At 56.5% G+C, this 115343-nt stretch carries 103 protein-coding genes, 1 rRNA gene and 2 riboswitches (1 of these 106 running past the window's edge); of the genes, 19 read left to right on the forward strand and 85 right to left on the reverse strand.

Annotated elements, in window-relative coordinates; genetic code table 11:
• From CDO73_RS27010 to yyaC, 20 genes are all read right to left on the reverse strand, one after another.
• Window positions 1-173 (reverse strand): 16S ribosomal RNA (locus CDO73_RS27010); the annotation flags it as partial.
• A 401-nt stretch (window positions 174-574) separates the two neighbouring features.
• Window positions 575-1444 carry a nucleotidyltransferase-like protein gene (locus CDO73_RS25510; RefSeq protein WP_088491318.1) on the reverse strand — a complete coding sequence of 290 codons (870 nt, stop codon included), beginning with the start codon at window positions 1442-1444 and terminating at the stop codon, window positions 575-577.
• A gap of 142 nt (window positions 1445-1586) precedes the next feature.
• The gene (locus CDO73_RS25515; protein ID WP_088491319.1) at window positions 1587-3302 is read right to left on the reverse strand and encodes a glycosyl hydrolase family 18 protein; all 1716 of its coding nucleotides are present in this window, start codon (window positions 3300-3302) and stop codon (window positions 1587-1589) included.
• A 98-nt stretch (window positions 3303-3400) separates the two neighbouring features.
• The gene (perR, locus tag CDO73_RS25520) at window positions 3401-3826 is read right to left on the reverse strand and encodes a peroxide-responsive transcriptional repressor PerR (RefSeq protein WP_088491320.1); all 426 of its coding nucleotides are present in this window, start codon (window positions 3824-3826) and stop codon (window positions 3401-3403) included.
• A 94-nt stretch (window positions 3827-3920) separates the two neighbouring features.
• Entirely contained in the window at window positions 3921-5183 is a 1263-nt protein-coding gene (locus tag CDO73_RS25525) for a DUF4097 family beta strand repeat-containing protein (RefSeq protein WP_088491321.1), read from the reverse strand.
• The gene (locus CDO73_RS25530; protein WP_088491322.1) at window positions 5173-5763 is read right to left on the reverse strand and encodes a hypothetical protein; all 591 of its coding nucleotides are present in this window, start codon (window positions 5761-5763) and stop codon (window positions 5173-5175) included. Before CDO73_RS25530 ends, CDO73_RS25525 begins: the two co-directional genes overlap by 11 nt.
• Window positions 5764-5799: 36 nt before the next feature.
• Window positions 5800-6513 carry an MgtC/SapB family protein gene (locus CDO73_RS25535; protein ID WP_088491323.1) on the reverse strand — a complete coding sequence of 238 codons (714 nt, stop codon included), beginning with the start codon at window positions 6511-6513 and terminating at the stop codon, window positions 5800-5802.
• Window positions 6514-6553: 40 nt separating this feature from the next.
• Window positions 6554-7048, reverse strand: coding sequence for a GNAT family N-acetyltransferase (locus CDO73_RS25540; protein ID WP_088491324.1), 495 nt, complete (start codon window positions 7046-7048; stop codon window positions 6554-6556).
• Between the two features lie 209 nt (window positions 7049-7257).
• Entirely contained in the window at window positions 7258-8694 is a 1437-nt protein-coding gene (gene gatB / locus CDO73_RS25545; RefSeq protein ID WP_088491325.1) for an Asp-tRNA(Asn)/Glu-tRNA(Gln) amidotransferase subunit GatB, read from the reverse strand.
• A 34-nt stretch (window positions 8695-8728) separates the two neighbouring features.
• Window positions 8729-10186, reverse strand: a complete 1458-nt coding sequence (gene gatA, locus CDO73_RS25550; protein ID WP_088491326.1) for an Asp-tRNA(Asn)/Glu-tRNA(Gln) amidotransferase subunit GatA — start codon at window positions 10184-10186, stop codon at window positions 8729-8731.
• A 43-nt stretch (window positions 10187-10229) separates the two neighbouring features.
• Window positions 10230-10517 carry an Asp-tRNA(Asn)/Glu-tRNA(Gln) amidotransferase subunit GatC gene (gene gatC, locus CDO73_RS25555; RefSeq protein ID WP_088491327.1) on the reverse strand — a complete coding sequence of 96 codons (288 nt, stop codon included), beginning with the start codon at window positions 10515-10517 and terminating at the stop codon, window positions 10230-10232.
• 196 nt (window positions 10518-10713) lie between these two features.
• Window positions 10714-11109: an ATPase gene (locus CDO73_RS25560; protein WP_088491328.1), complete on the reverse strand. Its 396-nt coding sequence runs from the start codon at window positions 11107-11109 to the stop codon at window positions 10714-10716.
• A 240-nt stretch (window positions 11110-11349) separates the two neighbouring features.
• Window positions 11350-11607 (reverse strand): hypothetical protein, encoded by a 258-nt coding sequence (locus tag CDO73_RS25565; RefSeq protein ID WP_143536185.1) that lies wholly within the window; start codon window positions 11605-11607, stop codon window positions 11350-11352.
• A gap of 331 nt (window positions 11608-11938) precedes the next feature.
• Window positions 11939-12571 (reverse strand): MBL fold metallo-hydrolase, encoded by a 633-nt coding sequence (locus tag CDO73_RS25570; protein ID WP_088491330.1) that lies wholly within the window; start codon window positions 12569-12571, stop codon window positions 11939-11941.
• Window position 12572: 1 nt separating this feature from the next.
• Entirely contained in the window at window positions 12573-13142 is a 570-nt protein-coding gene (locus CDO73_RS25575; protein ID WP_088491331.1) for a thioredoxin family protein, read from the reverse strand.
• A gap of 37 nt (window positions 13143-13179) precedes the next feature.
• A complete protein-coding gene (gene uptA, locus CDO73_RS25580) occupies window positions 13180-13794 on the reverse strand; it encodes an undecaprenyl phosphate transporter UptA (protein ID WP_088491332.1) in 615 nt (204 codons plus the stop codon).
• 80 nt (window positions 13795-13874) lie between these two features.
• Window positions 13875-15053, reverse strand: a complete 1179-nt coding sequence (locus CDO73_RS25585; RefSeq protein WP_088491333.1) for a class I SAM-dependent methyltransferase — start codon at window positions 15051-15053, stop codon at window positions 13875-13877.
• Between the two features lie 21 nt (window positions 15054-15074).
• Window positions 15075-15731: a DUF6483 family protein gene (locus CDO73_RS25590; RefSeq protein ID WP_088491334.1), complete on the reverse strand. Its 657-nt coding sequence runs from the start codon at window positions 15729-15731 to the stop codon at window positions 15075-15077.
• 13 nt (window positions 15732-15744) lie between these two features.
• Window positions 15745-16530, reverse strand: a complete 786-nt coding sequence (locus CDO73_RS25595) for an alpha/beta fold hydrolase (RefSeq protein WP_088491335.1) — start codon at window positions 16528-16530, stop codon at window positions 15745-15747.
• Window positions 16531-16608: 78 nt separating this feature from the next.
• A complete protein-coding gene (gene yyaC, locus CDO73_RS25600) occupies window positions 16609-17160 on the reverse strand; it encodes a spore protease YyaC (protein ID WP_088491336.1) in 552 nt (183 codons plus the stop codon).
• A 231-nt stretch (window positions 17161-17391) separates the two neighbouring features.
• Between yyaC and CDO73_RS25605 the strand changes: the two genes are divergently transcribed.
• From CDO73_RS25605 to CDO73_RS25620, 4 genes are all read left to right on the forward strand, one after another.
• Window positions 17392-17616 (forward strand): DUF1128 domain-containing protein, encoded by a 225-nt coding sequence (locus CDO73_RS25605; RefSeq protein ID WP_088491337.1) that lies wholly within the window; start codon window positions 17392-17394, stop codon window positions 17614-17616.
• 237 nt (window positions 17617-17853) lie between these two features.
• A complete protein-coding gene (locus CDO73_RS25610; protein WP_088491338.1) occupies window positions 17854-18111 on the forward strand; it encodes a GlsB/YeaQ/YmgE family stress response membrane protein in 258 nt (85 codons plus the stop codon).
• A 90-nt stretch (window positions 18112-18201) separates the two neighbouring features.
• Complete coding sequence (locus CDO73_RS25615) at window positions 18202-18771, forward strand: YtxH domain-containing protein (RefSeq protein ID WP_088491339.1); 570 nt, start codon at window positions 18202-18204, stop codon at window positions 18769-18771.
• Between the two features lie 112 nt (window positions 18772-18883).
• A complete protein-coding gene (locus CDO73_RS25620) occupies window positions 18884-19303 on the forward strand; it encodes a DUF5665 domain-containing protein (RefSeq protein ID WP_256972853.1) in 420 nt (139 codons plus the stop codon).
• Window positions 19304-19394: 91 nt separating this feature from the next.
• Here the strand turns inward: CDO73_RS25620 and CDO73_RS25625 are convergent, their stop codons facing one another.
• From CDO73_RS25625 to CDO73_RS25670, 10 genes are all read right to left on the reverse strand, one after another.
• Entirely contained in the window at window positions 19395-20168 is a 774-nt protein-coding gene (locus CDO73_RS25625) for a sigma-70 family RNA polymerase sigma factor (protein WP_088491340.1), read from the reverse strand.
• Window positions 20165-20617, reverse strand: coding sequence for an anti-sigma B factor RsbW (gene rsbW / locus CDO73_RS25630; protein WP_088491341.1), 453 nt, complete (start codon window positions 20615-20617; stop codon window positions 20165-20167). The genes CDO73_RS25625 and rsbW overlap by 4 nt, the downstream gene beginning before the upstream one ends.
• A gap of 18 nt (window positions 20618-20635) precedes the next feature.
• Window positions 20636-20974 carry an STAS domain-containing protein gene (locus CDO73_RS25635; protein WP_088491342.1) on the reverse strand — a complete coding sequence of 113 codons (339 nt, stop codon included), beginning with the start codon at window positions 20972-20974 and terminating at the stop codon, window positions 20636-20638.
• 129 nt (window positions 20975-21103) lie between these two features.
• Window positions 21104-22762: a response regulator gene (locus CDO73_RS25640; RefSeq protein WP_088491343.1), complete on the reverse strand. Its 1659-nt coding sequence runs from the start codon at window positions 22760-22762 to the stop codon at window positions 21104-21106.
• An 18-nt stretch (window positions 22763-22780) separates the two neighbouring features.
• Window positions 22781-23653 carry a CheR family methyltransferase gene (locus tag CDO73_RS25645; RefSeq protein ID WP_179218837.1) on the reverse strand — a complete coding sequence of 291 codons (873 nt, stop codon included), beginning with the start codon at window positions 23651-23653 and terminating at the stop codon, window positions 22781-22783.
• Between the two features lie 64 nt (window positions 23654-23717).
• Window positions 23718-27404, reverse strand: a complete 3687-nt coding sequence (locus CDO73_RS25650; RefSeq protein ID WP_088491344.1) for a response regulator — start codon at window positions 27402-27404, stop codon at window positions 23718-23720.
• Entirely contained in the window at window positions 27405-28568 is a 1164-nt protein-coding gene (locus tag CDO73_RS25655) for a PP2C family protein-serine/threonine phosphatase (RefSeq protein ID WP_088491345.1), read from the reverse strand. It abuts the gene before it with no gap.
• Window positions 28569-28851: 283 nt separating this feature from the next.
• Window positions 28852-29199: a YflT domain-containing protein gene (locus CDO73_RS25660; RefSeq protein WP_088491346.1), complete on the reverse strand. Its 348-nt coding sequence runs from the start codon at window positions 29197-29199 to the stop codon at window positions 28852-28854.
• Between the two features lie 156 nt (window positions 29200-29355).
• Window positions 29356-29904: a hypothetical protein gene (locus CDO73_RS25665; RefSeq protein WP_088491347.1), complete on the reverse strand. Its 549-nt coding sequence runs from the start codon at window positions 29902-29904 to the stop codon at window positions 29356-29358.
• 274 nt (window positions 29905-30178) lie between these two features.
• The gene (locus tag CDO73_RS25670; protein WP_088491421.1) at window positions 30179-30706 is read right to left on the reverse strand and encodes a DUF948 domain-containing protein; all 528 of its coding nucleotides are present in this window, start codon (window positions 30704-30706) and stop codon (window positions 30179-30181) included.
• A 300-nt stretch (window positions 30707-31006) separates the two neighbouring features.
• Here CDO73_RS25670 and CDO73_RS25675 point away from each other — a divergent pair, with 300 nt between their 5' ends.
• The 3 genes from CDO73_RS25675 (at window position 31007) to CDO73_RS27305 (ending at window position 32711) form a co-directional block, all read left to right on the forward strand.
• Window positions 31007-31174, forward strand: a complete 168-nt coding sequence (locus CDO73_RS25675) for a DUF1328 family protein (protein WP_088491348.1) — start codon at window positions 31007-31009, stop codon at window positions 31172-31174.
• A 311-nt stretch (window positions 31175-31485) separates the two neighbouring features.
• The gene (locus CDO73_RS25685; protein ID WP_143536186.1) at window positions 31486-32298 is read left to right on the forward strand and encodes a hypothetical protein; all 813 of its coding nucleotides are present in this window, start codon (window positions 31486-31488) and stop codon (window positions 32296-32298) included.
• A gap of 230 nt (window positions 32299-32528) precedes the next feature.
• Window positions 32529-32711, forward strand: coding sequence for a hypothetical protein (locus CDO73_RS27305; protein WP_088491351.1), 183 nt, complete (start codon window positions 32529-32531; stop codon window positions 32709-32711).
• 172 nt (window positions 32712-32883) lie between these two features.
• Here CDO73_RS27305 and CDO73_RS25695 read toward each other — a convergent pair whose 3' ends face one another.
• Both CDO73_RS25695 and CDO73_RS25700 read right to left on the reverse strand, forming a co-directional pair.
• The gene (locus CDO73_RS25695) at window positions 32884-34509 is read right to left on the reverse strand and encodes an ABC-F family ATP-binding cassette domain-containing protein (RefSeq protein ID WP_088491352.1); all 1626 of its coding nucleotides are present in this window, start codon (window positions 34507-34509) and stop codon (window positions 32884-32886) included.
• A gap of 244 nt (window positions 34510-34753) precedes the next feature.
• Window positions 34754-35857 carry an MBL fold metallo-hydrolase gene (locus CDO73_RS25700; protein ID WP_088491353.1) on the reverse strand — a complete coding sequence of 368 codons (1104 nt, stop codon included), beginning with the start codon at window positions 35855-35857 and terminating at the stop codon, window positions 34754-34756.
• Between the two features lie 191 nt (window positions 35858-36048).
• On the opposite strand from CDO73_RS25700, the gene CDO73_RS25705 reads away from it, so the two are divergent.
• Together CDO73_RS25705 and CDO73_RS25710 are read left to right on the forward strand one after the other, a co-directional pair.
• Entirely contained in the window at window positions 36049-37197 is a 1149-nt protein-coding gene (locus CDO73_RS25705) for a virulence factor (RefSeq protein WP_088491354.1), read from the forward strand.
• Window positions 37198-37517: 320 nt separating this feature from the next.
• Window positions 37518-37704, forward strand: a riboswitch (Lysine riboswitch).
• A 123-nt stretch (window positions 37705-37827) separates the two neighbouring features.
• Window positions 37828-39300, forward strand: a complete 1473-nt coding sequence (locus tag CDO73_RS25710) for an amino acid permease (protein WP_088491355.1) — start codon at window positions 37828-37830, stop codon at window positions 39298-39300.
• Between the two features lie 111 nt (window positions 39301-39411).
• On the opposite strand, the gene CDO73_RS25715 is transcribed toward CDO73_RS25710, so the two are convergent.
• The 3 genes from CDO73_RS25715 to xylA all read right to left on the reverse strand — a co-directional run bounded on the left by CDO73_RS25715 (window position 39412) and on the right by xylA (window position 43954).
• On the reverse strand, window positions 39412-40521 hold the full coding sequence (locus CDO73_RS25715; protein WP_088491356.1) for a transglutaminase domain-containing protein: 1110 nt from the start codon (window positions 40519-40521) through the stop codon (window positions 39412-39414).
• Between the two features lie 232 nt (window positions 40522-40753).
• Entirely contained in the window at window positions 40754-42250 is a 1497-nt protein-coding gene (gene xylB / locus CDO73_RS25720) for a xylulokinase (protein WP_088491357.1), read from the reverse strand.
• Between the two features lie 390 nt (window positions 42251-42640).
• Window positions 42641-43954 (reverse strand): xylose isomerase, encoded by a 1314-nt coding sequence (gene xylA, locus CDO73_RS25725; protein ID WP_088491358.1) that lies wholly within the window; start codon window positions 43952-43954, stop codon window positions 42641-42643.
• Window positions 43955-44220: 266 nt separating this feature from the next.
• Between xylA and CDO73_RS25730 the strand changes: the two genes are divergently transcribed.
• Complete coding sequence (locus CDO73_RS25730) at window positions 44221-45393, forward strand: ROK family transcriptional regulator (protein ID WP_088491359.1); 1173 nt, start codon at window positions 44221-44223, stop codon at window positions 45391-45393.
• A 170-nt stretch (window positions 45394-45563) separates the two neighbouring features.
• Here the strand turns inward: CDO73_RS25730 and CDO73_RS25735 are convergent, their stop codons facing one another.
• The 9 genes from CDO73_RS25735 to kduI all read right to left on the reverse strand — a co-directional run bounded on the left by CDO73_RS25735 (window position 45564) and on the right by kduI (window position 55581).
• Entirely contained in the window at window positions 45564-45794 is a 231-nt protein-coding gene (locus tag CDO73_RS25735; RefSeq protein WP_088491360.1) for a glutaredoxin family protein, read from the reverse strand.
• A gap of 106 nt (window positions 45795-45900) precedes the next feature.
• Window positions 45901-46854 (reverse strand): thioredoxin-disulfide reductase, encoded by a 954-nt coding sequence (gene trxB / locus CDO73_RS25740; RefSeq protein WP_088491361.1) that lies wholly within the window; start codon window positions 46852-46854, stop codon window positions 45901-45903.
• Between the two features lie 181 nt (window positions 46855-47035).
• On the reverse strand, window positions 47036-49126 hold the full coding sequence (locus tag CDO73_RS25745; protein WP_256972854.1) for a heavy metal translocating P-type ATPase: 2091 nt from the start codon (window positions 49124-49126) through the stop codon (window positions 47036-47038).
• 355 nt (window positions 49127-49481) lie between these two features.
• Window positions 49482-50777 carry a homocysteine synthase gene (locus tag CDO73_RS25750; protein WP_088491362.1) on the reverse strand — a complete coding sequence of 432 codons (1296 nt, stop codon included), beginning with the start codon at window positions 50775-50777 and terminating at the stop codon, window positions 49482-49484.
• Window positions 50778-51126: 349 nt separating this feature from the next.
• Window positions 51127-51954, reverse strand: coding sequence for an SDR family NAD(P)-dependent oxidoreductase (locus CDO73_RS25755; protein WP_088491363.1), 828 nt, complete (start codon window positions 51952-51954; stop codon window positions 51127-51129).
• A 205-nt stretch (window positions 51955-52159) separates the two neighbouring features.
• Window positions 52160-53020: a sugar phosphate isomerase/epimerase family protein gene (locus CDO73_RS25760; protein WP_088491364.1), complete on the reverse strand. Its 861-nt coding sequence runs from the start codon at window positions 53018-53020 to the stop codon at window positions 52160-52162.
• Between the two features lie 112 nt (window positions 53021-53132).
• On the reverse strand, window positions 53133-53885 hold the full coding sequence (kduD, locus tag CDO73_RS25765) for a 2-dehydro-3-deoxy-D-gluconate 5-dehydrogenase KduD (RefSeq protein WP_088491365.1): 753 nt from the start codon (window positions 53883-53885) through the stop codon (window positions 53133-53135).
• Window positions 53886-53934: 49 nt separating this feature from the next.
• Complete coding sequence (locus CDO73_RS25770) at window positions 53935-54708, reverse strand: DeoR/GlpR family DNA-binding transcription regulator (protein WP_088491366.1); 774 nt, start codon at window positions 54706-54708, stop codon at window positions 53935-53937.
• Between the two features lie 39 nt (window positions 54709-54747).
• Window positions 54748-55581: a 5-dehydro-4-deoxy-D-glucuronate isomerase gene (gene kduI, locus CDO73_RS25775; RefSeq protein ID WP_088491367.1), complete on the reverse strand. Its 834-nt coding sequence runs from the start codon at window positions 55579-55581 to the stop codon at window positions 54748-54750.
• 276 nt (window positions 55582-55857) lie between these two features.
• Here kduI and CDO73_RS25780 point away from each other — a divergent pair, with 276 nt between their 5' ends.
• Together CDO73_RS25780 and CDO73_RS25785 are read left to right on the forward strand one after the other, a co-directional pair.
• Entirely contained in the window at window positions 55858-57873 is a 2016-nt protein-coding gene (locus CDO73_RS25780) for a glycosyltransferase family 39 protein (protein ID WP_088491368.1), read from the forward strand.
• Window positions 57874-57877: 4 nt separating this feature from the next.
• Entirely contained in the window at window positions 57878-58285 is a 408-nt protein-coding gene (locus CDO73_RS25785) for a GtrA family protein (RefSeq protein WP_088491369.1), read from the forward strand.
• Between the two features lie 165 nt (window positions 58286-58450).
• Here the strand turns inward: CDO73_RS25785 and CDO73_RS25790 are convergent, their stop codons facing one another.
• On the reverse strand, window positions 58451-59506 hold the full coding sequence (locus tag CDO73_RS25790; protein WP_088491370.1) for an SGNH/GDSL hydrolase family protein: 1056 nt from the start codon (window positions 59504-59506) through the stop codon (window positions 58451-58453).
• Complete coding sequence (locus tag CDO73_RS25795) at window positions 59503-60441, reverse strand: ArsR/SmtB family transcription factor (protein ID WP_088491371.1); 939 nt, start codon at window positions 60439-60441, stop codon at window positions 59503-59505. The genes CDO73_RS25790 and CDO73_RS25795 overlap by 4 nt, the downstream gene beginning before the upstream one ends.
• A 189-nt stretch (window positions 60442-60630) precedes the next feature.
• Between CDO73_RS25795 and CDO73_RS25800 the strand changes: the two genes are divergently transcribed.
• The 3 genes from CDO73_RS25800 (at window position 60631) to CDO73_RS25810 (ending at window position 64510) form a co-directional block, all read left to right on the forward strand.
• Entirely contained in the window at window positions 60631-62127 is a 1497-nt protein-coding gene (locus CDO73_RS25800; protein WP_088491372.1) for a glycoside hydrolase family 43 protein, read from the forward strand.
• A gap of 83 nt (window positions 62128-62210) precedes the next feature.
• Window positions 62211-63092, forward strand: a complete 882-nt coding sequence (locus CDO73_RS25805) for an AraC family transcriptional regulator (protein WP_088491373.1) — start codon at window positions 62211-62213, stop codon at window positions 63090-63092.
• A gap of 137 nt (window positions 63093-63229) precedes the next feature.
• A complete protein-coding gene (locus CDO73_RS25810) occupies window positions 63230-64510 on the forward strand; it encodes a glycoside hydrolase family 27 protein (RefSeq protein ID WP_088491374.1) in 1281 nt (426 codons plus the stop codon).
• A 757-nt stretch (window positions 64511-65267) separates the two neighbouring features.
• Here CDO73_RS25810 and cyoD read toward each other — a convergent pair.
• The 13 genes from cyoD to CDO73_RS25875 all read right to left on the reverse strand — a co-directional run bounded on the left by cyoD (window position 65268) and on the right by CDO73_RS25875 (window position 84452).
• Window positions 65268-65612: a cytochrome o ubiquinol oxidase subunit IV gene (gene cyoD, locus CDO73_RS25815; RefSeq protein WP_088491375.1), complete on the reverse strand. Its 345-nt coding sequence runs from the start codon at window positions 65610-65612 to the stop codon at window positions 65268-65270.
• Window position 65613: 1 nt separating this feature from the next.
• Window positions 65614-66231, reverse strand: a complete 618-nt coding sequence (locus tag CDO73_RS25820) for a cytochrome (ubi)quinol oxidase subunit III (RefSeq protein WP_088491376.1) — start codon at window positions 66229-66231, stop codon at window positions 65614-65616.
• Entirely contained in the window at window positions 66231-68204 is a 1974-nt protein-coding gene (locus CDO73_RS25825; protein WP_088491377.1) for a cbb3-type cytochrome c oxidase subunit I, read from the reverse strand. The genes CDO73_RS25820 and CDO73_RS25825 overlap by 1 nt, the downstream gene beginning before the upstream one ends.
• 59 nt (window positions 68205-68263) lie before the next feature.
• Window positions 68264-69232 carry a ubiquinol oxidase subunit II gene (gene cyoA, locus CDO73_RS25830; RefSeq protein ID WP_088491378.1) on the reverse strand — a complete coding sequence of 323 codons (969 nt, stop codon included), beginning with the start codon at window positions 69230-69232 and terminating at the stop codon, window positions 68264-68266.
• A 597-nt stretch (window positions 69233-69829) separates the two neighbouring features.
• On the reverse strand, window positions 69830-70036 hold the full coding sequence (locus tag CDO73_RS25835) for a hypothetical protein (RefSeq protein WP_143536187.1): 207 nt from the start codon (window positions 70034-70036) through the stop codon (window positions 69830-69832).
• Window positions 70037-70327: 291 nt separating this feature from the next.
• Window positions 70328-72679: a glycoside hydrolase family 95 protein gene (locus tag CDO73_RS25840; RefSeq protein WP_088491380.1), complete on the reverse strand. Its 2352-nt coding sequence runs from the start codon at window positions 72677-72679 to the stop codon at window positions 70328-70330.
• A gap of 211 nt (window positions 72680-72890) precedes the next feature.
• On the reverse strand, window positions 72891-74639 hold the full coding sequence (locus CDO73_RS25845) for an ABC transporter substrate-binding protein (RefSeq protein WP_256972855.1): 1749 nt from the start codon (window positions 74637-74639) through the stop codon (window positions 72891-72893).
• A gap of 218 nt (window positions 74640-74857) precedes the next feature.
• Complete coding sequence (locus CDO73_RS25850) at window positions 74858-76576, reverse strand: ABC transporter substrate-binding protein (protein ID WP_088491381.1); 1719 nt, start codon at window positions 76574-76576, stop codon at window positions 74858-74860.
• Window positions 76577-76968: 392 nt separating this feature from the next.
• Window positions 76969-78678, reverse strand: coding sequence for an ABC transporter substrate-binding protein (locus CDO73_RS25855; protein WP_088491382.1), 1710 nt, complete (start codon window positions 78676-78678; stop codon window positions 76969-76971).
• Between the two features lie 162 nt (window positions 78679-78840).
• Window positions 78841-79749, reverse strand: coding sequence for a carbohydrate ABC transporter permease (locus CDO73_RS25860; protein WP_088491383.1), 909 nt, complete (start codon window positions 79747-79749; stop codon window positions 78841-78843).
• Window positions 79750-79761: 12 nt separating this feature from the next.
• Window positions 79762-80757, reverse strand: a complete 996-nt coding sequence (locus CDO73_RS25865) for an ABC transporter permease (RefSeq protein WP_088491384.1) — start codon at window positions 80755-80757, stop codon at window positions 79762-79764.
• Window positions 80758-81073: 316 nt separating this feature from the next.
• Window positions 81074-82657, reverse strand: coding sequence for a response regulator transcription factor (locus tag CDO73_RS25870; protein ID WP_088491385.1), 1584 nt, complete (start codon window positions 82655-82657; stop codon window positions 81074-81076).
• Entirely contained in the window at window positions 82650-84452 is a 1803-nt protein-coding gene (locus CDO73_RS25875) for a sensor histidine kinase (protein ID WP_088491386.1), read from the reverse strand. The genes CDO73_RS25870 and CDO73_RS25875 overlap by 8 nt, the downstream gene beginning before the upstream one ends.
• Window positions 84453-84708: 256 nt before the next feature.
• Here CDO73_RS25875 and CDO73_RS25880 point away from each other — a divergent pair, with 256 nt between their 5' ends.
• Window positions 84709-85668: a glycosyltransferase family 4 protein gene (locus CDO73_RS25880; protein ID WP_088491387.1), complete on the forward strand. Its 960-nt coding sequence runs from the start codon at window positions 84709-84711 to the stop codon at window positions 85666-85668.
• Between the two features lie 136 nt (window positions 85669-85804).
• Here the strand turns inward: CDO73_RS25880 and CDO73_RS25885 are convergent, their stop codons facing one another.
• The 15 genes from CDO73_RS25885 to CDO73_RS25960 form a co-directional block, all read right to left on the reverse strand.
• Window positions 85805-86317, reverse strand: a complete 513-nt coding sequence (locus tag CDO73_RS25885) for a GNAT family N-acetyltransferase (protein ID WP_088491388.1) — start codon at window positions 86315-86317, stop codon at window positions 85805-85807.
• A 132-nt stretch (window positions 86318-86449) separates the two neighbouring features.
• Window positions 86450-86644: a YwbE family protein gene (locus CDO73_RS25890; RefSeq protein ID WP_088491389.1), complete on the reverse strand. Its 195-nt coding sequence runs from the start codon at window positions 86642-86644 to the stop codon at window positions 86450-86452.
• 119 nt (window positions 86645-86763) lie between these two features.
• Window positions 86764-87915 (reverse strand): metal ABC transporter substrate-binding protein, encoded by a 1152-nt coding sequence (locus CDO73_RS25895; RefSeq protein ID WP_088491390.1) that lies wholly within the window; start codon window positions 87913-87915, stop codon window positions 86764-86766.
• On the reverse strand, window positions 87912-88871 hold the full coding sequence (locus CDO73_RS25900) for a metal ABC transporter permease (RefSeq protein WP_256972856.1): 960 nt from the start codon (window positions 88869-88871) through the stop codon (window positions 87912-87914). The genes CDO73_RS25895 and CDO73_RS25900 overlap by 4 nt, the downstream gene beginning before the upstream one ends.
• Window positions 88856-89572 (reverse strand): metal ABC transporter ATP-binding protein, encoded by a 717-nt coding sequence (locus CDO73_RS25905; protein ID WP_088491392.1) that lies wholly within the window; start codon window positions 89570-89572, stop codon window positions 88856-88858. Before CDO73_RS25905 ends, CDO73_RS25900 begins: the two co-directional genes overlap by 16 nt.
• A 98-nt stretch (window positions 89573-89670) precedes the next feature.
• Window positions 89671-89820 carry a 50S ribosomal protein L33 gene (gene rpmG, locus CDO73_RS25910; protein WP_087801633.1) on the reverse strand — a complete coding sequence of 50 codons (150 nt, stop codon included), beginning with the start codon at window positions 89818-89820 and terminating at the stop codon, window positions 89671-89673.
• A gap of 160 nt (window positions 89821-89980) precedes the next feature.
• Window positions 89981-90250 carry a 30S ribosomal protein S14 gene (rpsN, locus tag CDO73_RS25915; protein WP_088491393.1) on the reverse strand — a complete coding sequence of 90 codons (270 nt, stop codon included), beginning with the start codon at window positions 90248-90250 and terminating at the stop codon, window positions 89981-89983.
• 53 nt (window positions 90251-90303) lie between these two features.
• A complete protein-coding gene (locus CDO73_RS25920) occupies window positions 90304-91509 on the reverse strand; it encodes a GTP-binding protein (protein ID WP_088491394.1) in 1206 nt (401 codons plus the stop codon).
• Window positions 91510-91663: 154 nt separating this feature from the next.
• Window positions 91664-92035 (reverse strand): nuclear transport factor 2 family protein, encoded by a 372-nt coding sequence (locus CDO73_RS25925; RefSeq protein ID WP_088491395.1) that lies wholly within the window; start codon window positions 92033-92035, stop codon window positions 91664-91666.
• An 18-nt stretch (window positions 92036-92053) separates the two neighbouring features.
• Window positions 92054-92311 (reverse strand): YqkE family protein, encoded by a 258-nt coding sequence (locus CDO73_RS25930; RefSeq protein ID WP_088491396.1) that lies wholly within the window; start codon window positions 92309-92311, stop codon window positions 92054-92056.
• 259 nt (window positions 92312-92570) lie between these two features.
• Window positions 92571-93242 (reverse strand): hypothetical protein, encoded by a 672-nt coding sequence (locus CDO73_RS25935; RefSeq protein WP_088491397.1) that lies wholly within the window; start codon window positions 93240-93242, stop codon window positions 92571-92573.
• 15 nt (window positions 93243-93257) lie between these two features.
• On the reverse strand, window positions 93258-94595 hold the full coding sequence (locus CDO73_RS25940) for a hemolysin family protein (RefSeq protein ID WP_088491398.1): 1338 nt from the start codon (window positions 94593-94595) through the stop codon (window positions 93258-93260).
• 85 nt (window positions 94596-94680) lie between these two features.
• Window positions 94681-95448 (reverse strand): TIM barrel protein, encoded by a 768-nt coding sequence (locus tag CDO73_RS25945; RefSeq protein WP_088491399.1) that lies wholly within the window; start codon window positions 95446-95448, stop codon window positions 94681-94683.
• A gap of 237 nt (window positions 95449-95685) precedes the next feature.
• On the reverse strand, window positions 95686-96582 hold the full coding sequence (locus CDO73_RS25955) for a DMT family transporter (RefSeq protein WP_088491401.1): 897 nt from the start codon (window positions 96580-96582) through the stop codon (window positions 95686-95688).
• A 185-nt stretch (window positions 96583-96767) separates the two neighbouring features.
• Window positions 96768-97394 (reverse strand): lysophospholipid acyltransferase family protein, encoded by a 627-nt coding sequence (locus tag CDO73_RS25960; RefSeq protein WP_088491424.1) that lies wholly within the window; start codon window positions 97392-97394, stop codon window positions 96768-96770.
• Window positions 97395-97637: 243 nt separating this feature from the next.
• Here CDO73_RS25960 and CDO73_RS25965 point away from each other — a divergent pair, with 243 nt between their 5' ends.
• Window positions 97638-98057 (forward strand): chemotaxis protein CheW, encoded by a 420-nt coding sequence (locus tag CDO73_RS25965; protein WP_088491402.1) that lies wholly within the window; start codon window positions 97638-97640, stop codon window positions 98055-98057.
• 377 nt (window positions 98058-98434) lie between these two features.
• Here CDO73_RS25965 and mmuM read toward each other — a convergent pair whose 3' ends face one another.
• The 5 genes from mmuM to CDO73_RS25990 all read right to left on the reverse strand — a co-directional run bounded on the left by mmuM (window position 98435) and on the right by CDO73_RS25990 (window position 105198).
• Window positions 98435-99406, reverse strand: coding sequence for a homocysteine S-methyltransferase (gene mmuM / locus CDO73_RS25970; protein ID WP_088491403.1), 972 nt, complete (start codon window positions 99404-99406; stop codon window positions 98435-98437).
• A 20-nt stretch (window positions 99407-99426) separates the two neighbouring features.
• On the reverse strand, window positions 99427-100803 hold the full coding sequence (gene mmuP / locus CDO73_RS25975; RefSeq protein WP_088491404.1) for an S-methylmethionine permease: 1377 nt from the start codon (window positions 100801-100803) through the stop codon (window positions 99427-99429).
• A gap of 1186 nt (window positions 100804-101989) precedes the next feature.
• Window positions 101990-103096, reverse strand: a complete 1107-nt coding sequence (locus CDO73_RS25980; RefSeq protein ID WP_088491405.1) for an alpha/beta hydrolase — start codon at window positions 103094-103096, stop codon at window positions 101990-101992.
• Window positions 103097-103105: 9 nt separating this feature from the next.
• The gene (gene map / locus CDO73_RS25985; RefSeq protein WP_088491406.1) at window positions 103106-103852 is read right to left on the reverse strand and encodes a type I methionyl aminopeptidase; all 747 of its coding nucleotides are present in this window, start codon (window positions 103850-103852) and stop codon (window positions 103106-103108) included.
• A 254-nt stretch (window positions 103853-104106) separates the two neighbouring features.
• On the reverse strand, window positions 104107-105198 hold the full coding sequence (locus tag CDO73_RS25990) for an SGNH/GDSL hydrolase family protein (protein ID WP_088491407.1): 1092 nt from the start codon (window positions 105196-105198) through the stop codon (window positions 104107-104109).
• A gap of 239 nt (window positions 105199-105437) precedes the next feature.
• Window positions 105438-105607, forward strand: a riboswitch (M-box (ykoK) riboswitch).
• Window positions 105608-105872: 265 nt separating this feature from the next.
• Here CDO73_RS25990 and CDO73_RS25995 point away from each other — a divergent pair.
• The gene (locus tag CDO73_RS25995) at window positions 105873-106424 is read left to right on the forward strand and encodes a DUF1003 domain-containing protein (protein WP_088491408.1); all 552 of its coding nucleotides are present in this window, start codon (window positions 105873-105875) and stop codon (window positions 106422-106424) included.
• A 104-nt stretch (window positions 106425-106528) separates the two neighbouring features.
• On the opposite strand, the gene CDO73_RS26000 is transcribed toward CDO73_RS25995, so the two are convergent.
• On the reverse strand, window positions 106529-107569 hold the full coding sequence (locus CDO73_RS26000) for an NAD(P)-dependent alcohol dehydrogenase (protein ID WP_088491409.1): 1041 nt from the start codon (window positions 107567-107569) through the stop codon (window positions 106529-106531).
• A 210-nt stretch (window positions 107570-107779) separates the two neighbouring features.
• Between CDO73_RS26000 and CDO73_RS26005 the strand changes: the two genes are divergently transcribed.
• Entirely contained in the window at window positions 107780-108196 is a 417-nt protein-coding gene (locus tag CDO73_RS26005; RefSeq protein WP_088491410.1) for a MerR family transcriptional regulator, read from the forward strand.
• A 100-nt stretch (window positions 108197-108296) separates the two neighbouring features.
• On the opposite strand, the gene glmS is transcribed toward CDO73_RS26005, so the two are convergent.
• The 5 genes from glmS to CDO73_RS26035 all read right to left on the reverse strand — a co-directional run.
• Window positions 108297-110129: a glutamine--fructose-6-phosphate transaminase (isomerizing) gene (gene glmS / locus CDO73_RS26010; protein WP_088491411.1), complete on the reverse strand. Its 1833-nt coding sequence runs from the start codon at window positions 110127-110129 to the stop codon at window positions 108297-108299.
• Window positions 110130-110832: 703 nt separating this feature from the next.
• A complete protein-coding gene (gene glmM / locus CDO73_RS26020; protein WP_088491413.1) occupies window positions 110833-112173 on the reverse strand; it encodes a phosphoglucosamine mutase in 1341 nt (446 codons plus the stop codon).
• A gap of 89 nt (window positions 112174-112262) precedes the next feature.
• The gene (locus tag CDO73_RS26025; RefSeq protein WP_088491414.1) at window positions 112263-113873 is read right to left on the reverse strand and encodes a CdaR family protein; all 1611 of its coding nucleotides are present in this window, start codon (window positions 113871-113873) and stop codon (window positions 112263-112265) included.
• Window positions 113866-114699 carry a diadenylate cyclase CdaA gene (gene cdaA / locus CDO73_RS26030; RefSeq protein WP_088491415.1) on the reverse strand — a complete coding sequence of 278 codons (834 nt, stop codon included), beginning with the start codon at window positions 114697-114699 and terminating at the stop codon, window positions 113866-113868. Before cdaA ends, CDO73_RS26025 begins: the two co-directional genes overlap by 8 nt.
• Window positions 114700-114998: 299 nt before the next feature.
• Window positions 114999-115343, reverse strand: partial view of a bactofilin family protein gene (locus tag CDO73_RS26035; RefSeq protein ID WP_306437552.1) — the 3' portion only. Its footprint extends 135 nt past the window's final position; only the last 345 of its 480 coding nucleotides appear in the window; its start codon lies off the right edge, out of view; its stop codon occupies window positions 114999-115001.

Below are 115343 nucleotides of genomic sequence, written 5' to 3' on the forward strand. Positions count from 1 at the left end.
AAGTCCGCTGAGACTATTCACAGAATGAATACTGATACATCATTTGTTTTTTTTTTTTTACCCGTCCGCCGCTAAGTATCAAAGAAGCAAGCTTCTTATCAACTCCGCTCGACTTGCATGTATTAGGCATGCCGCCAGCGTTCGTCCTGAGCCAGGATCAAACTCTCCATTAAAGTTGCGACCCGAAGGCCGAATTATCAAGAAAGCACCATGTGCTCGTTTAAAACGTGGCGATTCTCGATTGCTCAAGAACCTTTTATTCTCACGATGGCCGAAGCCATCGTTGTTCACTCGTTATCCAGTTTTCAAAGAACAAACTCGGTAATTCTTTTCTTTCTCGTCGCTGTCGTTGTCTCAGCGGCGACTTTTATATCTTATCACTTTCGCAAGCAGTTCGTCAAGCACTTTTTTTAAAAGTTTTTTTTCGAACTTCGATGCGATCGTTTTGTCGCAGCGAGTTAGCGCTGCTGCCCTGCAAAGGGCGAGATTTAATTTACCATGTATTTAGCTAGAGAGTCAACCCTTTTTCGAAATTTCATCCGTTTACATTCTTTTTCGATGCGCTTTCGGCCCTCTAATCCGCGCTGTAGCGGATTTCCTCGCTCTGAAAGTTCCTTTTATTCTCGCGAGGCCATTGCTTGATCAACGAACGATATACCAGTTTTCTGACCACCATGGGCAGTTCTCTTTGCACGTACCGAAGGTCGGGATGGCGTATCAATTCTTCGATCGTCCACGGAACTCTTCGGCTGCGAAGCACTCTGATCAACAAGCCTGTACAGTCCGCCATTTTCGACATGACCGAAAACTCGCAAGCCAAGAGTACCAATTCCACTCTTTCCCGCAGCGTCTCCTGACTGAAGGCCAACTGCTCGTATAATTTGTAGACTTGCGCGCTGCGCGCCCGAATCTGATTCCATATCGTTTTGTCAGGATAAACGGACTGTTGAACCAACTCGATGCAGGCCCAGTGATGCAGAGACTTGAGCGTACTGTAGTAAGCATCCATCTCGTGCCCTTCCGTCATATGACGCTTGGCCTCCACGTAGTGATGCAAAAACCGAGCGAATTCAAAAAATAACCGCTGCTCCCGCAGGGGTTGTTCGAAACGCTCTACCTGCTTCCTCAAGTGCAGGATCTGTCCATTCATGTCATCTACCACTTCCCCTTGCAAAAAATAATGAACCAACGAACGATTCTCTCCCGTGACGATCCAGCGTCTCAGTTCGCCCGCTTGCAAGCTGAGCAGTTGGTAATGCACGCCGTTTTCCACGCGATGATGGGTCTGCATGCCCGTTTCCGATTTCTCGTAGATCAAAAAGATGAGGATGTCGAAATCTTGAAGCAGCGCGCCGTGAAACGTTCCTCCGGGCCGATGGCAGGCGACGATTCCGAGAGGAACGGGTTCGTCCGCATTCCGACCGCCGAACGTAAATGGATTCATTTTTGCTCCCCCCTCCCGATTAGGCCGCCCCGCGATCCGTTTGGCGACGAACGCTATACATTCCGCGTTTTGCCGTCCCTTGTTATTCTACGCCGGGCGGTCTATTCCTTCTTTGTTCGGAGGCTCATTCTTTTAACGCGTATTATTTTCCGTTAACGGTCTGCAATATTTCCCATGCTTCCGCGGAAGCGAAACTGCGCGTCCAACTCGCCACTCCGGCAAGCCCGTACTGATCGGCAAGCCCGACGCGGCGCTTTAACGATTCGCCGTCTTCCAACCAGATGCGTTTGGTCGCCCCGTCTTCCGTATACTGCGCATAATTTTGGCCTACGTCTTCCAAGAACTCTTTTTTGGCGCCGCTTTCGGCGACCAGCCGTTGGGAAGTTTCCATGCCTACGGCCGAAGAAGTGACTTTGGTCTTGCCGTCTTCGGTCGTTTCGGTCCACACCCGCGTGTAGAGCGGAATGCCCAGAACGAGTTTGGCCGCCGGGACTTCGTCTTCTTCCAGAATCCGCTTCACCGCTTTTTCTACCCAAGGAAGCGAAGCGACGGAACCGGCTTCCGGACTGCTGGCCCAGTGTTCGTCGTATGCCATCACCATCATGAAGTCGACGGTCTCGCCCAACGCTCGGCGGTCCAAGAAAGCCGACCACATTTCGGTCGAAGATTTCGGCGTCACGTCGATCGACACGGTCAATCCTTGCGCCCGCGCCCGTACGGTAAACTCCCGCACGAACTCTACGAACGGAGCCTTGTCTTCGGTATACACATTTTCGAAATCGAGATTGATGCCGTCCAGTTTAAACGTCTCGGCATGTTCCAGCACTTGTCCGATCGCGCGCGAACGAGTCTCGTAGTCCCCGAGCATGGCGCGCGTCCAATCGGCTTCGAAGCCGTTGCTGAACAACCCCCAGACCTGCTTGCCCCGATTGTGAGCCCGTCCGACATAAGCCGAATCCGCTTTGCTGCTGACGTTTCCATCGCCGTCTTTGAGCGAAAACCAAGTCGGGCTGACGACGTTCACGCCTTTCATTTCTTCGATGACGTCCGGATTCGGTTTGCGTTCATAGACGGCTTCCCAAGCCAGATTGATTTTCCGCTTCGCCCACTCGCCCGAAGCTTCGGTAGGCTTGACCTCGAGGGAAGGGACGGTTTCTTCCTTGCCCGTTTGCACGTCTTTGTCCGGAATATAGCCGGCGCGCCCGTCATCGGTCTGCGCATACAGCCAACCGTCTTTCTCGCTCCACACGCGCAGTTTCGTCCCGTCTTCCAAATCGGCCACGATCGGCGATTTGACGGACGCTTCGCTTCGAAGTTTAGGCGAACGCAGCCAGCCCCCGTCCACGGCGGAAGCGGTCCGGAACTTTTCGCCGGCCTTCAGCACGATCACGCTGCCTTCGGGACTCTCTTCCGCGATCCGGATCCCGTACAGGCGCTCGAGCGGTTCGACCGGTACATACATGACGCCGTCCGCGTCTTCGGCGGCGACGGCAAGCTTATAGGACGCCCCGTTCAATTCGGCTTCTTTGCCGTCTTTTTTCAAAACCAGCATATCGTGCGCAGTCGTCAAAATAGCCGTCTCCCCGTCGGGATCGCCGTAAGCGTAGGCATCGATCTGTTTTTGCACCAGCGGAAGAGGGAGCTTCAGCGTTGCGCCTTCCCCTTTTGCGGTATAACCGCTCCATTGTCCTTCTATAAAAACGGGTTTGCTTTTACCCGACCACTCCGGTTCTTGATGCGAGAAGTTCGGCAAGAACTGCCACACTCCCCATGCCGCGCCCGCGACGACTACGCCCAGCAGCAGCGCCCTGCCTAATCGGTTCTTTTTCCGAATGCGTCTCTGCCTGCTTCTGCTCACTCTTCAACAGCTTCCCTTCTGCACGTTTTGCCAAGATACGCCACAAAAAAAAGCGCGGGAGCCCGAATCGGCTCCACACGCCTTATTGTAAGCAAACGTCAATGTTCGCTGCAACTTTTGCATACTCCGTACACTTCCAGCCGGTGACCTTTGACCGCGAATCCCGTCGATTGCGCCGCGGAGCGCTCGACTTCCTCCAAGTAAGGATGATGGAAATCTTCGATCTTGCCGCATTTCTCGCAGATAATATGATAATGCTCGCTGACGTTCGCATCGAACCGACTGGAGTTGTCTCCGTAAGTCAATTCGTGGATCATCCCGGCTTCGATCAGCATCTTGAGATTGTTGTATACGGTGGCGACGCTCATGCTCGGAAATTGAGGACACAGCGCGCGATAGATCTCGTCCGCAGTCGGATGACCCATATTCTCCATGAGGTAGGTCAAAATGGCATGTCTTTGGGGAGTGATGCGTACACCGTTGATTTTCAGCTGTTCCAAAGCATGTTGCACGCGTGTCGTCATCTCGTTCTCCTCCTTGCCTTATTCCTCGGGTTACTCTCCATTGTAAGGTTTGTGAATATTTTTTGTCAACGTGTGAACTTCGAAGGTTCGGCGGTTACTCGCTTTTGTAGATGTTCAGATCGCCGTTTCCGTCCACGTTTACCGTAAACTCGCCGTCGCCGTAAGTGCCGCTCAGCGTGCGATCTTCGATCGCGAACGGCAGCTCGCTGCGAATATCGCCGTAGCCGTTGGAGCCTTTCATTTCGTAATTCCCGAACGGCGGCAGCGTCAGATCGATGCGGCCGACGGCGCTGTAGACCGACCAATTGCCGCCTACCGTTCGCGAGCGGACGTTCACGTTGCCGTTCAGCGTTTGCGCGGACAACCCGAAGTTGACGCCGCCGACGTCGATGCTGCCGTTTCGGGAGTCGATCGCGATATCGCCGAGCGTGCCGGTCGCGGCGACGTTGCCGAGAATGGTCGTCAAATTCACGGAACCGGCCACGTTCGAACTCTCGATATCGCCCTGTTGCGTATCGGCTTTGACGTTGCCCGCCACGGTATCGAGACGGATGCTTCCTCTGGACGTGGAGGCCGCGATGCTGCCGACGACGTTGATGAATTCAAGCTTGCCTCCGCCGGTCTGAACGGAGATCGAACGCAGCGCTTGAACGCCGTTCAGCGTGACGGAACCGCCGTTCGTTCGAACATTCATATCGAAACTCCGCTCCGGCGGAAGCAGGATCTCCAGATCGATGCGCGGCTGCCGGCGGCCCGACGTTCCGTAAGGTTCGGATTGCGTCGTAAGGGTCAACGTTTCTCCTTCTTCGACCTTGACCCCGCTTTTCTCGGCAACGGCTTTCGCTTGTTCGGGCTCGGCTTGATCGACCCAGACGGTGCTGCGGATACGGATCCGATCGGAGAATCCGCGGCGGATCACGATATCTCCGTTGATGCCTTCGACGGATAAACCGGTCATTTCGAGCGACGCCGCGACGTCCACGGAAGGTTTGGCGAATTTGTTCCCTTCCGCCTCGCTGAACTCGATCGCGGAACTGGTCAAGTCGAGACTGACTTTGTTCCAGAGATGCAGGTAATGGTTCTGCTGCGTGACGATAAACACCGAGACGCTGAGCAGCGACGCGATAAGCATGCCTGCGAAATCGATACGAAACCTCCGTCTCAATCCGCCGCGCCGACGAAACGTCAACAGCATAACCAGATATTCGATTCCCCACAACACGAAAACGGCTGGCCAAAAACGGATCAATTGCAGCATGTCGTCCCGTCCGCGCAGCTCGTCGTTAAGCAGCAGCAGGCCGACGGCGATCAGCACGAGCGCGGCGGTCCAACGGCCGATGCGGATTTTAGGAATCATGAGATCCCTCCTTTGCCGCAGTTTTCGGCTGCTTCCGCGGCCGCACGGGAGCGGAGCCCGGCTGAGCCGCCGCCCGGCGAATACTGAAAGCTTGAACAACGGCAAACGCTAGTCCCAAAAGCACCAGACCGGCTGCCGCGATCTCGCGTCCGTAGGACTCGATCAACTGCCGGAACCAGAAAGGCCGACTGTGCAGGATCAGCAGCAGCGTCCCTTCTCCGAGCAGGATCAAAGCGAACGTCACGCTTTTCCGCCAATCGTACAGTTCGTTCTCTCGGGCCTTGCGTCTCTCGTTGACGCGGTCGGTCGCTTGAAGCACGTCGTATACGCTGTAAAAGTAAATGACCGGAACCATCAATCCCAACAGAATCAGCAGCGGAACATTGATCTTGATTCCCGTTGCCGAGAAATACAAAAGAGCTTCGATCACCAACAAAATCGTCAAAACGAAAGAGAAGCCTTTCTGAATCAATCCGAGGTAAATATGGCCGGTGCCGGGAACGACAGCGGACAGCAGACAGGCGATCAACTTGCGTTTCTGCTTCTTGGTTTTGTTTTTGGTCTTGTCCGTTTTGCCCATGATGACCCCCTCCTTTATTCCGGCATGCGGACGCGTCTACTCGATCGCGACCGAATAGACGCCGTCCATGCGCAGCAGTTGATGAGTCATTTCGGCAGGATCCATTCTTTTTTCGGAGGTCAGATGCATGACGACTTCCGCAACGGAAGAAGACGAGCCCGATTCGGTAACCGGACCTTCTCCGCCCATATGCACTTCCATCTTGCGGATTCTTACCTCTCGTTCTTTCATGAAAGCCGATACGTTCTCCATCAAACCGCTCCCCGTTCGCCCTCGAACGGTCACGATATGGGTATGGTGGCCGCGAATATAGCGCTGTTCGACGACGTTCAACACCAGAAGGGTCAAGAAAACGAACAGCGTGGTCAAGATCGCGGCAAAGTAGAATCCGGCGCCTACCGCCAGACCGATCGCCGCTACGACCCATAACGAGGCCGCGGTGGTCAATCCGGTAATCGATTTGCCGGTAAACAAGATGGTCCCTGCTCCCAGAAAACCGATGCCCGAGATGACCGCGGTCGCCAGACGCGCCGGATCGACTCTGACGCTGGGCTGATCGACGAAGGCCACGAAGCCGTACATCGACAACAGCATGATGAGGGTCGATCCGACCGAAACCAAAATATGCGTGCGCAGACCGGCAGCGTGACTGGATCGTTCCCGTTCCCAGCCGATCAAACCGCCGAGCAGAACCGCGCAGACCAAACGGAGCAAAATGTGAATATTATCGATAACCCAAGGATTCGTCATTAGCTTGCTACTCCTTATCATTCAATCAATCCGTCAATCGTCAATCCGAATCGGCCGACCGATTTCTAAGCTTGCGGCCGCGTTCCATCGTCGTCAATTCCACGCCCGGGGCGATCGCTTCGCTCTTGAACGGAACAAAACCGAAACGCTTATAAAGATTCATCGCCGGTTCGTTGCGGGTTCCGGTCGAAACGATATAAGCCGAAAAATCGGGATACCGCGCAAAAACGTATTCGATCAGCCGGCTCGCGATTCCCTGCCGGAAACAATCCGGCCTTACCATCATGCGCGTTAACGTCAACTCGCCGGGTCTTTCTTCTTCGACCGCGATCGCGCCGACCAATTCGCCGTTTTCCGCCAAATATCCGTAAAAAACGTCGCTGCTGCGTTTGAGGGTCTCTATCGTATCCGCCAAAGGCGGAATTTCGTCGAAACCGATCAACCGGGCTTCCAAACGATAAGCGACGGTCTGCAAACGCAAAAGTTCTTCGACCCGGGAATCGTCCGACATATCGAGCTTATGAATCGTCCCCATTTCCTCGCTCCTTCACTCAGTATTAACCGAAATTCGTCAAGGCTTCCCGCGCGGGCTCGTCCTTCGCTTGCCTAGACGTTAGAAATCGCGTTACGTTCGCGCGAACGTAACGCGTCGGCTTCGGGTGCGCGCTGCGCGAAAAGACATGAAGAAAGGCGCGTTCGCCTGCACGAACGCGCCTTCTATACAGCCGAACGGCCGGTATCCGATCAGTTCTGGAGCAATTCCAAGAGCAGTTTGTTGACCAACCCCGGGTTGGCTTTGCCCTTGCTCTGCTTCATGACCTGACCGACCAAGAAGCCGATCGCCTTATCTTTGCCGGCGCGGTAATCTTCGACCGACTGCGGATTGGCGGCAACGACTTCAACCACGATCGCCTTGATGGCACCCTCGTCGCTGATCTGCACAAGCCCCTGTTCTTCCACGATCTGCTGCGGAAGTTTGCCGCTTGCCAGCATTTCTTTGAACACGGTCTTGGCAATCTTGTTGCTGACCGTGCCTTTGCCGATCAATCCGACGAGCTCGCCCAGTCCTTGTCCGGTCAGCGGAACCGCGCTCAGTTCGAGGCCGCTCGTGTTCAGGTGGCCGAGCAGGTCGCCCATGATCCAGTTGGACACGGATTTGGCGTCTTCCGTGTACTTCAAGCTTTCTTCGAACAGATCCGCCAGCGGCTTCGAAGAAGTAATGACCTGCGCGTCGTAGGCCGGAAGACCGTAATCCGCGCTGTAACGGGCTCTGCGGGCATCCGGAAGTTCCGGAATGGTCGCGCCGATCCGCTCTTTCCAGTCCGCGCCGATCTCGACCGTCACCAGATCGGGGTCCGGGAAGTAGCGATAGTCATGCGCTTCTTCTTTGCCGCGCATGGAGAACGTCTGCCCTTTGGTTTCGTCCCAGCGGCGAGTCTCCTGCACGACCTGTCCGCCTTCGTCGAGAATCTCGGCTTGGCGGACTTCTTCGTACTCCAAACCGCGCTGCACGCCGCGGAACGAGTTCATGTTCTTGAGTTCGGCGCGGATGCCGAACTCTTTCTGGCCCTGCGGACGCAAGCTGATGTTGGCGTCGCAGCGAAGCGAACCTTCTTCCATCTTCACGTCCGAGACTTCGCAGTACTGCATGATCGCGCGCATCTTCTCGAGGTAAGCGCGCGCTTCTTCCGGCGAAGAGATCTCCGGTTCGGAGACGATCTCCACCAGCGGCGTACCTACGCGGTTGAAGTCGACCAGAGAGCCGAACGCGCCCGTATGGGTCAGCTTGCCGGCGTCTTCTTCCAAATGAAGACGGGTGATGCCGATGCGCTTCGTCTTGCCGTCGACTTCGATATCGATCCAGCCGTGTTCGCCGATCGGGCGTCCGGCTTGGGAGATCTGATACGCCTTCGGCGAATCCGGATAGAAATAGTTCTTGCGGTCGAAATGGCTGATGTCGGCGATCTGACAGTTCAGCGCCATAGCGGCTTTGATCGCGTATTCGACGGCTTGACGGTTCAATACCGGCAGCACGCCGGGATGCCCGAGGCAGACCGGGCAGGTATGCGTATTGGGCGGCGCCCCGAATTCGGTGGAGCAGCCGCAGAAGATCTTGGACTTCGTATGCAGCTCGACGTGCACTTCGAGTCCGATGACCGTTTCGTATTGTACGGTGGACATTACAAGCATTTCCTCCTCTATAAACGCGCGCGGATTAAATCTGCGGGCGGCGTGTATGATGATCGGTATGCTGCTCGAACGCGTGCGAAACGCGCAGCACGGTCTGTTCGTCGAACGGCTTGCCGATGATCTGAAGACCGACCGGCATATCGTCGACGAATCCGCAAGGAATGCTGATCGCCGGAACGCCCGCCAAGCTGACCGGAATCGTCAAGATGTCGTTCAGGTACATGGTCAGCGGATCGTCGGATTGCGAACCGATCGCGAAAGCGGTCGTCGGAGCGGTAGGTCCCACGATCACGTCGAACTTCTCGAACACGTTGTCGAAGTCCTGTTTGATCAAAGTCCGGACTTTCTGCGCCTTCAGATAGTAGGCGTCGTAGTAGCCGGAACTCAGCGCGTAGGTACCCAGCATGATGCGGCGCTTCACTTCGTCTCCGAAACCTTCGCTTCTCGACTTCAAATAGAGGTCGAGCAGATTGTCCGGGTTATCGGCGCGCACGCCATAACGAACCCCGTCGAAACGAGCCAGATTGGACGAAGCTTCCGAGGACGACAGCAGGTAATAAGCCGCCAGCGCATATTCGGTATGCGGCATGGACACTTCTTCCCAAGTCGCGCCGAGCGCTTCCAGTTGGCGAATCGCCGCCATGACGGATTCTTTGACCTGCGGATCGACGCCTTCGCCGATATATTCTTTCGGCACGGCGATGCGCAGCCCTTTGACGTCGCCCGTCAGCGCGGAAGCATAGTCCGGCACGTTCACGTTCGCCGATGTCGAATCCCGATCGTCATGTCCCGCGATGGCCTGCAGCACGTAAGCCGCGTCTTCCACGTTGCGGGTGACCGGACCGATCTGATCCAGCGAGGAAGCGAACGCCACCAAGCCGAAACGCGATACCAAGCCGTAAGTCGGCTTCAATCCGACTACGCCGCAGTAAGAAGCGGGTTGACGGATCGAACCGCCCGTATCGGAACCCAGCGAGAAGTAGACTTCGCCGGCCGCGACCGACGCCGCGGAGCCGCCGCTGGAACCGCCCGGAACGCGGTCCAAATTCCAAGGATTGCGTACCGGATAGAAGCTGGAATTCTCGTTGGAGCCGCCCATCGCGAACTCGTCCATGTTCAGCTTGCCGATCGTGACGCTGTCCGCCGCGCGAAGTTTCTTGACCACGGTCGCGTCGTATACCGGATCGAAATCGCGCAGGAATTGGCTCGCGCAGGTCGTGCGCAGCCCTTCCGTCACGATATTGTCTTTGACGCCGGCAGGCAGACCGAACAACAAGCCCCGCTCGCCGCCCGATGCCAATCTCTCGTCCAATTTCGCCGCGGCCGCAAGCGCTCCGGCTTCGTCGACCGTCAAAAATGCTTTTACTTTCTCGTCCCGTTCCCCGACTTTATGTAGGGATTCCTTGACCAATTCGGTCACGGACAGTTCGCCGGCTTGAATCCGGTTTTGAATCTCACGAAGTCCCAAATCGAACAATGTCACTATCGCACCTCCGCTTAATCGTTAACTCGTTAAATCTTGCGAATCAATCCAGTACCGCAGGCACGCGGAATTGTCCGTCTTCGTCTTCCGGCGCGTTATGCAGAACCCGTTCGATCGGCAGGCTGTCTTGTACGACGTCTTCGCGCATGACGCTGTGCAGCGGCAGGACGTGCGTCGTCGGTTCTACGCCTTCGGTGTTCAACTCTTCGAGCTTCTCCGCGTACTGCAAGATCGCGCTGAGCTGTTCGGCGAACATTTCTTTTTCGTCGTCGTTTATCTTCAGCCGAGCCAACTTCGCTACATGCTCGACTTGTTCAACGGTAATTTTCATCGCTGTTCTCCTATCGTTTAAAGAGTTAAAGTGCCGCAAGGCTTCAATGTCCCCATTATAGGTGACCCCCCCGCAAAAATCCAGAGGATCGCTAAGTCTCTCGAATGACCGGAAAGCTTATCCTGTCTGCCCGAAAAAGCGGCGGGGCGGGATAACGGCCTTTTCGGACAAAGAAAAAAGCCGGCATTCGCCGACTCTAAATCCATGCTCGTAAGTTGATGCGTTTAATGAACTCGGCTTGCGACATGGGCTCCTCTTTGGCGGAAGCTTCGGCTTCCGACTCCGATTCGGCGGCTTCGATCTCTCCGTTCATCACTTGATGGAACAGCTTCTCGTTATGTGTCGCCAACGCGTAATCGATCAACGCGGCGCGTTCAATCTGTTCAGCCTCGAAGCGCAGCACGTTCTCTTCCGGCTCGATGTCTTTGTCGGTTACGAAAAAGTTGCGGTTAGCCTGCGGGATCCGAATGATATAATCGAAAACATTATCCGGATTACGGTCGTAAGCGATCAAATACCCGTATTCTCCCACAGGAAGATTTTGTTCGAAGACGTCCGCGACGATCACGATTTTTTCTCCCAGATGAAGCATTCTTTCTCCCCCTCGGTCGTCATCTACAAAGTCCGGCCCACCGGGACGTTCCGGGCTTTATGGTCCACTCTTGCGCGAAAACGAATATAACTGCAAATGCTTAGATTATATCCTACTAAAAAAAGGTTAGGATGTCCACGCCATAGGCTCACTTTATGCCGGTTTTTCGTGAAAATCAACCCTTTTTCAGTAAGCACCTGCAAAACGACCGAGAGGAAAGACGCGCACTTATAAAAGCAGTCAGAAATTCAAGTCTTGATCGCCGCGAATCCGGCGCAGCCGCTCGTGCCAAGGCTGCGCGATCCGATTCCCGTTCAATTTCGCATTGTTCCATGTCAACACCGATGCCGGCCGGCGATCCGATTGGCATGCACCGCTTTCTCTAGGTCGATCCGCCTGCGTTTGTCCCGTTTGCGATTCCAAGCGCTTCTCCGTCATTTCACCGCTCCCCGCCCCGTCCTTCGCTTCCAACAGTCTCACTAGTTTGGCTCCGTCCAATTCGATTCGTCCTCCTCGAGTGCTTCTCTGGCCTTGTGACCGCTCAAGCTGCATAACGGCCATCTAATTGCCATTTTCGCCAATAATCCCCCATTAAATAGCAAAAAAAAAGAACGCAAACCGGGAATTAATTCCTCAGCTTGCGTGCTTCGCAGGCGTCATGTGCGCCGCGTAAGAATGGATCGAGGCCATCTCCGCATTCGGCGCGTTTTAAATTCATCAAATCATTGCATCCACTAACTGTATAGTAATATACTACCGCGTCCCGGTGTTGTCCATACTTTTGATACGAAAAATTCGAGATATCCGGACTTGTACGTACCGCATAGGTTCAAGAAGCGGGTACGAACGGATTGTTTATTTTTTCGTAACCGATCTTGGTGCGCGGGCCGTGACCCGGATAAACGACCGTATCGTCGGGCAGCTTATAGAGCTTCAAGCGAATCGAATCGACCAGATCGCCCTGCCGTCCGCCGTACAGATCCGTGCGTCCCACGCCTTCGCGGAACAATACGTCGCCGGCGAACAGGTCTTTGCCGCACAAGAAACTGACGCTGCCCGGCGAATGCCCCGGCGTATGCAGCACGTTGAATTCGTTGCCGATCAGACTCAGCGTCTGCCCTTCTGCGAGCGCGAATTCGGCGGGCGAAGCCGTGATCGGACCTCCGAGTTCTGCCCATTTGGCCGATCCGTTCAGTTTCGCGTCTTCCAACCATCCGGCTTCCAGATCATGCACGTATACCGGACAGCCTTTGAGTTTGCGCAGCGCTTCGACGCCGCCGATATGGTCGAAATGCGCATGCGTCAGCAGCACGGCTTCGATATGCAGATGCTCGACCCGGCGCAGCAGCGCGGCCGGATTCATGCCGGGGTCGATGACTACGGCTTTGAGATCGTCTTCTCCGCGCAGCAGGTAGGCATTGGTTTGCAGCGGTCCCAGATTAAATGTCTCGACGCGCAGCATCTTACACCCCCGCCAGCAGCGTACGCAGCTCGTGCACGATCACTTCGTGAATCGAGGTGCCTTCGCCGTAACGTTCCGCCATCTGCTCGCGAACGACTTTCATGTTGTCGGCGTAATCCGCCGCTTCGCGATCCGGGTTCTCCGCTTTGAACTTGCGCATCAGTTCCTGCACTTTCTCCGGACGCGGTCCCCATTGCAGCAGCGGTTCGCCTTCGGCGTTCGCGAAGATGACGATCGGCACGGAACGGCCGCCCATCGTCAGGTACTCGTCCATCAGATCGAAGTTTTCTTCCAGAATCAGCACGTCGACAGGCATATCCGCCGTTTCGAGAACGCGGAATACGACCGGCACGTTACGCGCCACGTCCCCGCACCAATCGGCCGCGAGAATCACGCAGCGCAGGTCTTCGCGTTCGCGGAGCCCTTCGAAGAACGAACGGTCTTCTGCGTTTTTCCATGCGAAATCGCGATACCCCGCCGCGAACGTTTCTTTGTTTTTTTCCATCGAATCCATGAATCCCTGCGGGCTGAGCCCCGTACCGAAACGCGACTTCAAATTGGATTTGCTCATGATCTCCCTCTTTTCTTTTCAAGTTACGAAATCCGAATCAAACACGGCTTTTTCTTCGACGGGTCAACATCGCTTTAACGATCAAATAAACGGCAAGCACGAATACCGCGCCTACGATGATCGGCATGACGTAAGGCGAAGCTTTCTCGTCGATCTGCTCCCATTGGCCGCCGAGTTGGTAGCCCAAGAACACGAACAGGATCGACCACGGAATGACGGCTAAAGTGGTCAGCAGCGTAAAGCGCCAAGTCGGCATTTTCGCCAATCCGGCCGGAATCGAGATCGCGTGCCGCACGACCGGGATAAAACGTCCCGTGAAGATAATTCCCGCTCCGTACTTATTGAACCATGTCTCGGCGTGATCGATATGCGATTCTTTGATAAAAATGTATTTGCCGAACCGTTTCAGCACCGGACGTCCGCCGTAACGGCTGATCCAGTAAATGAACAGTTGGGCGACGACGCCTCCGATGGTGCCGAACAGCACCGCGCCCCAGAAGTTGATATCTCCCGAATAGACGAGAAAGCCGCCGTAAGCCAATACGATCTCGCTGGGAATGACTTCGACCATCAGGCCGAACATGATGCCGAAATAACCGAGCCCTTGGATCCACGCAAACAACTGCGCCACGATGTCCGATATTACGCTCAACGTTTTCCCTCTTTCCTCTGCATGCGATTTGATTCGTTACGTCCGATCTTTTTGCGTTAAAGCCAGCGGCGAGCGAACACTCAGAGCGTCGAAGCCGACGGCAAGCGATCGCGCAGCGCGTTTTCCAGATACGGCTCGGCGCCGAGGAAATTGCGGAACGTCTCGTACTCCTGCCACAGCGCGCCGGTATCCGGTTCTCCCGATTTGACCGCGCGGATCAGAATGTTTTTCGGCGTGTGCTCCATGTCGATGAATTCGAGCAGCTGCGTCTTGTATCCGACGATATCGAGCAGTTTCGAACGAACGGCATCCGTGGCGAGCGCGGCAAAGCGTTCTTTCAAGATTCCGTGCGAAAGCAGCGGCTCCAACGTCTCGCTGCGGACCTGCGCGAACAGTTCGTGTTGGCAGCAAGGCACGGACAAAATCGCCGAAGCGCCCCAGCGGACGGCCTTCTCCAACGCGGCGTCGGTTGCCGTATCGCAGGCATGCAGCGTGATCACCATATCCACGGCATCGAATTCGTTATAGTCGGCGATATCGCCGATGCGGAAATGCAGCCCGTCGTAATTCAGCGTGCGCGCCAGCGCTTCGCAGTGTTCGATCACGTCCGCTTTGAGATCGAGTCCCACGACGTTCAGCTCGAATCCTTCCTGCACGGCCAGATAATGATACAGCGCGAATGTCAGATACGACTTGCCGCAGCCGAAATCGACGATCGTCAGCTTGCGGTCTTGAGGCAGCGCCGGCAGAATGTCGCGTACCATCTCGAGGAAACGATTGATCTGACGGAACTTATCGTATTTGGCGGCCAACACGCGGCCTTTGTCGTTCATGACGCCCAGTTCGACCAGAAAAGGCACCGGTTGTCCTTCGTCCAAAACATACGTCTTTTTGCGATTATGCGACAGGTTCGGCGCTTCTTTTTTGGTCGGCGGCTTTTTCAAAATGCCCGTTTTGCCTTTTTTGCTGATCAAAACCTGATAATCGGCTTCCAGCGTGCAAAACAAAGCCTGACGCATTTCGTTTTCGAGCAGGTCGGACAGCTTGGCGAACGCGTCGTCGGGCGTCAAGTTATCATGCGTGACTTTTTTCTCGTAATGGTACGCAAGCTGATAATGCAGTTCGTTCTTGAGCAGCACCGGTTTGACGGCGACTTTGGTATACGCGCCTTCTTCTTTGCGTCTCGGCTGGCTCAAGGTCGCGGTCACGAGTTTGCCTTCCGGCAGCACGGCGCCCAATAATTCGTTAATCGTTTGCATAGGGTCTTTCTCATCCTCTCGCTAATCCTGCAAAGCTTCGATTCCTTCTTCGAGTTCGGCTCGAGTCAGGCCTCCGGTTTGCAGCTTATCGTCTTCGAGCGCGGACAGCCGGGCATAAAACATCCGGCCTTCTTCCAGCGCGTTCCGATCGTCTTCGGGGCTCGCGTTCAGCATCCGATACATGGCGTCTTCCGCCTGCACGTAATGTCCTTCGCGTTCTTCGTACAGCATGATCAACCGTTCGACGGCGGCAGGCAGCCGGTACCGTTCGAGCAGCGTTCTCATCTCTTCGATGCGGACGGGATAATCCACGAGTTCTCGGCTGCCTCCGTTCAAAGCGGCATAGAGATACAGGTGCAGGGCCTTGATGCGCGCGAGCGCGACTTCTTGCTCTTCGCCCATGTTCTCGCGAATCTCCGCGTTCTCTTGAAGCATGCGGGCGACCAATTGAATGCTCTCCGCATCGACCGCTTCGCCGCGCTGCCGGAACAGCTGAATCAGTTCTTCCGGTGGAAGCGAGCGCAGCATCTGCTCGCTCATGCGGAAATTCCGTTTGAGCACGCCGTCCAATTTCTCCAGTGCCTGTTCGTTCTTCTGCTGCCGGCGCAAGCCCAACATCTCGCCGACGGCTTCGGTCATCTCTTCGATCATGCGCGTCAAATAATCTTTTCTTAACAATGGAATCCCGCCTTTACAGACTTTCGACAAAAGAAGCGATCTGCCTTGCCAATTCCTGCGGCGCTTCGAACAGGCTCATATGGCCCGCGCCTTCGATCGTGCGCTTGACCGTACGGGAATTCTCCGCGGCAAAAGCTTTCTCCGGCGGCGCGATGCCGTCTTCGCTGCCCGCGATCAGCAGCACGGGCAGCTCGGAATCGCGGATGACCTGCCCGCGATCCGGCCGGTCGCGCATGGCGAGCGCCGCGCCCGCGGCGCCTTCCGGCTTCGTCGCGAAGCCGATCTCCTGCACGCGCGCAAGCTCGGCGCGCATGCGCTTGGCGTTATCCGGCGCGAACCAGTTCGGCGCGGACTGCTCCACGAACGGGCGCACGCCTTCGCGGAGCACGCGCTCGGCGACCGCGTCGCGCTTCTCTTTGCCCGCCGCATCGTCGGGCAGCGGCATGGAATGGATCAATCCGAACGCGGACAACCGGTTCGGATACCGCTCCGCGAACGATAAAGCGGTATATCCGCCCATCGAATGCCCGAGCAGCACGGCTTGCTCGATGCCGAGCGCGTCGAGCAGTTCGGCCACGCCGTCGGCCATGCGTTCGATCGTGTAAGGCCCCGGCGGAGCTTCCGATTCTCCGTGGCCGAGCAAATCGGGCACGATGCAGCGGAAATGTCCTTCCAGCAGCGGCACGATCCGCTCCCAATAATCGGCGCTGCCTACGAAACCGTGCAGCAGTACCACCGCGGTGCCTTCTCCCCGATCCGCATAACGGATCGGCAGTCCTTCGATCGCCAATCTCTCCATCTCGCAATGTTCCTCCTTAATAAAGATCGCTATCGGTCACGGCGCTTCTTCGTTCCCGTTTTTCTTGGGTCTCTCCGCCTATTTAAACTGCGCAGGCCGCAAACCGAAGTTCCGAATCGCGGCTTCCGCGGCCGTGTCCGCCAATTCAAGCACCACACGCAGCGAAGCCGTCTGCAAAGCCTGATAAGGCTTCGGTCCGTGCGCATTGACGACGGCCGCCACGCTGTAATCGCCGACCGGAGCAAAGTTCCCTTTCATCGAACCCGCGGGAATCAGCGGCGCTCTCCGCGGCAGAAACTTGCCGATCGATCCGGGCTTGCCGAGACAAGCGTCGAATGCTACGACCGGCAGTCCTTGCGGCAGCCGGGTCAGCATCCGCTCCAGACGGGTCGCATCGCATAATTCGTCCAGCGTGCCGAAAACATGCGGGAACCCCGCTGCTTGAAGCCGGCTGCCGACAAGCGGACCGAAAGCGTCTCCGCTGGAGCGATCCGTGCCGATACAAAGAAAAGCCAATTCGTTAGGGCGATAGATCGACGCCGTTTCTCCAAACAGCTCGTTCAGATCGGCATAACGATCTTCCCGTCTTCCTTCTTGCGTCTGAGCCCACACCGATTCGCTTATACTCAATCCTTGCTTTCACCTCTTCGATCTTGCGGTTTGTTCGTTCATGTCTCATTCGATTTTACCCCACTTCGCGGGTATTCTGCAAAAAGGGATGAGCGTACCGGCGGATCATGCTACAATGGGAGAACATGAGCCGTCGCAACGCAACGCGCTCTGCGCGGAATCCCGATTCCGTCAGGACGTCTTCGCTTGTGCAGTATCCGACGGGATTCGTCTGCCGGAAGGAGATTATACATGGATTTGTCCAACCCCACTCAGGAAAATGTGGAATACATGATCGAAGCGATCAAGAACAAGCTTCGGATGGCTTCCGGAGCCGCAATGCAGCCTTCTTCGTTCTCCGTCGATCAGTACGAAGATATCTTCGATGTCTACGACCTCGTGATCAACAAGCCTTCACTCAGCATTTCCGAAGTCGAAGCGATCGCTTCCGAACTGGGTCGACTGCGCCGGAAATAAGCGCGTATATGCCGCTCGACATCTTAGATCATACCTCTTGTGCAAAGCCTGGCTTTCCGCGCTCTCTATGGAGCGGGAAGCCGGGCTTTTGCCGTTTAAACGCTGCTCGAATCCCGCGCGGCTCTGCGATTCAGATTGTTTCAGCGGGAAAAGGGACGTTTATATAGCAATTAAGAGCGGCGGCGCAATCCTGTCGGACACTGCGCAAGCAAGAAGCCGGGAACGGAGGTGAGCCGGATGTGGGGATTGGTCATTAGCCTGATCATGGCCATCGTCATCGGTTTTATCGGAGACGCGTTGGCCGATAATATGATGCCGGGCGGTATCATAGGCGCAGCGGTAGCCGGTTTGGCCGGTGCTTGGGTCGGCAACCTGCTGTTCGGGGACTTCGGTCCGAACATCGCGGGCTTCGCGATCATTCCGGCCGTCTTTGGAACTGCCATCTTCGTCCTGATTCTTGGACTCTTTGCTAAGTTGTTCAGACGCGCGGCCTAGACATTCGATTTCGGTCTGACGGAGCGGTTGGAACGCTTTGCACTTGCAACCGCACGGCCCATGACTACTACACTTAAGGAGTGATTTTGTATGAACGAAGCAGAAAGAGAATATCCGGCACAAAGCGGCAGCACTTTCGCGAAAGGCCTTCTGATCGGCAGTCTGATCGGCGCGGCGGCAGCCCTGCTGTTCGCCCCGAAACCGGGACGCGATCTTCGCAGCGACATTTCCGACAAAGTCGGCGTAGCTACGGATAAAACCAAAGGCGTAGCAAGCACGATCGGCCTCAAAGCCAAAGACACCGCTTCGGTCGTCGGCGACAAGGTTCAAACGGCTGCCGGCGTCGTAGGCGAGAAAGTGCAAACGGCCGCGGGCGTCGTCAGCGAAAAAGCGACTACCCTCGCCCAGTCCGTAAGCGAAAAAACGTCCAACGTCGTCCAATCCGTTCGCAAAAACGGAGCCGATGTCGCGGAAGCCGTAAAAGACGCCTCCGCCGATGTGGGCGAAACCGTAAAAACGGCTTCGGCCGACGTCGCCAACGAAGCAGCCAAAGCGGACAAAGAAATCATGTCCGAGACTGCGGACAAAGCCGCTGAAACCAAAGACGAGCTCAAATCTTTGAACTCCGGTACGCCGACAAGCGAAAAGCCTGTTCTGTAATCTGGCGAAATGTTCGAAAAGCCGGCTGAATCAGCCGGCTTTTTTTATCGGGCTTCCGAGCTTGCCGACCTCGTTCTATCGACTATCATGACCGAAAGCGGAGGGATATGCCATGACACCTACAGAGACGCGCCCTAATCCGGGCGACCGATTCGCCAGCGGCACTATCGAACAAAACGAACGTACGCAGGACGGAACCTTGCGTCCGAGAGACTTATCCAAAGATCATCCGTTCGAGCTGCGCCACGAAGTCTCCCGGTTGAACAAACAGCTGGAAGACATCTCCGTCGCTCTGCGAAAAGGCGATTTCAAAGACCTCGTCGAAAATTACACCGATTGGAAAAGGCGCATCATCTCCAACTTTACGGCGGGAGTGGCTCGCGGTCTGGGTTTATCCGTAGGCACGGTCGTCGTCATCGCCCTTCTCACTTGGATCGCTTCCGTGATGGCGAGCCTGGGCGTTCCTTATGTCAGCGACTTTTTCGACTATATGGGCAGCCTGATCAAGGAAGGCCGCAAAGGCGGCGCTTGATCCGGAACAAACGCAAACAAAATGGCCGAGCCATCTCGATACAAAGGGATGGGATCGGCCATTTCTGGATATAAACTGTCGTCTTCTTTTTTCATAACGAGGAAGAATTGGACATGATTTGTTTCAGCTTTTCGGTGGCGCGTTTCTGAATCCGGGATACGCTCATTTGGGAGACGCCGAGCTTCTGCGCGATCGCCCGCTGCGATTGGCCTTCTTGGAAAGCCAGCAGCAGAACTTTCTGCTCTTGTTCCTTCAATTGGCTAAGCGCCTGTTGAAGGTCCATGCGACGTTCAACGGTATCGTAATCGTTGACGTCCGAGCTGATCAGCTCTCCGAGCGTTGCGGCGCTTTCCTCTTGAGAAAGCGGAGAGTCGAGGGAGACATAATGATAACATTCGCGTCCGGCCAAGACTTCGACCGTTTCTTCCACGCTCAAATCCAGATATTCCGCAATCTCTTTGACGTCAGGCGAACGTTCCAACCTTACGGTCAGTTCGTCGATCGCCTGTTGGACGAGCGCCCCTTTTTCCTTGATTCGTCTAGGCACTTGTATGTACCAGGATTTGTCTCGCAAAAAGTTCTTCATATGTCCGATCATGCTCTTCATCGCATAAGGTTCGAACGGAATTCCCAGTTGGATATCGTATTGTTGAAGCAAGCGGATCAAGGCCATCTGACCAACCTGATACAAGTCTTCGTAAAGATCGGGCCGGTTTCTGGCAATCTTGCCCGCGGCCATCTTCACCATCGGTTCGTATTTTTTGATCAACACCGTGGCGATCTCGTTGTCTTTGGTCTGTTGGTATTCCCAGATCAAAGACACGGATTCGGACATGGATTCAGGCGGGGTCACTTTATCATTCATACTTTCTCCTCACTCCTGGTGAGACGCTTAGTCAGTACGACTTGCGTTCCTTTTCCGCTCTCGCTGACGACGCTAACGTCGTCCATGAGCGCTTGCATCAAGTAGAAACCGAGACCTCCGATCTCCACATCATGCAATTCTTTTTCGTGCAAGGTCGGAGCGGCGTCGGATACGTCCTGCGGCAGCGAGAAGCTTACGCCTTCGTCCTTGACGGTAATGGTCAGTTCTTCGCCGTTGATGCCGAAGACCACTTCCACCAATCCGCCTTCTTGCCCGTAGGCGTATAAGACCGAGTTATTGCAAGCTTCGGATACAGCGACTTTCATGTCTTCGATGTCTTCATAGGAGAAGCCCATCTTGGAGGCGATCCCGTACAGGTTTAACCGTACGATGTCCACGAAGTCAGCCGTAGCCGGTAAGTTGAGGGTAACGGTTTGATCTGCTTTCATGCGTTGTTCGATCCTTTCCTATTGGGAATTCTCTTGGGGTTCAAAAAACTTGGCGATACCTGTCATGTCGAACAGCTTTTGAATTTGTGTCGGCACTTCTTCTACCGCGAACGAAGCGTTCATGGAGTGCCGGGCTTTCAAAACGGACAACAGAATCCCAATCCCCGTACTGTCGATGTACTTCAATTCTCGCAAATTGATGGCCAAATCGACCTCGGAATCCCCTACAAGCGGCTCCATCACAAGACGAAAATCCGGCGCTACGGACAAATCCAGCTCCCCGCTGAGGTAGACGACGTTTTTGCCTTCTTCGGAAACCGTTTTGGCATTGAACTTATCGTTTTTATTAGTGGTCATAGACATTCTCCCTAAAAAAATGTTTTCTAAGCTTATTAAACGTAAATCGAATAAATGAAACCGAGTTTACCGACTTGCTACAAGTTACTCGGCAATCCCCGCAACCGTCGCAAGCGCTCCGAGCCGCTCTTAACGCGCCGCCCGGTTCGCGGAATAGCCGTTCCGGTTCGCCATATGGCGAGCGAGTACCTGTTTGATGCCCGACATTTTGACCGGCTTGCTGATGTAATCGTTCATTCCGGCTTCCATGCACCGCCGCTGAATATCGTTCATGACGTTCGCGGTCATGGCTACGATCACCGGCTCGATCCCCCCGACAAAACGCTCGCGAATCCGGCGCGTCGCTTCGATTCCGTCCATGACCGGCATCTGCAAGTCCATAAAGACGTAATCGTACCGCCGGCTGCCGAGCATGCGCAGCGCTTCTTCGCCGTTTTCCGCCGCATCGGCCGCGATATCCATTTTCTGAAGCATGCTGACCATAAGTTTGCGGTTTACCGGATGGTCATCCACGATCAGGACGGAAGCCGGAATTCCTGTTTCTTCGTGAAGGATCGCTAAGGGTTCGCTGCGAAAAGGGTGGGGGTCCTCCGGTTGGTAAGTCTGGACGCGAATGGTGAAGACAAACGTTGCTCCTCCCTCGTCCATCGCTTCGACGTGAATGTTTCCGCCCATCATCTCCACCAGCGTTTTGCAAATCGCCAGCCCCAATCCGGTTCCGCCGTATTTGCGCGTCATCGAAGAATCGAGCTGCGAGAACGGCTGGAACAACCGATTGATCTTGTCCGGCGAGATGCCGATCCCCGTATCTTTGACGGCAAACTCCAACGTTAGCGTACCGTCTTCTTCGGCGCGTCTCGATACGACCAGATAGATGCCTCCGCGCTCGGTAAACTTGACCGCGTTCGCGACCAAGTTGATGAGCACTTGTCTGAGTCGGGCCATGTCTCCGTAAATCAGTTCGGGAACCGACTCTTCCGTAAAGTATACCATCTCCAGGTTCTTGCGGGCCGTTTCCATCGTAAACAGATTAAAAACTTCGCTGATGCAGGTTTTCAGCTCGAACGGATGCTCTTCCAGCTCCATCTTGCCGGATTCCATTTTGGTGAAGTCCAAGATATCGTTGATGACCGCCACCAGCGCGTCCGCGCTGCCGCGAATGATCTCCGTGTACTCTTTCTGCTCCGGTTTCAGTTCCGTCTCCATCAGCAGATCGATCATGCCGATGACTCCGTTCATCGGCGTTCGGATCTCGTGGCTCATCATGGCGAGAAATTCCGTTTTGGCTTTCGCCGCAATCTCCGCTTCTTCTTTGGCCTTGATCAATTCTTCGTTGATCTTCTCCAGCTCCTGCGTTTTCTGATGCAGCAGAGCCGTCTGATCTTTGAGCCGTTTATTGGCGATATACATGCTAACGAACCCTTCGATTTTGGATTTCAAAATCTGAGGGATGAAAGGTTTCACCATATAATCGATCGCGCCGGCGGAGTACCCGGCAAACAGATGCTCGGATTCTTTGCTGTTAGCCGAGATAAAGATAATCGGAATGTCTTTGGTCTTTTCCCTCGCCTTGATCAGCTTCGCGGTTTCGATTCCGTCCATGCCCGGCATCTGAACGTCAAGCACGATAACCGCGAATTCGTCTTTGAGCAGGCAGCGCAGCGCTTCTTCGCCGGAAGTCGCCTTCACGAGCGTATAGCGCTCGCTGCCCAGAACGGCTTCCAAAGCGAGCAAGTTCTCCGGACGGTCGTCGACCAACAGGATATGAATCGGCTCTTGAACCACCATGGAATCCCCCTACACTTTCTATTTAATCTTCCGATAGATCTTCTCTACCCGGTCGAGCGGTTCGTAGCAGTCGCTGTAGCGGGTGAAATGAATGGACTCTTTGGAACCGAGAACCAGGATGCCGAAGCGGCTGAGGCTCTCGTAGAACAGTCCGTGCACTTGATCTCGGAGCGTATCGTTGAAATAAATCATGACATTCCGGCAAAAAATGACGTTAAACTCGTTGAAAGAGCGGTCGGTCGCCAGATTATGCTCGGCGAAAATGATGTTTTTGCGCAAGAAAGGCTGAAGCATCACGGAATTGTATTTGGCGGTGTAATAATCCGAAAACGATTGTGTGCCTCCGGCATCTAAATAATTTTTGGTATACAGCTTCATCTTCTCGATGCCGTAGATACCTTCTTTGGCCTGCTGCAAAGAGCGGTCGTTCATGTCGGTCGCATAGATGCGGGACTTGTCGTACAGCCCTTCTTCGTGCAGCAGAATCGCCATGGAGTATACTTCTTCTCCCGTCGAACAACCGGCGTGCCAGATGCGGATATACGGATAAGTGCGCAGGATCGGAACGACTTCGCGGCGGAAAGTACGGAACAATTCCGGGTCACGAAACATTTCCGTGACCGGAATCGAAAGGTTCTGAACCATTCGTTCGAAAGAAGCGCGATCGTGCAGGACTTTGTCCTGAAGCTGAGAAATGGTCGAAAGGTTCTCCGAATGGACGTGATGCCAAATTCGACGGAGAAGCGAGGGCCTTGCATAATTCCGAAAATCGTATCCGTACATGCGGTGTACGCCTTCCAGCAGCAAATCGGCTTCGATCGCTTCGCGTTCCGTGGTGTTGTCGGTCGCCGTTTCCGGCACAATCATTTCTTCAGAACCGTTGAATGTCATAAGTTCAACCCCAGATAGTGTAGAAAATCGTCTTTAATCTTTGTTTATTACCCAGATATGCGCCTTACGAATACAACCAAACGCGCATTAATGAAAGAAGCTGTTCCGTCTGAATCGGCTTTTTGACGTAATCGGACGCTCCGGCTTCGATACACTTGCTGCGGTCTTCTTTCATCGCTTTGGCTGTCAGGGCGATGATCGGAATCCGTTCGAACCGGGACATCTGCCTGATATGGCGCATGGCTTCGTAACCGTCCATCTCCGGCATCATCATATCCATCAGGATCAGATCGAAATCGCCGCGCTCCTGCAAAATATCGAGAGCTTCGCGGCCGTTCTCGGCAAACGTGACGTCCATTCGGTAACTTTCGAGCACGCTCGACAGCGCAAACACGTTTCGCACGTCGTCGTCGACAAGCAGGATCTTTTTGCCTTCGAACAACGTTTCTTTGTTATGCAGCTTTTGCAGGATCTTGCGTTTGTCTTCCGGCAGATCCGCTTCGACCCGGTGCAGGAACAAGGTCGTTTCGTCCAGCAGGCGTTCGGGCGATTTGACGTCTTTGACGATAATCGATTCGGCATACTGGCGCAGTTTCGTTTCTTCTTTCGCGTCCAGATCTTTGCCGGTATAGATGATGATCGGCAGATCGCGAAGCCGTTCGTCTTCGCGGATGCGGTCCAGCATCTCGAAGCCGGTCATATCGGATAACATCAGATCCAGCACCATGCAGTCGTAATGATGCCGCTGAAGTTCCTCGAGCGCCTGGCTGCCGGTTCCTACCGCTTTGATCGCCACGTCGTCATGCCCGATCAACTCGATGATCGCTCCGCGCTGCGTCTCGTCGTCTTCGACGATCAGCAGATGTTTGAGCCCTTTGTCCGCGTAAGACCCGATATAAGAGAAGGCGCGCTCGAGACCGTCTTTGCTGGCCGGCTTTTTGAGATAGGCGATCGCGCCCATCATCAATCCCTGTTTGACGTCATCGACGACGGATACGACGTGAACCGGAATATGCCGCGTCTCGGAGTTGCTCTTCAGTTCGCTCAGGATCGTCCAACCGTCGATAACCGGCAGCTGGATATCGAGAATGATCGCGTCCGGCATCCGGCTTCGCGCCGTCTCGAGTCCCGTGTCGCCCTGAACTTCGACGAGCGCTTTATAGCCGTGGCTTCTGGCCATGTCGCGCAGAATCACCGCGAACTTCGGATCGTCTTCGATAATCAACAAGACCTTATCCTGCGGGCTCAAGCTCTCCCGATCGTCTTCGATCTCGGGCTGCTTCGGTTTGGGCGGAAGCGACTCGACCGGAGCCGGCTTGCCCCGCTGCGCGATCGGCGCGCGTTCCGTCTCCCTCGCTTGCGGGAACGACGCCGACGCTTCTCGGGACGCGGCTTCCTCTTCGGCCGCATAGGCCGTCAACTTAGGCACGTATAACGTGAATCGGCTGCCTTGGCCTTCTTCGCTCTCCAACTCGATCGTACCGCCGAGCAGTTTCGCCAACTCCCGGCTGATCGACAAGCCCAGACCCGTTCCTCCATACTTCCTGCTGGTCGTCCCGTCGACCTGCTGGAACGCCTCGAAGACGATGTCCGTCTTATCCGCCGGGATGCCGATCCCGGTATCGATAACGGAAAATTCGATGAATTTGCGTTTTTTCTCCAAATAATCCGGCAGGTTATCCGGTTCGGCTTCGCGTACGCGGAACGTTACCGAACCGTCGGAAGTAAACTTGAACGCGTTGGACAGCAGATTTCGCAGAACCTGTTTCAGTCGATGTCCGTCCGTCAACAGCGCGCTCGGCAGGTTGCTTTCGTCGACTTCGATATTCAGGCCGATGCCTTTTTTGTCCGCTACGGCGGCGAAGTTGCTGGAAACGAATCTGGCGATCTCCTCCAGCGGAATCGGTTCGCGGTTCAGTTCCATCTTGCCCGCGTCCACTTTCGACAAATCGAGAATCTCGTCGATCATCTTCAACAGATCCGATCCGGACATGTAGATGGTCTGCGCATATTCCACCTGCTTCGTCGCCAAGTTGCCGTCCTTGTTCTCCGCCAACAGCTGCGACAGGATCAACAAGCTGTTAAGCGGCGTGCGAAGTTCGTGCGACATATTCGCCAAGAACTCGGACTTGTATTTGCTGGATACGGCAAGCTGCATCGCTTGACGTTCCAATTGGGTGCGCGCTTTCTCGACTTCGCGGTTTTTCTCTTCGGTCTCGTGCACCTGTTCTTCCAGAGCGCGAGTCTTGGCAATGAGCTCCGTATTGAAATGTTCCAGTTCTTCTTGCTGACGCTGAAGCAGCTCTTCCGAACGCTTGAGCGCGTCGGTCTGGGCTTCCAGACCTTCGTTCGAGCGTTTGAGCTCTTCTTGCTGGGTCTGAAGTTCTTCGGATTGGCATTGCAGCTCTTCCGTAAGAGCCTGAGATTCGCGCAGCAGCTCTTCGACCCGCAGACGTCCGTTGATATTGTTCAAGATCACGCCTAGGTTCGACAGCAGTTGATCAAGCAACTGCCGCTGCAGACCGCTGAACGACGTCAACGAAGCGATCTCGAATACGCCGATCAACTGGTCTTCCGCCATGATCGGATAGATCATGATCTCGGCGGAAGAAGCGCCGCCGAGCGCGGAACGTACCTCGATATACTGCTGCGGGAGTTCGTGAAGCGCGATCGCCCGCCGGTCCGCCGCGCTCTGCCCGACCAGCCCTTCGCCGATCCGGAAAGAAGTCTTGGCGTTCGGATCTCCCGTAAAAGCGTAAGAACCGTACAAACGAAGTTCGTTCGGATTCTGCATGTCGGTCAGGTAAAGCGCTCCGTATTCCGCTCCGAGCACCGGCGTAAATTCGCTCACGAACATCTGCGATACTTTTTCCAGCGACATGATGCCTTTGAGCACGTCCGTGATCCGGGCCATGTTGGAATTGATCCAAGCTTGATCGTTCTGCGCCGCCATATAATCCCGTTCGAGCTGCTGTTTTTCTTCGATATCTTCGGCCATCGCTTGGAACACCTTCGCCACGCTGCCGATCTCGTCTTTCGATTTGACTTTGATGCGCCGAATGGCTTTCAGCTTTCCTTTGCCGAAGCTCGAGATCATCATCGATACGGTATTGAGACCGCGAGTGATGCTCGGAATGATCCACATCATGATGCCCAGCCCCAGCAGCAGACCCACCGCAAGGAAAGCGGTCGTAATCTGTACGGAGCGTTCATAAGCGGCTTTGACGCTGTTGACTTCCGCTTCCACCTGAAGATCCTGATAGTTCGCCAGATCGTTCATCGCGCTCAGTGCCGAACGTTGAAGTTCGATTCCCGTGGAATCGCGGTACGCCTTCGCCTGCGACAGTTCGCCGTTCTCCAGCAGCTGCATCAGGTTCGCTTCGTAACTGGAGAAGTTCTGCCAGGCGGTTCCCACGTTCTGAACCAGCCTGCGTTCTTCGGCGGAACCGCTCTCGGACGTGATCGATTCCCAATACCGCTGAGCGCGCTCTTTGGAACTGTCGATCAACAAGCGGCTTTCCGAAAGGGCCGACGACTGGCCGCCCAACAATTGATTGGCCAGTTCCGTCGCGATGCTGTTCACTTCCCCGCGCATACCGCTGCTGTAACGAACTTTCATATAGCGTTCCTGATAAACGCGGTCGATCTGGCTGTTCATATAATTCATCCGGTCGTAACTTACCAGCGACAATGCCAGCATGATCAGCAGCAATGCCGTAAAGCCGACGACCAGCTTCGTCTTTATTTTCATTTACTCAGCCGCTCCTTCTGTCAAAGAGATCCAGACCAGACATTTGTCGTCGTCTTGTTCCGCGTCCGGTTCTCCCTCGAAAAACACCTCTTCCATCCGGGCTTTGTCGAAAGCATGTTCGCCTTTCAACTGGTCGACCAAAAAATTCAACTGATCTTCTTGCTCGCCGTCCACCGCTTCCAACAATCCGTCGGTATACAGGACCAGATGGCTGTCGCCTTCGTAAGTCACGGTCTGCGGCGCGGCGTCGATCCGATCGAACAATCCTACGGGATGAGAAGAACGTTCCAGTTTAACGACATCGTCTCCGCAGAACAGCAGACCCGGCGGATGGCCGGCATTGACATAGTCGATACGCTTGAAGCGCGTGTCGACCACCATGTAGATGGCGGTGAAATAATATTGGATGAGCTGATTTTCGATATGAAGCTGATTGAAGCGCCGGTTCAGCTCTTGGATTACCTTTTCGGGATCGACATACGTCACGACCGTATCCTTAAGCACGGAAGCGATAAACATGCAGAACAGAGAGGACGAAATGCCGTGTCCCATCATATCCAGCAGAATAACGCCGTAACGCCCGTCGCCGAGCGGATACCAAGCATACAAGTCCCCTGCCAACTCGAACGAAGGTTTATACAACGCTTCGATCTCGATGCCGGGATCGTGGATCGGAAGGCTCAAAACCGCATTTTGCACAAGCGCGGCGAGCTTCAGCTCGTCCTGAATGCGTTGGTCGCGTTCGTTGTGCCAGTCTTTCTCCTGCTTAAGCCGAAGCGCCAGACGGATCCGGGCCATAAGCTCGACTTTATTGATCGGCTTGGTGACATAGTCGCCCGCTCCGGCATCCAACGCTTCGGCCAGCTTTTTGGAGTCGCCTACCGCCGTGACCATAATGATCGGAATATCGCGAAGATGCTCGTACGTCTGCACGATCCGGCAGGCTTCGATCCCGTCCATCTCCGGCATCATCATATCGAGCAGAATCAAATCGATATCCGAATTTTTGGGCTTGACCTGCGGGTCAAGATCGGCAATGCCCAAAATCGCGAACATTTCTCGCGCGGAAGCGGCGATTTCGATATTTCGGTAGTCTTCCTTCTTCAATATCTCGCGAATGATAATGACATTGGTAGGATTGTCGTCGACAACTAGAATCTTCATAATCCTCTCCCTCTTACGTTGACCGAATCGAATCCAAAGCTTACGTTCCGTCGGGGCGTAACGTCGCATCGTTATCGGTCAAGGTACTCTGTTTACGCTCTCGCCTTGCTCTTCATCCAATTCAGCGATCAAACGGTTTTTTATCCTGCTTCATACTTTTTATCAACTTCTTGTCAAACGTTCTGTAAACATAGATAAGGAATGGGAGAGCTCTCCCATTCCTTATCTATGTTTCGAATCCGCTTATCAGGCTGCACGCTTCTCGCGGATTGCATTCCTTTATTCACAAAGCGGGCGTCCAAGCAACCACCAACACCTTGCCCAGCTCCAATTGTTCCTCGTAATACGCCGCTTCCGCCTCGGAGAATCCCATATCCGCAATCCGCTTGCGCAGTTCTTCCGCATCGGAACGGAAAATATGCAGATCGGCCGTTTCTCCTTCGGCGATCTCCGGAAATACCGGGCGAACTCCGGCCGCCTCGGCGGTAAGTTCGGTTTTCTTTTCATCATAGGCCAATACGAAAAGCTGATCTCCCGTATATCCCGTGATCCGAAGCTCCCGAATCGTTTCGACCGCTTCCGTGCCGTTCTCCACAATCTTTGCGTAAGCCTTCGTATCAGAAGCATCCATAATCCGCACGCTCCTTAAACGTTTTAAGATAGAGTAGACAACACAAACTTATATTTAACCGAAAAAACGAATCATGAAACGACAAAACGACGTTTTTTGGTTTTTTCTCGCAAATTCCGTTCCGAACCGATGCGCAAGAAATTCGGCTTCAGCTTATTATACCGAAGAACTGTCGAATAAATCGACGCTGCGAAGCTTGCCGTCAAGCGGATCGACGAATATCTTGATCGCTTGGCCGTCGTGCTCGTATCCGAAACCGTCGTCGGCAGTAAAGTCCGGCTTGCCCAGTTCGTCGCGAATCCGGTCGACATCCATCGGGATCGAACGTCCGTTGAGATTGAACGAACCCGTGCTTGCCGGGACGGAGACGTAATAGATCCAACCCTCGTAGACGCCTACGTTCAGGCCGTCGTATCGGTATTCTTCGCCGCCCATATAAGCCGGAACGCGCTCGCTCGGTTTTCCGTACAGCCGGTCGGCGTCTTCGATACGGTTCTGAAGCGTCAGCCCGTTGATCGATTCGCTGCCGGACGCGGCAGGATAGGCCGAAGCGCGATGCGATGAAACATGGGTGAAATCGGAATACGCGGTACGGTACACAGCCGTTTCTTGCGAAAAGTCGGAAACCTGAGCATGGGAAGGGACAGAATCCTGCGTCGAGAGAGAAGATAACATGGCAGTCAACATCATCATGATCGTAAACATCTTTCTCATCCTTTCGTCGCGTTACAGGGACTCCGTGCAGCCCTCCCATGCCCGTCCGGCTTCTAGTACGTTGCCCGAACACGAGATTAGGTTTCGCCCTTCGAAAACTCGCTTAAACCGTGCGCGTTTCCGAAGGTCTCAAGCCTTTGATTCGGTTCGGTCAACTCACTACTACGTCGACCGAACACAAGGTTAGGTTTCGCCCTTCGAAAACTCGCTTAAACCGTGCGCGTTTCCGAAGGTCTCAAGCCTTTGATTGGGTTCGGTCAACTCACTAGCGACGGAATTTCTGCCAGATGGAAGCGCCCGTATCGATCATTTTCACGATCTTCTGCACGTTTGCGCCCGCCGTCGCTCCGTCTCGTCCGCCTGCTCCGTACGTCGCTTCGTACGTTTTGACGGTCGGGCTATCGCCGGAAGCCGGCAGCAGCGCCGCTCCCCCGTTTTCGCGTTTGTGTTTTTCTTTGTTTTCCCGATGATGCTTCGCTTTCTCGATCATCCGATGCGAATACTGCTGGGTCACCAGAGTCACTTCGTTCATCAGCTGCCCGAGGTTTTTCACGGATTCCATCACAGGATCGAGCTGTTTGAGCTTATGATTGGCATCCAGCGTAATATCGTTGGCATGCCGGACGATTTGTTTGACCTCATAAGTCAGTTCGTCCATCGTTTTTTGTACTTCTTTCAATGTTTGCGCCGTATTCTCCAGCGTCTTGGTTCCGGCTTGCAGCGTCTTAATCAGGAAGATGACTAGCGCTACGAAAGCCAAAGCCACGATAATCAAAGCCCATTCCCAAATCACATCCAAAACCTCGCTTTCTCCACACCCGTTTTTTGTTTGTTGTTTGCTGATCGTCTCTTGCATTACTCCTTAGTTACCCTGTGCATTTTCCCCCGAAACAAAAGCGAAAATGCCCGCGAACCGCTAAACGAAGCTCTGTTTCATTCCGAAAATGCCCGGTTAATTGTGTCTGCGAGACAAGCGGAACATTCGCGGTTCGACCGACGAATATTTCGGCTTTTCTACTACTATTCTGTTCTTCCGTTCTGCGGTTCGTTCGTCCAAGCGGAAACATCATACGAAACGAGGAGAGTGAGATTCATGTTGAAGTGGTCTTTGCTTCTGCTGGTCGTCGCCGTCGTGCTGGGGATCTTCGGATTCGCAGGCATCATCGAAGCGGCTGCCGCGATTTTCAAACTGTTGTTCTGGGTATTCTTGGCCCTGTTCGTCATTTCCCTGTTCTTGGGCCGAAATCGTTCGACCCGTTAGATTTGGGCAAACCGATCGGCTTTCGACTGAACCGCTCCGAAACGGAGCGGTTTTTTTATTTTTCCTCCTTTCTTCGGGGCGATTATTCGACCCTATTCGCCGCTTTGCGACAAGCTGCCGACCGTCCGCTTACATTATAGCAATTTTCGAAGAGGTTTTCCGAGTTAAGCGCTAAGGGGATAACCCAAAGCGAAACAAGTTACGATTCCGTTATTTTTTTATGCAAGGTTGGTTCAACTCGCGAAGGTCTAGTTTATTCTTATAGCAGGATGGAGCAAACAAGCTCCTAAAATACAAAGGAGGTTCACCTTATGAAAAAACTGGTTACCCTTACAGCCTCGGCTCTGCTCATGGCTTCCTTCGCAACAGCGGCTTCGGCGGCTGAAACGACACCGACAACGACACCTACGACAACGCCTGCGACAACAGAAACTGCGCCTACAACTACTCCTACGGCTCCGGCTACGGTAGTATCGACTTCGACAACGACGAAGTTCGTAGGCAACGACAAAGGATTCAGCTTCACGAACCCTACGACTTGGAACGAACGCGTAAAAAGCCAAGAGTACACCGGCCAAGCACTGAAAGACATGGGAGAAAGCGGAGTATACCTCGTTAACTTTACATACACGCCTAACGACACTAACGCGGCTCCGGTAACTTTCGCTTCGATTCGCGGCTATGACAGCGGCGTTTGGAACAGCATCGCCAACAAAGACGCTCTGGGCAAACCGCTCAACGAAACAGGAAGCGTAATCTATGTTCTGTCCCCGGCTGCGAACAACCCGTTCACTTCCGGTACGGATATGGAAACGTTTAACACGCTGCTTCAAGGCGTAAACAGCGGCGTTCTGCAAGACTTCACGATCAACCCGGTTATGAGCACGGGCGAAAAAGGCCCTCTGGTCGTCGTTAACGATCCGAGCAAAATTTCCGATAACCCGACTCCTACGATCAACCTGACGAGCATGACTCCGTTCTACAAATCGCCGGGCGGCACGATGATCGGCTACCTCGGACCGCAAAAGCTGGATACTACAGGTAACGGCAAAACGGATCCGGCCAGCGGCCAATGGGTCGAAATCTACACTTGGATGGGTCTGGCTTGGATCGTAGTCGAGTAATCGGCTCTTTCCCTTCAACCTTCCTTACGTTTTATTCGAAAAGCACCGGCAGCCGCCGGTGCTTTTTGTTGATTTCGCTTATTCTTCTCGCCGTTCGTTCGCGCGGAATTTGCCGCTTGTCCCGCCGCTTGAAAGCGGATAAGATAAAGAAGAAATCCGCAGCAGCGCAAGCGGCAAGCAGCCCGGACTGCGGGCGCTTCGCTCCGCTGCACAGCGAGGAGGAATTCTGCATGACCGAAGAAAAAGAAACGCGCAAGGTGGATCTGGCCGAAGCGATTCGCAACAAACTCGAACAGAAGAAACAGCAGTCGAGCGCGAACAAAGGCGGTTTCCAGAGCAATCAGACGAAAAAGCTGACTACCCAAAACAACAAAAAACCTAACAATCAGCGCCGTCGTACCGGAGGATCTTAATCGAGACCGACCGATTTCGGCAGCAGCAAAAGCCCTTTTCCGGTTAATCCGGAAAAGGGCTTTTTCAATTCCGCGCCGTCGATCGATAGCCGAGAACGCCGGAAACGGCGGCATGACTCGATCGCGGCCGAAGCCGTTGATCATGCCCTGCGAACTTCCGCTCTTGATCTCTTTACACTTGCACCGCGTACATCCGCTCGCGCAGCGCTTTGACTTCGTCGCTCTCGAGGTACTCGTCGTAAGTCATGACGCGATCGATCACGCCGTTCGGCGTAATCTCGATGATGCGGTTCGCGATCGTCTGGATAAACTGATGGTCATGGGAGACGAACAGCAGCGTGCCGTCGAAGTCGATCAAGCCGTTGTTGAGCGCCGTGATCGATTCCAAGTCCAAGTGGTTGGTCGGCTCGTCCATGATCAGCACGTTCGCGCCGTTGAGCATCATCTTGGCGAGCATGCAGCGAACCTTCTCGCCCCCCGACAATACGCTGGCCTTCTTCTGGCTCTCTTCGCCGGCGAACAGCATCCGGCCGAGGAATCCGCGCAGGAACGTCTCGTCCTGATCGTTGGAATATTGACGCAGCCATTCCACGAGGTTGAGGTCGACGCCGTCGAAGTATTGCGAGTTGTCTTTCGGGAAATACGCCTGAGTGGTCGTCACGCCCCACGTGTATTCGCCGCTGTCGGCTTCCTGCTCGCCCATCACGATATCGAACAGCGTGGACTTCGGCAGGCCGTGCGGGCCGACGAACGCGATCTTGTCGCCTTTGTTGACGACGAGGTTGAAGTTGTCGAGCACCATCTCGCCTTCGATCGATTTGCTCAGGTTATCCACGTTCAACAGCTGTTTGCCCGCTTCGCGTTCCGGCTTGAAGTTGATGAACGGATATTTGCGGTTCGACGGACGGATATCGTCCAGCGCGATCTTGTCGAGCTGCTTTTTACGCGACGTTGCTTGTTTCGATTTCGAAGCGTTCGCCGAGAAACGTTGGATGAAAGCTTGAAGTTCTTTGATTTTCTCTTCTTTTCTCTTGTTCTGGTCGCGGGCCAATTTGAGCGCCAATTGACTGGACTCGTACCAGAAATCGTAGTTGCCCACGTACATCTGGATTTTGCCGAAGTCGATGTCCGCAATATGCGTGCAGACTTTGTTCAGGAAGTGACGGTCGTGGGATACGACGATAACGGTGCCTTCGTAGCCCATCAGGAAGTTCTCCAGCCAGTTGATCGATTCGATGTCCAAGTGGTTGGTCGGTTCGTCCAGCAGCAGGATCTGAGGCGTGCCGAACAGCGCCTGCGCGAGCAGGACGCGGACTTTCTCGTTGCCGCTCAGCTCGTCCATTTTTTTGTCGTGCAGATCGCGGACGATGCCCAGACCGATCAAGAGCGCGGCCGCATCGGACTCGGCGTCCCAACCGTTCAACTCGGCGAATTCGCCTTCCAGCTCGCCGGCACGGATGCCGTCTTCTTCGGAGAAGTCGCTTTTGGCATACAGCGCGTCTTTTTCTTTCATGATCGAATACAGGCGGCTGTGGCCCATGATCACGGTCTCCAAGACCTGATATTCGTCGTATTCGAAATGGTTCTGTTTCAGAACGGCGAGCCGTTCGCCAGGCGTGATGGAGACTTCGCCTTGGTTCGGTTCGATCTCTCCGGAGAGGATCTTCAGGAACGTGGACTTGCCGGCGCCGTTGGCGCCGATCAGGCCGTAACAGTTGCCCGGGTTGAATTGAATGTTGACGTCTTCGAAAAGTGGCCGCTTGCCGTAACGAAGCGTAACGCCGCTTGTGCTAATCATGTGCATTCCCATCCTTTATCGTAAACTTTTCGCCGAGCTTCGACCGCTTCAAAGGCGGATCGAATCCGAACGAAACATCATGCTTGACTTCCTGAAAATCAGGTTGGCTTTTCAAAAGCCTATTATAGCATAAAACGGCCGTCCGTAAGCCTTGACTTGATCGTTTCCCGGTAAATTTTCGGCAAAAAGCGGCCGCGCCGCCAAAAGCCGTCCCGTGTCGGACCGGGACGGCTCGCTCGCCTGCTTATTGTTCGATCGTCTTCTGCTGCGCATGCACGATCATCGTCTCGCCGTGGACCATCAGCTTGATGCAGTCCCGCGAAGTCTGGGTCCGCCGACGTTCCGCTTCCAGACGGGCCAGCGCTTCTTCGGCCGTATCGTCGGACAGCTTGAACGTGCCGTAATGCATCGGAATCATGATCTCGGCACCGACGTCGCGGAACGCCTGAAGCGCTTGTTCCGGATTCATATGCTGCGGCCCCATGAACCATTCCGGCTCGTAAGCCCCGATCGGCATCATCGTGATATGCACCGGGAACCGGTCGCCGATCTCGCGGAATCCCGCAAAATATCCGCTGTCTCCCGCAAAATAAACGGTCGGCGGAAGCGGGGTGCCGTCTTTGGACACGTTCGCGTTCTGCGTGCCGCTGCGGCGGCCGCATTTATGCGGATCCGTCTCGTTTTCCGGCACGGAACCGTCTTCCGGACGCGCCTGCTTGTCGGACAAGCCGACGACCGTTCCGGGTACCGCTTTGACCGCTTCGGCCGGCTCCAGCACGAACCCTCCCCAATGCGACGTATTGGCGTCGAACAGCGTGCGCCTCGTCCAATGTTGGGTCGGAACGAACGTGATCCGCACGCCCTGCACCACGATCTCTTCCCACCAAGACAGCTCGATGCAGCGTTCGATCTGTTTGCGAGCCAGCTTTTTCTTAAGGCCGACCGGCACGACGAGCTGCGTATTCGGATTCAGCAATCTGCGAATCGACGCGATGTGCATATGGTCGTAGTGGGAATGCGAGATCAGGATCAGGTCGACGGGCGGGACTTTTTCGATCGGAATGCCCGGTTCGCTGAGCCGTTTGCCGATACCCATTCGTTTCGCCCAGATCGGGTCGGTGAGAATATTGAGTCCCGCGTACTGGATCAGGAACGTGGAGTGGCCGACCCAAGTGATGGTCACGTCCTCCCGATTATCCGTCAAATAATCCAGCTTCGGCGGCTGACTCGGAATGATATAGGAATAATCGCGTTTTTTGCGTCTGCGGTGCAGATGACGATCGCGATGTTCTCGGAGCGTTTTTCCCATTGGCAAGTTGTTGGCGTTGATATATCTGACCTTAGGCATATCCGTTCCTCCTTCTGAAGACTGCCTCTCTACCCATTACCCTCTACTTCCTTATATCGACTAGGTTAGCCGGATTTTTTTGCTCGATTGCATTTCCGCCGAACGTAAACCTCTGATTGATCGGGTCGATTGATTCTGTGACATTTATAATTGCGGCGTGTAAAATATAGAAGAAGGAGGTTGGAAACCTTATGAAAATCAAATTGATCGAACCGACTCCCAGCCCGAACACGATGAAGCTTCATCTGGACGAGACGTTGGAAACCGGGATTCGAAAGACATACACGCTCGACAACGAACGTTCCGCTCCGCCGATCGTGGCAAAGCTGCTGCATATCGAAGGCGTGAAAAGCGTCTTCCATACGACCGACTTCATGGCGATCGACCGTAAACCGGGAGCGGACTGGCCCGCTATCCTTTCCGAAGTGCAGGAGATTTTCGGCAGCCGTTCCGACCAGCCGATCGCTTCGGATATCGAAGACGCGGCCGGGCATTTCGGCGAAGCCCAAGTCTTCGTCCAATTCTTCCGCGGCATTCCGATGCAGATTCGGGTCAAATCCGGTCTGGAAGAAGAACGGATCGGACTCGCGCAGCGTTTTGTGGATGCGGTAACGGAAGTCGCCAGCGCCACGCTGATCAAAGAACGCAAATTGACCGACTACGGCGTACGCTACGGCGACCTGCCGGATATCGCCCGCGAAGTCGAACAAGAACTGGAAGCGGCTTTCCCGCCCGAACGCCTCGAACGCGTCATCAAACAGGCGATCGCCCACGGCGCGAAAAACGAAGAATTCGTCGAGGAACGGCGCGCATGGACGCATGCCGAAGTCGAAGAAGGGCTGGCCAGCGACGATTGGCGCCGCCGTTATTCCGCGCTCGAAGCCATGGAGGTCAGCGAAGAGAATCTGCCGCTGATCGAACGCGCGCTCGGCGACGACAAGATGCAGATCCGCCGCCTTGCGGTCGTCTATCTCGGCGACTTGAAGACGCCTGCAGCGATGCAGCTTCTGTTCCGCGCCATGAAAGACGGTTCTCCGGCCGTGCGCCGGACAGCCGGCGACACGCTGTCGGATATCGGCGATCCGGCCGGTACGCCGTCCATGCTCGAAGCGCTCAAAGACGGCAGCAAGATCGTGCGCTGGCGCGCTGCCCGCTTCCTGTACGAAGTCGGGACCGACGAAGCGCGCGACGCGCTCGAAGAAGCTTCGAACGATCCCGAATTCGAGGTCGGACTTCAGGCTCGCATGGCGCTCGAACGTATCGACTCCGGCGAAGAAGCGGCCGGCACGATCTGGCAGCAGATGGCCAAAAGCCGCCGCAAACCGGAAGAATCCGCCTGATCAGAAGCAGAAGCGGCCGATACCGTTTCCCGAAAAGCTTTTCCAATCGTTTCTATAAACCATTGTGCGAAATAGGGTTGCCTGTGCCGCGGCAATCCCTTATACTGTGTAAGTTGTTCGCCCTGCCGATCGCAGGGCTTTTCCCTTTAGACGCAAGCTTAGTACCTTGTCAACACTAAAGGTAGGAATACGTCCCCCTGAGATTTCGTACACGCTTTAGGTATGAAGTTCAGGAAAACGTAAACCTGTGATTAAGAGTTGAAAGGGTACTAGATCCAACCGAATAGTTATTCCCTCATCGCGAACCGGATTCGATCGGGTGATGAGGTAGAGGTTGCGGTGGCGATGAGTACACTGGCGGAGGCGCAGCAGAACGCCCTCGATGCCGGCTTGGAAAGGCGCACCCGCCGAAGTGCGGACTTCTCTGCGGAAGTCCGTGCTGGGGCCGTCTCCGACAAGGAACGGAACTGTCACCCGCCTGACCGCGGGTGTTGAGCTATCTTCACGAGACGAAGCACGATTGCGATGCGGAATTTGCCACGGCCGGCGGACCCGCTCCCCGGCTTTTTGCGTACGCATTTTGGCTTCTGCTCGTGGACAACCCATATACACGAGGAGAGTTGAAGTTACATGAACACCGAGAAAGCTCGAATACAACCAGACAAACCCGGACTCAAAAAAGGCCTTCAAGCCCGTCATATGACCATGATCGCCCTCGGCGGCGCGATCGGCACGGGCCTATTCCTCGCCAGCGGCGGCGCGATCTCCGATGCGGGACCGGGCGGCGCCCTGCTCGCTTACGCGGCCGTCGGCATCATGGTCTACTTCCTGATGACCAGCCTCGGCGAGCTGGCGACCTACTCGCCCGAACCCGGCTCTTTCAGCGCTTACGCCGGCCGTTACGTCGATCCCGCTTTCGGGTTCGCGATGGGTTGGAACTACTGGTACAACTGGGCGGTCACGATCGCGGCCGAACTGGCCGCCGCGACGCTCATCATCAAATACTGGTTCCCGGACAGTTCTTCGTTCTTGTGGAGCCTCTTGTTCTTGGGCGTTCTGTTCCTGCTGAACGCCCTGTCCGTCCGCGCTTACGGGGAAGCGGAATATTGGTTCGCGCTGATCAAGATCGTGACCGTCCTGATCTTCCTCGTCGTCGGCGTGGCGATGATCTTCGGCGTGCTGGGCGGCAAATCCGTCGGATTCAGCAACTTCACCGTGGGCGCCGCGCCGTTCAACGGCGGGTTCTTCGCTTTCTTGGGCGTCTTCATGGCGGCCGGCTTCTCGTTCCAAGGCACGGAATTGATCGGCGTGGCCGCGGGCGAGAGCGAAGATCCGCGCCGCAACGTGCCCCGCGCCATCCGCCAAGTGTTCTGGCGCATCCTGATCTTCTATATCCTGGCGATCTTCGTGATCGGCCTGCTGATCCCGTACACGGACCCGAACCTGCTGAACGGCGGTCTGGATCAGATCGGCGTCAGCCCGTTCACGCTCGTCTTCGAGCGCGCGGGATTCGCTTTCGCGGCTGCCGTCATGAACGCCATCATCTTGACTTCCGTTCTGTCCGCCGGCAACTCCGGCATGTACGCGTCCACCCGGATGCTGTACGCGCTGGCCATCGAAGGCAAAGCGCCCAAGTTCTTGGGCAAATTGACGCGCGGCGGCGTGCCGATCAACTCCCTGATCGTGACGACCGCGATCGGCATGCTGGCTTTCTTGGCTTCGTTCTTCGGCGACGGCGTGGTCTACACTTGGCTGCTGAACGCTTCCGGAATGTGCGGATTCATCACTTGGGTCGGCATCGCGGTCAGCCATTACCGGTTCCGCCGCGCTTTCGTGAAACAAGGGCGAAGCCTCGACGAACTGCCTTACCGCGCCCGTTGGTTCCCGTTCGGGCCGCTGTTCGCTTTCGCGCTCTGTCTGGTCGTCATCGTCGGCCAGAGCTTGTCGTCGATCGAGAACGGCAATGTCGATTGGCTGAGCATCACCGCGACCTATCTCAGCGTTCCGTTGTTCCTGATTCTGTGGTTCGGCTACAAGTTCGCCAAAAGAACCAAAGTCGTTCCGCTGGAAGAATGCGATCTGAGCAGCCGGGACGACCTGTAATCTCTTCGTTGGTCCGCTTTCGAATAATCAAAAGCCTTCGTGCCGGATTTCCGGACACGAAGGCTTTTTTTCGAATTCGATCGGATCGGTTTTCGGCCGAATGCCGATCCTTTATTCCTGCCAATACAAAGTGACCTGCCACTTGTTGCTTCCGCCGATCGAACGGCTGGTGTAACCGGTCGGCGACAGCCCGTACCCGTACAAAGCCATCAGATCCTGCTTCAATTTGCTTTTCGTGCCTTGATAGCGGAACGTCAGGCTGCTTTGCCCTTTCTGATCCGCCGCTTTCACGATTTGCCGCAGGCCGGCGGAAGTCGTCACGAAGCTGTCGGCATAGCCGAGCGAACTGCGAAGTTCTTTCGCCCCGCTCACTCCGCTCGCGACCAATCCGTCCAGCGTTTCCGCGTAAGAAGTCGTCGCTTTCGGATAATTGGCCGTTTTCCACGTATGATCCTGCCGCAGCTGCTGATCGCTGACCAAATAATACGAGGTCAGGACGCGATCGCCGAGGTCCGGTACCGGATCGTCCCAAGTCGTATCGATCTGATACCATTTGCCGTCGAGCTTGACCATATTCCACGCGTGCGCTTCGCCTTTGACGTAACCTTCCACGATGTTCGTTTCGAATCCCGCCTGCTTCAGCATATCGTAAGTCAGCAGCGCATAGCCTTGGCATACGGTGCTGCCCGTTTTCAATCCTTCGTACGCCGTGAATTTCGACAGCGTCGTATCGTATTTGAGCGTCTTCACGACCCAGTCGTGAATCGCTTTGACTTTGAGATGGTCGTTCATCCCCGGCTTCGTGATCTTCGCGAGCGCCGTCGAGACGCGTTTATGCACATAAGCGCTCTGCGCCGCCGTTTCCCGATACGTCAGATTCAGTTCCGCCGACGAAGAAGTCCCCCGCCCTTCGAGCGAATAGGCGTATCCTTTCATGATGTAATGAATATACGGATCTTGATCGATCGCCGCGTCCAACGCGGATTCGATCGCTTTTTTGAACTGGCTTGGGCTGCCCGGATACGTTAAGGCGATCGAGCTTTTGCGTGCCGACAGCGCTTGATAGATCTGAACTTGCAATTGCTTTTGCGGCTGCGAAACGGCGGCCGCTTCGACCGTCGCGGTGTCCGAGAACGGCAGCGCTCCTCCGAGCACTCCTCCCGTCATCAGCATGAGCGCCGCGCTCACTTTTACCAGTTGTCTTGAAATCGAAGTCTTCATGTGCCTGCATGCCCTCCTTACGGACGAAAGTTTCTTCTATTATATCGGTAACGCTGCTCGATGCCGTAACGGACAAGCGATATCGAATCTTCTATTTGATAAAAAAACGTGCGCAGACGGCAAAGGGTTACGTTTAGAGCAGCTTTTATTCGGGCGCACGGCAAACAGCCGCTCTCCCGATCGGGAGAACGGCCGTCGCATCGAATCGGTTTTCCGTTGCGGGAACCGAGATTTAAGCGCGGAACGCCGCCAATTTGCGGTTCAGTTCGGCCGTCCGGCCGTATACGTCTTGATACACGTCGAACAGCTTGCTGTACGTCTCGGCGCGCTGCGCGTCCGGCGTATACGTCTTCGCTTCGCGGATAAACGCGCGCGCGCAGTCTTGAAGCGTCTCGAACCAGCCGCTGCCGTAAGCCGCCAGCATCGCCGCGCCCATCGCCGGTCCCTGCTCGCTTTCGAGCTTGAGCACGTCGGCCCCGAATACGTCGGCCTGCATTTGCAGCCACTCCTGATTCTTGGCTCCGCCGCCGATCGAAACGACTTTGTCCACCGTCTTGCCGGCCGCGCGCAGAATATCGATCGACTCGCGCAGCGAGAACGTGATGCCTTCCATTACGGCACGGGCGAAATGCGGCAGTTTATGGCTCGCGTCGATGCCGATAAAGCTGCCCCGGATATCGGAATCCGGGTGCGGCGTGCGTTCGCCGACGATGTACGGCGTGAACAGCAGGCCGTTCGCGCCCGGCGATACTTCGCCGATGCCGGCCAGCAGTTCTTCGAACGAAGCTTCGCCGCCGAACGTCTCGCGGAACCACTGCATGCTGTAACCGGCCGCCAGCGTCACGCCCATGATATAGAAAGCGTCTTTTTCGCCGTGGTTGAAGAAATGGACCTTGCCTTCGAAATCCAGATCGCGGCGCGTCTCGTACGACAGCACGACGCCCGACGTCCCGATGCTGCACATCGTCTGGCCTTCGCTCAAGATGCCCGCTCCGATCGCGCCGCAGGCGTTATCCGCGCCGCCCGCGTACACGCGCGTCTTCTCGGTCAAGCCGGTACGATCCAGCATCTCCGGCAGCAGCGATCCCGTATCGTCGAACGATTCGACGAGTGCCGGGAACAACGAAGGCTTAAGGCCGAACGCTTCGCCGATCTCTTCGCTCCACTTCTTGCCGCCCACGTCCAGCAGCAGCGTGCCGGCCGCATCGGAATAATCCATCGCGGCATTGCCGGTCAGTCGCAGACGGACGTAGTCTTTGGGCAGCAGGAACAGCGAAGCCTGCTCCAGCACTTCCGGTTCGTGTTCCTGCACCCAGAGAATCTTCGGCAGGGTGAAGCCTTCGAGCGCGCGGTTGCGCGCGATCTTCAGCAGCTTCTCGCCGAGCGCCTGCTCGATCTTGCGGCACTGCGGCGTCGTGCGCGTGTCGTTCCAGAGGATCGCGCGGCGCAGCGCGCGGCCGTCTTCGCCGACCAGCACCAGTCCGTGCATCTGGCCGGAGAAGCTGATCCCTTCGATTTCTTCCGGGTTCACGCCGGAAGTCTTCAGCAGGTTGTTCAAGGAAAGGACGGTTTTCTCGACCCAGTCTTCGGCTTCCTGTTCGCTGTAGCCCGGCTTCGGCTGATAGAGCGGATAAACTTCGGATTGTTCGCTGACGACCGTGCCGGATTTGTCGACGAGCACCGATTTGACGGCGCTCGTACCGAGGTCGATCCCGATTACGTAACTCATGGTTTGGCCTCCTCGCGGATCTGGGCCGCGTGTATTGGGGATAGTGAAAGACGGGCTGACGTCGGACAAAAATCGGAGCAAAGCATCCGAACAAACAAGAACGGCTTCCCTTCCCCGAAGGGAGCTTGCGGGAAGCCGTTCGATTCGATCGCTTTGCGCGATTCTTGTGTATGTGTGTCAACCCTGACGTTCGGAGCCTCCACGGGTATGGGAGGAGCCGGGATTTTTAGAGATTGAGATCTGAAGATTAAGATTTAGAGATTAAGATCTAAAGATTAAGATCTAAAGATTAAGATCTAAAGATTAAGATCTAAAGATTAAGATCTAAACCTGTCGCTTAGCGCGGGATCTGCGATTCACCTTGCCCGGAGGGGTCGGTGAGTCTCGATCCTAACCATAAATATACTGGTTAAGGATCGATTGAAGCATTTCCTGACGTCCGGATTTGTTCGGACGAGGGTTTTCGTTATTCAGCGCGTATTCGGCCAAAGAAGAGAGCGTCGTTTTGCCGGCTACGATATCGGCGCCGATGCCTTCGGAGAAGCTGCTGTAGCGTTCTTCGATGACTTTCTCGAACGCGCGGTCTTCGATCAGTTTGGCTGCGACTTTGAGGCCTTTGGCGTACGTGTCCATACCTGCGATATGTCCGAGGAACAGATCGTCGGCTTCGAAGGAATCGCGGCGCACTTTGGCGTCGAAGTTGATGCCGCCTTTGCCCAGACCGCCGTTTTGCAGCACTTCGTACAGCGTCAGCGTCGCGTCGTAGACGTTAACCGGGAATTCGTCGGTATCCCAACCCAGCAGCATGTCGCCTTGGTTGGCGTCGAGCGATCCCAGCATGCCGTTGATGCGGGCTACGCGCAGTTCGTGTTCGAACGTATGGCCGGCCAGCGTCGCGTGGTTGGCTTCCAAGTTGAGCTTGAAGTGTTTGTCGAGATCGTATTTTTGCAGGAACGAGATCGTCGTCGCCGCGTCGAAGTCGTATTGGTGTTTGGTCGGCTCTTTCGGTTTCGGTTCGATCAGGAATTGAGCGTCGAAGCCGATTTCTTTGGCATAGTCGACCGCCATATGGAACATGCGGGCGATGTTGTCCTGCTCCAGCTTCATGTCCGTGTTCAGCAGGGACATGTAACCTTCGCGGCCGCCCCAGAAGACGTAGTTTTCGCCGCCGAGACGTTTGCCGACTTCCAGACCTTTTTTGATCTGAGCCGCCGCGTGAGCGTAGACGTCCGCGTTGTTCGTCGATGCCGCGCCGTGAACGAAGCGAGGGTTCGTGAACATGTTGGCGGTGTTCCAGAGCAGTTTTTTGCCGCTGGATTTCATGTGCGTTTCAAGCAGATCCACGATCGTGTCGATGTTCGCGAAAAACTCTTTGAGCGTCGATCCTTCAGGCGTAATATCGATGTCGTGGAAGCAGAAGTAGTCGAGTCCCATTTTGTCCATGAATTCGAATCCGGCTTCGACGCGGGCTTTCGCCAGATCCATGCCCGTGTAGGAATGCCAAGGGCGGATCGCGGTCGTCGCGCCGAACGGGTCGCTGCCTTCGGCCGTCAGCGTGTGCCAATAAGCCATCGAGAATTTCAGGTGCTCGGACATTTTTTTGCCCATTACCACTTCGTCCGCGTTGTAGAATTTAAAAGCGAACGGGTTTTGCGACTGACTGCCTTCGTAAGCCACTTTACCGACATTTTCATAGTAAGCCATGTAAGAGATGCCTCCTCGTAATTTCGCAGAAATCGTTTACATCGCTATCCTAGCACATCCAAAAAACTTTGTCTATCGGATAAACTAAGTCTTTCGCAAAAAGTTTTTCTGCTTTAGAATAGAACTTGTTAACGCTACCATCGGAAAAGCCGGATAGATTCCGAAGCAAACGCTGCCTTGCGACGAGCGGCGAAAAGCCTTCTTTTTGCCGACGGATTGGCTTAAGATAAAAGGATGTTCAAAAGGCACGGATGGAGGAATCGAAAATGAGAGTAACGGGGGATCTGGCGCTCGTCAAAAAGCTGAACAAGTCGATCGTTCTGGACACGATCCGCAGAAACGGGCCGCTGTCGCGCACCGACGTCTCGGAGCGGACCGGATTGAACAAAGCGACGGTATCGAACCTGACGCTGGAGCTGCTGGAACAGAAATTGGTCGAAGAAACGGGGCTCGGCGAATCCAGCGGAGGCCGCAAGCCGCTCATGCTGCTGTTCAACGGCGCGGCCGGCTGCGTCATCGGGATCGAGCTGGGCGTCACGTTGGTCAAAGCGGCCTTGACCGACTTGACGGGCGGCATCCTCGCGGAACGCAGCGCTCCGCTGGCCGGACAGGATCCCGAAGCCGCGTTGGCCGTCGTCCGCGAGACCGTGAAGCCGCTGCTCGAAGCCATGCCGGACACGCCGCACGGACTCGTCGGCATCGGAATCGGCGTGCCGGGCATGGTCGACGAATCGGGATTGATCTTGTATGCGCCCAACCTCGGCTGGGAAGGCGTCGATCTGCGTTCTCGGCTGGAAGAAACCTTCGGCGTGCCGGTCGTCGTCGACAACGAAGCCAACGTCGGCGCGGCGGGCGAACGCGAATACGGCGCCGGACGTCATGTCCGCCATCTGGTCTACGTCAGCGCGGGCATGGGACTCGGCTCGGGCATGATCATCGACGGACAATTGTACAAAGGCGCTTGGGGCTATGCCGGGGAGACCGGCCATATGTCGATCGAAAGCGACGGAAGATTATGCAGCTGCGGCAGCCGCGGCTGTTGGGAATTGTACGCGTCCGAACGGGCTTACGCTTATGTCTCCGAAGCCGGAAGCACGCCTCTCCCCGCTTCGACCACGTCCGAGCTGGCCGCTCACGCGCGTTCCGGCGACGCGGCCGTGCTGGACTTGTACCGGGAGATCGGCCGCAGATTAGGGATCGGCATCACCAACTTGGTCAACGGTTTCAACCCGGAGAAGATCGTGGTCGGCGGACCGCTGACGGAAGCCAAAGAATGGATCGAACCGGCCATGCTGGACACGATCGCCGAACGCGCGCTGCCGTATCATCGCCGGGAACTGGCCGTCTCGTTCTCCGAGCTGGGCAGCCGTTCGGCGGTGCTGGGCGCGGCGCATCTGGCGGTATCGCAGTTTCTTGGACGGGTTCGGGTGTCGTTGTAAATTCGACGGAATCGCGGAATCACGGCTCGAAAACGGCAAACAGGCACACGATTCTTTCGTGCTGCCTGTTTGCCGCGAGCTCCGACGGCGATACGCAAAAAAAGGCGGGGCCCTATGGGCTCCGCCTTTTTGTCGAACCGTGATCGTTGTTCCGTCAGTACCCGATACGCTTACGCGTTCAGGACTTTCTCCAGCTTCAGCTTGTTCATGCCGACGATCTTCTCTTCGCCGATCACCGTTACCGGCACGGCGCGCAGACCCATATCCCAGACCTGCTGCGCGAACGCGTCGCTCTGCTCGATGTTGCGCTCTTCATAAGAAACGCCTTTGCCGTCCAGATAGCTCTTGACTTGTTTGCAGTGCGGGCAGTTGGTGCTTGTGTAGACGATTGCGGTTGCCATATTCGCTCTCCACCTTCTCGTATATTTTTCGAAACTAACTTTCTTTATTATAACGCCAATCCGGTCCAGAACCAAACCGAATTCGATGAAAATATTCGATCGATTCTTACAGGGCGGCTTCGGCAGCCGCTTCGGCGAATTCCAAGCTCTCGATAAAACGTTCCGCGTCCATCGCGGCCGCGCATCCGCTGCCCGCCGCCGTGATCGCTTGACGGTAACGCGTATCCTGCACGTCGCCGCAGGCGAACACGCCCGGAATGTTCGTTTCGCTGGTGCCCGGCGTCACGACGATATAGCCGTTCTCGTCCGTCGTGACCTGTCCGTTCAGGAAGCCCGTGTTCGGATGGTGGCCGATCGCCACGAATACGCCGGATGCTTCGATCAGCTGCTCTTCGCCCGTCGCGTTGTTAAGCACGCGCAGGCCTTGCAGACCGTTCTCGCCTTTGACCACTTCGAGCGGCGTGCGATCGAGCGCCCATTCGATCTTCGGATTCTGACGCGCGCGATCCTGCATGATCTTCGACGCGCGCAGTTCGCCTCTGCGGTGCACGAGCGTGACTTTGGTCGCGAAGCGCGTCAAGAAGTTCGCTTCTTCCAGCGCCGAGTCGCCGCCGCCGACCACGATGATCTCTTTGCCGCGGAAAAAGAATCCGTCGCAAGTGGCGCAGGTGCTGACGCCCATGCCCACGTTCTCTTCTTCGCCCGGAATGCCGAGATATTTCGCGCTCGCGCCGGTCGAGATGATCAGCGTGTCGGTCACGAGCTGCCCCATGCCGTCGACGTTCAGTTTAAACGGACGCTGCGACAGGTCGACGTTCTCGACCCAACCCGTGCGGAATTCCGCGCCGAAACGTTCGGCTTGTTTACGCATATTGTCCATGAGTTCCGGACCCATGATGCCTTCCGGGAATCCCGGGAAGTTCTCCACTTCGGTCGTCGTCGTCAATTGTCCGCCCGGCTGCGGACCTTCGATGACCAGCGGGCTCATATTGGCGCGCGCCAGATAGATGGCAGCGGTCAATCCGGCGGGACCTGTACCGATAATGATCGATTTATACATAAAAAGTTCCTCCTCTTGGGCGTTCGGACAAGCCGATCGGTTCGCTGCGGCCAGGCCGGACGCGGACCGAATCGAAGCCTGCGCGATGCATGTTCTCAACGATTCCTATTTTATAATAATTCCAATGTAGTTCTTATTATGCTGCTTCCAATAGATTGTGTCAAGTTGAGTTTCTTCCCATTTAAATGAAGATTTCGTGAAAGGATTTCTTCGAACGCAGCAGTCTCAAACCGTTCAAAATCACCAGCAGCGTGCTGCCTTCATGTCCGACCACGCCGAGAGGAAGCGCGATGCCGAGCGTTAAGCTCGTCGCCATCAGCAGCAGCACGACGGACACGGCGAACGTCAGATTCTGGCGGATGACCCCTTCGGCGCGGCGGGCCAGACGAATCGTGCCGACCGTGCGCAGCAGATCGTCCTGCATCAGCACGACATCGGCGGTGCCGAGCGCCGCTCCGCTGCCGCGCACGCCCATCGCCATGCCGACGTCGGCCGTCGCCATCGCCGGCGCGTCGTTCACGCCGTCTCCGATCATCAGAACCGAGCCGTAACGTTCGCGCAGCTCGCGAATACGGTCGACTTTATCCTGCGGCAGCAGTTCGGCGAAAACGAGCTTCACGCCTGCCGCTTCGGCCGCCCGCCGCGCCGCGCCGCCGCGGTCGCCGGTCAGCATCGCGACTTCGATCCCGAGCGCTTGCAGTCCTTGCACGGCTCGGCGCGCTTCCGGACGGACGCGGTCGCTTAAGGCAAGCAAAGCGACCGTCGCTCCATCCCGCAAGACAAAAGATACCGTCATGCCGGCTTCGTGCAGGCGCTCCGCTTCCGCTTTCCACCACGGAGACGGAGACGCGGCTTCGCGGGCCGAAGAAGGCCCGGGCAGCGAAGCTCCGTCCGCTCGGCCGCCGTAGTTCTCCGCAAGATCGTTCTCGCCTTGCGGCGTCTCGTCTGGCTCGCCGGGCAGACGGCCTACGCTCCAGCGCACGCCGCCGATCCGCGCTTCGACTCCGAATCCGGCTCGTTCTTCGGCCTCTTCGGTCTCTTGCAGGTTAATTCCTTCCGATTCCGCCGCGCGCACGATCGCCTGCGCGAGCGGGTGCGAAGAATGCCGTTCGACCGATGCGGCGGCGCGCAGCGTTTCTCCGCGGTCCGCGCCCGGCACGAGAACGAGTTCCGACAATTCCGGCTCGCCCATCGTCAGCGTTCCGGTCTTGTCGAACGCCGCGACTTTGACGCCGGCCAAGCGGTCTACGCTCGCTCCGCCTTTGAACAGAACGCCCCGGCGCGCCGCGCCGGACATAGCGGACAACACCGGCGGCATCACCGAAGCCACGATCGCGCAAGGCGAAGCGACGACCAGAAAGACCATGCCTTTATAGAAAGCCGTTTTCCAGCTTCCGTCCCATAACCACGGGCCAACCAGAATCAACAGAGAGGTTGCGACGAGCACGACTTTGACGTAGACCGATTCGAAACGCTCGACGAAGCGCTGCGAAGGCGGCGAATCTTCGCGCGCCTGTTCGACCATGCGGATCATTTTGGCAAACAGCGTATCGGCGGCATCCCGCGTGACTTCGAGGCGCAGTTCGCCTTCTCCGTTGATCGTGCCGGCATACACGTCGTCTCCGGGAGCCCGGTCGATCGGCACGGATTCGCCCGTGATCGACGATTGATCCACGAACGAACGGCCGCTGGTCACGCGGCCGTCCGCCGCGATCGCCGCGCCGGGCGGAACGAGAATCCGGTCGCCGGCTTTGATTTCGCCGGCTTCGACCCGGCGAACCGAGCCGTTCTCGATCTTAAGCGCATGTTCGGGCCGCAGCGCGATCAATTCCGAGATGTCTTTGCCGCTGCGGTCGGAAGCGAAACTCTCCAGCGCGCCGCTCAAGGCGAAGATGAAGATCAGCAGCGCGCCTTCGTTCCAATAGCCGATCGCGGCCGCTCCGAGCGCCGCCGCGACCATCAGCAAATTGACGTCCAACTCGCGTTCCGAGAATAGTTTGCGGATGCCGTCGCGGGCTTTGTCCCAACCGCCCAGAAGATACGCGAATACGTACAAGGCGGCCGCTCCGAGTTCAAAATCCGCTTGCACCAAGCCCCATGCCGCAGCCATCACGACGCCGCAGCCCAGCGCTTTGCGTATTTCGACATGCCCCGACAGCTCTCGAAGCATCGACCTTTTCCGTTTTCCGCCTTCCGGTTTGTTCGTTTTCCGATCCGGCCGACCTGCGCCTGCCTGCATCTTCCGGCTTCCGATCGAATGTAAAGTCATCATGAATTCCTCCTTGATCGATGATTGTGGTTAATGGTTATTGAGAATGAGAGTTATTCCGGCTGCCCCTAAAATGGAACATGCTGCCCCGGGGATCCGGAGCAGCATGTTTGCAATGAGAATGAGACTCATTTTTCCTATATTCAATTTTATTGGTTCGGGGCAACTTTATATGTCGATCGTACTCTTTTCGCAGCAAAAAGTAAAGAGGATCCTCCGGCATCGAACGATACGAAAAAAAGCCGCAAATTCGCCTGCGCGAACTTGCGGCCCTGCTTGTCGAAGCGTAACGCAAACGAAATCCTACTAACCGGAAACCGCGCCGGCAAGACGATCCGACGATCGTCGCGAACGCGGATTATTCGCCGCTCGTCGCCGCGATCGCCTGCTCCAGATCGTACAGGATGTCGTCGATCGACTCGGTACCGATCGACAAACGGACCATGCCCGGCAGCACGCCGGAAGCTTCCTGCTCTTCCGGTCCGAGCTGTTGGTGCGTCGTGCTCGCCGGATGGATGATCAGACTCTTCGAGTCGCCGACGTTCGCCAAGTGCGAGAACAATTTGACGCTTTCGATCAGCTTTTTGCCGGCTTCGACGCCGCCTTTGATGCCGAACGTGAGAATCGCGCCTTGTCCTTTCGGCAGGTATTTCTGCGCCAGCGCATGCGACGGATGGCTCTCCAGACCGGAATAGTTGACCCATTCGACGCGTTCGTGTCCTTCGAGATATTTCGCGACGGCCAGAGCGTTCCGGCTGTGGCGTTCCATCCGAAGATGCAGCGTTTCCAAGCCCTGCAGCAGCATCCAAGAGTTGAACGGCGAGATCGCCGCGCCCAGATCGCGCATCAACTGTACGCGGGCTTTGATAATATAAGCGATCGGGCCGACCGCGTCCGCGTAGACCAGACCGTGGTAGCTCGGGTCCGGTTCCGTGAGACCCGGGAATCGTCCGCCGGACGTCCAATCGAACTTGCCGCCGTCGACGATCACGCCGCCGATCGACGTGCCGTGGCCGCCGATGAATTTGGTCGCCGAATGGACGACGATATCCGCGCCGTGCTCGATCGGACGCAGCAGGTACGGGCTCGGGAACGTATTGTCGACGATCAACGGAACGCCGTTCTCGTGCGCGATCGCCGCGACCGCTTCGATGTCCAATACGTCGCCGCGCGGGTTGCCGATCGTCTCGGCATAGACCGCTTTGGTCTTCTCGTTGATCGCCGCGCGGAAGTTCTCGGGATCGCTGGAATCGACGAAATGCACTTTGATGCCGAGCTTCGGCAGCGTCACCGCGAACAGATTATATGTACCGCCGTAGAGGCTGGCCGACGATACGATCTCGTCTCCCGCTCCCGCGATGTTCAGCAGCGAGTAGGTGATCGCCGCTTGGCCGGAAGCCGTAGCCAGCGCGCCTACCCCGCCTTCGAGCGCCGCGATCCGCTGTTCGAACACGTCGCTCGTCGGGTTCATGAGCCGCGTATAGATATTGCCGAATTCTTTCAGTCCGAACAGATTCGCCGCATGTTCCGTATCGCGGAATCCGTACGAAGTCGTCTGATACAGCGGAACGGCGCGCGCGCCCGTTACCGGATCGATCTCTTGTCCCCCGTGTACCGCCAACGTGTCAAAGGAAAGCTTTCTTTCTTCCGTCATATCCGATTCCTCCCGTAATGTCGACCTTCAAGCCGAATAAGTGTTTGGCGGAATATCCCGATTTTGCGAAGATAAGCTCTAGACACGGGACGAACGAAATCGCGGTCCGCGCCTCAGGTGTCGAAGATTCCGGGGATGCTCCGATTCTTTAGCTATGCAAAGCGTTACTTGGCTCTTATTCTTACACAGATCGGCAGGGTTGAAAAGAGGGAAAATGAAATTCCGATTAGAATAGTTGGTTTTGAGAAAGAAAAAGCGGTTCGACGGGACCGTTCGGCCGTCTAAACCGCTTACATGCTTGCCCGCGTTTTTGTAGTCGGCAGCCTGAATCCGGAGGCCGATCCTGCGCTTAATCCGGCTTCGGATAGACCGTGCCCCAACCGTACCCGGCTTCTTCCGACGTGTCTTCGGGCATGCCCGGCAGAATCAATCCTCCGTCGATCCGCAGATTGATTCCGGTAATGTAAGAAGCCTTGTCCGAAGCGAGCCAAGCGATCGCTTCGCCGATATCCGACGGCGTGCCGAGACGGCCGAGCGGAATCTTGCGTCCCAGCGGCTCCGTGCGCGCGTCCTGTTCCAGATCATTGACCGTCGCCCCGGGCGCGACGCAGTTCGTCCGAATGCCGTGCGGCGCCCACTCCAGCGCGAGCGAAGCGCAGGAACGGATCAACGCGGCTTTCATGCCGCCGTAGATGCTGTCGCCGGGATACGCGCGTTCGCCGCGGGACGACGTAATAAAATGAATGCTGCCTCGGATGCCGCGTTCGATCATCGCGCGCGCCGCGTATTTGGACAAGAGGATGGGGGCCGTGTAATCCAGCGTCACCATCCACGAGATCTCGTCTTCTTCCAGTTCGGTCAGCGGATTCATCGTGCTCTGTCCGGCGTTATTGACGACCAGATCGATCCGTCCGTAATGCTCCAGCACCGCGTCGACGACTTTTCGCGGTTCGCCGGGCTGCGTCAGATCGCTGCGCATGGCGAACGGGTCCGCACCGTAAATATGTTTCAGTTCTCGAGTGACGTCTTCCATGTCTTCGGAATCGGAATGGTAAGTCAAAGCGATCCGGTAGCCTTTTTGCGCCAGCACATGACAAATGCCGCGTCCGATGCCTTTGGCTCCTCCGGTGACCAAAGCGACAAGAAACCGTTCGTTTTCGGGAATATCGGGATTCATGCGGTTCGCTCCTCTCGGCTTGGGAAAAGATCCCTTCTCGGTGTTCACGCCCCATTACCCCGCCCGGCAAACGCGTAACCGTTCTCCGAAAAATCTCCGCCGGCGATTTTCGGCATCCGTGCTTCTGCGCGTCTTCGGTTCCTCGCGCTTCCGCACGCTCGCGGCACGGCGTTTCGTCAAAGCCGTTCGGCTCCTTTTTCCTCCCTCATACCATCGTATAGATCCGCCGCAGTTCGTCGGCCGAACGCTTCGCGTCCGCCGCCGTCACGCCTTCGATCGAAATATCGAGATGCGGCTTATACTGCTTGAGCAGCGAGCAGAGCAGTTCTTTGTTCAGCAGGCCGTCGCCGAACGGACGATCCAACCGGGGCAGCCCGTCGCCGGCCCAGAAGCCGCCTTCCCCGAATTCCAGGTCTTTGGCATGCGCCAGCACGATCCGGTCGCCCAGATTCTCGAACGCGTCGCGCATCAGCGCGTCTTGGTTCGGCAGCCGCTCTTCGTTCAGCAGATTGCAGGCGTCGAACAATAAACCGATCGTCGGCGACGGCACTTCCGACATCAGACGCTGCACATGATCGAGCGAATGCAGCGTATGGCCGGCGACCGGCTCGATCGCGAGCGTCGTGCCCCATTTCTCCGCTTCGTCGGCCAATTCGCCGACCGTCTCGCGCAGCACGTTCCATCCGTGCTCTTCGTAGCCGCTAGGATGCGAGTCCCGGTAAGCCAAGATCGAGCCGGTCTCCGTCGCGACCATGCCGCAGCCGAAATCGCGCGCCAGACGCAGCAGTTCTTTGAAACGCCGAATATCCGCGCGCCGAGCTTCTTCGTCCGGATTCACCGGATCGATATAACAGCCGAGCACCGCGATCCGCACGCCTTCCCGGTCGAACGCTTCGGCGATATGGTTCGCCAGCCCTGGACTGAGCTTGCCGGGCGAACAATCGATATCCGAGATCGCTTTGAGCAGCGCCAGTTGAACCGACGCGAATCCTTCTTCCGCCACCTTGCGCGCCAATTCGGCGACAGGCAGCTTGCCGTAAGTGTGGGCCAGAATTCCGAGCTTCATCCCTATCTTTCCTCCTCAGAATCGACAACGGGCCGCGGAAACGACGACGGGACTGTCCCGCCGCTGCTTCCGCGGCCCGCATCGAGTAGATTAGCATTCCGCGGACTGCCTTTTAACGAATCATCCAACCGCCGTCCACGCAGAGCACATGGCCGTTGACGTAATCGGCTGCCGACGAAGACAGGAATACGGCCGGTCCGCCCACGTCTTCGCCCGTTCCCCAGCGTCCGGCCGGGATACGTACCGTGATCGAATCCGTACGGTCTTTGTCTTCGCGGATCGGCGCCGTATTGTCGGTCGACATGTAGCCCGGCGCGATCGCGTTGACCTGCACGCCTTTGGAAGCCCACTCGTTGGCGAACGCTTTGGTCAATCCCGCCACGCCGTGCTTGCTCGCCGTATAACCCGGAACGTTGATCCCGCCTTGGAACGACAGCATCGAAACGATATTGATGATCTTGCCGCTTCCGCGCTCGACCATATGATTGCCGACGAGCTGCGTCAGGTAGAAGACGGTCTTCAAGTTGATATCCAGCACGTCGTCGAAATCTTCCCAGCTATGTTGGGAGATCGGCGTACGCCGGATGATGCCCGCATTGTTGATCAGGATATCGATGCGGCCTTCGAAAGCCAAGCATTGTTTAACGACGTCTTCCAGTTCTTCCTTCTTGCTGAGATCGGCTTGAATATCGTAAGCTTTGCGGCCGAGCGCCCGGACTTTCTCCGACGTGTCCGAACAGGACGAATACGATACCGCGATGATGTCGGCTCCTGCTTCCGCCAAAGCCAACGCCATGCCTTGACCGAGTCCGCCGCTTGCCCCCGTTACCAGTGCCACTTTGCCGCTAAGGTCGAACATGCTCATCTTCATTTCCTCCCGAATCGTGATGCCGGACCCGCCGAAGCTTTTAGGCTTATGCCTCCCGATCGCCGCTTCCGTCGTCCAGCCGAATGTTTTTTTGCGCGAAAATTTCTTTTTGCGAAGCCTCGATCCCGCCGTCGGTGACGATCACGTCCAGCTCGCCGCAGTCCGCGAACGTCCACAGCGCGAACTTGCCGAACTTCTGGTGCTCGACGACGCCGAACACCTGCCGGGCCGTCTTGACCAGCGCTTTCTTGTACGGCACGAGATCTCCGGTATAGATCGAAGCGCCGAGTTCGGCATGCAGCGCCGTCGCCGACAAGAACGCTTTGCTGATATTCAGCCCCGAGACGAATTCCGCGCTCCCCGGCCCGATCAGCACGTTGCGGACCCGCTCGCCGCCCGGCACGACCAGACGGATCTTGTCTTTGCGCGCCAGCTCGCTAAGAATGAACAGATCGTTGGTCACGACGGTAAGCGGCGCGTTCTCGAGCTGACGAGCCATCTCCAGCGTCGTGCCGCCCCCGTCGAGCGCGACAATGTCGCCCGGTTCGATATAACGAAGCGCGCGGGCCGCGATCTCCGCTTTCTCCGACGCGTGCTTCTCCGCCGCTCCCCGGGAAGAAAGGATGCCGAACTGATCGTTCTGGGCCAGCATCGCGCCGCCGTGCACCCGCACCAGCAGTCCTTTCTCCTCCAGCCGCGCCAGATCTTCGCGAATCGTCTTGCCGGTAACGTCCAGCAGCGAACTGAGTTCGCCTACGCCGATCTCTTGACGTTCGATCAGGATCTCCATAATTTTCTCGTGCCGTTTCAATGCGTTCATAAGTCCAATAGCTCCTATCCGCGAAAAGTCAATTAGGATCTATTTTAAGTCTTTCATATCCACGGCGTCCATATCGTCGAACAGTTGGTTCTCTCCGCCCATCGCCCAGCAGAACGTGTAATTGTTCGTGCCGACGCCGCTGTGGATCGACCAGCTCGGGGAAATGACGGCCTGCTGATTGCGGACGACCAGATGGCGGGTCTCCTGCGGTTCGCCCATGAAATGGAATACCGCGGCGTCTTCCGGCATATTGAAGTACAGATAGACTTCCGAGCGGCGGTTATGCGTATGGCACGGCATCGTGTTCCACATATTGCCCGGCTCGAGTTCCGTGATGCCCATAACGAGCTGGCAGCTCTCGATGCCGCCCGGCAGAATATATTTGTTGATCGTGCGCTCGTTCGAACTGTCGATGCTGCCCAGATGCGCTTTGATCGCTTCGCCTTGACCGGCTTTGCGCGTCGGATACGCTTTGTGCGCCGGCGTCGAGACCAGATAGAACTTGGCCGGAGCGCCGCCGTCTTCGCTTTTGAACGTCACGTCTTTAACGCCGAGTCCGACGTAGAGACATTCGTTTTTGCCGACTTCGAAAACTTCTCCGTCCGCCGTGACCGTGCCCGCGCCGCCGACGTTGATGATTCCGGCTTCGCGCCGCTCCAAGAAGAAGTCCGCGCCGATCTGCTTCAGGTCCACTTCCAGCTTGATTTCTTTGGATACGGGAACGGCCGAACCGACGATATACCGATCCACATGGGAGTAAACGGTTACAAGTTCGTCGGGCGCAAACAGCGTTTCGATCAGGAACTCTTCCCGCAGGCGCGTCGTATCGAAAGTCTTAACGTCGTTCGGGTGAGACGAATAGCGATTTTCCACAAAGATTCATCCTTTCAAGGTGAGTTTCGATTGAACGTCCGGATACCGGTCGACTACGACGAGATACGAAATGAACGTTTATATAGGTTCATTTTAGTTCATTGACTACGTTTTGTACAGCCGTTTTTCGAAATGAGGTTCAGGCGATCTCGAGCGAGTGCCGCGAACCTGCTGCGCGCGGAGAACGATTCAGCTTTTCCTAAGCTTGCTTTCATTTTCTTTTCATGCGCAAGTCTTATACTATATAGATAGATTAGAGGTTCGGAGGGAAACAACGTGAACGCACGCCTACTGAGAAAAATCGATCCCGTTCCGGCGCTTCTCGCGTTGGTCGCCCTGACGCTGACGCTGATGAACATCTCGAAATCGGGCAATCTGAACGGGTATTACACGGCGGCCGTCACCAGCATGAGCCAGAGCTTGCATAACTTTTTCTTCAATTCTTTCGATCCCGGCGGCTTTATCTCGATCGACAAACCGCCGGTCGCGTTCTGGCTGCAAACGATCAGCGTGAAGCTGTTCGGGCTGCATGCTTGGAGTCTGGCCCTGCCCTCGGCGCTGGCGCTTGCCGGTTCGGTGATCCTGCTCTATCTGATCGTCCGCTCTTCGTTCGGTCTGGCCGCGGCGCGCTTTGCCGCGCTGTTCCTCACGCTGACGCCGATCGCCGTGGCCGTCAGCCGGACCAACAACGTGGACAGCGTGCTGGTGTTCTTCTTGGTGCTGGCCGCCTACGTCTTGAACCGGGCCGTGCGAAGCGGAAAAATCGGAACGTTGTGCCTCGCCTTCGCGCTGGTCGGCGTCGGCTTCAACACCAAGATGATGCAGGCGTATCTGGTACTGCCCGCTTTCTATCTGTTCGTGCTGATCGCTCGGCGCTTAAGCTGGCGGCAGACGTTCAAGCAGTTGGCGGCCGCCACGGCCGTCTTGATCGCCGTCTCGCTCTCTTGGGCCGTCGCCGTCGACAGCCGGCCGGCCGATCATCGTCCTTACGTAGGCAGCACGCAGCACAACTCGGTGCTGGAGCTGGCGCTCGGTTATAACGGCATCGGACGGCTGACCGGCAATCTGTCCGGCAGCCTCTCGGCTATTCTCGAACAGTCGAAGATCGAGCGGCAGGAAGCGACGATCGGTCCGGTCGGCTCCGTGCTTATGCCCGGGCTGGACAACGGGCAGGCCGAAGAGACCGGCCTGTCGAACCTCGGCCTCGGCCAGCCCGCCGAGCCGCAGGGATTCCGGACCGCGGCCGTCAGTTCCGGCATGATGAATTCGAGTACCGAAGACGGCCCGCCGGGCTGGCTGCGGTTGTTCGACGTCAAGCTCGCCGGACAGATCAGCTGGCTGCTGCCGTTCGCGCTGTTCGGCGCGATCCTGCTGTGGGTTCGCCGCCCCGAGCGGCGGGCGGATATCCTGCTGTGGGTCGGCTGGCTGCTGCCGATGATCGTCGTCTTCAGTCTGGCGGGATATTTCCACCGCTATTACCTGATCACGCTGGCGCCGGGCATCGCGGCGCTCGCGGGAGCGGCCCTCGCCGAGCTGTGCCGCTCCCCGAAGCCGGGCTGGCTGCTGCCCGGCTGGGCGATCGCTTTCGGCACGGCGGCCTACATCGCCTACGACGACGGCTATACGGCGATCGCGATCGCCGCGCTTGCCGGAGGCGCGCTGGCGCTGCCGCTGCTGCGGCTGAGAGGAGCCGCCGGGCCGAAGGCGGCTCTGGCACTGGGGCTGGCGGCGCTGATGGCCGCGCCGGCTTGGTGGTCGCTGACGCCGGGCCTGTACGGCGGCAGCGCGCGGCAGCCTTATGCGTCGCCGCATCTGGCCGACGGCGGCGGCAGTTGGAGCCATGACGCCCCGGCGCTGAACGGGGCGCTGGTCGATTATATGGAGCGCAACCGTGGAACCGCGAAATATCTGGCGGTCATGCCGTCTTCCAACAGCGGAGCCGCCGCTCTGATCATTCAGACCCGCGAACCGGTGCTCACGTGGGGCGGATTCAAAGGCGTCGATCCCGCGCTCGGAATCGACGGCTTGCAGCGCAAGATCGAAGACGGCGAGGTGCGCTACGTGCTGTTGGAAGGCAATCACAGCGCCCGCGATCCGATCACGTTATGGGCCAAAGCCAACGGGCGGCTCGTTCCGGAATCGGAATGGAACGCGTCCTCGCCGATCGCGAAGAAGACTTTCGACGAGAACAGCAAAACGCCCGAGCGGGTGACGGATACCGTCATCAAAGTCGCCGGAGCGCTCGGCGTCGTGCCGGAGTACAGCTTATACGACATGAAAAAAGAGGAGTGAAACGGTGACGCCGTCCAAACCCGTCAAAGTCTCTGCCAGACCGCTGCGCTTCGCCGTCGTCGGCGTATCCAATACGCTGGTCGACTTTCTGGTTTTTTTCCTGCTGCAAGGCTTGATCGGTCCGATCGCGCAGGCCGTCGGTTACGCCGCCGGTACGGCCAACAGCTATTATTGGAACCGCCGCTGGACGTTCAAGACCGATCAGCCTCGGCAAAAAGGCGAACTGACCCGTTTTCTGGTCGTCAACGTCACCGTGGCTCTGCTGACGACCGCCCTGCTGTCGCTGCTGAATCTGTTTATGCCCGTCTGGGCGGCCAAAGTGCTGGTCACCGTGCCCGGCATGGCGCTCAATTATGTCTTGAGCAAGGTCTGGGTCTTCCGCCCCGCCGCGACGGATAAACCGAATCTTTGAACGGAACCGGCGCTGCCGCGCGCGGACGATGCTTCTTATGAAAATAAACCGCAAAAAAACCGCTAAGCTTTCGATATCGAAAGCTTAGCGGTTTTTGCTGCATAAGCGCAGAATTCCTCGACGCCGAAGCAGGTATGAAGATTCCGACTCGTACGAGTCCACTCGCTACGCCAGCAGCGCGCGAATGCGAGCCGCCAGCTTCTCCGCCGCACGGGCATGGGTGACCGCGGACGGATGGCCGTCCGAGCCGTATCCGTCTTCCGCCCGCTGAACGTCGAAGCGCATGGCCGACACGCGTTCGTCGCCGGTCTCCGACACGTAACGCGCGACGGCTTGTTCGACGAACGGACACAGACGGTCGCCCATGATGCCGAGCGTGCACAGAATCGCGGCTTGCGGGCTGCGGCGTCTGACCGTGTGCAGGAACTCCGCATACCGTTCCGCGAATTCCGCCTGCCGGTCCGCATGATCCTGCGCGTACGAATCGTCGTTCGTGCCGAGATTGATCACGATCAGGTCCGGCGCGAATCGTTCGAAGTCCCATTCGACCGTCAGCGGGTCCAACGTTCCGTCCAACCGGCCTTCCGACTTCGCCAGCTTCTCGTAATAGTCGGGCAGAATATGCGTCAGCAGTTTTTCCCCGTTGTCGGTATAGCCCGAGATAATGCCGTAGCCGCTGTAGGAGACGAGGCTGTAATCCGCTCGAAGCGTCTGCGCGGTCAGATAAGCATAAGCGCGAGTCGCGTCTTCGGTCGCCGTGGAAAACGGATTCTGTCCGCTCTCGTCGTCCACGCCGTAGCCGCATGTGATGGAGTCGCCGATCACTTCGATCTTCAGATCGCGCGCCGGAGCCGGTTCGATCGTTGCTTCCGTCTCGAGTCTAATCTCTTCGATCCCGACCGTCGACATGGCCGCTTCCGACAGCTTGATAATCTCGATTTCGACCGGCTCTTCGATCTCGCCGTCGAACACCGTATACGTCTTGATCGGGCGATCCATCAGATCTTCGACGACCCGTTTGCCGTTGACGTTGATGCCGATGCGGGCGAAGTTCTCCGTCCCCTGCGCCGTGCCGTCGCCTTTCAGCACGATCTCGGCTTTTCGGCCGACGAACGAAAACGCCGCTCCGCTTCCCGACAGCGCCAGCCATAGCGAACCGTTATATTCGTGCGTCCTGCCTAGACTTTTTACCGTTTCCCGATTGGCTTTGAAGATTTTCATGCTTGCGGTTGCTCCCCTTTTTCCCGATTATCCTGAATATGAACCCGAATCGCGATGTCTTGATCGTGGTTGCCGAAGCCGGCTCCGTACAGCGTCAGCCCGCCTACATGTTCCGCTTGTTCGTCGACCGTAAAGCGCAGCGTCCAGAAAGGCTCTTCCAGCCGCAGATCCGCCAATGTGGCGTCCGACATCCGTTCCCCATCGATCGTCGTGCCGAACGCGTCGATGCGGATCGTTTTCAGCAGGCCGTACTGATTGACGTTGCGATGCCACCACGCGGGCGTATGCCGGCCTCGCGCCGCGCGTCCGAAGTCGGCCGGGCTGGTCCATGTACCGAGCCGTACGCTGTTGAAGTCAAAAGCGATATCGGAAGGCCAATCGTCGCGCAGCCCCGGCGCTTCGGAAGCCAGTTCCATAGAAATCTCGATTGCTTCGGCGGACTGCTGCGGCAGCAGGTAATTCGGCGTTTTGTATTCGACGAACCCTCGCCCGAACCAGAGAATGGCGGCTTGCACGCGTTCGGGATCGAGAAAATAACGCGGGTCGTCCCATACGCCGATCTCTTTCTCCAACGTGCCGAGGCCGCAGGTAGGCCAAATCTCGAATGCCGTATAATGCCCGATGGCGATCGACTGCTCGAGGATCTGCTTTTCGTCTGTTTTCGCCGGCAGTTCGATCTCGATCTTCCGCTCTTTGAGATAACAGAGCTTATGCGTGCCTCCGCCGATCCTGACGCGCCGACTGCCGCTCAGACCGGCTTCTTCCAGTTTGCGGACATGCATCGTCACGATCGACGCGCTGAGATTCAGGCGGGCGGCCAGCTCTTTGACATTGATCTCTTCTTCGGCCAACAAGGCCATCATCTTCCATCGTACCTCGCTTGCCAGCGCTTCGTACAGCGGCAGATATTGCCGTTCCCGGTTTGCCCGGATCATTCCCGAACCTCCTTCCGTCGCTGAAATCGCATTTATGTTCATTCAAGCGATTTTGTGCGTTTGAGCGCTTGTTACGCATTGTAAGCCTTATCAATATATCGTTTAATAACGGTATTGTCGATAACGTTTTAGTTCAATCGTACAGCAGGTATGGATTCGCGAAAACAAGAATCGAAGAAGGAGCGTTTTATGAAATACAAAAATCCGGTCGTCAAAGGCTTTTACCCCGATCCCAGCGTATGCAAAGTCGGAGACACTTATTACCTGGTATGCAGTTCGTTTCAATATTTCCCTGGCGTTCCGCTGTTCGAGAGCCGGGACCTGATCAATTGGACGCAGATCGGCCACTGTCTGACGCGCGAGAGCCAAGTGCAGCTTCGCCGCGTCAACAGTTCGGGCGGCGTCTTCGCGCCGACGATCCGCCATCACGACGGGCGCTTCTATATGACTACCACCAACGATACCACGCATCAAAATTTCTACGTCTGGACCGACGATATTCGCGGCGAATGGTCCGAACCGATCTTCGTCGATCAGGGCGGCATCGATCCGGATCTGTATTTCGAAAACGGGCGGGCCTTCTTTATGAGCAACGGCATGGACGACGAAGGCAGCTCGGGCGTCGTGCAGTGCGAACTCGATATCGAGACGGGCGCCAAACGTTCGCCGAGCCGCACGATCTGGCAAGGAACGGGAGGACGTTATCTGGAAAGCCCGCATATGTACAAGATCGACGGCCGGTATTATCTGATGGCGGCGGAAGGCGGCACGGAATACGGACATATGGTCGTCTACGCGCGCGGCGACTCGCTGCACGGACCGTTCGAGTCCTATTCGGCCAATCCCGTGCTGACTAATCGCGATCTCGGCGGGTACGAGCTTCAAGGCGTCGGCCACGGCGATCTGGTCGAAGACGGGAACGGCCATTGGTGGATGCTGCATCTGGGTTTCCGTCAGATCGGACGCTGGCTGACTTATCACCATCTCGGGCGCGAGGTCTTCCTGACGCCGGTGACGTTCGGCGAAGACGGTTGGTTTACCGCGGGACATGACGGAATAACGCTGACTTCGTTCAATACCGATCGGATTCCGGACACGGTCGTGCAGCAGGAAAAGAAGGTCTACACGTTCGGCAATACGGATTGGAATCTGGATTGGAGTTACCTGCGTCATCCGGCGGCGGAAAACTATACGCTGAGCGTCGATCGCGCCGTGCTGCGAGGCACCGACGTGACGCTCGACGCGGCTTCTTCTCCGACCTTTATCGGGCTGCGCCAGAAAGATTTCGATGCGACGATCGCCTGCGAGATCGAGCTGTCCGGCGGCGAAGGCGAGGCCGGTCTTACGCTGTACATGGACGAGAACCATCATTACGACTTGGCGCTGCGCCGCGGTTCGGCCGGCTGCGAAGCCATCCTGCGCTTGAACGTCGGCGATATCAAATCGGTCGAACGTCGGGTCGCGCTGAACGAAACACGAACGACGAAGCTGAGGATTCGTTCGGGACACGAACGCTACCATTTCTTTCTGGTGCAAGGCGATCGGGAAATCGCGATGGGAACGGCGCAGACCCGATATCTGTCGTCCGAAGTGGCCGGCGGGTTCACGGGCGTCTTGATCGGCCTGTACGCCGTCGGCGAAGGAACGGAATCGGCCTTTGTCGAATTCGAATGTGCATACGCGTAAATATCGAACGTTTGCGCTTTGCCGATCGGATCGGCCGATAAACGCGGCTGCGCGATCGCATCTTCTTTTTCCGGGAGGTTAGCGTGAATATTCCTCAAGGCACTTACGGCTTTCGGTTCACCGAAGGCCACGACCTGCCGCTGGGCAAGCTGTTCGCGGTCGGCCATTCGACCGTGGATACCGCGGATTACGTCTGGGACGGGCTGAAGCGGACGGACGGCCCTCTGCTGCTGTTCCAATATACGCTGTCGGGCGAAGGCGTATACGAAACGGAAGGACGCACTTATCGGGTGCCTGCCGGACATGCTCTGCTCGCCGAGATTCCGAGTCCGCACCGTTATTATTACGAACCGGGTTCCGCAGAACCTTGGACGTTCCTGTTCGTGCTGCTGCGGCCGGATCTGATCTTGAAGCATTGGCACAAATATCGGTACGGTACGGGCAGCATCGCCCGTCTCGAACCGGACAGTCCGCCGATTCGACTGCTGCGCCTGATGGTGGCCGACGCCGCGGCGGGCCGTATCGCCGATCCGTTCGCCGCTTCTTCGTGGGTGTACCAATTCATGACCGAATTGGTCCGGCTTCAAGTGAACGATCGGCGCGACCGCTCGAATTGGCCGGATTCCGTCCGGCTTACCGCCGAGTTTATCGAACGGCATTACGCGCGCATGATCGGCATCGAGCAGTTGGCCGACCGGGTATCTTTGTCCAAATACCATCTGATTCGCCGCTTCTCGGCCAGCACGGGCGTAACGCCGGGAGCTTACCTCGCGCGCGTGCGAATCGAGCAGGCGATGGAACTGCTCCGTGGAACGGAGCTGCCGATCGAAGAGATTGCCGAGCAAGTCGGGTATTCCAGCGGCAGCTATTTTATCAAAGTGTTCCGCCGCCTTACGAACCTGACGCCCGGGCAGTTCCGTCACGGCGGCGAAAGTCTGGTTTATCGAAAACTGTTTCTGGATTGAATCTACGGCCCAAGCGATCATGAACCGCAATATCGTACAATTTCCCCGTCAAAAACGTCGTGGATGGCGATCCGCTTGTTTCTTATGATGGTATCGGAAGTGCAATAAGCTTCGATTCCAATCAAAGGAGAACGAACATGGATCACAAACAGGTTGCCCCGACTCCTCCGCTCGGCTGGAACAGTTGGGATTGTTACGGCGCGGCCGTCACCGAAAAAGAAATCCGCGGCAACGCGGAATATATGGCTTCTCGTTTGAAAGAATACGGCTGGTCGTATATCACCGTAGATATTCAATGGTACGAGCCTCATGCGAACTCTTCGCAATACCGCCCGTTCGTGCCGCTGATCATGGACGAATACTCCCGCCTGATGCCGGCCGAAAATCGTTTTCCTTCGGCGGCCGGCGGAGCGGGCTTCAAGCCGTTGGCGGATTACGTGCACAGTCTCGGATTGAAGTTCGGCATTCATATCATGCGCGGAATTCCGCGGCAGGCCGTTCATGCCGATACGCCGTTATTGAATACGTCGGCCACGGCGCGCGATATCGCCCATCCGAATTCGATCTGTCCGTGGAATACCGACATGTACGGCGTCGACGCTTCGCGAGAAAGCGCGCAGGCTTATTACGATTCGCTGTTCGAACTGTATGCTTCGTGGGGCGTGGATCTGGTCAAAGTCGACGATATCGCGGCTTCCCGGCTGTACGATACGCATCAACCGGAGATCGAACTCATTTCCCGGGCAATCGAGCGCTGCGGACGCCCGATGGTACTGAGCTTGTCGCCGGGCCCCGCTCCGGTCGAGCATGCGGACTTCTTCGCGGATCACGCCAATATGTGGCGGGTCACCGACGACTTCTGGGATCTGTGGCCGCTGCTGCTCGATATGTTCGACCGCTGCCGCAGCTGGCAGGGCGTTCCCGCGCCCGGCTGCTGGCCGGACTGTGATATGCTGCCGCTTGGCCATATCGGCATCCGCTCGGTCGACGGCGGCGGAGCCGACCGCTGGACCCGGTTTACGCGCGACGAACAGCGTACGATGATGTCGCTCTGGAGCATCTTCCGCTCCCCGCTGATCTTCGGCGGCGAGCTGCGCGACTGCGACGAATGGACGCTCTCGCTGCTGACCAATCGCGAAGTGCTGGAGATGCACCGCGAGAGCAACGGCGCGCAAGAAGCGCTGCGCGACGGAGATCTGATCGTCTGGACGGCCGACCATCCGGACGGCAGCCGTTACGTCGCCGCGTTCAACGTCGGCGAAGAGACGCGCGCTTTCGCCGTCTCGGTCGAACAAGCGGGACTAAGCGCAGGCGTTTCCGGTCATGAGCTGTGGAGCGGCGAAGCGGTCGCGGCCGAAAGCGATACGCTGCATGCGGAGATCGCTTCGCACGGCGTCAAGCTGTACCGGCTTCGGTAAAAGGATCGTTTAAGTTCCGATGCGGCCATGCTCCGGCCGATCAGACCGAAGCCCGATCTCAAAGGCGAGCATTGTCGGCCTACGCTTTCGAAGCAGCTTTCTACGAAACCCTGTACTCGCTGAATCCCATTCCCTGCCGTCTCGATTCCAGCGATGCTCGGACTTTCTCGACATTTTGACCCGATCTTATTCAGATCGGGTCTTTGAACTGCTCTCGGAAGCCGAGTAAGCGTGAGAACCGAATTTTCGTAGACGTATGAAGTAAAGACGCTGCGCTAACGGATCGCAGATTCGTTAGAAGCGCAAAACTCCCCTTTTCGAACTCTTAACGGATCGTCGATTCGTTAGCCGGCCGATTCGCCTCTTTTCGTGCCGAAAATCCGCTCATTTTCCTGCTAAGCGTCATCTGAATCCGTTAGAATTCCAAAACCGCTCCGAATGCCCGCTAAGCGTCGCGTCGATCCGTTAGAAAACGCATGCCGAGTCGAATGATCATGCCGCATACGGGCAAAATCGCAGCGCGGCTCTTGAACGGCAAAGTCGGCTGCAAACAAAAAAAGCGAGCACATAGCTTCGGCGAGCGGCTTCGGAGATCAAAGCTTCTTGCGTCATCCGGACGCTTCTCGAGTGCTCACGCTTATCCGTTCAGGCAAAAAAAAGAGCCCGCATGAGCGGCAAAGTCGCGAAGCCGAAGCTCCGTGATTTGCCGCAAGCGGACTCTTTGTACGCTGAGCTCTATATTGAGCCAAGCGCCGTTCTACATTTTCATGCCGATCTGGTTGTTGCCCATGATCCAGATGGAACCGACTACGATCGTCAGCAGGATCAGAATCCCGAAGATGAGCGTAATGGCGTTCCAACGCGGCTGTTCGCCGTCGCGGATATGCATGAAGAACACCAACTGCACGAGGAATTGCAGCGTTGCGGTAACCATGATGACGGCGATGGTCGCCGTGCGTCCCATCATGTCGTTCATGACGACGACGAGCGGGATGATGGTCAGAACGATCGAAATGATATAACCGATGACGTAGGACTTCACCGAGCCGTGCTCGTGACGCTCTCCGCCGTGGCTGTTGTGCGTGTTGTTGTGATCCGCCATCTTACATCACCTCCATCAGGTACACGATCGAGAGCAGGAAGATCCAGACCGCGTCCAAGAAGTGCCAGTACAAGCTGAATACCGTAACTTTGCCCTTCGTATCGGCATTCAGACCTCGGCGAACGATCTGGATGATGATCGAGATCATCCATCCGATACCGATGGTTACGTGGACGCCGTGCGTGCCGACGAGCGTGAAGAACGCCGACCAGAACGCGCTGGTTTGCAGCGTCGCGCCTTCATGCACCAGCTCGACGAACTCCGTCAATTCGAGCGCAAGGAAGCCCGCGCCCAGCAGTCCGGTAATGACAAGCCAGATGATCATCGGCTTGACTTTGTTCTGATGCATGGCCAGAACGGCCAGACCGCTGGTGAAGCTGCTTGTGAGGAGCAGGAACGTTTCGGCGATAACGCCCGTCATGTTGAACAGATCCGCTCCGCCCTCGAAGCCGTTCGTGTTGTTGCGAAGCACGATGAACGTCGCGAACAACGTCGAGAACAAGATAACGTCGGTTACAAGGAAAATCCAGAAACCGAGCAGTTTGATATCCTGCGGGTCGTGATGACCCGCAGCGTGATGATCGTGATGATCCGAGCCATGTGCCGGAGACTGTGCCATTATACCGCGCCCCCTCTCAACGTCGCTTCGGTTCTTTCAATTTCCTCAACCGGAATGTAGTATTCCGCTTTGTGAGCGCTGAAGGAACGAGCATACAAACAAATGAATACGCCGATCAGACCCGGAATCGCCATCCACAACCAGTGGAAGACCAGACCGAAACCGAGAACGAACCAGCAGATCGCCATAATGGCCGGAATCGCCGAGTTCTTCGGCATGTGGATCGGCTCGATCGGACCGAGCTGCCACGGTTTCTCGCCGCGTCTGCGGCGTTCTTTCTCTTCCCACCATTCGTCGCGACCGTGAACTTGCGGGATGACCGCGAAGTTGTACTCGGGCGCCGGCGAAGGCATGGACCATTCCAGGGTACGAGCGTCCCAGATATCGCCCGTCGTGTCTTTCTCGTGACGGAAGATGCTGTAACCGATCTGCGCCACTTGGAACAGGAAGGCCAGACCCATGATGTACGCGCCGATCGTCGAAACGACGTTCAGGCCTACCCAGTTCGGATCGCTGAATACGCTGATCCGGCGCGTCATGCCGTCGAGACCGACGAGGTACTGCGGCATGAAGCAGACGTAGAAACCGATGTTCCAGAGCCAGAATGCCCATTTGCCGAGGTATTCGTTGAGTTTGAAACCGAACATCTTCGGCCACCAGTAGTACAGGCCCGCGAAGTAACCGAATACGACGCCGCCGATCAGCACTTGGTGGAAGTGGGCGATCAGGAAGTAACTGTTGTGGAACTGGAAGTCCGCCGGTGCGACCGACAGCATGACCCCGGTCATCCCGCCGACGACAAACGCCGGAATGAACGCGATGGTCCACATCATCGGAGTCGGGAAGGTGATCCGTCCCTTATACATCGTGAACAGCCAGTTGAAGATCTTGACCCCGGTCGGGATCGCGATGATCATGGTCGTCACGGCGAAGAAGGCGTTAACGTTCGCGCCGGAGCCCATCGTGAAGAAGTGGTGAGCCCAAGTGAAGAACGAGATGATACTGATGATAACCATGGCGAATACCATCGAAGCGTAGCCGAACAACCGTTTTCTCGCGAAGGTTGCCACCGTTTCGGAGAAGACGCCGAAGGCCGGCAGAACGACGATATACACTTCCGGGTGACCCCACATCCAGATGAGGTTGATATACATCATCGGGTTGCCGCCGCCGTCGAGCGTGAAGAAATGGGCGCCGAAGAAGCGGTCCATGAACAGCAGCAGCAGCGTGATCGTCAGAATCGGGAAAGCGAAGATGATCGTCGTCGAAGCGGCGAATACCGACCAAGTGAACATCGGCATTTTCATCATCGTCATGCCCGGAGCACGCATCTTAAGGATCGTAACGATAAAGTTGATACCGGACGCGAGCGAGCCGATACCGGAGATCTGGATACCCCAGATATAGAAGTTCTGTCCGACGCCCGGGTTGAACTGCGAACCGGAGAGCGGCGGATAAGCGAGCCAGCCGGCGTCAGGCGAACCGCCGATGACGAACGACAGGTTGAACAGCATCGCGCCGGCGAAGAACAGCCAGAAGCTCAGCGAGTTCAGGTAAGGGAACGCGACGTCGCGCGCGCCGATCTGAAGCGGCACGACGATGTTGAACAGACCGAACATCAGCGGCATGGCCATGAAGAAGATCATGACGACGCCGTGCGTGGTGAAGATCTGGTTATAGTGTTCCGGTTCCAGGAAGTTCAGGTCCGGGAAAGCGAGCTGCGTCCGCATCATGACGGCGTCTACGCCGCCGCGGAACAGCATGACGATCGCGGCCAGGATGTACATGATGCCGATCTTCTTATGATCGACGGTCGTAATCCAGTTTCTCCAGAGCCAGCCCCATTTTTTGAAGTACGTCAGTACGAACACGATCCCCAGCGTGGCCAGAACGATAGATACGTCGGCGCCGTAGATCAGCGGATCGCCCGTTACAAAAAACTCGGATGCGAACTCTTTGATATTTTCGAGCATTAGGGAGCTCCTTTCGTTGCTTGGTTATCGCGGTTTCGAAGTCGGGCCTAGGCCGCTTCTCAATGTCCGCTGTGCGTGGAAGAAGGCTCTTCCGAGTTCGCTTCCGCCGTCTGCTTGCCGTTGTCGGATTCGCCGGCCTGCGCGCTTCCGTGCTGATGCAGCTCGGCGCCTTCATGCATATACTTCGTTACGATCTGATCGTACATGCCTTCCGGGAAAGAAGCGAACAGCTTCGGTTCTTCTTTCTCGCTCGGCTCCGACAATTTCTCGTAACCTTCGGCAGTGAGCTGCTCCGGCGAACTCTTCGCTTCGCTTACCCACTTGTCGTAATCGTCCTGACTTACGGCGTTCACGTCGAACGTCATGTTGGCGAAATGTTCGCCCGTGAAGTTCGCTCCGGTACCGAAGTATTTGCCCGGTTCGTCCGCTTGCAGATACAGGGCCATCGACATGCCCGACATCGCGTAGATCTGTCCGCCGAGTTCAGGAACCCAGAACGAGTTCATCGGAGAATCGGCCGTCAGTTCGAAACGGACTTGCTTGCCTTCCGGGATGGTTACGGTGTTCACCGTGGCGATCCCTTCTTCCGGATAGAGGAACAGCCATTTCCAGTTCAGCGATACCGCTTGAACGACGACTTCGTCCTGATCCGAAGCGAGCGCTTTGGACGGTTCGAGTTCGTGCGTGTAGCGGATCGTGATGATGGCCAGGATCGCGATGATCACGATCGGAATTCCCCACCAGATCGTTTCCAGCAGGTTGTTGTGTGCCCATTCCGGCTTATAATCGGCTTTCTTGTTGCTGGCGCGGTAACGCCATACGATGACGAAGGTGATAATCAGCACCGGCACGATAATGATCGAGCAGAGTAGCGTGGTGATGATGATCAGGTCCAGCTGTTTGTCCGCAATCGGGCCTTTCGGATCGAGAACCATATAATTCCCGCATCCCGAGAGCAGCAGCATCGTCAGAACAAGAGTGACGGCCGAGAAAGCTGCACGAACGAGCGATCTTCGTTTTTTGCTCATGTGGATCCCCTCTCCTTGTTGAACGCTCAAGTCATTCGATAAGCATTTCACACAATAAAACGCAACTTTGATTCTACACTTAAAGATACCAGAATTGAACAGCTTTTTCGAAAAGTTTTGACTTTGTTAACAAAGATGTCAAACAATCCGACGCATTTGGTGATATTGGGCCTTGAAAAAGCTCCTTTACGCAAGTGAAAGAAAGCTCAATCTTCGTTTTCCGCAAAAAAATCGACTAAAACCGCCAATAAAAGCGCCTCGAACGCTCAACGGAACTTTCTTTCCATAACCGGCTATTTTTCCGCTCCCTCCTCACTTTATTTCAAATTTTAATTTTTCTCTTCCTTTATATATTCTTAATAGCCTTTAACGTCTTCGCGTCTGATCTTAAACATGTTTCTGCCGTTCTTTCCCCTCCTTCGCTGCCGCCGTTCCTCTATTATCGACCATTCGTTCGCCTTTTGCCTGCCGCCCCGATCGTTTTGTTCGACACTTCTGTGACATATCTCATAGCAGCCATGAAAAATCCCCGAACCGATTCCTTTCGGAATGCCGTTCGGGGATAACGTCCCGCAAAAAGCGCTTTCGCGGGAACGGTCAGTTTTCCACTTTGCCTTTGCTTTCTTCTTTGCGCATCTGCGCCATGCCTACGGCCCGGCTCAGACCGTAAATCAGAATGCTGCCGACGATAAATCCGATGCCGACCATGACCGGATAGCTCTTATCGCTGAAATTGCCGAGATCCACCACGATCATCACGATGCCGATTATCATCAATGCGACGGAAATAATAGTCGAGACCAACATTAGACCCCTGGTGTTTTTCGCTTCGCGGTTCATTGTCTTTGCTCCCTTCTCTGGATGCCGCGCTTGGCGGCTCGAATGGTCCGGTTACTTCCCATTAACTCTTTTGGAAGGGGTTCAAACAACTGAAGCAAGCTCGCAAGCTCGATCCGCACGCAAAATCGCCCTCTGACGGATAGGCGTTCCGTCAGAGGGCGACCGGTCTTCCAAGCGGCGGCCTTTGTCGCTAAGGCCGCAGGTGCGTCGACAGCCCGCCTATAAGCAGGCGGGCTGTCGACCGGGATCCGCCGCCTACTCGAAGGCGACGCGCAGGGTCTCGCCGGCGGCGACGCGCAGCTCGCCGGCAAAAGCTCCCGCCTCGCCCGCGTCGGCCGGCGAGGCGCCTTCGAAAGCGCGGTCCGCGCGCAGCCGGACCGTACCCGCGAAGTCGGCCGCGATCTCGGCCGACGCGATCTGCCCGTCGCGCCACTCCAGCGCGACCGTGAAGCCCCCGCGCGCGCGCAGCCCGCGCACGGAGCCGTCCGGCCAAGCGGCCGGCAGGGCGGGCAGCAGATGCAGCTCGCCCAGATGGCTTTGCAGCAGCAGCTCCGCGATGCCCGCCGTGCCGCCGAAGTTGCCGTCGATCTGGAACGGCGGATGATCGTCGAACAGATTCGGATGCGTCGAACGCGCCAGCAGCGTACGAACGAAACGATGCGCGTTCGCCCCGTCCAGCAGACGGGCGTACAAGTTGATCAGCCAGGCGCAGCTCCAGCCGGTATGGCCGCCGCCGTTCGCGATGCGCGCCGCGAGCGAAGCGCGCGCGGCGTCGAGCAGCTCCGGCGTCTCAAGACGGTTGATCGAGCGTCCCGGATAGACGCCGTACAGATGCGAGACGTGCCGATGTCCCGGCTCGTGCTCTTCCAGTTCGGTTCCCCATTCCAGCAGGCGTCCGTCGGCGCCGACGCGAAGCGGCTGCAGCCGCGCCAGCGCCGAGCGGAATTCTTCGACCTCGCTCTCTTCAAGATCGAGCAGCGCCGCCGCTTCGACGACGTGTTCCATGACGTCGCGGATCAAGGTCAGATCCATCGTCGAACCGAACGCGGTGCTGCAAGGTTCGCCGTTTTCTCCGCGGAAACGGTTCTCCGGCGACGTCGACGGAGCCGTCGTCAATAAGCCGTCCGGTCCTTCGACCAGCCAATCGAGCGCGAACAGAGCCGCGCCGCGCAGAATCGGATAGGCCTGCTCGCGCAGGAATCGCGCATCGCGAGTGAACAAATAATGCTCCCAGAGATGGGCGCTCATCCAGAGGCCGCCCATCGGCCAGAACGCCCAGCTCGCGTCGCCGCCCGAAGGCGTCGTCATCCGCCACAGATCGACGTTATGATGCGCCGTCCAACCGCGCGCCCCGTAATGAATTCTGGCCGTGCGTCGTCCCGCCTGCGCCAGTTCGCCGATCATCCGGTGCATCGGCTCGTGACATTCGCCGAGATTGACGACCTCGGCCGGCCAGTAGTTCATCTGCACGTTGATATTGGTCGTATAGTTGCTGTTCCACGGCGGCTCGATCTGATGATTCCAGATGCCTTGCAGATTCGCGGGCTGCGTGCCCGGACGCGAGCTGCCCATCAGCAGATAACGGCCGTAATGGAAATACAGCGCTTCGAGCGCCGGATCTTCGGTTCCCTGCTTATACGCTTCGAGACGTTCGTCGGTCGGAAGCTGCGCGCGTTCTTCGCCGCCCAGTTTCAATTCCATGCGTCCGTACAGAGCCGCATGATCGCGCAGATGCCGCTCCCGCAGCGCCGCTTCTCCTTGCGCGGACGCCGCATCGAGCCAGTTCTCGCAGAGCTGTTCCGGCTTCCTTGTTCCGTTTTCGGGCAGTTTGTCGTACGCTTCGAAGTTGGTCGCCGCTGCCAGCAGCAGCATGACACGATTCGCGCCTCGAATCCGAACTCGCCCGTCTGCCGTTTCGACCCGTCCGCCTTCGGCCGACGTTCGCAGCCGCGCTTCGAACCGCATCCCCAGTCCTTCCTCGAACAAGATCGCTTCGGGATGATCGCGGAAATAATTGCTTTCCACATGGCTCGGCGCCATTCCTTTCAGGATCAGCCGTCCGTCCGCTTCGGCCGACGCATCATGCGGAAGCAGACTTTCCAGCGACAGATCGACGTCGATCGCGCCTGCTTGATCCGCGCTCAGCACGACGGCCAGCACTTGATCGGGTTCGCTGATCCACACTTCGCGCACGTAACGAACGCCGTCCGCTTTGAAGCTCGTAGTCAGCACACCCGTTGTCAGATCGAGATCGCGTTCGTATTCGCTTGCTTCTCCGCCGCCGATCCGTTCGATATAGAGATCCCCCAGCGGCTGATAAGCTTCCGTGTTCCAGCCGAGCATGCGCAGATTGATCAGCTTCTCCGCTTCTTCGTAGTTCCCGGCAAAAATCGATTCGCGCGCCTGCTTCAGATAACGCCGTGCATCGTAATTGATTTTGTCGCGCGGAAACCCGGACCAAAGCGTATCTTCGTTCAATTGCAGCCGCTCTTTTCGGTCGCCGCCGAACACCATCGCGCCCAAGCGCCCGTTGCCGGCGGGAAGCGCTTCTTCCCAACGGCTTGCCGGCTGTTTGTACCATAATTTATTGGTTCGGTTCTGCTCCATTCCGACTGCTCTCCGCCTTTCAGAAAACGTTTTAGATTAAACTTGATTCGGACTTATTGAAAATGCTTACAACCCGTTTTCAGTATAAGTCAGCCGCCGAACAGCGTCAATTCGTTCTCCGGATCGGATCGATGATTCGACAATTCCCGCGTCTGGTTTACAAGCCGAAAAGGCGGGGAAATCCCCGCCTTCGGATCGGATCTGTTCGATGTTATTTGGTGCCTTCTCCCCAAGCTTCCACGGTATCCTTGATCATCTGCGTATACATGGCCTCCATCTCCGGAATGCCGTTGCCGTTCAGATCTTCGATCATCTTGTCGTAGATGGCGTCGAACTGATCCGGGCTTGCGACGATCGCGGCCGGGATCGCTTTGCGGACGATATCCTGACCTTTTTGATACGGTACGGTGAAGTCCGGCGTGCTCGGCGACGGCAGGTTATAGGCCGCGCCCCATTTCTTGACCGGGAATTCGTCTTTGCCCGGGAAGAGATCTTTCCACGTCGTCGCTTTGTAAGCGGCCAGCGCTTTTTTCTCCGGCTCGCTGTAGCTGTTCGTGATCTGCTCCGGGTAGTTGGTCGTGTAGTAGTTGCCCGTGCCGTCTTTTACGCCGTCGCCGTAGCGGACGGTGAACGGCGTATACAGGCCGATGCCGGTTTCTTTCTGGAAAGCGGCGTTGTCGTTGATTTTACGGTCCAACACGTCTTTCGGAATCACCCGTTTGCCGTCTTCGATATTGTATTGTTTGCCTTCGATGCCCCAGTTGCCGAGGATCTGTCCTTCGTCGGATGCCATCCAATCGAGGAACTTGATCGCGCGCACCTGTTTTTCTTTGCTCATGGAAGTCGAGAACGAGATGCCGTAACCGGAAGCATTGCCGATATCGACGAAGGAATGGTCTTTGTATTCTTCCGTCAGCGTGACCGGGAAGTGGCCGTACAATTTATCGAACTTGCCGGCAGCTTTGAGCGAGTTCGTGGCTTCTTGGAAGTCCCAAGTCTGATCGATCAGGCCGAGTACGCGTCCGCTCGAGATCTTCGCCAGATATTGGTCGTTTTTCTGCGTGAAGGCTTCCGGATCGATCAGGCCTTCGTTGTACATCTTGTTCAGCCACTTGAAGTATTCTTTTTCTTCCGGACGTTTGTAATGCAGCTTCGCTTCGTACGTTTCCGGGTCGATATAGAATTCGCCGTCGTCCGGCGCTCCCGTAGCCAGGAATGCCGGGTTGGTCACGGTGATCATGATCTTCCAATCGTCCGCGTTCAGCGTCAGGGGAATGGTCGGCTGACCGTCGATCGTCGGGTGTTTCGCATAATATTCTTTCAGCACTTTCTCGAAGTCGTCGACCGTCCGAATCTCGGGATAGCCCAACTCTTCCAGCACGGACAATTGGACTTCGAAACCGCCTTGAGCTTCGAACGCCGTATTGTCGACGGAAGTATTGGTAGGAATCGTATAGATGGACGGATCGTCTTTGCTGTATTTGAGGCGGTTCATGTAGGGGCCGTACAATTTCTTGATATTGGGCGCGTATTGTTCGATGAGATCGGTCAGGTCGACCAGCGCTCCGGCTTCCACCAGCTTGCTGGTCTCGCCTTTCGGATACAGAATTTCCGGATAGTCGCCCGAAGCGATCATCAGGGCGATCTTCTGTTGGTCGGTTCCGCTGACGGCGAATTCGCCGTCGATGGTTACGCCGGTCTTCTCGGTAATGACTTTGCCGACTTCGTCCTGCATCTTCGTCCAGTTCGGACTGGCGTCGCCGCCGAAGAACGTGAACGTGACCGGCGACGTATCGTCGGCGCCGTCTTTCGACTTATCGGTCGAAGCGTCGGTGCTCGAACTTCCGGTCGTCTTAGCCGGTTCGTTCGTAGTGCCGGACGTTCCTCCGCCGCAGCCTGCGGCGACAATCGATACGGCCGCCAACAGCATTCCCAATTTCGCAATTCCGTTTGTCTTCATTCTGTACCCACCCTTCAGAAATTGTAGACCCCTACGGTTAAGCGCTTACATTAATGGGAGTGATCAATCTCACCCTGATTCGATTATACTCGATCTTCGCAAAAAATAAACCTTTTTCTTCATTTTTATCAAAATTTTTCTTGGCAGCCAAAAAGCCTTCATCCCGAAGAATGAAGGCTTTTACTTAGCGACCGAGTTCGATTCTTATTAGTTAAGGATTATTTCGCGCTCCAAGCTTCGACCGTATCTTTGATCAATTGCGTGTACTTGGCTTCCATTTCCGGAATGCCGTTGCCGTTCAGCTCGGTAAGCATTTGATCGTAGATGGCATCGAATTGGTCCGGTTTCGCAACGATTGCGGCCGGGATCGCTTTACGCACGATGTCCTGCGATTTTTGGAAAGCGACCGTGTAGTCCGGGTCGCTCGGAGCCGGCAGATTGTACGCTGCGCCCCATGCTTTGACCGGGAACTCGTCTTTGCCCGGGAACAGGTCTTTCCAAGTCGTCGCGTTATAAGCTTTCAGGGCTTCTTTCATCGGCTCGCTGTAGTTCTTCGTGATTTGCTCCGGATAGTTGGTCGTGTAGTAGTTACCCGAAGGGTCTTTCACGCCGTCGCCGTAACGAACGGACAACGGAGCGTACAAGCCGATACCCGTTTCTTTGGTGAAGTTCGCGTTGTCGTTCGTTTTGCGATCTTGAACGTCGTCCGGAATCACGCGTTTGCCGTTCTCCATCTTGTACTGTTGACCTTCGATGCCCCAGTTGTTGAGAACCTGAGCTTCGTCGGAAGCCATCCAATCCAAGAATTGGATCGCGCGGATTTGCTCGTCTTTGCTCAGAGCCGTCGTTAGGCCTACGCCGTAGCCGGAACCGTTGCCGATATCGACGAAGGAATGGTCTTTATAGTTTTCGTTCAGCGTAACCGGGAAGTGGCCGTAAGTGCGCTCGTGTTTGCCCGCGCTTTTCAGGGAGTTTACGGCATCGTTGAAATCCCAGTCTTGGTCGATCAGGCCGAGTACGCGGCCGCTGGCGATCTTCGCCAAGTATTGATCGTTCTTTTGCGTGAAGGTTTCTTTGTCCAGAAGGCCTTCGTTGTACATGTGGTTCAGCCATTTGAAGTATTCTTTTTCTTCCGGACGTTTGTAGTGCAGTTTCGCTTCGTACGTTTCCGGATCGATATAGTATTCGCCGTCATCCGGACCGCCCGTCGCATACACGGCAGGGTTCGTTACGGTGATCATGATCTTCCAATCGTCCGCGTTCAGAAGCAGCGGGATCGTCGGTTGACCGTCGATCGTCGGGTGTTTCGCATAATAGTCTTTGAGCGCCTTCTCGAAATCTTCGACAGTGCGGATTTCCGGGTAGCCCAGTTCTTTGAGGACTTCAAGCTGAAGTTCAAAACCGCCGCCCGCGTCGAACGAAGTCTGATCGACCATCGCGTTGGTCGGGATCGTGTAAATGGAAGGGTCATCTTTGCTGAATTTGAGGCGGTTCATGTACGGCCCGTAGATCTTCTTGATGTTCGGTGCGTATTGATCGATCAGATCGGTAAGATCGACCATAGCGCCCGCTTCGACGAGCTTACTCGTTTCGCCTTTAGGGAAGATGATTTGAGGGTAGTCGCCCGAAGCGATCATCAAAGCGATCTTCTGTTGGTCCGTTCCGCTAACGGCGAACTCCGCTTTCAGCGATACGCCCGTCTTTTCCGTGATGACTTTGCCGACTGCGTCCTGCATGTTGTTCCAGTTCGGGCTGGCGTCGCCGCCGAAGAACGAGAATGTTACGGGTTCGGTGCTCGGCGTCGTCGCTTCGGCCGCATCCGTTCCTTTTGCCGGCTCCGTCGTCGCCGTCTTATCTCCGCCACCGCCGCATCCTGCTGCTACTACCAGCGTGCTCGTCATGAGCAGCGCCGCCATTTTTTTCGTTTTCCCCTTCATGAATCTTCATCCCCCTTTAGGATGGATTTTATATGTGTACAACGGGCGTAACCCGATCATACCGATCCCTGACTTGCCGATCTCTCTAATTTGCCGCTTCTCTCATTCTCTCAAACCTTTTAATAAAGCGTTTACATTATTAATAAAAAAGTTTGCTCTTTTATCCGGTTCTGTCTTGATTATTATTAGTTAATAATCTTGGCTCTGTTAAGAGTGAACCGTTTTCGGAGCAGGCTTGATTTATTCCTTCATTTAATGTTGTAAGTGCTTACAGATAGAATATAACTTCCGAAACCCTTTTTGTCAACCATAAATGTTTATTTTTGTTGATAAAAGAAAAAAGACCCTTTAGAGGGTCCTTTTTCTGAAAACTTAACTTCGAAGCCGTTGAATCACTTGCCGGTGCCCCACAGTTCGACCGTGTTTTTGATCTGCTGCGAGAAGATTTTTTCCATTTCCACGATATCCGCGGAGTTCAGTTCTTCGATCATGCCGTCGTAAATCGCGTCGAATTTATCCGGCGTAGCCAGAATCGCTTCCGGAATCCGTTTGCGCACGATATCCTGCGATTTCTGGAAAGCGACCGTGTAGGACGGATCGCTCGGAGCCGGCAGGTTGTACGCCGCGCCCCATGCGCTCGTGCCCAGTTCTTCCGCTTTCGGGAACAAGTCTTTCCAAGTGGTCGCGTTGTATTTCTTGAGCGCATCCTTCTCCGGCTGCGTATACGCGTTCTGAATCTGTTCCGGGAAGTTCGCCGTGTAATAGTTGTCGGTCTTGTCTTTCACGCCGTCGCCGTAGTGCGGGGACATAAGCGTATATTGACCGATGCCCGTTTCTTTGGTGAACGCCGCGCTGTCGTTCGTTTTGCGGTCTTGGATCTCTTGCGGAATTACGCGTTTGCCGTTCTCGACGTTATACTGCTTGCCTTCGATGCCCCAGTTGTTCAGCACTTGGCCTTCGTCGGAAGCGAGCCAGTCGAGGAACTTGATCGCGCGGATCCGTTGGTTTTCGTCCAAGTTCGTCGTGATGCCGATGCCGTAACCGCCCGGGAAACCGACGTCCATGAACGAATGGTCTTTCATTTCTTTGTTCAGCGTAACCGGGAAGTGTCCGTAGATGCGGTTCTGCATCGTCGGATCGCTCGAACCTTTCAGCGTGTTTTCGGCTTCGCTGTAGTCCCACTCTTGGTTGATCGTGCCCAATACGCGTCCGCTGGAGATTTTCGCCAGGTATTGGTCGCGTTTTTGCGTGAACGTTTCTTTGTCCAGCAGCCCTTCGCTGTTCATCTTGTTCAACCAACGGAAATATTCTTTTTCTTCCGGACGTTTGTAATGCAGCATCGCGTCGTACGTTTCCGGATTGATATAGAATTCGCCGTTATCCGGCAGACCGGTAGCGAGGAACGCCGGGTTGGTTACGCCGATCATGATATGCCAGTCGTCCGCGTTGAGCGAAAGCGGAATCGTGGGTTGGCCGTTGATCGTCGGATTTTTCGCGTAGTAATCTTTGATCGCTTTCTCGTAATCGTCGAGCGTACGGATCTCCGGATAGCCCAGCTCTTTGAGCACTTCCAACTGCAGCTCGAAGCCGCCGCCCGCGTCGAACGAAGTTTGTCCTACGCCGGTATAAGTCGGCAGAATATAGATCGATTGGTCGTCTTTGCTGTATTTCAGACGATTCATATCGTTGGCGTACAAAGCTTTGATGTTCGGCGCGTATTTGTCGATCAGATCCGTCAAGTCGACCAGCGCGCCGGCTTCCACCAGCTTGCTCGTATCGCCTTTCGGCATGATCAGGTCCGGATATTCGCCGGATGCGATCATCAGCGAGACTTTTTGCGTATCTCCGCCGACCGCGTATTCCGCTTTGAGCGTAACGCCCGTTTTTTCCGTGATGGCTTTACCGACGTCGTCCTGCATATTGTTCCAGTTCGGATTGGCGTCCGCGCTGAACAGACTGAACGTGACCGGAGCGGTGCTGTCGGCCGCCGCTGCGCCGTCGCTGGCGCCTTTGCTATCGCTCGTACCGCCGCCGCATGCCGTCAGACCGACGACCGATGCCAGAGCGACCGGCGCGATCCATTTTGCTTTTTTGCTTACCACTTTCGAAAACCTCCCTTTTCAAATCACCCTGAAAGTCTTATCTCTATATGGGTCTTCGGGTCAAACCGTCCGGAACCGTTCCGGATCGCTAAGCCTCGCGCCCTTTGTATATCGGGAGGCCGGAGCCTCCCGTAAATACCGAACTGCCGAAATTGCCGTCGATTACGATTTTACCGCGCCCAGCGTCATGCCGCTGACGAAGTATTTTTGCAGGAACGGATACACGATCAAGATCGGCACGGTAACGACGATGGTGATCGCCATCTTGATCGATTCCGGCGAGATCTGCTTCATTTGCTCTGCCATGTTGGCTGTGTTGATCTGCTGACCGCTGCCGCCCTGCTGGGTGCTCTGAAGCACCTTCATCAGTTCGAACTGCAGCGTCGTCCATTCCGGATGGCTGCCGTTGTACAGGTACGAGTCGAACCAAGAGTTCCACTGACCGACCGCCAAGAAGAGCGCGATCGTCGCGAGTACCGGCTTACAGAGCGGAAGAATGATCTTCCAGAAGATCGTGAAGTCGTTCGCGCCGTCGAGCTTGGCCGATTCTTGCAGCGCGTACGGCAGGCCGTCCATGAAGGAACGGATAACGATGACGTTGAAGGCGCTGACGACGCCCGGCAGAACGTATACCCAGAACGTGCCCAGCAGGTGCAGGTCGCGGAACAGGATGTAGACCGGAATCATGCCGCCGCTGACATACATCGTGACGACCAGGAAGATCGAAGTGAACTTGCGAGCTTGGAAGTCCGGTCGGCTGAGAACGTAAGCCAACATGGAGGCGCTGGCAAGACCGAACAAGGTGCCCACTACGGTCCGAAGGATCGACACCCACAGACCGCGAACCAGCCCTTCGTACTGGAAGATCTGTTGATAGTTATCGAAAGTGAAAACCCGCGGGAAGATCGTGACGCCGCCTCTGACCGTATCGGTGGACTCGTTGAGCGAGATCGCCAGCACGTTCAAGAACGGATACAAGGTAACGATCAGGACCAGCGACATAATGACGATGTTGACGACGTCGAATACTTTATCGCCGCGTGTGGCGTTGAATGCTTTAGGTGCTGCCATAACGTTTCCCCCTTACATGATGCTTTCTTTGGATACTCTTTTGAAGATGCCGTTAACCGTGAACAGCAGGATTACGCTGACGACGGAGTTGAAGATACTGATTGCGGTACCGTACGAGAAGCGTCCCATCTGCAATCCGTACTGGAGCGCGTACAGTTCGAGCACTTGCGAGTATTCCAGCACCAAGTTGTTGCCCAAAAGGAATTGTTTCTCGAAACCGATCTGCATCAGGTGACCGATCGCCATGATGAACAATACGGAGATCGTGGTCCGGATGCCCGGCAGAGTGATATGCCACATTTGTCTGTAACGGTTGGCGCCGTCGACCCGAGCCGCTTCGTACTGCTCCTGATCGATACCCGTGATGGCCGCCAAATAGATGATCGTGTTCCAGCCCATTTCTTTCCAGACGTCGGCAGCGGTTACAATGTACCAGAACCAATTGCCTTTCGCCATGAATTGGATCGGTTCGTTGATGATATGCAGTCCGACCAAGAGATCGTTGATCGCGCCGCCTTGCGTCGACAGCATCTTCGTGACGATGCCGGCTACGACGACCCACGATACGAAGTGGGGCAGATAAGAGACCGTTTGCACGAAACGTTTGAACATGATGCCGCGAAGTTCGTTCAGCAGGACGGCGAAGATGATCGGAATGATAAAACCGACCACGAGGCTGAGCACGCTCATCGCCAGCGTATTGCGAAGCGCGAGGTAGAAGCGGTCATCGGAGAACAATTCGACGAAGTGCTTGAAGCCGACCCATTTCTGATCGAGGAACGGTTTGGCCGGTTTGAAGTCTTGGAAGGCCATCGTCCAGCCCCATAGCGGCAGATAACTGAAGACGAACGCCCAAATGATAAAAGGCACAGACATTAAATACAGATACTTTTGCTGCAGAGCAGTACGCCAGAAACTTTGCTTTTTAAAGCGCTTACCAACTTCTGCTTCGGCAGCAGGAGCACCTGGGCTTTTGTTGGAATTACCGCCTGGTGTGAGCGTTTCCATGTGTATGACCCCTCCTGATTTCCTTTATGGTTTAATGATAATTGTTTTGAATGAAAGCGCATACCCCACGAATTTTAGACAAAATCATGCAAAAATTAGACATCGAAAACGTTTCATCCGATAATTCGCGAAAAAAGGGGGGATAAATTAGAGATCTTGCGTCCGGAGCGAATATTCGAAAAATCAGAGTGAAAACAACCTGCGTTCGCCCGAATTGAAAACGGATTCAAAAAATGTCCGATCGGCTCTTTTGCGGCACGCGAAAAAAGCCCGATTCCCGAAAAGGGAACCGGACTTCGGAAAACGCGCCTTCGATTTACGATTCGCCGCCCTGCTGCTCGTGATGCGCTTCGCTGCGATAAGCCGACGGAGACGTTCCGACGTACTTGCGGAATTTGGAATGGAAATAATCGGCGTTCGAATAGCCGACGTTCGCCGCCACTTGATGCACTTTAAGCCCCTGCGCGAGCAGTTCTTTGGCTTTCTCGACCCGCACTTTGTCCACGAAAGCGTTAAAATATTCGCCGGTATAATTTTTGAACAGCTTGCCCAGATAACCGCTGTTGTATCCGAACATCTCGGCCAATACTTCAAGCTTCAAGTTCTCGCTGTAATTGCGGCGGATAAAGTCGATCATCTGCTTCAGCACGGTATCTTTGTTCGCGCCGCCGAAACGGTCGATCAATTCGAACAGCCGCGTGCCGACGCGTTGTTTGAGCGCTCCGTAACTCTGCGCCTGATTGACTTCGGACAGCAGCAGGCTGTGATAGCTCTGCGCCAGTTCCGCCGCCGAAGAACCGCCCGAAGACAGTTTGCCGATCGCGAGCGACAGCGTGCGCGAATATTCGCCCCGAATCGCGTTCTCGTCCATTCTCCGGCTCATCGCCGCGCGCTCCAGTTCGCCGAGCACTTTCTCCACGGCGTCCCGACTGCGGATATCCAGCGCGTAATACAGCTTGTCGCCCAATTGAGGACCGTCTTCGGTCTCGTCTCCGCTTTCCGCCCTGTCGGCCGCCGGGAATAAAGCTTCGTGAGCGGCGGCATCGATCAGCGTTCCGTTTTCGAAGAAAAAGCGGGCGTGCAGCAGGCGCTCGGCTTCGCGGAACGAAGACGCGATCGCCGAGAGGTCATGGACCATAGGACCGCAGGAGGCGTGAAATTCGAGTTCGCCCGCCGTATCGGCCAGATGGGCGCGCAGAGCGTCCGGCCGTTCCACCAAGTTCTGGCGGACGATCAGCAGGCCGATCCGCGAACCGGCCGAGAACAGCACCCCTTCCCCGCTTTCTTCGAACGCTTCTTTCAACCGTTGACGAAACGCGGCGTGCTGACGGGATTCCGTTTCTGCCGAACCGTGCGCGTCCAGCAGCGCGACACGGTAAGCCGGCGCGGAGAGTCCGAGCGCTTCGGCCAATCGGCCGCGCTGCTCTTCGTCCAACAGCTCGTCTTCGAACAGCAGTTCTTCGACGAGCTGCGCTTTGGGAAGCGCCGCTTCCTGTTCGGTGCGGCTGCTGCGGGCCTCGCGTTCGCGCTCCAGCAGTTCGCGCACGCGGCGCAGTTCGTCCACCAGCTCGTCCTCGTCCACCGGCTTGAGCAGGTACCCGCTGACGCCGCTGACGATCGCCCGTTTGGCATAATCGAATTCCGCATAGCCGCTCAAGATCAAGAAATGCGCCGAAACGTTCTCTTGGCGCACGCGTTCGATCAGATCCAATCCGGTCATTCCCGGCATCCGGATATCCACGATCGTCAGGTCCGGCTGGATCTGACCGAACTTCTCCAAGCCTTCTTTGCCGTTCGATGCCGTATCCACGATCTCGAACCCTTCGGATTCCCAATCGACGATCGTCCGCAGTCCTTCGCGAATCATCGGCTCGTCGTCCACAATCAGCACTTTATACATATTCGTCCCTCCCGGCGGGTATCTTGAAATAGATTTGCGTTCCTTTGCCGAGCTCGCTGGAAATGCGAAGCCCGCACTCTTCCCCGTACGTCATGACCAACCGCTGGTGCACGTTGCGAAGCCCGATTCGGCTCTCTTCTTTCTCGTCCTTCTCCCGGATCGACTCTTCGACCTGACGCAGCCGTTCGGGCGTCATGCCCGCTCCGTTGTCCATGACGTCGATCAACACCTCGTCGCCGATCCGAACGGCGTGCAGCGCCACGCTGCCTTCCGTTTCTTTGTTTTCCAACCCGTGAACGATAGCGTTTTCGATCAGCGGTTGTACCAGAAGAGGCGGCAGCAGGACTTCAAGCGTATCGGGCTGAGCCGCGAGCGTATAATGCAGACGGTCGCCGTGCCTGAACTTCTGAATCTCTAAGTAAGACTCCACCATATCCAGTTCGTTCTTAAGCGTCGTATGCCGGTTGCCGATCTCCAGATTGCGGCGGATCAGCTTGCCGAGCAGACGAACGGCGCGCGCGATGTCCTTTTCCCCTTGAACGTGGGCGCGCATGCGGATCGATTCCAGCGCGTTGAACAGGAAATGCGGATTGATCTGGCTGGCGAGCATCTTGAGCTTGATCTCGCGCTGCATCACTTCAAGGCGGCTGTTCGCTTCGCTCGCTTCGTAGACCTGATGCATCAATTCTTTGATATTGGTGACCATATAGTTGAACTGTTCCGACAGTTGGCCGATCTCGTCTTGTCCGTCGATCCGCGACACCGTATCCAGATTGCCTTCGGCCACGCGGTTCAGGCTGCGGTTGAGCTTGAGCAGACGCGAGCTGATCAGGCGCGAATTGAAATAGACGGCAAGCAGAGCCATCAGCAGAATGAACACGATCAGTCCGGCTCCGATCAGCCCGATCCGATTGGCGTCGTGCACGATGCTTTCCGAGGAAAAGGCCGAGACGATCGTCAGCCCGCTTTTGCTGGAGTCGGGAATCAGCGTATTGATCGAGACGCGGTAATCCATCCCGTCGATCTCTCGTTCGAACGAGCGTTCCGCGGCGCCTCCGCCGACCTCGAAGCCCATATCGACGAGGGTGCGTCCGATCGCGGAAGGATCTTTGGCCGCGACGATGTTGCCGTCTTCGTCGGCGATCATCGTATCGAACGGTTCTTGGCTGAGCAGCGAGTTCAGATAGCCGGTATCCACTTGGATGACCAATACGCTGCGTTTGCCGCTGGTCGGGAAAAAGATCTGGCGAACCAAGCTTAGCTGTTTGGGCGAGACGCCGTTGGGATGGTTCAAGTCGTCGATGTACATCCAATTGATCACGCGCGCCTGCATCGCTTTCTCGTACCAGACCGTAGCACGAATCGTGCTGTCGGCGTCCATGAATTGCAGGTTGTCGAGCAGCGTCGGATTGTCCGTATACAGTTGGATGCTGCGGATTTCGCTATAAGAACGGACGTAGTCCGTAAAATCCGTATATTCGCGGTAAGCATTGACGAGTTGGAACGGATCGTCGTTCGAATACGTCGTCGTGGCTACGCGTTCCATGTCTTTATCGAGCAGAAGTTGGTTGGAGACGCGAATCGGCACGTTCAGCAGGTTTTCCGTCTGCGTCTTGATGCGCTGCACGTTATTTTCGGTCTGCTCCGTCGCTTTCTGAAGCGCGTCCAATCGGAAATACTGAATCACGATAAAGCCGACGATCAATACCGGAATCATGACAACGATTACATAAAAGAAGATCAACTTGTTGCGGATTTTCATATCGTTCAGCCATCTTACGAATCGTTTTCTCACGCTGTCGTCCCCCGTAAAGCGGCGCGTCGGTTGCGGCTGCGCCTGGCCGGTCGCCCTGCGACTCCTTCTCATCATAACACAGAACGAAGCCGCTGTTCAGCCGGGTCCCGGAGCGGATTTGTTCCGTTGCGAATTCGCCGAAAGCGGTCTATACTGACAACAGTGCAAAGCCGCGCCGCGCTTCGCGTTTCGCGCGTCCTCCCGACCGGAGGATCGTTCGCACGCCGGGCCGCGCCGTCTGTTCTAAGGAGGGTATATGCATTATTTAGCCGCTTTTCTGCTGTCCCTGGTCATTGCCTTGATCTTGATTCCCGTTCTGCGAAGATGGGCGGTGCAGCTCGATTTCGTCGATAAACCGCGTCCGGACAACGAACGCAAGCTGCACCGGGAACCGATTCCGCTGATGGCGGGAATCGCGTTGTTCGTCGGCTTCGCCGTCACTTACATATCGTTCAGCGACATGACTTTGATCGAATCCGCCGCCGTGCTCGGAGGTTCGCTGCTGATTCTGCTGATCGGTCTGGTCGACGATTGGTACAAGGTCAGCCGCCGAGAATTCCCGGCTCTGCCCAAACTGATCGTGCAGCTCTTGGCCGCGCTGCTCGTCTATCTGGCCGGGATCCGCTTCTCCGGCTTCTCCAATCCGTTTACCGATACTTACGTCGTGCTTCCGGAATGGCTTCAGCTCGTGCTGACGCTGCTGTGGATCTTCGGCGTGACGACCGTGATCAACTTCACGGACGGCCTTGACGGACTGGCCGGAAGTCTGGCCACGATCTCCGCGGGCACGCTGTTCGTCGTCGCGATCGCCCAACAGGAGAGCAACTCCGCCGTTATGGCGATCAGCCTCGTCGGCGTCGGCCTCGCTTACCTGAAGTACAACAAACCTCCGGCCAAAGTCTATATGGGCGATTCCGGCGCTACGTTCCTCGGCTTCATTCTGGCGATCATCGCGCTCGACGGCGCGTTCAAGCAGGCGACCGTGCTGTCGTTGTTCGTGCCGATTCTCGCGCTCGGCGTGCCGATCTTCGACAACATCTTCGTCGTGCTCAAACGGCTGAAGAACGGCCAGAAAATCTACGAAGCCGACGCTTCGCAGATCCATTACCGCCTGCTGTCGAGCGGGCTCAACCCGAAGCAGGTGCTGTTCGTGCTCTGCTTGGTCAGCGTCTGCCTCAGCTTGTCTTCGATCATCCTGGTCCTGCTGCCGATCTAGTCTCGGCCTTGCAGCCCGCAGACGTCTCTAATAGAAAAAGCCCCGCAGGTTCGATCGAGCTTCGATCGAACCTGCGGGGCTTCTCTGCGTCCGCGCCTTTAGGCGCGCGCACGTTCTCCGCCTTGTATCCGTCCGTTCATTTGCGGTTCATCCGGTAATGAAGCAGAACCTGAGTTCCGACCGGACCTTCTTTGCGATGGCCGCGATCTTCGAATCCGGCCTGCTGGTAGAGGCGAAGCGCGGCTTCGTTACCGGAATTGACGACCAACACGATCTCGTTCATGTCGGGAAAATAATCGCTGACGAACTTGGGCAGCATCGTCATCGCGCGTTTGGCATACCCTTTTCCCTGCTCGGGCAAATTGACCGACAGCGACCGCACCAGCATCGCGCGCGGCGAATCGGTAATGCTGCGAATCCGGTCGCCCCGATGAAGCACGAAGAAGCCGACGGGCTTCCTGTCCGCCACGATCACGATAGCATGGCGATCCCGATCTTCCCTGCACAATTGGATGGCTCTTACCGGCAAAGCCGTATGCTTCTCTTGTTCAGCGGATACCTGATAGTCTTCGAACAGAGCTTTCTCGTATTCCGGACGGAAAAACTTCAGCTCCACTTTCGTTTCCGTCCCTTGAGGCATGCTGCTCATCCTGCGTCCCTCCTGTCTTCGCTTCCGGCCGCTTCGTGCGCCGGCCCTAAGCTTATGAAGCAATGCCGCCGTCACCCTACTATTAAACGCGATCGTTCCTTCTCTAATCGCGGGACGGACTTCGATCGGCGTTCATTCGATAATCTGTTTCACGCGGCCCACTTGCCCGTCTTGAAGCCGGACTTTGATGCCGTGCGGGTGCGTGGCGGAATTGGTCAAGATGTCTTTGACGACGCCTCTCGTCAGCGCTCCGGTCGGTTGGTCTTTCTTCAATACGATATCGACCGTGATTCCCGGCCGGATAGCGGATCGGTTTTTTCCGTTCATGCGATTCTCTCCTTCTCGATCAGTTCCCTCCATCATAGCATAGGCAACAGACGCGCCCAAACGCAAAAAAGCCGCCGATTCGCGCTCGGGCGAACGGCGGCTTGACGCAAAGAAAGCTTCTATTCGTCGAGCGCTTTTTTCAACGCTTCGAGATTCTTGCGCATAACCGACAGATAATCTTCCCCGGCGGCCGTCTCTTCCGAAGTGAGGCCTTCGAGCGGGTTCAACACGTCGGTCTTGGCGCCGATCTCGGCCGCGATCGTCTCTGCTACCTTCGACGACACCAGCGTTTCGAAAAAGATCGTCTTGACGTCGTGCTGCTTCGCGAATTCGACGACTTCCGCCATCTCGCGGGCCGACGGTTCCTGATCCGGCGACAATCCCGCGATCGGAACTTGGGTCAATCCGTAATCGCGCGCCAAATAGCCGAAAGCCGCGTGCTGCGTAACGAAATCGGTCCGCTTCGTTCCCGTCAGCCTGCTTTTGAATTCCGCGTCGAGCGCTTCGAGCTTCGCGACGTAAGCGTCGGCGTTGCTTTTATACTGCGCCGCATGATCCGGATCGGCTTCCGCGAAAGCGGCTTCGATGTTCCGGACTTCTTGTACGGCAAGCTTGGGAGAAAGCCATACGTGCGGATCGAGTCCGCCGTGGTCGTGATCGTGGCCGTGCGCTTCCTCGCCTTCGTGATCATGCGCTTCTTCAGCGGCGTGATCGTGGTCTTCGCCGGATTCATGGGAATGCGCTTCTCCCGCCTCGTGATCATGGTCATGCTCTTCGGTTTCGGCCGCGCCGTGGTCATGGTCGTGTTCCTCTTCTTCCGAACCTTCCATGATATCCAGGCCTTTGCTCGCTTCGACGGCGCGAAGCTTCGAATTCGACGAAGCGTCCAAGACTTGATCGACCCAGCTCTCCATGCCCGCTCCGTTATAGATCAGCAGATCCGCGTCTTCGATCTTCGCGATATCCTGCGGCGTCGGTTCCCAGTCATGCGGCTCCGTACCGGACGGCACGAGCAGCTCGACATCGGCCAGATCGCCGCCGACGCCGCGCGCGAACTCGTACATCGGATAGAAACTCGCTTCGACTTTGAGTTTGCTTGCCGTTTGCGTCTCGGCCGCGCCGCTCGACGCCTGCGCATCGGCGTTTCCTTCCGGCGAAGATCCCGAATTCGCGACGCCTGACGCGTTCGAACCGCAGCCTCCTATAATCAACATCAAACTCAGCAGCGAAGCGCCTACGCCCGCTTTAAATGTATCGGTTCTCGTTTTCATCCCGGTTCGATTCCTTCCTTTCCGTTCGTAGCTTGAGACTTGCCTGTTCTTTCGGCGACTGTTGCGATCGTTCGCGCCGCCGTTCGGGAAGCTTGCGGCTTATTGCGCGTAGAATACCCGCCGTTCGCGCGCCGTCTGCCGATCAGCCACAGCTTCCGCGCCGCCATGCCGAGCAGCAGAAAAGCCAGCAGCAGCAGCGCGATCGTGCCCCCCGGCGGCGTATTCGCGGCATAAGACAAGGTCAGTCCGCCGAAGATTCCCGCCAGACCGATCAAGACCGACAATAAGATCGCCGACAAGAATCCTCCCGCGATCCGCAGAGCCAGCGCGGCCGGCAGCACCAGCAGCGCCGATACCAGCAGCACGCCCACGACAGGCATGGCCGCCGTGACCGTCATTCCCGTCAGCACCGAAAAAGCGATCGACAACGCCCGAACCGGCACGCCCGAGATTCCCGCCGTTTCTTCGTCGAAGGTCAGCGCGTACAGCGGACGGCGGAACACCGCGAAAAAGATCAACCCGATTCCGGCCGCGCCGCCGATCAACCAAAGCTGCGTATCGCTGACGGCGACGATCGAACCGAACAGGTAAGAACTGAAACTCTGCGACAGCGTCTTGCCGAAACTCATCAGCACGACCGCGGTCGCGAGACCTCCCGTCATCATGATCGCGACCGGCACTTCCGCGTATGTACGATACAAGCTTCTCAGCCGCTCGATCAGCAGCGCCGCGATCACGGCCGCCGCGAATCCGCCGATCGACGGGTTCGCGCCGAGCAGGCTGCCTGCGGCCACGCCCGCGAGAGAGACATGCGACAGCGTATCGGCCATCAAGACCTGGCGCCGCAGCATCAGATACACGCCCAGCACCGGCGCGATCAGACCGAGCATCGCGCCGGCCAACATCGCCCGCTGCATGAATTCGTAAGCCAGCATCGTCGTCACTCCGTTTCCCATCGATCGTCGAGATCGTTTCTGTCCGCCTCCGCAGCCGTCTCCCCGACCGCTTCTGCTTCGGTCCGTTCCAGCGTCACGATGCGGTCCAGATACCGTTCGGCTTCTTCCAGTCCGTGCGTCACCATCACGACGGTAATGCCGTGATGCCGCGTCTGATGCCGCATCAGCCGGTACAATTCGGTGCGGCTTCGCGCGTCCATGCCCGTCGTCGGTTCGTCGAGAATCAGCACGTCGGGACATTGCACAAGCGCTCTCGCGATGCATACCCGCTGCTTCTGCCCGCCGGACAGCTCGCCGATCCGCCGCCGCCGCAGTTCCCACATGCCGACCTGCTCCAGACTGCTTCGGACGAGCCGCTCCTGCTCCGGTCCGAGGCGGCCGAACAAGCCCAGTCTTCCATGACAGCCCGAACGCACCAATTCGATTACCCGGCTCGGAAAGCCGGCGTTAAACGAAGCGGCATGCTGCGGCACGTATCCGATCGTCGGCTTGGCGCCGCCGAACGCTTCCGCATTCAGTTCGATCGTGCCGCTCCACGGTTTCAGCAGTCCGAGCAGCAGCTTGAGCACGGTCGTCTTGGCCGTACCGTTCGGTCCGCTGATGCCCAAGAATTCGCCCCGATAGACGTCCAGAGAGATCCCTTGCACCACGGGAGCTTCCCCGTAACCGAACACGACGTTTCTCATGGAAGACAACAGCATATCGATCGCTCCTTGCGTAATCATTACGATTTATAAATGTCCAAAAAAATTTGTCGTCCGTTCGGTACCCTGTCAACGATGAAGGTCAAGATACTTGCTTAACGCGTTTCCCGGTGAATCGTGTATTTCTTAAGCCGCGGGCAGTATTTTTTCAATTCCAGACGTTCCGGATGATTGCGTTTGTTCTTGGTCGTCGTATAATTGCGGTCTCCGCATTCGGTGCAGGCCAGCGTTACGATCACTCTCATAGTCTGTATCCTCCTGTAATCGGCGTCGAAGCGCGTCCGATACGAACTTCGACTTGCGATTTAATAGTTATCGTAATTTTTACGAATAAAATAAAGTATAAACAGCCCTTGCGCCTCTGTCAACCGGCCTATCCTTCTGCTTCGGACGATAGTCGCCCGCTTACCAGCTCGATTTGGTGACGCCCGGAATCTGGCCTTTGTGCGCCAATTCGCGGAACATGATGCGGGAGACTCTGAACTTGCGCAGATAACCGCGGGGACGTCCCGTCATCTCGCAGCGGTTTTTGAGCCGGGTCGGCGACGCGTCGCGCGGCAATTTTTGCAGAGCCGCGTAATCGCCTTTGGCTTTCAATTCTTTTCGCAGCTCCGCATACTTCGCTACCGTTTCCTGCCGTTTTTTCTCGCGTACGACTTTGGATTTTTTGGCCATCTTGATCGCTCCTTTTGTTTGGGATGAATCGGTTATTCTCTATCGTGATCGGATCAGACCGTCTCGGGTTCCGGGATCGGCCACGGCAGCGGGTTCGCAAAAGTCGCCCAATCCGCCTGCATTTCTTCGTCGCTCAACAGGCACGCGTCCAGCTCCGCTTCGATTTCTGCGCGCTCCATGTCGATGCCGATCAGCACGAACTCGGTGATCCGATCGCCCGTACGCTCGTCCCAATCCTGCTTCGATTCGGGCTGCTGCGCCAGCAGCTCTTCGCGTTCGTCCGCGGGAAGTCCCGCGATCCAATTGCCGGCCGGTCCGAATTGAATCGACGGTCCCGCTTGGCTCAGACTGGCCGCCCAATCCTGTCCGGTCGCGATCCAGACGAGCCCTTTGGCCCGAACGACTTCGGACGGCCATTCGCCCAATACTTCCGCCAAACGTTCCGGGTGAAAAGGACGTCGGCGGCGATACACGAACGAACCGATGCCGTATTCTTCCGTTTCCGGCGTATGTTCTTCTTTTTGCAGCTCGCGGATCCAACCCGGAGACAAACTCGCCTGCTCGAAATCGAACAAGCCCGTATTCAGGATCTCCGCCGGATCGACTTCGCCCCGTACCGTACGGATGATCTTCGCCGACGGCTGAAGCTTGCGCAGCACGCCTTCGAGACGCTGCAGTTCCGATTCTTCGACCAGATCGCATTTGTTGAGCAGCAGCACGTCGCACGTCTCCACCTGATCGATCAGCAGATCGGTCACGTCGCGCAGATCTTCTTCGCCCGTCGCTTGGCCGCGCGCCAGCAGACTCTCGCCCGATTCGAAATCGTGCCAGAAGCGATATGCGTCCACCACCGTTACCATGCAGTCCAACTTCGCGACGGAAGTCAGGTCTACGCCCGTAACCTCGTCGGCGTAGCTGAACGTCTGGGCGATCGGCACCGGTTCGCTGATGCCCGTCGATTCGATCAGGATATAGTCGAACCGCCCTTCGTCCGCCAGACGTTCCACCTCGCGCAGCAGATCTTCCCGCAGCGTGCAGCAGATGCAGCCGTTCGACATCTCCACGAGTTTCTCTTCCGTTCGCGACAATCCCGCTTCGCCGGCCACGAGGCCCGCATCCACGTTGATCTCGCTCATATCGTTGACGATGACCGCCACTTTCAAGCCCTGACGATTATGAAGAATATGATTCAACAGGGTAGTCTTCCCCGATCCCAAATAACCGCACAGGACGGTGACCGGAATCTTTCGGCTTTCCATTCATACCGCTCCTTCGTTCAAATAGTAATTATTACGATTAACAAAAGACACTATACTCCCGCTGCTTGCGGCTTGTCAACGGGCGCATAAAAAAGAAACCCGGCCGAGACCGGATTTCGGACATGCGAATGTGGAGTTTTTCGGCTAAAGCCTTTTACTTGTACGGATCGTAATGCGGCAGTTTGGATTGGAACTCTTTCAAATTCACGATCAAGTTATCGGCGTCGAATTCGATCCACGACACCCCGTCGAATTCGTCGACTTCCGCATCGTAATCGTACTTGAAGTACCATTCGACAGCCGTTAAGCCGCTTTGGTGAATAAACTGCTTGATCTCCCAAGCCAACACGTTTCCGCGTTCGTTCCAATCGTCGAACCACTTTTCGACCGTATCGATTCCGTGATATTCGGGCCCGTAAGATTCGGAATAGATAATGCTCGGGGCGAACGTTTCTCTCAATACCGCTTTGTTTTTGCTGATCCAACATTCGAAATAAGCTTCAATGATCCGTTCTCGTTCGATCATCGTATCCTCCCTCGACGCTCAATCGTACTTGTTCATCTTCTTGCCTTCGCTTTGGCCGAGCAGGTACTCGAAGTCGTTCTCGAGACGTTTGCGTTCGGCTTTCTTGGCTTCGGCGGCTTGACGCTGTTCTTCTTCGCGGCGATCCGCTTCGGATTGCTTCAGCTCGTTCGCCTGCGCCTGCAATTTTGCCAGCACTTCGGGATTGAGCATATCTTTCAGCGTGGCCGGTTTGTCCGATGCGGCCGGACGGGCGGCGGGCTGTTTTTTCTTAGCCATGACGTTCCCTCCCTTAGGTTACGGGTTCAGCGCGGAACCCTCTGCCTTTTATTATACGGCGACCTGTCCGGGAAAGGAACCCGAGGCGCCTGTTCGCTCGCCTTCGGAGGACCTGTGCATAAGTTTGCGTTTACTCACAGGTTATTCCATATTTATGCACAACTTTATCCCCAAAATCGCTTTCTTTATCCCCAAACTGTTGAGATCTTTCACATATTCTTCACATATCTGATTTTTTTATCCACAAAATTCCTGAATCTCACACGGTCCAACGGTCGCCGACGATCCCGACCAGCTTCCACTCCCCGTCGATCGGCTCGAATACGAAACGCAGGCTGCCCCAGTCCATGCCGCCGACGTTCTTCGCGCCGCTGCGCCCGCCTTTGACGTAGAATTCGACGAATTTGCTATCCGGGTAGACCTCGTCCAGATTGTTCGGCATATTGCTGCTGCGGACGACTTGATCGTATCCGACAAGGTCCGGCGCGCTATAAGGCAGGTTATACAGAAACTTGGCGTAATAGCCGCGAAAATCGAGCTTGATCGGTCGGCCGCTGCCGTCGTAGGAACCCCAAACGTAGGTGTTGCGATCCGTCCATGCGCCGCGCAGTTCGTCCGCCGTCAGGATCCGGTCGCTCTCCGGCACGACGTACGCGTACGCGGAAAAGCGAACGCCTTCCGGTCCGGCCATCTCGGCCAGCGCCGCGAAATTCCGGTCGGCCAATGCGCGCAGCGCCAGATTCGCCTGCCGCATCACGGCTTTCTTCTCGGCGGCACCGTCAGCCGGCTTCTGCGCGGGCGACGATCGGACATTCGTCGCCGCATTTTCGGCGGCCGAGGCCGCCGATACCGATCCGAACGCGCCTCCCGTCAGCAGCGCCAGCGTCAGCGCTCCCGCGCCGCCGCTTCGCATCCAGCGCCTCTTGTCCATCTTCGTTCCTCCTTTTTACGTCGACACGGGTTCCCGTTCTTTCTTGACCGCGCGTACCGCTTCGATCTGACGAATACGGCCGCTTTCCATCGAGCGTACCGTCCAATCCCAACCGCCTTCGCTCAGCGTGTCGCCCTGCTTGAGATCGAATTTCTCCGACAGCATCCAGCCGCCGATCGTATACACTTCTTCGGAATCGATATCCGTGCCGAGCTTGCGGTTCACGTCATGCAGCAGCGCGGTGGCGCTGATATGGAACCGGTCGTCGCCGTCCGGACGGATCAGCGGCGTCGGCGCGGTTCCTCCGGCCGGCGACGAACTGGACGGAATATCGCCCACGATCTCTTCCAGCAGATCCTCCAGCGTCACCAATCCCGACGTGCCGCCGTATTCGTCCATCAGCACGGCCATATGAATGCCTTCTTTCTGCATCCGGCCGAGCAGGTCGCGCGCCCGTACCGTCTCGATCACCTGAATCACGGGGCGGATATACGGCGCGATCGGCTGCGCTCCTCCGCCGCCCCGTCTGACGTAATCGCTGAGCACCTGTTTGACGTTGACCATGCCGACGATATGATCTTTGTCTTCGTCGACCGAGATCGGCACCAAGCTGTACGTCTTCGGCTCGATCAGCGCGATCAGGTCCTGCACGTCCGAGTCCTGCGGCAGATGGCGAATCTGCGTGCGCGGCACCATGATCTCCTGCGCGTCGCGCTCGTCGAAATCGAACACGTTGTTGAGATACCGGTATTCCGTCGGCGTAATCTCCCCGCTCTTATAACCTTCCGACAGCGCCAGACGAAGCTCCGCTTCGCTCTGCGCGGCTTCGCCCTCGGTCAGCGGCTTGAGTCCGAACAGCCCGCTGATGACGCGCGACGAACGGCTCAAGATCCAGTTGAACGGATACGTGATGCGGTAGAAAATGATCAGCGGACGAGCCAGCGCGAGCGCCAACGGTTCCGCGATCTGGATCGCGACCGTCTTCGGCACCAATTCCCCGATCAAGACTTCGAAATAGGTCAGGATCAGGAACGCCAGCAGGAACGACAGCACCCCCGTGACCGATTCCGGAATATGCAGCCAGACGAACACGGGAGCGAGCAGTTCCTCCACCGTCGATTCGCCGAGCCAACCGAGCGCCAGCGACGTCAGCGTCGTGCCGAGTTGGCTGGCGGACAAGAATTCGTCGAGCCTCGACAAGATCCTTTTGACCGCCTGCGCGTTCTTGTTGCCGTCGTCCGCCAGTTGGTGGATGCGCGACACTCTTACCCGAATGATCGAATACTCCGACGCGACAAAAAAAGCCGTCAGTACGATAAGCAAAATAACAAGCAGAATATTTACGATTTCCACGCCGCACCTCCGGGCCGTATCTTTGTGATACCTATATACCCATTTTTACACAAGACGTGCGGGATCGGAACAGGCAGGCTCCGGTTCAACCCGTATAGTGTTTGGCTTGGATCTCTTGCAGATCGCCGGCAGGATCGTGGGACGGAAAATATTCGATGCCGACATACCCCTCGTAATCCGTCTGTTTGATCGCGTTGAAGATGCTGTCGTAATGCAGTTCGCCGAGAAACAGTTCGTTTCGTCCCGGCACGCCGGCGGCTTGGATATGCCCGATCTGCCGAATCTCGTTCTGCATGCGCGCGATGACGTTCCCCTCCATGATCTGCACATGGTAAAAGTCGTAGCAGACTTTGATCCGCGGATGGTTCGCTTCGCGCACGATATCGAACGCTTCCGCCGACGTGGTCAGAAAATAACCGGACAGCTCTTTGTCGCGCACCGTGTTCATCGGCTCGATCGCGAGCGTCACGCCGTATCGATCGAGCAGGGGCGCGGCTTCTTTCAATCCTTCGACGAGACTCGAACGCATCTGCTCCCGGCTGCGCCCTTCGATTTCGAAGCCTACGCTGTGCACGAGAGTCGGACAGCCGAGAAAACGAGCGGCTTCCGCCGCTTTCTCGATCTCTTTCAACGCTTCCGCTCGGCCGTACGGCGCAAGCAGCGTATCCGTCACGACGACCATCGAAGCGACCTCGATATCGTACGCCTCGCATAGCTGTTTCACCCGGTGCAGATCTTTGTCGGCCCAAGACCAGAATTCGACCGCTTTCGCCCCGATCTCGTGCAGGACGGGCAGCGCTTCGTACAAGCTTCGGCCGTTGAAAAGAGTCTCGGTGTTGTAGGAAATTTTCATGGGGTTAGGCTCCTTTCGAGTCGATCGTGAAATAGAACGGAATCCGAATCCGTATGCCCCTTCTATCCGTTTCGACGGCGCGCGAATCAGCTTCCGAGACGGCAAAACGCGAAAAAGCCGCGAAGCGGCGGCGATCTTTTGTCTCTGTCGACCGGACAAAAAAGATCGCCGCCTTCGCGGCCTGTTCGAAAAAACGCAAAATGCGTCCAGATTCATGCTTCTGCGCGCGCCTGCCCGTCAGCTCGCGATCGCAGCCGGTTTGGGCCGCGCTTTGCGGTTGACGAGATAGATGCCGCCGCCGATCAGCACCAAGCCGAGCAGCAGGAACCGGCTGAACGGCTCGTGCAGCGCCAGCGTGCCGATCAGCACCGACAGCAGCGGAACCAAGAACGTATACGACGCGACCTGACTCGCTTCGCCGGCTTGCGTCAAGGTGATGTAGATGATCCAAGACAGCGCGATGCCGAGGAAAACGCCGAACAGCAGCCCGGTCCAGTAGGCGCCGTTCCAGACGATATCGCTCCAACTTTCGCTGATCGAACCCGACAGCGTCAGCACGATCCCGCCCAGCGTACACTGAAAAGCGACCAACCACAGCGCATCGACGGAAGCTCCGGCTTTTTTGATATAAACGGTGCCGAATGCCCAACTGATCGCGGTCGCGATCGCCAACACCACTCCGATTACGGCGATATGTCCCGAGAATCCGCCCACGCTGACGGATACGACGCCGAGGAAACCGAGCAGCAGGCCGGAAGCTTTGAGCGGCGTCATGCGTTCGTCCAGCCAGAGCGACGCGAACAGGCCCACCAGCACCGGCTGGAGATACACGAGCACGGTAAACAATCCCGACGGCATGTACAGCAATCCGATCGTTTGCAGGCCGTAGAACAGCACCACGTTAAGCAGCGCGGAGATCAGATAGACTTTGCGGTTTTCTTTCCAGCGGATCCGGCCTCGTTTGGGCAGGAGCAGCAGCATAAGCAGCAGTCCGCCGAGCAGGGTGCGCATGCCCGCGAACAGCAGCGGCGGCGTATAATCGAGCGCGACTTTGTAGATCGACCACGAGACGCCCCAGATCAGCACGAGCGCGACGATCAAGCCGAAACGCTGCGCTGCGGATAAAGTTTTCATCGATGATTCTCTCCTCTATGCGGTTTATGGTTATTATTGATAACTATGTATATTCGGGTAACCGCATTACCGATCATACGCTTGTTCGAACGCGGATTCAATAGCCCGTTCGGCAAAAGAAAAAAGAAGCACCGCCGGATCGGCGCGCTTCTTCCCACGTGCTCTATCAATACCGTACGAACGATTCAAGTCGGCTGTTGGCTCTCGTCCAATCGCTTCAGTCCCGCTTCCAACGTGCTTGTGGCCAGCATCAGACGATCGGCCAGCTCGTTCAGGTCTTTTTTGCCTTTGGACGCGCCTTCGGCATCGCCGACCGTCGGGATCGGATCGCCGATCACGAGTCGGGCTTTTTTGCCGCGCAGCAGCTCTTTGAGCCCGGTCGGACCCGCGTAAGCCGCCGGCACGATCGGCGCTTTGGCCATGCTGGCGATGGTGACCGCGCCGCGTTTGAGCGGCACGTCTTCGGACGAACGGGTACCCGACGGGAAGATCCCGATCGTTTTGCCCTGCTTGATCAGTTGGATCGGAATCTTCAGACTGCTCGGGCCCGGATTCTCGCGATCGACCGGAAAAGCATTGATGTCGCGCAAAAATTTATCGGACACTTTTTTGCTGAACAGCTCTTTTTTGGCCATGAAATGAACTTCGGTCGGCAGGAGAGAGCAGCCGAGCGCCACCACGTCCATCCAGCCTCTATGCGTGCACGTAATGACGTAACCGCCTTCCTTCGGCAGTTTGTCCGCTCCGATGATCTCGAATTTTCCGAATCCCCGCAACAACAGTCTGGCAAATCTGGCGAGTGGTTGATACAACACGTCGACTGCTCCTTCCGCATTCCGTTTATTTATAGTCTGTTTCGATCGTACGAATTAGTATCTGGTCCTAAATTTAAGACGCGTACATTCGTCTGGCTTGGTCCGTTTTCAGTGTACCATGCGCCACTTCTCCTGAACAGCCGTGTTCCGCGATTTTCCGCAATTTGGGTAGCATAGGCGCTCCGGATCGCCTATAATGACGATAAACCATCCGTTTAACGAAGGGGACCGGCACATACGATGAGCGACTTTATTTTATTCAAATTGGCCGACAAAACTTATGGTATTCCGTTCCATGAAATCGACGAGATTCAGAACTCCAAGCCGGGCACCTCGATTCCGTTCTCTTCGAACTGGCACGAGGGCGTAGTCAAAATCCGCGACGAGATCTATACCATCGTGAACCTGCGTAAAAAATTGAACGTATCGCACGAAGACCAACGCGATACGGACAAGTTCATCCTGCTCCGCCGGGAGAAAGTCGCCTTGCTCGTCGACTCGCTCGACGATACGGCTTCCGTGCCCGAGACGGCGCTGACGGACAACGAAGAAGTCGCCAGCCGGCGCTTCCTGCCGTCCGTGTTCGAGCACGGCGACCGTCTGGTACTGGTGTTGAACGTGGACACGCTGCTGGCAACCACGACGGGCGGCGGCGCGTAAGTTTTATCGAAGCCTTTTCCGTAAAAAGAACGAAACAAAAGCCCTGATCTGAGATCAGGGCTTTTGAACGTTTCCGCGGCTGCCGGCGTGCCAGAACGATTGCTGGATATGGGGTACATTCTTTTCACGGCGCCTTAGAGGGATCGGGGTTCGATCGGATGAGGACATGCGAACGGATGATAAGTTGGACGAAGATGACGATGACTGCCGTAAAGTCCTCATGCATGCCGCGGAACCTAAGAGCGCCGACCGCCGCGGGTACGGTTCAGGTGATGGGGCTGTTCGCGGATCCCGCTTTTTCCGACGCTCTTATTCTACGTAACGCGGCAAACGCGAATACGGATCACTGCTCCGCAAACTTTTTTCGCGAAAACTTTTTAAGTTCTCCATACGGCGGCGATTCGGGCGATCTGCTCCGGCGTCGTGCGGCAGCAGCCTCCGATCAGCCGTGCCCCGGCTTCGTGCCACGCGCGGGCCGAATCGGCAAAATCGCCGCAAGCCGCCGATTCTCCGGCATGCCAAGTCTTCGTCGACGCGTCGTACGCTTCGCCGGAGTTCGGGTAGACCAGCACCGGCTTCGCCGTGCAAGCGGCCAAACGGGCGACGGCCTCGGCCGCCGACGAAGACGGCGCGCAGTTGACGCCGATCGCCGCGATGCGCGGATACGCTTCGAGCGCCTGCGCGCAGGCTTCGATCGGCGTGCCTTCGCTGATCGCTTGTCCGTCTTTCAGCGAAAACGACACCCATGCGAACGTATCCGGGAACTCTTCCAGCAGCCGCGCCAGCACGAGCGCTTCTTGCAGCGAAGGAACGGTCTCGAACGCCAGCAGATCCGCGCCCGCTTCGATCAGCGCCTTCATGCGCGGCCGATGGAACTCGGCCAGACGCTCGTCGCTGACGCCGTAACGGCCGACATACTCCGAGCCGTCCGCGAGAAAAGCGCCGTACGGACCGACGGAAGCGGCGATGATCGGCTTGGGACGGCCGGCGGTGCCGGACTCTCGAGCCGCCCAGAACGCATCGCGCGCTTGCGCGGCCAGTTCGACCGTCTGCCGGATCAAGCCGAGCGCTTCGTTTTCGCCGATGCCCCGGGCCGCGAAACCTTCTACCGTCGCCTGATAACTCGCCGTAATGGCGCAATCGGCTCCGGCGCGGAAATAATCTTCGTGCACGCGGCGGATCAGCTCGGGCTGCTCCAGCAGCACGCGGGCCGACCACAGCGGGTCGTCCAGATTGCAGCCGTGGCGCTCCAATTCGGTCGCCATCGCGCCGTCGAGGATCAGCACCGGATAATTCGCCAAGATGGCGGCAATCGGATCGGCTGTCGAAGAATGAGGGGATGCAGCCATTATGGATCGACTCCTTTCGTTTAACCGTTTGATTTGCGATTCGTCAGATAATAAGCCGCGTAACAGAGCAGGATGAACGGCACCCCGCAGTACAGCGCGATTCGCTGCGTCGGGTCGAACGCGATGCCGATGCACGACAGCAGGCACAGCAGGAACGAAGCGATCGGCACGAACGGATATCCCGGCGTACGGTACGCCAGATCTTGCACGGAATGGCCTGCGCGCAGGTAAGCCCGGCGGAACAGCAATTGCGACAAGCTGATGCTCATCCAGACGGCGACCACGGCCAGCCCGGATATCGACACGAGCGCGATATAGACGGTTCCCGGCGCCACGATGCTCGACAGCAGCGCCAACGCTCCGCCCGCCATGCTGAGAATCAGCGCGTTCAGCGGGACGCCGCGCGACGTGATGCGCGAGAGCGAACGCGGGACGGTGCCTTTGTCGGCGAGCGACCACAGCATCCGCGACGACGCGTAGAGACCGGAGTTGGCCGCAGACAAGATCGCGGTCAAGATCACGAAGTTCATCACGTCGGCCGCGTACGGGATGCCGACCCGGTCAAGCACGGCCACGAACGGACTTTCCAATACGCCCGCGTCGTCCATCGGCAGCAGCGCGGACAGCACCACGATCGTTCCGAGGAAAAAGAGCACGAGGCGCACAAGCGTCGTTTTGATCGCTTTGGGAATGGTGCGCGTCGGATCGACCGTCTCCCCCGCCGCGATGCCGATCAGCTCCGTGCCGGAAAACGCGAAATTCACGGCGAGCATCGTCATCAGGATCGCCGTCGCCCCGTGCGGGAACCAGCCGTCCGCGGTCAGGTTCGACAGCAGCGGCGCGGTATCCCGGCCTTCCATCGGCACGAGTCCGAACATCGCCGCCGCTCCGATCACGATAAACGCGACGATCGTCAGGACTTTTACCAGCGAGAACCAGAACTCCGATTCCGCGAAAAAACGTACGCTGCTCGCGTTCAGGAAGAAGATCAGAGCCGCGAACAGCGCGCTCCAGATCCAGACGTTCACGTCGGGGAACCAGCGCTGCATCAGCAGTCCGGCCGCCGTAAACTCCGAGCCGAGCGCGACCGTCCATGTCAGCCAGTACAGCCAAGCGACCGTATAGCCCGTAGCCGGACCGATGTATTTGGCAGCATAGGTATGAAAAGCGCCCGTCTCCGGCATCTGCACCGACAATTCGCCGAGGCACAGCATCACGAGATAGACGGCGATCGCGCCGACCGCGTACGACAGAATCGTGCCGATCGGCCCCGCCTGCTGAATCGTATAACCGGAACTCAGGAACAATCCCGTCCCGATGACCCCGCCCAGCGACAGCATGACGACATGCCGAACCTGCATTTTTCGCTGAAAATCCCCTGTCTGTTCCTGCTCCATAACCTCTCCATTTCCGGTCCTCACGCAAAAAAGACGCCTTCGCTTGCAAGACGCCTCGGAAACACTTTCCTGCCGGGTCCAACGATTTTTCAACCAATATACCGGGCTTGACATGACGTGTCAACCGTTATTTTTCTGCCGCGTTAGTGCGGTGAACGGAATGGGCACGAAGGGCTTAGGGCACAGAGAAGCACAAGCAGAGGCGATATGACGAGCCCGCGTTAAACGGGTCGCGGTTCGCTTAACTCATTCAACACCGTCGCGCGGTTTTAATGCATGTTGCCGCAGGGGAAGCGGCCCATGAAAAAAGGCAAAAAGCCCATACGGGCGCAGTTTCAATCCACGCTCCCGCACGGGGAGCGACAAGTCCGGTTCGCGAAAAACAAGCACTCGTCCATGTTTCAATCCACGCTCCCGCACGTGGAGCGACAAGACTTACCGGATCCGATCGTCCCGCTGTACATCGTTTCAATCCACGCTCCCGCACGTGGAGCGACAAGACGGACGAAGAAGTTGCGGCCGAAAAGGTTGTTTCAATCCACGCTCCCGCACGTGGAGCGACTGTTCCCCTCTTCAACCGTTGCCTCGCAAGGGACAAAAGCGAGAAAAGTGCGAACCTCAAAAACAGCCTAATCAAAACCGGACAAAAACACAAGAAAAATCGCGAAATCCCTTATGCGGCGCGGAGTGCGAACCTCCCTAGGATTCGTTGGGAGCTTCACGTTCGCACTTTCGGAAAACTTCGATCGTCCGCAAAGTCTGATTAGCAAACCACTTTCCGCATTTCGACCCGTTCCCGCATCTTACATTGCCTTTCTGTCAACGTAGAGCCTATATTTCAGCTTGTTGAATGGCTTACATGTCCTAAAAGGCAATGTAGAATGCTTTTTCATCCGAACTCCGCCTCGTTTCCGCTTCTACGTTGCTTTATTGTCAACGTAACTCTTGCAAAACAAAAAATCGCGACTCTACGTTGCTTTTTTGTCAATGCAGCCGGAAAAAACACCAAAAAGCAGCCCGCATACCGGGCTGCTTCCGTTCTTGATTATGCTGATTTTCCGCAAAAGCAAAACACGAGCAAAGCGCGATAGCAAAGCACGCCAAAATCCGCTTCATTCGCTTCAAGCAGCAAGGCTTCTCCCGTACGCGCGCTTCCCGCTACTTGCCGCCGTTCCCCGCTTCCGGCTTATCGGCCTTCCGCGATCCAGGCCAGCGCCGCATCGAGCCGCGCCGCGAAATCCGCCGGGTAATCGTGCCCCATCCCCGGCACCAGTTCCAGCCGGAACTCCAGCCCGGCTTCCTGCATCGCTTCGACCAGCGATTCCATTGCCTCGCGGCCCTCGGCATCCTCGGCCCCCGCGATCAGCGCGAAACGCGGCGTACGGCCTTCCAGCCGGTCCATCGCCTCGACCCATTCCCCCGGCTCGTCCAGCCAGGGCGAGACTAACACCAGTCCGTCCGCGGGCAGCTCGTCGTGCAGCAGGGCGTTCAGCGCCACCTCGGCTCCGGCCGAGTAAGCGCCGAGCGCGACGGGCGCGCCGCCCGGTTCCGGCGCCGATCCGCGGAGCGTCTCCAGATGCTCGCGCAGCTCGGCCGCGCCCAAGTCGATGTCGTCCCAGCCGTAGGCGTCCGAGAATCTCGTCTGCGACGAGCGGACGAGGCCGACCGTCCAACCGGCACGCGAAGCCGTGCCCCAGAACGGCGCCGAATCGCGCTCGTTCTCCTGATCGCCGTGCAGCGCGAGCAGCAGAGGCCGCGCAGCGGCTTCTGCCGCCGACTCTTCGGTTCCGGCCTTCGCCGCTGCGCTTTCTGCTTTTGCGGCTTCCACCTCGTCGGCCGGTCTGCCGAACGCTCCGCCAACCGATCCGCCGGTTCCCAACACCGCAAGCCCCGGCGCCGCGTTCGCCAGCGCCGCTTCTTCGCGCTTCGCGCACAGATCCGCCAACTCCGCGAAGCCGTCCATACCGCGCAGCGGCTCCAGATCCTCGTCTTCCAGCAGGTAATCCGCCGGATACCAGAATCCTTGCTCCAAGACCGCTTCGCGCAGAACCGCCATCGCTTCGCTTTCGCGGCCCGAAGCGGCGGCCAGCGCGTACAGCAGATTCGCCTGCCGCGCATCGCCTGCCGCCGGAGCCGCCGCTTCTTTTTCCGCCAAACTTCCTTCCGGTCCGCTGCCCTTCGTCTCGTCCGGAATCGAATACTGCCGAACGAATCGGTAGGCCGCTTCGGCTCCTTGCTCTTCCCGAATACGAAGAGCTTCGTTCAGCAAACGCGTCGCCGTCATGTTCTCCATCGTCGGCTCCTATTTCGTCAGGATGATCGGCTCGCCTTTGGTGATGATCATCGTATGCTCGTATTGCGCCACCAAGCTGCCGTCGTCCGCTCTCAAGGTCCAGCCGTCATGTTCGTCTTCGAACACTTCGCGCGCATTGGTCGAGACGAAAGGCTCGAACGCGATAACCGTGCCGTCTTTCCACAGGTCGGTATCGGTCGGGTCGTAGTAGCTCAAGATATATTCCGGGTCGTCGTGCAGCGCGGTGCCGATGCCGTGTCCCGTCAACGTTTCGATGATGTTGAACCCGTGGCGGCGCGCGACGTTATAAGCCGCTTTGCCCGCATTGTTGCGCTTCGAACCGGCTTTGATCTTCGCGGCTCCGGCTTCGAACGCTTCGACCGCCGCTTCGCACAATTCGACTAGACGCGGATCGCCTTTGCCCACGACGAACGATACGCCCGTATCGGCAAAATAACCGTCGCACGAAGCGGACACGTCCACGTTGACCAGATCCCCTTCTTGAATGACGCGTTCGCTCGGAATGCCGTGCGCGACTTCTTCATTCACGCTGATGCAGGTATGACCCGGAAAATCGTACGTCGATTTCGGAGCGGATACCGCCCCGTGTTCTTCGAACAGTTCCGCCGCGCGGCGATCTAGATCGATCGTGCGCACGCCCGGTTTCGCCATCTCTTTCAATTCGTCGCGGATGATCGCCACGATTCTGCCGATTTTTTTCAGACCTTCGAGTTCTTGCTCCGTTTTTACGATCATGATTCTTCTCCTTTATGTCTTGTCGTTAAATCAAGCGCCTGCCGGCAATCGCGTTCCGACAGCGCGCGTATGCCGTTTTCCGGATTGTCCGTGCCTTTCCGGCGCACCGCGAAGTCCGTCGGACAGGAACCGACCTCGATCCTGTGCGTTCCTTTTTGCCGTTACCCGCTATTATACCACTGTGCGGCATCCCATTTCGCCCCCGGCCGCAAAAAAGGCTCCGGGAACGCCGCCCGCAGCCTGACTTGGACCTTTTACCATCCCGTAACGCCGCGAATCGCTTCCGCGAGCCGAACGGCCATTTTCTCGTTACCGGCTTCGGACGGATGCAAGCCGTCGCTGTAATCTCCCGCCGCTTCCGACAACCAGCCGTCCGTGCCGATCACGTGCAGCCGCGTATCGCCCGCCGCGAGCCGAAGTTCCGCCGCTTGCCGCGTTTCCTCGTTCATGTATCCGTTCAGCGGCACGATCACGAACAGCTCCGATTCGGGATGAACGTCCCGCAGCCGCTCCAGAAAACGGACGTACGTTTCCGTGAACGCGGTGCCGTCCAGCTTCGCCCGCGCGTCGTTCGTGCCGATATTCACCACGACCGCATCCGGCTGCCGCCCTTCGAAGTTCCAATCCGGCGAATTCGCGTAATCGAGCGGCTGAAGCTTGAAATACTGCTCGCTCATGCCTCGCGGCGGCAGTCCGTTGCAGGACACGCCATCGGTCAGGCAGATGCCCGTGTAAGCGATCTGCGTATGGTCCGCGTTCAACCGTTCGCCGGTCAACCAAGCATACGAATCCAGCGCGATATCCGGATTTTTGTATCCCACCGTGATCGAATCGCCGACGAACTCGATCCAGCGTTCCCGCCCGGGAATAGCGAACGTCTCCGCGCCTTCGTCGAGCAGCAGACCCCGGAACACGATCGTATCGCGAATATCGCGCGTTACCACGGTCAGGGTATGTTGACCGGGTTCCAGACGCGCGGGCGTCAGATTGACCAGTCCCGAAGCGTTCGAGTACAGCCGAAAAGGACCGCCGTCCACCGACGCGTAGAGACTCGAACGGGCCGGAGCTTCCGCGCTTCCCAGACGCAGCTTCGCGCTCGTGCCGGTAAAGCCCGTCGTAAACGAAGTCCCGGCCCAATATCCGCGGTAGCTGCCGGGTAAGGAGGTGTCCCAACGGCCGATATACTGAATATTCGGATCGTCCGGGCTTACGGAGATCATATCGGCGTTGACGCGCCCGATCGAGGGCGCGGCGAGCAGCACGGTTGCCGCCAGCAGCAGCCAGACGAGCCAAGTTCGGCCTTGAAGCAGCGGATGACGGGAAGGTTCGGAATTGCGGATGTTCAAGCGTTTCTCTCCTTGCGCTCAGGATGGTTTGCCGATTTATTATAGCGCTTTTTCCTTCATAATCCAGCAACCATTCTTAAAAAAAGCGACCTGCCGTTTCCGGCGGCGAATGTTCCAGGCTGCCTTTTTGGCGAAAGCTTATCCGCGGCGGGGATCCCCTTCGTTTCTCGTCTCGGTTAGCCCCTTGCGAAAGCATGTTGACAGAATTTTCGTGCAGCAGTATGATCGCAGCGTAATAGATCGATCCTCGTTAGGTGAGGCTCCTATACGAACACAGGCCACTGCCCGGAAACATCGAGAGATGCCAATGGGTAGAACAGGAATTGCCGGATTAAGGCTTTTCATAACGTGGCTAAAGAACCCGGTTCTTTTACGTCGTATAGTGCTAAAGCTCGACTTGGGGACTTTCGGATAGGCATGCACGGATTCCGTATGCTTAAACGCGCCCTTCAGTCGAGCTGAAGGGCGTTTTTCGTTGGATCAAACATGGATACGGAAAGGGGTTGAACGCTCTTTTATGGGAAGCCGAATATCGTCTGAACGCGAACCGGAACCGAACAGTCCAGAGGCAGCCGGGTCGGAACGCAATGCCGGATTCGAGCGCGAACGCAACTCCTTTCCGACGGATTAAACGCGAGAACCTGACTGCCCGAAATCGAAGGAGGCCGTCAATCATGTCCAAAACGAATTTTTTTCAAAAAAAAGAGCAAACCCGTTTCCCGTCCGGTCATATCGAAGGTTTCGATATCGAATTGAATCAAGAAAACAAACGTCGGATCGATCGGCTGGTCGACCATTACGAAAATAGCATTCTGGCTCATCTGGACGAAGCTTATCAAAAAAAGACGAGTTGGTCGGATCGTCTGGCGGATCGCATCGCGTCGTTCGGCGGCAGTTGGACATTCATTGTTTATTTTGCGTGCTTTTTGATCGTTTGGATTGTCTGGAACAGTCTGCCGTTTACTCGTCTTCGTTTCGATGCGCCGCCTTTTATCTTGTTGAACTTATGCTTGTCGTTTATCGCCGCTTTTCAAGCGCCGGTCATCATGATGAGCCAGAACCGTCAAGCCTCCAGAGACAAACACGAATCGATTATCGATTTCGCGATCAATTACAAAGCCGAGCAGGAAATCGACGATATGCAAAGCCATCTTCATCGGATCGAAGAAGAATTGATCGAGCTGAAGAAACTGCTGCTGGCAAACGCGAAGTCGAAAAAGGAATAAATGACGCCACGTTCAATTCCCTCCGTAGGAACAGCAAAAAGCTTTGCCCGAGAACTCGGGCAAAGCCTTTTTATATTCGTTCTATTCCCTATTCCAAGATCGAATTACAGCGTCGCGATATCGATCACGAAGCGGTATTTCACGTCCGACTTCATCACGCGTTCCCAAGCTTCGTCGATCCGGTCCGCGGAAATGACTTCGATCTCCGGCGTGATGTCATGCTCGGCGCAGAAGTCCAGCATTTCCTGCGTTTCGCGAATGCCGCCGATCGACGAACCGGCGAACGAACGGCGTTTGCCGATCAGCGAGAAGACTTGAACCGGCAGCGGCGTCGGCGGAGCGCCCACGTTGACCAACGTGCCGTCGACCGCCAGCAGCGACAGATAAGCATTGATATCGATCTCCGCGCTGACGGTATTGATGATCAGATCCAACGACCCGGCCAACGCTTTGAACGTCTCGGCATCGCTTGTCGCGTAATAATGGTCGGCGCCGAGCTTCAAGCCGTCTTCTTTCTTTTTGAGCGATTGCGACAATACGGTCACTTCGGCTCCCATCGCATGGGCGAATTTGACGGCCATATGGCCGAGTCCGCCGAGTCCGACGACCGCGACCTTTTTGCCGGCCGTCACGCCCCAGTGACGCAGCGGCGAATACGTCGTGATCCCTGCGCACAGCAGCGGAGCCGCCGCTTCGAGCGACAGGCTGTCCGGAATCCGCACGACGAAATCTTCCGTCACGACGATATGGCTGGAATACCCGCCCTGCGTGTATTGACCGTAGCGGTCGACCGAACCGTAGGTGCCGGTCATCCCTTCCAGACAGTATTGCTCTTCGCCTTCGTGACAGTGCACGCATTTGCCGCAGGAGTCGACCATGCAGCCTACGCCGACCCGATCGCCGATCGCATGCTTCGTTACGGACGAGCCGACTGCGGCTACGATCCCGGCGATCTCGTGTCCCGGCACGAACGGATACTGCACCGGTCCCCATTCGCCGCGGGCGCTGTGAATATCGGAGTGGCAGATCCCCGCATATTTGATCTCGATCAGAATATCGTGCGGTTGAAGATCGCGTCTTTGAATCTCGGTCGATCGGAAAGAACCTTGCGCGTCGAAGACGGCGCGCGCTTGAGCCGTTGACATGGAAAAACCTCCTCGAATTCGGGTAGTTCTCTTGGATGATCCTCCAAGCTTTCGCTTTATGCTAAGCCCTAGAGTCGACTCTAAGTCAAGCGTTAATCGAGCAGGTCTTCCGAAAAAGATTCTGTTTTGACATTCGTTGCGGCCGGTGCTAGAATCGAACGCACTCGGAGTTGGTTTTACATTTGTTTTTATCGAAGGAGATTGTACGCCATGAAGACCTATACGATCGGCGAAGCGGCCAAAGTTTTGAATCTTACTCCTTATACTTTGCGCTATTACGATAAAGAAGGCTTGCTGCCGTTCGTGGAACGCACCGACGGCGGCACCCGCGTTTTCAAAGAATCCGATCTGGAAGCGCTGCGGATTATCGAATGCTTGAAGATGACCGGCATGCCGATCAAAGAAATCAAGACGTTCATCGAATGGTGTTCCGAAGGCGACGCGACTTTGCGGCAGCGCTTCGACATGTTCCAAGAACGCAAAGCTGCCGTCGAAGCGCAGATGCGCGAACTGACGGAAACGATGCGGGTCATCGAGCATAAATGCAGCTATTATCAGACTGCCTTGGATGCCGGTACCGAAGCGATTCACCGTCAGAATCAAATCGCCAAAGCTCTATCTTATTAATAAGCGAATCGAGCAGGAAGCTCGGCAGCAAAAAAAGGATTAGCCCCGGCAATCGGGACTAATCCTTTTTGGTTTCGATGCGGATCAGAAAAAATTCGGCTTATTCGACCGTTACGCTTTTCGCCAAGTTACGCGGTTTGTCCACGTCCAGACCGAGAGCCAGGGAAGCGTAGTAAGCCAAGAGCTGCAGCACGATAACCGACAGCGAAGCGGTCAGAAGCGGCAAAGTCTTCGGAATCGTCACGACTTCGTCGACGGATTTCATCAGTTCTTTGGCGTCTTCTTCATAGCATACGGCCAGCACTTCGCCGCCGCGGGCTTTGACTTCTTTGATGTTGCTGACCGTTTTTTCGATCAGCGCTTGTTCGGTCGCCAAAGCGATTACCGGTACGCCGTCTTCGATCAGCGCCAGCGTGCCGTGTTTCAGCTCGCCTGCCGCATAAGCTTCGGAGTGGATGTACGAGATCTCTTTGAGTTTCAGCGAGCCTTCTTGAGCCGCCGCGTAATCGAGTCCGCGTCCGATGAAGAACAGGTGGTCGTGCGACGAGAACTTCTCGGCGTAGACTTTGATTTCTTCTTCGCGCGCCAAGATCGTCTCGACTTGTCCAGGCAGTTCGTGCATGGCCGCGATCGTCTCCGCTACTTGCTCTTGCGTTTGCGTGCCGCGTACTTGCGCGAAGTACAGACCCAGCAGATAGAAAGCGATCAGCTGCGACGTATACGCTTTGGTCGAAGCGACGGCGATTTCCGGGCCGGCCAGCGTCGCGATCACGTCGTTCGCGTCGCGCGCGATCGAGCTGCCCACCACGTTAGTGATGGCCAGTACATGAGCACCGTTGGCTTGCGCTTCGCGCAGAGCCGCCAGCGTGTCGGCCGTTTCGCCGGATTGGCTCACGACGATGACCAGCGTTTCCGGCGTCACGATCGGGGAACGGTAACGGTATTCGGAAGCGACGTCAGTTTCGACCGGAATGCGTACCAGACGCTCGATTACCGTACGTCCGACCAGACCTGCGTGGTAAGCCGTACCGCAAGCGATGATTTGCACGTTTTTGATGTTCTTGATTTGCGCGTCGGTCATGTGGAAGTCCGGCAGAATGACTTTCTTGCCGCTTTCGTCCACGCGTCCGCGCATCGTATCTTGGTAAGCTCTAGGCTGCTCGTGAATTTCTTTGTGCATGAAATGCTCGTAGCCGCCTTTTTCCGCCGTGATGGCATCCCATTCGATATGGGTCATTTCCCGGGCAATGGTATTGCCTTCGATCGTCATCAGCTTCACGCTGTCTTGAGTCAGCAGAGCCATTTCGCCGTCGTTCAAAATGAACACGTTGCGCGTATATTTCAGGATCGCCGGAATATCGGAACCGATAAAGTTCTCGTTCTCGCCGAGACCGATGATCAGCGGGCTGGCTTGACGCACGGCCACGATGCGGTCCGGTTCGTATTCGGTCAGAACAGCCAGCGCGAACGCGCCGCGCAGGTGCTTGATCGCTTTCTGAACCGCTTCTACGATGCTGCCGTCATACTCGCGCGCGACCAGATGGGAGATGACTTCCGTATCCGTCTCGGAGACGAATTCGACGCCGCTTGCGATCAGCTCGTCTTTCAATTCCAGATAGTTCTCGATGATGCCGTTATGCACGACCGAGAACTTCTGAGTCGCGTCCGTGTGCGGGTGAGAGTTGACGTCGGACGGTTTGCCGTGGGTAGCCCAACGGGTATGACCGATGCCCACCGATCCGACCAGCGGAGCGCCTTCAAGCTTGTTTTCCAGGTTGACCAGACGTCCCATCGCTTTGGCGACTTTCAAGCCTCCGTCCGTGTAGACCGCGATGCCCGCCGAGTCGTATCCCCGGTATTCCAGCTTAGAGAGACCTTCGATCAAAACGTCCTGTGTATTTCTTGCTCCGATATATCCTACGATTCCGCACATATTAAATTTCCTCCGCTCATGGTTTGGGTTGGATCATCGGGTACCGAGCAGATAGTCGGAAGAACGCAGCTTCGCTTTTGAAAACCAAACAAGACTTCTTTCACGAACCCGCATAAAGACAGGCAGCGCCTGCTGCGCTTATGCATGCGCGATGAATCGCGGCTTGCGGAAAAGAAGATCCGATCTCTTCGCTGCAAGCGACCGTTCGCGAACAACCGCCGAGCAGACAGACTTCTCCCGCCGGATCGTCTGCACTTTCAAAATCCGCGCCGAAAACAAAGCCGTCGTTTGTTTCGTTTCGGCCGCGTAAGCTTTCGCGTCTTCGTCGATCAATCGCACGAAAAGCCCGATGATATGGAGCACCCGCAGATTCGTTTGTGCGGACAGTCGCCTGTCCGTTTTCCGTAATCTGCTCACGGTTCGGTGCAATACCGGGAGGTCCCCGCCGAAAATTTCGAACACCTCCACCTCGTCAGCTTGAATCGCGCATACCCGTCAGACTGTCGTCTTCCGGCGTTCCGATCTGGCACTCAAGCTCTGGCGCTTATGAAACTGTATTCGATCCTCGCTTTCTATGTAAAAGTAGATGGGTCTTACTCTAATAGAAATGCCCGCCTGAACGCAAGCGGGCACTTCAACATTATATGACATCCCGCGTTGGTTTACAACTCCGGCGCCGGGACGCTTTTTTCGTATGCTCGGGTTACACCAGTTCGGCCCGCACGACGTCGGCAATCTGGCCAACGACGCGGTCGAGCTGTTCTTTGTCCGGGCCTTCGGCCATGACGCGGATCAAAGCTTCGGTTCCGGACGGACGCACCAAGACGCGGCCTTCATTGCCCAGCTCGCGTTCGACGGCTTCCACCGCGGCGAGAATGGCCGGATTGCCTTCGTAGTTTCTCTTGTCTTGCACGCGAACGTTAACCAACAGCTGAGGGTACTGGCGCATCATCGTTTTGAGTTCGCTCAGCGCTTTGCCCGAAGCGACCAACGTATCGACCAGTTGAATAGCCGTCAGCATGCCGTCGCCCGTCGTGCTGTGATCGAGGAAAATCACATGGCCGGATTGCTCGCCGCCCAAGTTGTAATTGCCTTTTCTCATTTCTTCCATCACGTAACGGTCGCCTACGGCAGTCTTCAGCGTATTAAGGCCCAGCTTCTCGGCCGCTTTGTAGAACCCGATATTGCTCATTACCGTCGTCACGATCGTGCCGTCGTTCAGGCTGCCGGCGCGGTTCATCGCGTCGCCGCAAATGCAGAGAATATAGTCGCCGTCCAGCACTTCGCCTTTCTCGTCGATCGCGATCAGACGATCCGCGTCTCCGTCGAACGCGAGACCGATGTGGGCACCGTGCTTGATCACTTCTTCGCGCAGCAGTTCCGGATGGGTGGAACCGACATGGTCGTTGATATTAAGACCGTTCGGCTCGGCGCCGATCGCGATGACTTCCGCTCCGAGATCGCGGAACAAACGCGGAGCCAACTCGTAAGCCGCGCCGTGCGCGCAGTCGAGCACGACCTTCAGACCGGAGAACGACTGCTTCACGGTCGTTTTCAAATAGTCGAGGTAGACGAACTTGGCCGCTTCGTCGTTCACGATCGTGCCCAGACCGCCGCCTACAGGACGAGGCAGCTCGTCGATCTCCGCATCCATAAGAGCTTCGATCTCGAACTCGGTCTCGTCCGACAGCTTGAAGCCGTCGCCGCCGAAATATTTGATGCCGTTGTCTTCGACCGGATTATGCGAAGCCGAGATCATCACGCCGGCGTGCGCTTTCATGGTCCGTGTCAGATAAGCCACGGCCGGCGTCGAGACTACGCCCAGACGCACGACGTTCGCGCCGATCGACAGCAGACCCGCGATCAAAGCCGATTCCAGCATAAGCCCCGAGATCCGGGTATCCATGCCGATCAACACCGTCGGTTTCTCTACTTTGCCCGCCAATACGTATCCGCCGCAGCGTCCGATCTTATAAGCCAATTCTGCCGTCAATTCTTTGTTGGCGACTCCGCGCACGCCGTCTGTTCCGAAATACTTACCCATATCGATTCTCGTTCTCCTTTTATTTCAAACCACGCCGTATGACGTATTCGAATTCGAATGTTAGTGATCTTATTGATTGCGTTTCAACGTCAAGGGGCGTTTGTTCCTCCCCCGGTATTGCCTGTATTCCCGGTATTGCCGGTATTTCCTGTAGTGCCGCCTTGATCTGACGGAGGCGTTTCTCCCTGCGGACTCCCTTCTTCGCCGGTATTATTCGGGTCCGGATTCGTCGGGTTGTCGCCGGGCGGGTTCTCTTCCGTCGTTCCCGGTTGAGCAGGCTCGCTTTCTCCGTCAGTCGGCGTATCCGTGTCCTTCGGCACGTCGACGGATCCGTTATCGGCAGGAGGCTCCGTATTGCCCGTTTCTCCGCTTCCGGTGCTCGAATCGGGAGTCGGAGTCTCGGGCTGCGTCTCCGTGGCAGGAGGAGTTTGCGTTTCTCCTGCGCCCGATTCGCCTGTTCCCGCGATTTCGACCGTAACGGAAGGCGGCGAATCTCCGCCGGTTCCGATATAATCGGGCAGCGAGACTTTGAGCTGCACGTTATGCGTACCGGCGGACAGTCCCGACAAGTCTGCCGTCAATCCGATATCGGAGGCGGTTACGTCGGACAGCAGATTAGGAGCTCCCACGATCGTAATGTCCATTCGTCCGGACTCGGGATCGGTGATGGTCGCCTTCAGCCCGTTTGCCTGACCGGTCAACCGGATCGGCACGTCGGAGATGACCTTTTCCTTGTACGGAACGACGGTCACCGTGTACTGCACCGAAGACGGTTCGATACGCTGGACTCCGCTGGGCGCGGTCAGCGTTTCCGTATAACGCGTCGTTCCTTCCGCCGTGATCCGGCTCAGATCCAGCGTGACGGGCGGAAAAGCATCTACGGACTTCAAGGCTCCCGAAGCTCCGTACAGCTTCACTTCTTTCGCAGCCGCCTGCACGCCGGACAGAACAAGGCCGTCGGGCAGCCTTCCGCTGTAGCTGACGTTCAGCGGAAGCGTTTTGGAAGAAACGTTGGAAGAGATCGGAATCTGCACTTTGAGCGAAGAAGGTACGATCTCGGCGTCATCGAGGACTTCCCCGTTATTCGAATACGCGACCAGTTTGACCCGGCCGGATACGTTTCCGTTCGATCCGTCGACGCTCATCTCGCCTTGAATCTTCTGCACCTGCTTCATTTCGCTGGTCGGCAGCGTGACTTTTACGGTATTGCCGTCCTCGAAGACCGGATCCAGCTCCGTGAATCCGTCGGCCGGAACTCCCGTCGTCAGTACGACGGCTTGGAACTCCTGCGTGACTTTCTCTTCGACCGTCACCGTTACTTTGGACGGCTGAATCGATAACAGTTCTACGCCCGCCGGCGGATCGAATTGAAGCGGAACCTCGTATTTGCCGGGTTCGCTGATACTGCTAAGGTCCATCTTCACTTCATATTCGCTTGCGCTGGGCAGCGAGGTGAGCAGCGAACGTTGTCCGGCCACGCTAATGCTGACCTGCTGCGGACTCACCGACTTCAGGACGTATTTTTCGTTATCGAATCCGTAAGGTTTGATCGCTAGATTGGTAATCGTCGTCTGGTCGCCTTGACTGCTTCGCGTGATGGTCGGCGCATCCGTATCCACATGAACCATTGCCCATAAGATCAAGGCAACGGCCAACGCGATAATCTTGGCGGCCGTATTATTGGCAAGCCATTTATCCATTCGGCTCGTCCCCTTTCTTTCTCCAGAACAAGCCCTTTTTTTCTTTCGTCGACGTATTCGGCTTCAGCAGCTCGTACAGTTTCGATACCAGCGCTTCTTCGCTGATGTCCCGTACGACTTTGCCGTCGAGCGCAAGCGAGACTTGCCCCGTCTCTTCCGAGACGATCACGGAGATCGAATCCGCGACTTCGCTGATGCCGATTGCCGCGCGGTGTCTCGTTCCGAGTTCTTTGCTGATAAAAGGATTCTCCGACAGCGGCAGATAACAGGCTGCCGCCGTCAGCGTGCGTTCTTGAATGATCACCGCTCCGTCGTGCAGCGGCGTATTGGGCGTAAAGATATTGATAAGCAGCTCCGACGTGACGACGGACTTCAACGGTATGCCGGATTCGGTATACTCGTTGAGTCCGGTATTCCGCTCGAACACGATCAAAGCCCCGATCTTTCGCCGCGATAAATAAGCGACGGACTTCATCAGTTCGCCGATCATTTGGCCCACTTCTTCTTCGTCCGCGATATTTCGGCCCACGAACTTGCCCCGTCCGAGCTGTTCGAGGCCGCGACGCAGTTCGGGCTGGAAAATGATAAAGATCGCGACGACGCCGAACGTAAACATCCGGTCCATCAACCACTTGAGCGTATAGAGATCCAACAGCGTACTGATCGCCCAGATCAATACCAAGACCAGAATCCCTTTCAACAGTTGAACGGCTCGGGTTCCGCGCACCAACAAGATCAGTTGATACACAATATAAGTAACGATCAAGATATCCGCGACATCCTTGATCGTGTCTTTCCAAGTTAGGTTTGTAAAATAATCCATCATGACCCAAGCCCCCGTTATCTCCGACTCTCTCAGGCTGCTGGCAGTTATGTATTTACGCCGGCGGTCCAAGCTTCGAAACCGACTGCCGGTTCGGATTGCTGCTTCGGATTTGTATACTTATAGGTTATAACGTTCATGCCTGCGTTGCAAGCGAACCCCCTCAGTAAGAAACAAAAAAAGGCGCCCCGCCCGAGAAGGACGAGGACACCGCGTTACGGGTGCGACATAGAAGGATTCCCGTGCAAGAACCCGATTCGGTTGTTAGCGGCTGCATGCGATCTTCCTTACAGGCCGCAGATTTAACGATAGGCGACTTCCGAGACGATGTTGCCCAGCTTGTACCAGATCCAATCGAATGCCTGGTTAATATCCTTAACCTGACCTGCGACATGCGCAGTCGAAGCCTGAAAAGCCGAACCGTCGATTACGGTCACGTTTCCTTCTACATCGCCGTAGATCTCCAGCTTCCCACGTTCTACCGTGAGGTCGCCGGCCACTTTCGTTCCTTCCGGAACGATGACGACGTTGCCCTGCACTTGAACGCCCTTAAGATCATTTCCCTTAAGAACAAGCTGCGTATCCGCATTCCAGAATCCGATCGACGTGCCCAGCATAATAAGGATAGCAGCAGCCGCGGAGGTCAG

Source organism: Saccharibacillus sp. O23, assembly GCF_002205895.1.
Classification (GTDB): Bacteria; Bacillota; Bacilli; order Paenibacillales; family Paenibacillaceae; genus Saccharibacillus.

Coding starts and splice junctions, on each gene's coding strand:
- CDO73_RS25640 (WP_088491343.1), bottom strand. CDS start 22,762: ATGGTGGTTCAAGAGCCGATTCATATCCTGTTGGTCGACGACCGTCCG.
- CDO73_RS25935 (WP_088491397.1), bottom strand. CDS start 93,242: ATGGACAAGAGGCGCTGGATGCGAAGCGGCGGCGCGGGAGCGCTGACG.
- CDO73_RS25525 (WP_088491321.1), bottom strand. CDS start 5,183: ATGATTCCTAAAATCCGCATCGGCCGTTGGACCGCCGCGCTCGTGCTG.
- CDO73_RS25995 (WP_088491408.1), top strand. CDS start 105,873: ATGTCCAAAACGAATTTTTTTCAAAAAAAAGAGCAAACCCGTTTCCCG.
- CDO73_RS25860 (WP_088491383.1), bottom strand. CDS start 79,749: ATGGCAGCACCTAAAGCATTCAACGCCACACGCGGCGATAAAGTATTC.
- CDO73_RS25570 (WP_088491330.1), bottom strand. CDS start 12,571: ATGCTGCGCGTCGAGACATTTAATCTGGGACCGCTGCAAACCAATGCC.
- CDO73_RS25655 (WP_088491345.1), bottom strand. CDS start 28,568: ATGAAGATTCTAGTTGTCGACGACAATCCTACCAATGTCATTATCATT.
- CDO73_RS25870 (WP_088491385.1), bottom strand. CDS start 82,657: ATGTATAAAGTGCTGATTGTGGACGACGAGCCGATGATTCGCGAAGGA.
- CDO73_RS25695 (WP_088491352.1), bottom strand. CDS start 34,509: ATGATTAGCACAAGCGGCGTTACGCTTCGTTACGGCAAGCGGCCACTT.
- kduD (WP_088491365.1), bottom strand. CDS start 53,885: ATGAGCATGTTCGACCTTAGCGGCAAAGTGGCACTGGTAACGGGGGCA.
- cyoD (WP_088491375.1), bottom strand. CDS start 65,612: ATGGCGGATCACAACAACACGCACAACAGCCACGGCGGAGAGCGTCAC.
- CDO73_RS25595 (WP_088491335.1), bottom strand. CDS start 16,530: ATGGAGAGATTGGCGATCGAAGGACTGCCGATCCGTTATGCGGATCGG.
- CDO73_RS25620 (WP_256972853.1), top strand. CDS start 18,884: ATGACACCTACAGAGACGCGCCCTAATCCGGGCGACCGATTCGCCAGC.
- CDO73_RS25715 (WP_088491356.1), bottom strand. CDS start 40,521: ATGAAGACTTCGATTTCAAGACAACTGGTAAAAGTGAGCGCGGCGCTC.
- CDO73_RS25955 (WP_088491401.1), bottom strand. CDS start 96,582: ATGAAAACTTTATCCGCAGCGCAGCGTTTCGGCTTGATCGTCGCGCTC.
- CDO73_RS25735 (WP_088491360.1), bottom strand. CDS start 45,794: ATGGCAACCGCAATCGTCTACACAAGCACCAACTGCCCGCACTGCAAA.
- CDO73_RS25845 (WP_256972855.1), bottom strand. CDS start 74,639: ATGAAGACAAACGGAATTGCGAAATTGGGAATGCTGTTGGCGGCCGTA.
- CDO73_RS25575 (WP_088491331.1), bottom strand. CDS start 13,142: ATGAGCAAATCCAATTTGAAGTCGCGTTTCGGTACGGGGCTCAGCCCG.
- CDO73_RS25880 (WP_088491387.1), top strand. CDS start 84,709: ATGCATTATTTAGCCGCTTTTCTGCTGTCCCTGGTCATTGCCTTGATC.
- CDO73_RS25920 (WP_088491394.1), bottom strand. CDS start 91,509: ATGGAAAGCCGAAAGATTCCGGTCACCGTCCTGTGCGGTTATTTGGGA.
- CDO73_RS25820 (WP_088491376.1), bottom strand. CDS start 66,231: ATGGCACAGTCTCCGGCACATGGCTCGGATCATCACGATCATCACGCT.
- CDO73_RS25770 (WP_088491366.1), bottom strand. CDS start 54,708: ATGAACGCATTGAAACGGCACGAGAAAATTATGGAGATCCTGATCGAA.
- xylA (WP_088491358.1), bottom strand. CDS start 43,954: ATGGCTTACTATGAAAATGTCGGTAAAGTGGCTTACGAAGGCAGTCAG.
- CDO73_RS25930 (WP_088491396.1), bottom strand. CDS start 92,311: ATGGCTAAGAAAAAACAGCCCGCCGCCCGTCCGGCCGCATCGGACAAA.
- CDO73_RS25710 (WP_088491355.1), top strand. CDS start 37,828: ATGAACACCGAGAAAGCTCGAATACAACCAGACAAACCCGGACTCAAA.
- CDO73_RS27305 (WP_088491351.1), top strand. CDS start 32,529: ATGACCGAAGAAAAAGAAACGCGCAAGGTGGATCTGGCCGAAGCGATT.
- CDO73_RS25730 (WP_088491359.1), top strand. CDS start 44,221: ATGAGAGTAACGGGGGATCTGGCGCTCGTCAAAAAGCTGAACAAGTCG.
- cyoA (WP_088491378.1), bottom strand. CDS start 69,232: ATGAGCAAAAAACGAAGATCGCTCGTTCGTGCAGCTTTCTCGGCCGTC.
- CDO73_RS25840 (WP_088491380.1), bottom strand. CDS start 72,679: ATGGAGCAGAACCGAACCAATAAATTATGGTACAAACAGCCGGCAAGC.
- CDO73_RS25810 (WP_088491374.1), top strand. CDS start 63,230: ATGGATCACAAACAGGTTGCCCCGACTCCTCCGCTCGGCTGGAACAGT.
- glmS (WP_088491411.1), bottom strand. CDS start 110,129: ATGTGCGGAATCGTAGGATATATCGGAGCAAGAAATACACAGGACGTT.
- CDO73_RS25540 (WP_088491324.1), bottom strand. CDS start 7,048: ATGGGGACGATTCATAAGCTCGATATGTCGGACGATTCCCGGGTCGAA.
- CDO73_RS25825 (WP_088491377.1), bottom strand. CDS start 68,204: ATGCTCGAAAATATCAAAGAGTTCGCATCCGAGTTTTTTGTAACGGGC.
- CDO73_RS25980 (WP_088491405.1), bottom strand. CDS start 103,096: ATGGAGAACATGACGGCGACGCGTTTGCTGAACGAAGCTCTTCGTATT.
- CDO73_RS25945 (WP_088491399.1), bottom strand. CDS start 95,448: ATGAAAATTTCCTACAACACCGAGACTCTTTTCAACGGCCGAAGCTTG.
- mmuM (WP_088491403.1), bottom strand. CDS start 99,406: ATGGCTGCATCCCCTCATTCTTCGACAGCCGATCCGATTGCCGCCATC.
- CDO73_RS25650 (WP_088491344.1), bottom strand. CDS start 27,404: ATGAAAATAAAGACGAAGCTGGTCGTCGGCTTTACGGCATTGCTGCTG.
- CDO73_RS25750 (WP_088491362.1), bottom strand. CDS start 50,777: ATGACGGAAGAAAGAAAGCTTTCCTTTGACACGTTGGCGGTACACGGG.
- CDO73_RS25865 (WP_088491384.1), bottom strand. CDS start 80,757: ATGGAAACGCTCACACCAGGCGGTAATTCCAACAAAAGCCCAGGTGCT.
- cdaA (WP_088491415.1), bottom strand. CDS start 114,699: ATGATGGATTATTTTACAAACCTAACTTGGAAAGACACGATCAAGGAT.
- gatB (WP_088491325.1), bottom strand. CDS start 8,694: ATGTCCACCGTACAATACGAAACGGTCATCGGACTCGAAGTGCACGTC.
- CDO73_RS25635 (WP_088491342.1), bottom strand. CDS start 20,974: ATGACCACTAATAAAAACGATAAGTTCAATGCCAAAACGGTTTCCGAA.
- CDO73_RS25965 (WP_088491402.1), top strand. CDS start 97,638: ATGAGCGACTTTATTTTATTCAAATTGGCCGACAAAACTTATGGTATT.
- mmuP (WP_088491404.1), bottom strand. CDS start 100,803: ATGGAGCAGGAACAGACAGGGGATTTTCAGCGAAAAATGCAGGTTCGG.
- CDO73_RS25615 (WP_088491339.1), top strand. CDS start 18,202: ATGAACGAAGCAGAAAGAGAATATCCGGCACAAAGCGGCAGCACTTTC.
- CDO73_RS25660 (WP_088491346.1), bottom strand. CDS start 29,199: ATGGATGCTTCTGATACGAAGGCTTACGCAAAGATTGTGGAGAACGGC.
- glmM (WP_088491413.1), bottom strand. CDS start 112,173: ATGGGTAAGTATTTCGGAACAGACGGCGTGCGCGGAGTCGCCAACAAA.
- CDO73_RS25890 (WP_088491389.1), bottom strand. CDS start 86,644: ATGAACGGAAAAAACCGATCCGCTATCCGGCCGGGAATCACGGTCGAT.
- rpmG (WP_087801633.1), bottom strand. CDS start 89,820: ATGAGAGTGATCGTAACGCTGGCCTGCACCGAATGCGGAGACCGCAAT.
- CDO73_RS25760 (WP_088491364.1), bottom strand. CDS start 53,020: ATGAAGCTCGGAATTCTGGCCCACACTTACGGCAAGCTGCCTGTCGCC.
- CDO73_RS25605 (WP_088491337.1), top strand. CDS start 17,392: ATGGATTTGTCCAACCCCACTCAGGAAAATGTGGAATACATGATCGAA.
- CDO73_RS26000 (WP_088491409.1), bottom strand. CDS start 107,569: ATGTCAACGGCTCAAGCGCGCGCCGTCTTCGACGCGCAAGGTTCTTTC.
- CDO73_RS25585 (WP_088491333.1), bottom strand. CDS start 15,053: ATGCAAACGATTAACGAATTATTGGGCGCCGTGCTGCCGGAAGGCAAA.
- CDO73_RS26005 (WP_088491410.1), top strand. CDS start 107,780: ATGAAGACCTATACGATCGGCGAAGCGGCCAAAGTTTTGAATCTTACT.
- CDO73_RS25645 (WP_179218837.1), bottom strand. CDS start 23,653: ATGACATTCAACGGTTCTGAAGAAATGATTGTGCCGGAAACGGCGACC.
- CDO73_RS25675 (WP_088491348.1), top strand. CDS start 31,007: ATGTTGAAGTGGTCTTTGCTTCTGCTGGTCGTCGCCGTCGTGCTGGGG.
- CDO73_RS25685 (WP_143536186.1), top strand. CDS start 31,486: ATGAAAAAACTGGTTACCCTTACAGCCTCGGCTCTGCTCATGGCTTCC.
- CDO73_RS25665 (WP_088491347.1), bottom strand. CDS start 29,904: ATGTTTACGATCATGATGATGTTGACTGCCATGTTATCTTCTCTCTCG.
- CDO73_RS25925 (WP_088491395.1), bottom strand. CDS start 92,035: ATGATCGAACGAGAACGGATCATTGAAGCTTATTTCGAATGTTGGATC.
- CDO73_RS25560 (WP_088491328.1), bottom strand. CDS start 11,109: ATGCTTCATCTGGGAGAAAAAATCGTGATCGTCGCGGACGTCTTCGAA.
- CDO73_RS25745 (WP_256972854.1), bottom strand. CDS start 49,126: ATGATGACTTTACATTCGATCGGAAGCCGGAAGATGCAGGCAGGCGCA.
- trxB (WP_088491361.1), bottom strand. CDS start 46,854: ATGTATAAATCGATCATTATCGGTACAGGTCCCGCCGGATTGACCGCT.
- rsbW (WP_088491341.1), bottom strand. CDS start 20,617: ATGAAAGCAGATCAAACCGTTACCCTCAACTTACCGGCTACGGCTGAC.
- CDO73_RS25790 (WP_088491370.1), bottom strand. CDS start 59,506: ATGAAAATCTTCAAAGCCAATCGGGAAACGGTAAAAAGTCTAGGCAGG.
- CDO73_RS25625 (WP_088491340.1), bottom strand. CDS start 20,168: ATGAATGATAAAGTGACCCCGCCTGAATCCATGTCCGAATCCGTGTCT.
- CDO73_RS25530 (WP_088491322.1), bottom strand. CDS start 5,763: ATGGGCAAAACGGACAAGACCAAAAACAAAACCAAGAAGCAGAAACGC.
- CDO73_RS25700 (WP_088491353.1), bottom strand. CDS start 35,857: ATGCCTAAGGTCAGATATATCAACGCCAACAACTTGCCAATGGGAAAA.
- CDO73_RS25800 (WP_088491372.1), top strand. CDS start 60,631: ATGAAATACAAAAATCCGGTCGTCAAAGGCTTTTACCCCGATCCCAGC.
- CDO73_RS25885 (WP_088491388.1), bottom strand. CDS start 86,317: ATGAGCAGCATGCCTCAAGGGACGGAAACGAAAGTGGAGCTGAAGTTT.
- CDO73_RS25905 (WP_088491392.1), bottom strand. CDS start 89,572: ATGCTGTTGTCTTCCATGAGAAACGTCGTGTTCGGTTACGGGGAAGCT.
- CDO73_RS25610 (WP_088491338.1), top strand. CDS start 17,854: ATGTGGGGATTGGTCATTAGCCTGATCATGGCCATCGTCATCGGTTTT.
- gatC (WP_088491327.1), bottom strand. CDS start 10,517: ATGAAAATTACCGTTGAACAAGTCGAGCATGTAGCGAAGTTGGCTCGG.
- xylB (WP_088491357.1), bottom strand. CDS start 42,250: ATGAGTTACGTAATCGGGATCGACCTCGGTACGAGCGCCGTCAAATCG.
- CDO73_RS25510 (WP_088491318.1), bottom strand. CDS start 1,444: ATGAATCCATTTACGTTCGGCGGTCGGAATGCGGACGAACCCGTTCCT.
- CDO73_RS26025 (WP_088491414.1), bottom strand. CDS start 113,873: ATGGATAAATGGCTTGCCAATAATACGGCCGCCAAGATTATCGCGTTG.
- CDO73_RS25795 (WP_088491371.1), bottom strand. CDS start 60,441: ATGATCCGGGCAAACCGGGAACGGCAATATCTGCCGCTGTACGAAGCG.
- CDO73_RS25895 (WP_088491390.1), bottom strand. CDS start 87,915: ATGAAAACGAGAACCGATACATTTAAAGCGGGCGTAGGCGCTTCGCTG.
- CDO73_RS25850 (WP_088491381.1), bottom strand. CDS start 76,576: ATGAAGGGGAAAACGAAAAAAATGGCGGCGCTGCTCATGACGAGCACG.
- CDO73_RS25705 (WP_088491354.1), top strand. CDS start 36,049: ATGAAAATCAAATTGATCGAACCGACTCCCAGCCCGAACACGATGAAG.
- perR (WP_088491320.1), bottom strand. CDS start 3,826: ATGACGACACGCGTGCAACATGCTTTGGAACAGCTGAAAATCAACGGT.
- CDO73_RS25535 (WP_088491323.1), bottom strand. CDS start 6,513: ATGACGAATCCTTGGGTTATCGATAATATTCACATTTTGCTCCGTTTG.
- map (WP_088491406.1), bottom strand. CDS start 103,852: ATGATCGTAAAAACGGAGCAAGAACTCGAAGGTCTGAAAAAAATCGGC.
- CDO73_RS25900 (WP_256972856.1), bottom strand. CDS start 88,871: ATGGGAAACGGAGTGACGACGATGCTGGCTTACGAATTCATGCAGCGG.
- rpsN (WP_088491393.1), bottom strand. CDS start 90,250: ATGGCCAAAAAATCCAAAGTCGTACGCGAGAAAAAACGGCAGGAAACG.
- CDO73_RS25755 (WP_088491363.1), bottom strand. CDS start 51,954: ATGAATCCCGATATTCCCGAAAACGAACGGTTTCTTGTCGCTTTGGTC.